This window comes from Paraburkholderia sp. SARCC-3016 (assembly GCF_031119615.1).
Lineage (GTDB): Bacteria > Pseudomonadota > Gammaproteobacteria > Burkholderiales > Burkholderiaceae > Paraburkholderia.
The window spans coordinates 1-113,647 of sequence record NZ_JAVHZD010000022.1; the positions used below are offsets into that span (position 1 = coordinate 1).

At 60.6% G+C, this 113,647-nt stretch carries 111 protein-coding genes and 1 pseudogene (1 of these 112 cut by a window edge); 37 read left to right on the plus strand and 75 right to left on the minus strand.

Annotation, left to right across the window (positions count from 1 at the left end; translation table 11 throughout):
- Window positions 1–61: 61 nt before the first annotated feature.
- From QYH69_RS21575 to QYH69_RS21645, 15 genes are all read right to left on the minus strand, one after another.
- Complete coding sequence (locus tag QYH69_RS21575) at window positions 62–481, minus strand: hypothetical protein (protein ID WP_308833818.1); 420 nt, start codon at window positions 479–481, stop codon at window positions 62–64.
- Window positions 482–494: 13 nt separating this feature from the next.
- The gene (locus tag QYH69_RS21580; RefSeq protein WP_308833819.1) at window positions 495–1,676 is read right to left on the minus strand and encodes a hypothetical protein; all 1,182 of its coding nucleotides are present in this window, start codon (window positions 1,674–1,676) and stop codon (window positions 495–497) included.
- Window positions 1,677–1,688: 12 nt separating this feature from the next.
- A complete protein-coding gene (locus QYH69_RS21585; protein ID WP_308833820.1) occupies window positions 1,689–2,198 on the minus strand; it encodes a type 4 pilus major pilin in 510 nt (169 codons plus the stop codon).
- Window positions 2,199–2,286: 88 nt separating this feature from the next.
- Window positions 2,287–3,426, minus strand: a complete 1,140-nt coding sequence (locus tag QYH69_RS21590; protein ID WP_308833821.1) for a type II secretion system protein — start codon at window positions 3,424–3,426, stop codon at window positions 2,287–2,289.
- Window positions 3,423–5,600, minus strand: coding sequence for an ATPase, T2SS/T4P/T4SS family (locus tag QYH69_RS21595; RefSeq protein ID WP_308833822.1), 2,178 nt, complete (start codon window positions 5,598–5,600; stop codon window positions 3,423–3,425). The genes QYH69_RS21590 and QYH69_RS21595 overlap by 4 nt, the downstream gene beginning before the upstream one ends.
- 2 nt (window positions 5,601–5,602) lie before the next feature.
- A complete protein-coding gene (locus tag QYH69_RS21600; protein WP_308833823.1) occupies window positions 5,603–6,127 on the minus strand; it encodes a hypothetical protein in 525 nt (174 codons plus the stop codon).
- 10 nt (window positions 6,128–6,137) lie between these two features.
- Entirely contained in the window at window positions 6,138–7,436 is a 1,299-nt protein-coding gene (locus tag QYH69_RS21605; RefSeq protein WP_308833824.1) for a type 4b pilus protein PilO2, read from the minus strand.
- 8 nt (window positions 7,437–7,444) lie between these two features.
- Window positions 7,445–9,064: a type II secretory pathway protein gene (locus tag QYH69_RS21610; protein ID WP_308833825.1), complete on the minus strand. Its 1,620-nt coding sequence runs from the start codon at window positions 9,062–9,064 to the stop codon at window positions 7,445–7,447.
- Window positions 9,065–9,066: 2 nt separating this feature from the next.
- Window positions 9,067–9,585, minus strand: a complete 519-nt coding sequence (locus tag QYH69_RS21615; protein ID WP_308833826.1) for a toxin co-regulated pilus biosynthesis Q family protein — start codon at window positions 9,583–9,585, stop codon at window positions 9,067–9,069.
- Window positions 9,586–9,606: 21 nt separating this feature from the next.
- Window positions 9,607–10,029, minus strand: a complete 423-nt coding sequence (locus QYH69_RS21620) for a lytic transglycosylase domain-containing protein (protein WP_308833827.1) — start codon at window positions 10,027–10,029, stop codon at window positions 9,607–9,609.
- Window positions 10,029–11,321, minus strand: a complete 1,293-nt coding sequence (locus QYH69_RS21625; RefSeq protein WP_308833828.1) for a hypothetical protein — start codon at window positions 11,319–11,321, stop codon at window positions 10,029–10,031. The genes QYH69_RS21620 and QYH69_RS21625 overlap by 1 nt, the downstream gene beginning before the upstream one ends.
- A complete protein-coding gene (locus QYH69_RS21630; RefSeq protein ID WP_308833829.1) occupies window positions 11,318–12,145 on the minus strand; it encodes a transglycosylase SLT domain-containing protein in 828 nt (275 codons plus the stop codon). Before QYH69_RS21630 ends, QYH69_RS21625 begins: the two co-directional genes overlap by 4 nt.
- Window positions 12,138–13,442 (minus strand): TrbI/VirB10 family protein, encoded by a 1,305-nt coding sequence (locus QYH69_RS21635; protein WP_308833830.1) that lies wholly within the window; start codon window positions 13,440–13,442, stop codon window positions 12,138–12,140. Before QYH69_RS21635 ends, QYH69_RS21630 begins: the two co-directional genes overlap by 8 nt.
- A gap of 8 nt (window positions 13,443–13,450) precedes the next feature.
- On the minus strand, window positions 13,451–14,341 hold the full coding sequence (locus QYH69_RS21640; RefSeq protein WP_308833831.1) for a TrbG/VirB9 family P-type conjugative transfer protein: 891 nt from the start codon (window positions 14,339–14,341) through the stop codon (window positions 13,451–13,453).
- The gene (locus tag QYH69_RS21645; RefSeq protein ID WP_308833832.1) at window positions 14,338–15,039 is read right to left on the minus strand and encodes a type IV secretion system protein; all 702 of its coding nucleotides are present in this window, start codon (window positions 15,037–15,039) and stop codon (window positions 14,338–14,340) included. Before QYH69_RS21645 ends, QYH69_RS21640 begins: the two co-directional genes overlap by 4 nt.
- A 636-nt stretch (window positions 15,040–15,675) precedes the next feature.
- Here QYH69_RS21645 and QYH69_RS21650 point away from each other — a divergent pair.
- From QYH69_RS21650 to QYH69_RS21670, 5 genes are all read left to right on the plus strand, one after another.
- Window positions 15,676–16,755: a ParA family protein gene (locus QYH69_RS21650; RefSeq protein ID WP_308833833.1), complete on the plus strand. Its 1,080-nt coding sequence runs from the start codon at window positions 15,676–15,678 to the stop codon at window positions 16,753–16,755.
- Complete coding sequence (locus QYH69_RS21655; RefSeq protein ID WP_308833834.1) at window positions 16,748–17,848, plus strand: ParB/RepB/Spo0J family partition protein; 1,101 nt, start codon at window positions 16,748–16,750, stop codon at window positions 17,846–17,848. Before QYH69_RS21650 ends, QYH69_RS21655 begins: the two co-directional genes overlap by 8 nt.
- Window positions 17,849–18,428: 580 nt before the next feature.
- Window positions 18,429–19,661 carry a hypothetical protein gene (locus QYH69_RS21660; RefSeq protein WP_308833835.1) on the plus strand — a complete coding sequence of 411 codons (1,233 nt, stop codon included), beginning with the start codon at window positions 18,429–18,431 and terminating at the stop codon, window positions 19,659–19,661.
- 50 nt (window positions 19,662–19,711) lie between these two features.
- Window positions 19,712–19,996, plus strand: a complete 285-nt coding sequence (locus QYH69_RS21665) for a hypothetical protein (RefSeq protein ID WP_308833836.1) — start codon at window positions 19,712–19,714, stop codon at window positions 19,994–19,996.
- A gap of 307 nt (window positions 19,997–20,303) precedes the next feature.
- Window positions 20,304–20,804, plus strand: a complete 501-nt coding sequence (locus QYH69_RS21670; RefSeq protein ID WP_308833837.1) for a hypothetical protein — start codon at window positions 20,304–20,306, stop codon at window positions 20,802–20,804.
- Between the two features lie 182 nt (window positions 20,805–20,986).
- Here QYH69_RS21670 and QYH69_RS21675 read toward each other — a convergent pair whose 3' ends face one another.
- Complete coding sequence (locus QYH69_RS21675) at window positions 20,987–21,232, minus strand: hypothetical protein (RefSeq protein ID WP_308833838.1); 246 nt, start codon at window positions 21,230–21,232, stop codon at window positions 20,987–20,989.
- Between the two features lie 95 nt (window positions 21,233–21,327).
- Window positions 21,328–23,517, minus strand: a complete 2,190-nt coding sequence (locus QYH69_RS21680) for a phage integrase family protein (protein WP_308833839.1) — start codon at window positions 23,515–23,517, stop codon at window positions 21,328–21,330.
- Window positions 23,518–24,187: 670 nt separating this feature from the next.
- Here QYH69_RS21680 and QYH69_RS21685 point away from each other — a divergent pair.
- On the plus strand, window positions 24,188–25,141 hold the full coding sequence (locus tag QYH69_RS21685) for a hypothetical protein (RefSeq protein WP_308833840.1): 954 nt from the start codon (window positions 24,188–24,190) through the stop codon (window positions 25,139–25,141).
- Entirely contained in the window at window positions 25,138–25,821 is a 684-nt protein-coding gene (locus tag QYH69_RS21690; RefSeq protein WP_308833841.1) for an RES family NAD+ phosphorylase, read from the plus strand. Before QYH69_RS21685 ends, QYH69_RS21690 begins: the two co-directional genes overlap by 4 nt.
- 283 nt (window positions 25,822–26,104) lie before the next feature.
- Here QYH69_RS21690 and QYH69_RS21695 read toward each other — a convergent pair whose 3' ends face one another.
- The 8 genes from QYH69_RS21695 to QYH69_RS21730 form a co-directional block, all read right to left on the minus strand.
- Window positions 26,105–26,437 carry an H-NS histone family protein gene (locus QYH69_RS21695; RefSeq protein WP_308833842.1) on the minus strand — a complete coding sequence of 111 codons (333 nt, stop codon included), beginning with the start codon at window positions 26,435–26,437 and terminating at the stop codon, window positions 26,105–26,107.
- A 108-nt stretch (window positions 26,438–26,545) separates the two neighbouring features.
- On the minus strand, window positions 26,546–27,472 hold the full coding sequence (locus QYH69_RS21700; protein WP_308833843.1) for a DUF6685 family protein: 927 nt from the start codon (window positions 27,470–27,472) through the stop codon (window positions 26,546–26,548).
- Between the two features lie 192 nt (window positions 27,473–27,664).
- Window positions 27,665–27,991 (minus strand): hypothetical protein, encoded by a 327-nt coding sequence (locus tag QYH69_RS21705; RefSeq protein WP_308833844.1) that lies wholly within the window; start codon window positions 27,989–27,991, stop codon window positions 27,665–27,667.
- A gap of 25 nt (window positions 27,992–28,016) precedes the next feature.
- Window positions 28,017–28,586: a hypothetical protein gene (locus QYH69_RS21710; protein WP_308833845.1), complete on the minus strand. Its 570-nt coding sequence runs from the start codon at window positions 28,584–28,586 to the stop codon at window positions 28,017–28,019.
- Window positions 28,587–29,165: 579 nt separating this feature from the next.
- Entirely contained in the window at window positions 29,166–29,504 is a 339-nt protein-coding gene (locus QYH69_RS21715) for a DUF2471 family protein (RefSeq protein WP_308833846.1), read from the minus strand.
- Between the two features lie 235 nt (window positions 29,505–29,739).
- Window positions 29,740–30,687, minus strand: a complete 948-nt coding sequence (locus QYH69_RS21720; RefSeq protein ID WP_308833847.1) for a hypothetical protein — start codon at window positions 30,685–30,687, stop codon at window positions 29,740–29,742.
- Window positions 30,688–31,002: 315 nt separating this feature from the next.
- Window positions 31,003–31,707 (minus strand): hypothetical protein, encoded by a 705-nt coding sequence (locus QYH69_RS21725; RefSeq protein ID WP_308833848.1) that lies wholly within the window; start codon window positions 31,705–31,707, stop codon window positions 31,003–31,005.
- A gap of 337 nt (window positions 31,708–32,044) precedes the next feature.
- Window positions 32,045–32,638: a hypothetical protein gene (locus tag QYH69_RS21730; RefSeq protein ID WP_308833849.1), complete on the minus strand. Its 594-nt coding sequence runs from the start codon at window positions 32,636–32,638 to the stop codon at window positions 32,045–32,047.
- Window positions 32,639–32,914: 276 nt separating this feature from the next.
- On the opposite strand from QYH69_RS21730, the gene imuA reads away from it, so the two are divergent.
- Genes imuA through QYH69_RS21745 form a run of 3 tightly spaced genes read left to right on the plus strand, consistent with a single transcriptional unit; the run spans window position 32,915 to window position 38,183 of the window.
- The gene (gene imuA / locus QYH69_RS21735; protein ID WP_308833850.1) at window positions 32,915–33,622 is read left to right on the plus strand and encodes a translesion DNA synthesis-associated protein ImuA; all 708 of its coding nucleotides are present in this window, start codon (window positions 32,915–32,917) and stop codon (window positions 33,620–33,622) included.
- Entirely contained in the window at window positions 33,552–35,024 is a 1,473-nt protein-coding gene (locus QYH69_RS21740; RefSeq protein ID WP_308833851.1) for a DNA polymerase Y family protein, read from the plus strand. Before imuA ends, QYH69_RS21740 begins: the two co-directional genes overlap by 71 nt.
- 3 nt (window positions 35,025–35,027) lie before the next feature.
- Complete coding sequence (locus QYH69_RS21745) at window positions 35,028–38,183, plus strand: error-prone DNA polymerase (RefSeq protein ID WP_308833852.1); 3,156 nt, start codon at window positions 35,028–35,030, stop codon at window positions 38,181–38,183.
- 280 nt (window positions 38,184–38,463) lie between these two features.
- On the opposite strand, the gene QYH69_RS21750 is transcribed toward QYH69_RS21745, so the two are convergent.
- Both QYH69_RS21750 and QYH69_RS21755 read right to left on the minus strand, forming a co-directional pair.
- A complete protein-coding gene (locus QYH69_RS21750) occupies window positions 38,464–39,489 on the minus strand; it encodes an IS110 family transposase (protein WP_308833853.1) in 1,026 nt (341 codons plus the stop codon).
- Window positions 39,490–39,927: 438 nt separating this feature from the next.
- Entirely contained in the window at window positions 39,928–40,953 is a 1,026-nt protein-coding gene (locus QYH69_RS21755; protein ID WP_308833853.1) for an IS110 family transposase, read from the minus strand.
- Window positions 40,954–41,076: 123 nt separating this feature from the next.
- Here QYH69_RS21755 and QYH69_RS21760 point away from each other — a divergent pair.
- A pseudogene (locus QYH69_RS21760) lies at window positions 41,077–41,754 on the plus strand (hypothetical protein).
- Between the two features lie 128 nt (window positions 41,755–41,882).
- On the opposite strand, the gene QYH69_RS21765 reads toward QYH69_RS21760, so the two are convergent.
- The 4 genes from QYH69_RS21765 to QYH69_RS21780 form a co-directional block, all read right to left on the minus strand.
- The gene (locus QYH69_RS21765) at window positions 41,883–43,367 is read right to left on the minus strand and encodes a flippase (protein WP_308833854.1); all 1,485 of its coding nucleotides are present in this window, start codon (window positions 43,365–43,367) and stop codon (window positions 41,883–41,885) included.
- 191 nt (window positions 43,368–43,558) lie between these two features.
- The gene (locus tag QYH69_RS21770) at window positions 43,559–44,395 is read right to left on the minus strand and encodes a methyltransferase, TIGR04325 family (protein ID WP_308833855.1); all 837 of its coding nucleotides are present in this window, start codon (window positions 44,393–44,395) and stop codon (window positions 43,559–43,561) included.
- Window positions 44,396–44,925: 530 nt separating this feature from the next.
- A complete protein-coding gene (locus QYH69_RS21775) occupies window positions 44,926–46,221 on the minus strand; it encodes a hemolysin family protein (RefSeq protein WP_308833856.1) in 1,296 nt (431 codons plus the stop codon).
- Between the two features lie 428 nt (window positions 46,222–46,649).
- Window positions 46,650–47,705, minus strand: a complete 1,056-nt coding sequence (locus tag QYH69_RS21780; protein WP_308833857.1) for a DMT family transporter — start codon at window positions 47,703–47,705, stop codon at window positions 46,650–46,652.
- A 140-nt stretch (window positions 47,706–47,845) separates the two neighbouring features.
- Between QYH69_RS21780 and QYH69_RS21785 the strand changes: the two genes are divergently transcribed.
- The 10 genes from QYH69_RS21785 to QYH69_RS21830 are packed head-to-tail and all read left to right on the plus strand — an operon-like array spanning window position 47,846 to window position 56,261.
- Window positions 47,846–48,826 (plus strand): chromate resistance protein ChrB domain-containing protein, encoded by a 981-nt coding sequence (locus QYH69_RS21785; RefSeq protein WP_308833858.1) that lies wholly within the window; start codon window positions 47,846–47,848, stop codon window positions 48,824–48,826.
- Window positions 48,823–50,007, plus strand: coding sequence for a chromate transporter (locus tag QYH69_RS21790; protein ID WP_308833859.1), 1,185 nt, complete (start codon window positions 48,823–48,825; stop codon window positions 50,005–50,007). Before QYH69_RS21785 ends, QYH69_RS21790 begins: the two co-directional genes overlap by 4 nt.
- 35 nt (window positions 50,008–50,042) lie before the next feature.
- Entirely contained in the window at window positions 50,043–50,777 is a 735-nt protein-coding gene (locus QYH69_RS21795; RefSeq protein ID WP_308833860.1) for a superoxide dismutase, read from the plus strand.
- A 58-nt stretch (window positions 50,778–50,835) separates the two neighbouring features.
- Window positions 50,836–51,309 (plus strand): hypothetical protein, encoded by a 474-nt coding sequence (locus tag QYH69_RS21800; protein ID WP_308833861.1) that lies wholly within the window; start codon window positions 50,836–50,838, stop codon window positions 51,307–51,309.
- Between the two features lie 37 nt (window positions 51,310–51,346).
- On the plus strand, window positions 51,347–51,994 hold the full coding sequence (locus tag QYH69_RS21805; protein WP_308833862.1) for a Fe-Mn family superoxide dismutase: 648 nt from the start codon (window positions 51,347–51,349) through the stop codon (window positions 51,992–51,994).
- A complete protein-coding gene (locus QYH69_RS21810) occupies window positions 51,991–52,419 on the plus strand; it encodes a chromate resistance protein ChrB domain-containing protein (protein ID WP_308833863.1) in 429 nt (142 codons plus the stop codon). Before QYH69_RS21805 ends, QYH69_RS21810 begins: the two co-directional genes overlap by 4 nt.
- Window positions 52,420–52,428: 9 nt before the next feature.
- Entirely contained in the window at window positions 52,429–53,670 is a 1,242-nt protein-coding gene (locus QYH69_RS21815; protein ID WP_308833864.1) for an MFS transporter, read from the plus strand.
- The gene (locus QYH69_RS21820) at window positions 53,667–54,704 is read left to right on the plus strand and encodes a YncE family protein (RefSeq protein WP_308833865.1); all 1,038 of its coding nucleotides are present in this window, start codon (window positions 53,667–53,669) and stop codon (window positions 54,702–54,704) included. Before QYH69_RS21815 ends, QYH69_RS21820 begins: the two co-directional genes overlap by 4 nt.
- 51 nt (window positions 54,705–54,755) lie before the next feature.
- Window positions 54,756–55,118: a transcriptional regulator gene (locus QYH69_RS21825; RefSeq protein WP_308833866.1), complete on the plus strand. Its 363-nt coding sequence runs from the start codon at window positions 54,756–54,758 to the stop codon at window positions 55,116–55,118.
- A gap of 57 nt (window positions 55,119–55,175) precedes the next feature.
- On the plus strand, window positions 55,176–56,261 hold the full coding sequence (locus QYH69_RS21830; protein WP_308833867.1) for a YncE family protein: 1,086 nt from the start codon (window positions 55,176–55,178) through the stop codon (window positions 56,259–56,261).
- A 1,011-nt stretch (window positions 56,262–57,272) separates the two neighbouring features.
- On the opposite strand, the gene QYH69_RS21835 is transcribed toward QYH69_RS21830, so the two are convergent.
- Entirely contained in the window at window positions 57,273–58,136 is an 864-nt protein-coding gene (locus tag QYH69_RS21835; RefSeq protein ID WP_308833868.1) for an NmrA family NAD(P)-binding protein, read from the minus strand.
- A 219-nt stretch (window positions 58,137–58,355) separates the two neighbouring features.
- On the opposite strand from QYH69_RS21835, the gene QYH69_RS21840 reads away from it, so the two are divergent.
- Window positions 58,356–58,910, plus strand: a complete 555-nt coding sequence (locus QYH69_RS21840; RefSeq protein WP_308833869.1) for a helix-turn-helix domain-containing protein — start codon at window positions 58,356–58,358, stop codon at window positions 58,908–58,910.
- A gap of 376 nt (window positions 58,911–59,286) precedes the next feature.
- Complete coding sequence (locus QYH69_RS21845; RefSeq protein WP_308833870.1) at window positions 59,287–59,730, plus strand: DUF2471 family protein; 444 nt, start codon at window positions 59,287–59,289, stop codon at window positions 59,728–59,730.
- A gap of 111 nt (window positions 59,731–59,841) precedes the next feature.
- Here the strand turns inward: QYH69_RS21845 and QYH69_RS21850 are convergent, their stop codons facing one another.
- From QYH69_RS21850 to QYH69_RS21860, 3 genes are all read right to left on the minus strand, one after another.
- Window positions 59,842–60,708, minus strand: coding sequence for a hypothetical protein (locus QYH69_RS21850; RefSeq protein WP_308833871.1), 867 nt, complete (start codon window positions 60,706–60,708; stop codon window positions 59,842–59,844).
- Window positions 60,705–61,907 carry an O-succinylhomoserine sulfhydrylase gene (locus QYH69_RS21855; RefSeq protein WP_308833872.1) on the minus strand — a complete coding sequence of 401 codons (1,203 nt, stop codon included), beginning with the start codon at window positions 61,905–61,907 and terminating at the stop codon, window positions 60,705–60,707. Before QYH69_RS21855 ends, QYH69_RS21850 begins: the two co-directional genes overlap by 4 nt.
- 86 nt (window positions 61,908–61,993) lie before the next feature.
- Window positions 61,994–62,881 (minus strand): SDR family oxidoreductase, encoded by an 888-nt coding sequence (locus tag QYH69_RS21860; protein WP_308833873.1) that lies wholly within the window; start codon window positions 62,879–62,881, stop codon window positions 61,994–61,996.
- 24 nt (window positions 62,882–62,905) lie between these two features.
- Here QYH69_RS21860 and QYH69_RS21865 point away from each other — a divergent pair, with 24 nt between their 5' ends.
- Window positions 62,906–63,856, plus strand: a complete 951-nt coding sequence (locus QYH69_RS21865; RefSeq protein ID WP_308833874.1) for a LysR substrate-binding domain-containing protein — start codon at window positions 62,906–62,908, stop codon at window positions 63,854–63,856.
- A 356-nt stretch (window positions 63,857–64,212) separates the two neighbouring features.
- The gene (locus tag QYH69_RS21870) at window positions 64,213–64,518 is read left to right on the plus strand and encodes a hypothetical protein (RefSeq protein WP_308833875.1); all 306 of its coding nucleotides are present in this window, start codon (window positions 64,213–64,215) and stop codon (window positions 64,516–64,518) included.
- A gap of 227 nt (window positions 64,519–64,745) precedes the next feature.
- Here QYH69_RS21870 and QYH69_RS21875 read toward each other — a convergent pair whose 3' ends face one another.
- From QYH69_RS21875 to ligD, 4 genes are all read right to left on the minus strand, one after another.
- On the minus strand, window positions 64,746–65,069 hold the full coding sequence (locus tag QYH69_RS21875) for a cyclic-phosphate processing receiver domain-containing protein (RefSeq protein ID WP_308833876.1): 324 nt from the start codon (window positions 65,067–65,069) through the stop codon (window positions 64,746–64,748).
- A complete protein-coding gene (locus QYH69_RS21880; protein WP_308833877.1) occupies window positions 65,038–65,559 on the minus strand; it encodes a phospholipase D-like domain-containing protein in 522 nt (173 codons plus the stop codon). Before QYH69_RS21880 ends, QYH69_RS21875 begins: the two co-directional genes overlap by 32 nt.
- Window positions 65,560–66,323: 764 nt before the next feature.
- The gene (locus QYH69_RS21885; protein ID WP_308833878.1) at window positions 66,324–66,947 is read right to left on the minus strand and encodes a glutathione S-transferase; all 624 of its coding nucleotides are present in this window, start codon (window positions 66,945–66,947) and stop codon (window positions 66,324–66,326) included.
- 380 nt (window positions 66,948–67,327) lie between these two features.
- Window positions 67,328–69,193 carry a DNA ligase D gene (ligD, locus tag QYH69_RS21890; RefSeq protein ID WP_308833879.1) on the minus strand — a complete coding sequence of 622 codons (1,866 nt, stop codon included), beginning with the start codon at window positions 69,191–69,193 and terminating at the stop codon, window positions 67,328–67,330.
- A 149-nt stretch (window positions 69,194–69,342) separates the two neighbouring features.
- Between ligD and QYH69_RS21895 the strand changes: the two genes are divergently transcribed.
- The 3 genes from QYH69_RS21895 to QYH69_RS21905 all read left to right on the plus strand — a co-directional run bounded on the left by QYH69_RS21895 (window position 69,343) and on the right by QYH69_RS21905 (window position 71,381).
- Window positions 69,343–70,269 carry a Ku protein gene (locus tag QYH69_RS21895; protein ID WP_308833880.1) on the plus strand — a complete coding sequence of 309 codons (927 nt, stop codon included), beginning with the start codon at window positions 69,343–69,345 and terminating at the stop codon, window positions 70,267–70,269.
- A gap of 1 nt (window position 70,270) precedes the next feature.
- Window positions 70,271–71,089 (plus strand): tetratricopeptide repeat protein, encoded by an 819-nt coding sequence (locus QYH69_RS21900; protein WP_308833881.1) that lies wholly within the window; start codon window positions 70,271–70,273, stop codon window positions 71,087–71,089.
- 76 nt (window positions 71,090–71,165) lie between these two features.
- The gene (locus QYH69_RS21905; RefSeq protein WP_028370917.1) at window positions 71,166–71,381 is read left to right on the plus strand and encodes a hypothetical protein; all 216 of its coding nucleotides are present in this window, start codon (window positions 71,166–71,168) and stop codon (window positions 71,379–71,381) included.
- Window positions 71,382–72,026: 645 nt separating this feature from the next.
- On the opposite strand, the gene QYH69_RS21910 is transcribed toward QYH69_RS21905, so the two are convergent.
- Window positions 72,027–72,713 carry an SOS response-associated peptidase gene (locus tag QYH69_RS21910; RefSeq protein WP_374992470.1) on the minus strand — a complete coding sequence of 229 codons (687 nt, stop codon included), beginning with the start codon at window positions 72,711–72,713 and terminating at the stop codon, window positions 72,027–72,029.
- 412 nt (window positions 72,714–73,125) lie between these two features.
- On the opposite strand from QYH69_RS21910, the gene QYH69_RS21915 reads away from it, so the two are divergent.
- From QYH69_RS21915 to QYH69_RS21930, 4 genes are all read left to right on the plus strand, one after another.
- Window positions 73,126–73,920: a site-specific integrase gene (locus QYH69_RS21915; protein ID WP_308833883.1), complete on the plus strand. Its 795-nt coding sequence runs from the start codon at window positions 73,126–73,128 to the stop codon at window positions 73,918–73,920.
- A 73-nt stretch (window positions 73,921–73,993) separates the two neighbouring features.
- The gene (locus QYH69_RS21920) at window positions 73,994–74,461 is read left to right on the plus strand and encodes a hypothetical protein (protein ID WP_308833884.1); all 468 of its coding nucleotides are present in this window, start codon (window positions 73,994–73,996) and stop codon (window positions 74,459–74,461) included.
- A 145-nt stretch (window positions 74,462–74,606) separates the two neighbouring features.
- Window positions 74,607–76,079 carry a 3'-5' exonuclease gene (locus tag QYH69_RS21925; protein WP_308833885.1) on the plus strand — a complete coding sequence of 491 codons (1,473 nt, stop codon included), beginning with the start codon at window positions 74,607–74,609 and terminating at the stop codon, window positions 76,077–76,079.
- Window positions 76,080–76,121: 42 nt separating this feature from the next.
- Window positions 76,122–76,604 (plus strand): hypothetical protein, encoded by a 483-nt coding sequence (locus QYH69_RS21930; RefSeq protein WP_308833886.1) that lies wholly within the window; start codon window positions 76,122–76,124, stop codon window positions 76,602–76,604.
- 48 nt (window positions 76,605–76,652) lie between these two features.
- On the opposite strand, the gene QYH69_RS21935 is transcribed toward QYH69_RS21930, so the two are convergent.
- The 14 genes from QYH69_RS21935 to QYH69_RS22000 form a co-directional block, all read right to left on the minus strand.
- Window positions 76,653–76,853 carry a hypothetical protein gene (locus tag QYH69_RS21935; protein ID WP_308833887.1) on the minus strand — a complete coding sequence of 67 codons (201 nt, stop codon included), beginning with the start codon at window positions 76,851–76,853 and terminating at the stop codon, window positions 76,653–76,655.
- Window positions 76,854–76,864: 11 nt separating this feature from the next.
- Entirely contained in the window at window positions 76,865–77,269 is a 405-nt protein-coding gene (locus QYH69_RS21940) for a hypothetical protein (RefSeq protein ID WP_308833888.1), read from the minus strand.
- A 229-nt stretch (window positions 77,270–77,498) separates the two neighbouring features.
- On the minus strand, window positions 77,499–78,476 hold the full coding sequence (locus tag QYH69_RS21945) for a hypothetical protein (protein WP_308833889.1): 978 nt from the start codon (window positions 78,474–78,476) through the stop codon (window positions 77,499–77,501).
- Window positions 78,477–78,545: 69 nt separating this feature from the next.
- Window positions 78,546–80,348, minus strand: coding sequence for a hypothetical protein (locus QYH69_RS21950; RefSeq protein ID WP_308833890.1), 1,803 nt, complete (start codon window positions 80,346–80,348; stop codon window positions 78,546–78,548).
- A 69-nt stretch (window positions 80,349–80,417) separates the two neighbouring features.
- Window positions 80,418–80,909 (minus strand): hypothetical protein, encoded by a 492-nt coding sequence (locus QYH69_RS21955; RefSeq protein WP_308833891.1) that lies wholly within the window; start codon window positions 80,907–80,909, stop codon window positions 80,418–80,420.
- 262 nt (window positions 80,910–81,171) lie between these two features.
- Window positions 81,172–81,555 carry a hypothetical protein gene (locus tag QYH69_RS21960; RefSeq protein ID WP_308833892.1) on the minus strand — a complete coding sequence of 128 codons (384 nt, stop codon included), beginning with the start codon at window positions 81,553–81,555 and terminating at the stop codon, window positions 81,172–81,174.
- 92 nt (window positions 81,556–81,647) lie between these two features.
- Window positions 81,648–81,929 carry a winged helix-turn-helix domain-containing protein gene (locus tag QYH69_RS21965; RefSeq protein WP_308833893.1) on the minus strand — a complete coding sequence of 94 codons (282 nt, stop codon included), beginning with the start codon at window positions 81,927–81,929 and terminating at the stop codon, window positions 81,648–81,650.
- Window positions 81,922–82,092: a hypothetical protein gene (locus tag QYH69_RS21970; RefSeq protein WP_308833894.1), complete on the minus strand. Its 171-nt coding sequence runs from the start codon at window positions 82,090–82,092 to the stop codon at window positions 81,922–81,924. Before QYH69_RS21970 ends, QYH69_RS21965 begins: the two co-directional genes overlap by 8 nt.
- 58 nt (window positions 82,093–82,150) lie before the next feature.
- Window positions 82,151–82,357 (minus strand): hypothetical protein, encoded by a 207-nt coding sequence (locus QYH69_RS21975; RefSeq protein WP_308833895.1) that lies wholly within the window; start codon window positions 82,355–82,357, stop codon window positions 82,151–82,153.
- Between the two features lie 280 nt (window positions 82,358–82,637).
- Window positions 82,638–84,962: an SMC family ATPase gene (locus tag QYH69_RS21980; protein WP_308833896.1), complete on the minus strand. Its 2,325-nt coding sequence runs from the start codon at window positions 84,960–84,962 to the stop codon at window positions 82,638–82,640.
- The gene (locus QYH69_RS21985) at window positions 84,950–85,528 is read right to left on the minus strand and encodes a hypothetical protein (RefSeq protein WP_308833897.1); all 579 of its coding nucleotides are present in this window, start codon (window positions 85,526–85,528) and stop codon (window positions 84,950–84,952) included. Before QYH69_RS21985 ends, QYH69_RS21980 begins: the two co-directional genes overlap by 13 nt.
- Before the next feature lie 209 nt (window positions 85,529–85,737).
- Entirely contained in the window at window positions 85,738–87,120 is a 1,383-nt protein-coding gene (locus tag QYH69_RS21990; RefSeq protein WP_308833957.1) for a metallophosphatase family protein, read from the minus strand.
- A 225-nt stretch (window positions 87,121–87,345) separates the two neighbouring features.
- Window positions 87,346–88,767, minus strand: a complete 1,422-nt coding sequence (locus QYH69_RS21995) for a hypothetical protein (protein ID WP_308833958.1) — start codon at window positions 88,765–88,767, stop codon at window positions 87,346–87,348.
- Window positions 88,764–89,030 carry a hypothetical protein gene (locus QYH69_RS22000; protein ID WP_308833898.1) on the minus strand — a complete coding sequence of 89 codons (267 nt, stop codon included), beginning with the start codon at window positions 89,028–89,030 and terminating at the stop codon, window positions 88,764–88,766. Before QYH69_RS22000 ends, QYH69_RS21995 begins: the two co-directional genes overlap by 4 nt.
- Before the next feature lie 628 nt (window positions 89,031–89,658).
- Between QYH69_RS22000 and QYH69_RS22005 the strand changes: the two genes are divergently transcribed.
- The 3 genes from QYH69_RS22005 to QYH69_RS22015 all read left to right on the plus strand — a co-directional run bounded on the left by QYH69_RS22005 (window position 89,659) and on the right by QYH69_RS22015 (window position 91,656).
- Window positions 89,659–90,285 (plus strand): DUF1845 domain-containing protein, encoded by a 627-nt coding sequence (locus tag QYH69_RS22005; RefSeq protein WP_308833899.1) that lies wholly within the window; start codon window positions 89,659–89,661, stop codon window positions 90,283–90,285.
- A 93-nt stretch (window positions 90,286–90,378) separates the two neighbouring features.
- Window positions 90,379–91,251, plus strand: coding sequence for a hypothetical protein (locus QYH69_RS22010; protein WP_308833900.1), 873 nt, complete (start codon window positions 90,379–90,381; stop codon window positions 91,249–91,251).
- 12 nt (window positions 91,252–91,263) lie between these two features.
- Window positions 91,264–91,656, plus strand: a complete 393-nt coding sequence (locus tag QYH69_RS22015) for a polymer-forming cytoskeletal protein (RefSeq protein WP_308833901.1) — start codon at window positions 91,264–91,266, stop codon at window positions 91,654–91,656.
- Window positions 91,657–91,719: 63 nt separating this feature from the next.
- Here QYH69_RS22015 and QYH69_RS22020 read toward each other — a convergent pair whose 3' ends face one another.
- The 14 genes from QYH69_RS22020 to QYH69_RS22085 all read right to left on the minus strand — a co-directional run bounded on the left by QYH69_RS22020 (window position 91,720) and on the right by QYH69_RS22085 (window position 106,062).
- Window positions 91,720–92,439 carry a hypothetical protein gene (locus QYH69_RS22020; protein ID WP_308833902.1) on the minus strand — a complete coding sequence of 240 codons (720 nt, stop codon included), beginning with the start codon at window positions 92,437–92,439 and terminating at the stop codon, window positions 91,720–91,722.
- Window positions 92,440–92,466: 27 nt separating this feature from the next.
- A complete protein-coding gene (locus QYH69_RS22025) occupies window positions 92,467–94,158 on the minus strand; it encodes an ATP-dependent helicase (RefSeq protein ID WP_308833903.1) in 1,692 nt (563 codons plus the stop codon).
- 12 nt (window positions 94,159–94,170) lie between these two features.
- Window positions 94,171–95,058 (minus strand): ATPase, encoded by an 888-nt coding sequence (locus QYH69_RS22030; protein WP_308833904.1) that lies wholly within the window; start codon window positions 95,056–95,058, stop codon window positions 94,171–94,173.
- A gap of 314 nt (window positions 95,059–95,372) precedes the next feature.
- Window positions 95,373–95,978 (minus strand): DUF4400 domain-containing protein, encoded by a 606-nt coding sequence (locus QYH69_RS22035; RefSeq protein WP_308833905.1) that lies wholly within the window; start codon window positions 95,976–95,978, stop codon window positions 95,373–95,375.
- Window positions 95,968–96,252, minus strand: a complete 285-nt coding sequence (locus QYH69_RS22040) for a hypothetical protein (RefSeq protein ID WP_028369233.1) — start codon at window positions 96,250–96,252, stop codon at window positions 95,968–95,970. Before QYH69_RS22040 ends, QYH69_RS22035 begins: the two co-directional genes overlap by 11 nt.
- Entirely contained in the window at window positions 96,209–96,727 is a 519-nt protein-coding gene (locus QYH69_RS22045; protein ID WP_308833906.1) for a hypothetical protein, read from the minus strand. Before QYH69_RS22045 ends, QYH69_RS22040 begins: the two co-directional genes overlap by 44 nt.
- 10 nt (window positions 96,728–96,737) lie before the next feature.
- A complete protein-coding gene (gene traD, locus QYH69_RS22050) occupies window positions 96,738–98,609 on the minus strand; it encodes a conjugative transfer system coupling protein TraD (RefSeq protein WP_308833959.1) in 1,872 nt (623 codons plus the stop codon).
- Window positions 98,609–99,982, minus strand: coding sequence for a TraI domain-containing protein (locus tag QYH69_RS22055; RefSeq protein ID WP_308833907.1), 1,374 nt, complete (start codon window positions 99,980–99,982; stop codon window positions 98,609–98,611). The genes traD and QYH69_RS22055 overlap by 1 nt, the downstream gene beginning before the upstream one ends.
- On the minus strand, window positions 99,979–100,998 hold the full coding sequence (locus QYH69_RS22060) for a type IV secretion system protein (RefSeq protein WP_308833908.1): 1,020 nt from the start codon (window positions 100,996–100,998) through the stop codon (window positions 99,979–99,981). Before QYH69_RS22060 ends, QYH69_RS22055 begins: the two co-directional genes overlap by 4 nt.
- 17 nt (window positions 100,999–101,015) lie before the next feature.
- Complete coding sequence (locus tag QYH69_RS22065; RefSeq protein ID WP_308833960.1) at window positions 101,016–101,699, minus strand: type VI secretion protein; 684 nt, start codon at window positions 101,697–101,699, stop codon at window positions 101,016–101,018.
- A gap of 158 nt (window positions 101,700–101,857) precedes the next feature.
- Window positions 101,858–104,317, minus strand: coding sequence for a type IV secretion system protein VirB4 (locus QYH69_RS22070; RefSeq protein ID WP_308833961.1), 2,460 nt, complete (start codon window positions 104,315–104,317; stop codon window positions 101,858–101,860).
- On the minus strand, window positions 104,311–104,574 hold the full coding sequence (locus tag QYH69_RS22075) for a VirB3 family type IV secretion system protein (RefSeq protein ID WP_308833962.1): 264 nt from the start codon (window positions 104,572–104,574) through the stop codon (window positions 104,311–104,313). Before QYH69_RS22075 ends, QYH69_RS22070 begins: the two co-directional genes overlap by 7 nt.
- A 40-nt stretch (window positions 104,575–104,614) precedes the next feature.
- Complete coding sequence (locus QYH69_RS22080; RefSeq protein ID WP_308833909.1) at window positions 104,615–104,995, minus strand: TrbC/VirB2 family protein; 381 nt, start codon at window positions 104,993–104,995, stop codon at window positions 104,615–104,617.
- Window positions 104,996–105,012: 17 nt separating this feature from the next.
- Window positions 105,013–106,062 (minus strand): ATPase, T2SS/T4P/T4SS family, encoded by a 1,050-nt coding sequence (locus QYH69_RS22085; protein ID WP_308833910.1) that lies wholly within the window; start codon window positions 106,060–106,062, stop codon window positions 105,013–105,015.
- Between the two features lie 251 nt (window positions 106,063–106,313).
- Here QYH69_RS22085 and QYH69_RS22090 point away from each other — a divergent pair, with 251 nt between their 5' ends.
- Entirely contained in the window at window positions 106,314–106,778 is a 465-nt protein-coding gene (locus QYH69_RS22090; RefSeq protein WP_308833911.1) for a hypothetical protein, read from the plus strand.
- A gap of 69 nt (window positions 106,779–106,847) precedes the next feature.
- Window positions 106,848–107,171, plus strand: coding sequence for an H-NS family nucleoid-associated regulatory protein (locus QYH69_RS22095; protein WP_308833912.1), 324 nt, complete (start codon window positions 106,848–106,850; stop codon window positions 107,169–107,171).
- A 394-nt stretch (window positions 107,172–107,565) separates the two neighbouring features.
- Here the strand turns inward: QYH69_RS22095 and QYH69_RS22100 are convergent, their stop codons facing one another.
- From QYH69_RS22100 to QYH69_RS22130, 7 genes are all read right to left on the minus strand, one after another.
- Entirely contained in the window at window positions 107,566–108,855 is a 1,290-nt protein-coding gene (locus QYH69_RS22100; RefSeq protein ID WP_308833913.1) for a VWA-like domain-containing protein, read from the minus strand.
- Window positions 108,856–108,862: 7 nt separating this feature from the next.
- Window positions 108,863–109,813, minus strand: a complete 951-nt coding sequence (locus QYH69_RS22105; RefSeq protein WP_308833914.1) for a hypothetical protein — start codon at window positions 109,811–109,813, stop codon at window positions 108,863–108,865.
- Between the two features lie 110 nt (window positions 109,814–109,923).
- Complete coding sequence (locus QYH69_RS22110; RefSeq protein ID WP_308833915.1) at window positions 109,924–110,943, minus strand: ATP-binding protein; 1,020 nt, start codon at window positions 110,941–110,943, stop codon at window positions 109,924–109,926.
- 129 nt (window positions 110,944–111,072) lie between these two features.
- Window positions 111,073–111,312, minus strand: a complete 240-nt coding sequence (locus QYH69_RS22115; protein WP_308833916.1) for a DUF3717 domain-containing protein — start codon at window positions 111,310–111,312, stop codon at window positions 111,073–111,075.
- Window positions 111,313–111,556: 244 nt separating this feature from the next.
- Window positions 111,557–111,964, minus strand: a complete 408-nt coding sequence (locus QYH69_RS22120; protein WP_308833917.1) for a hypothetical protein — start codon at window positions 111,962–111,964, stop codon at window positions 111,557–111,559.
- Window positions 111,965–112,025: 61 nt separating this feature from the next.
- Complete coding sequence (locus tag QYH69_RS22125; RefSeq protein ID WP_308833918.1) at window positions 112,026–113,540, minus strand: hypothetical protein; 1,515 nt, start codon at window positions 113,538–113,540, stop codon at window positions 112,026–112,028.
- 93 nt (window positions 113,541–113,633) lie between these two features.
- Window positions 113,634–113,647 carry the 3' portion of a hypothetical protein gene (locus tag QYH69_RS22130; RefSeq protein WP_308833919.1) on the minus strand. 394 nt of this gene lie beyond the right edge of the window, so the window shows 14 of its 408 coding nt (coding positions 395–408); its start codon lies off the right edge, out of view; the stop codon is at window positions 113,634–113,636.

The following is a 113,647-nucleotide window of genomic DNA, read 5'->3' on the forward strand; positions in this document are numbered from 1 at the left end:
GCCAAGCGGTCTTAGGAAGACAAAACATTCTACCAACTCCTTGGCTCACAGAACGACATGGCTACGATCCGACTTGTAAATACATCGTAATCTGCAGCAGCTGCACGAATCCATTATTGATAGGTTGGCGAGGGGTATTCGGCGTCACAAGCTCGGGTGGCGGCTCTGCACAACCAAGTCCGACCCACTGTGCTCCGTTCCAAGTAGGCGCTTGTGTCTGAATCTGGTCAGCGGAACACCCCGGCGGCTGCACGAAATGACACGCCGGCTGCGTCCATTTCGACCCTATCCACTGCGCCGGCGCATCGGTCACGGTTCCGGGCGTCGCTGGGCACAGAGGAGGCTGTATGTACTCATGCACCAGCGGAATCACGCACGTCGAATCCTGATAGTCCTGTATGCAGCCAATCGGTGGTGCCGCGAATGCGGACCGCCCGAAGAACATTGCGGCGACCAGCAGCAAGAGTTTGATGAGCTTCATGATTTAACGTCCTTTAATAAACACAGTACGTCGAGGCCATCACCGTGCCAGCGACGGGCTGTAGCTGACCATTCAGAATGGAAACGGGCCATGGACCAGGTCCTTGTGGCGACACATCGCTTACTGTCGCCGTCGGGTCAACAGAGATGACCTGCGGCGTGAACAGAACTTTTGGCGTGCCACCTGCACTGCAAGTGGGGGGTAACACAACCTGTCCGCTGCTATATGGGTTCTGTGTAATGAGCTGCCATGGACCGCCGACCGGGATCAATTGTCCTCCCTGGCAGGTGAGCACCTGTCCCGATCCATCACTGTTGCCGACGACCATTGGCGGAGTGCAGGCCGCGCGCGGCACCCCGGTATTCGCGAGCTGCAGCGGGCCATGCAACGTGGCTGTACCCATGTCGGCCGGTGCGGGCGCAGTACCCGCCTCGTTCTGGATAAACAGCGTGCCAGGGGAGCGGACAGCGTTACTCACTGCGACATTCGAAGCAGCGACCGTGGGTGCCGCGATGGTCCCCTGCGCGTCGATGTTCCCAACGTTGTGCAGATCGACGCCGTTCACGTTCTGGCTACCCGTCCACGTCAGATGACCATCGCGCGCGATCCATACCGAGTCGCCATCCGAGCCCGGACCGTTCGTTGCGAGAATCACCGCGGGCTGGTTGCCGAGCGGATTGGTCGCTGTCCATGCGCCGTTCAGGCCGCTGATCTCACTGGCATTCTGTGTCTTCGAAAACCCGAACGATGCCCCGCCCGCCAACGCGATCTGTGCAGCACCGGCCACGTCTGCCTTGCCGTTCTTTGTGAGCGGCAACGATGGATAGAACGTGTACGAGACGTGACAATTGCCAGCCTCCTGCGTGCATCCATCCGGCACCATCGTCATGCTGACCGTGTACTGGCCACCCCAGAACGGGCCATTCCTGTGCGGCTGCTTCAGGTTGCCGTTCGTGAACAGCTGGTCGAGCGTCGGCGGCGTCAGGTCAGGCGAACCGCTCTGCGTGAACTCGTCGAGCAGCGCCGCGAAGTTGTCGGTCACCCATTGCGACAGCGCATCGTTGATGACCGCCTCGTTCTGCCCTTCAATCGCGAGCAGCTGTGCGCGCTTGTGCGCAATGTCCTCGCGGATGCCTTGCACAGTGAGCGCCGCAGCGGCCACGAGCACGATCACCATCTCAATGATGCTTACCATGGCGATCGCCGGTCAGCTACGCGTGGTGAACATCTCGATACTGGCGGTACTGCCCGCGGACTGACACGCGGTGGCCGCTGTGTCGCTGTCAAACGTTGTGTTCGGACCCGACACGGTCGTGCCGTTCACGACGAGCTGCGTGTACGCGTTGGCCAGTGCGGCGACGCTCAGTGAGCAGACCGTCGCCGGTACCGGGTAGGTGACCACCAGTGCATCGTTGGTCGTGTCAACTGTGCCCGCAGCGGCGGTTACATCGCCGCCGAATATGCCCTTGACCGCATTGAACCCTGTGGCAACACGTGCTCCTGCTGCATCGAACGCGTGATTCTGCGCGAGCGTCTGCAGCGACTCTCCCGCGAAATCGGTATCGTTTGCAGTCGCGTCAAGAATGCCCGTATGGAACAGTTGCGCCTCGCTCTTGAATTGCGACGCGTGGATGCGGTCCATCACGAACTTTCCGCCAGCGTACGCGCCGAGCGCGAGTAGCGCGGCACCGGCCATCACCGCAGCTGCTTCAATCATGGAAAGCTCGCCGGTCTGGCGCCGACGGCGGCCCATGTCGCGCAACGAGGGAGAGTTGATTGGACGTTTGTATTGCGACATGACGAGCCTAATGTGAAAGGGTTTGAACATCGGGGACTGGCGACGTATCGAGACTGGCCGCACCGGTCATCAGGTAGGAGCCCACACCGAGAACAAGAAACGCCACCGCAGCCAGGCCGAGCAGGACGTAATGCGTGACCTTCGCGCTACGACGCACGGCTTCCACAACGCGGGAGAGCGAATCACGACCCAGATCCTTGATGGCCTGGACGAACTGGTCGCGCCCGGCCGCGTCCGAAATCGTGTCGACCACCATCTCGGAGAAGATGCCCGTGTCGAGCGCGCGCATCGGCTCATGCGGCGTGAGCGTGAGTCGCCGGCTCATGCGCATGAGGTGCCAGCGCAGCCACGGATCGGCCGAGCGCGTGAGGCGATCGAGCGCCGCGCGCAGCGTGAGCCCCGAATCGAACAGGCCCGAGAGCGACACGATCAGCAGCGCCGCGCGCAGATCGCGACGGTTGCGCCACATCAGCGGCGCGCGATCGAGCCGGTTGCGAAACTCGCCTGTCCAGCGGCGCATCGTCCAGAAATAAAACGAGACTGCAGAGACGAGCAGACTGCCGGTCAGCCACCAGTACTCGTAGCAGAAGGTGTCGATCGCGTAGACGAACTGCCCCGCCGTCGGCCATTGCGCCAATGGCTTGACGTCGAGCACCTGCGGGAAGATCGCCCCGCCGAACAGCATGCAGAAGGCGTACAGGTAAACAAGAAGGAACGCTGGATAAGCCATCTCGATCGACGTCGTGCCGGAGAGGACGCGCTTTGCACCCGCCGCCATCTCCGCCAGCTCAAGTCCGCGCACCGCGGCGTCCGCGCGGTTCGACGCGCCGGCGAGTTCGAGCAGTGCGTACTCGTCGTTGGGAATGAAGCGCTTCATCGCGGCCGCGAAGTCGTCGCCTGCCTGCATGCGTCGGGCGATCGCCTGGAATGCAGGCCACACAAAGGCTTTGCGTGAGCGATGCCGGCGCTCCAGTGTCGTCAGGCGTTCAAGCAGCGTTTCGCGATTGCGCAGCCCCTTCGAGACGACGTCAAGGCGTGTTTCCCGATAAAACGATTCACGCATTTTCTGGAAACGCCACGTCGCGATGCGCATGCGCTCGTCGCGCGGTAGCGCCATGAACAGCGTGTACAGAATGCCCCGGGTCATGACGGCATCCTCCCGTCGCGGTCCGCGAACACGTGGTATTCCGCGAACGGCTTCATCGACCCGTCGATGAAGCGCGGATCGATGATGCCGGTCGACGCCTTGTAGAGCGCGTGCTCGTAGATGGTCTTGCCAGTCATGTCAGCGCTGGCGAAACCCGTGGTGCGTGTTGAGCGCCAAACCTTTTCTGCGCCGCGCCAGTCGCGCACGGCGATACGATCGAGAAACTCGGGCGTGGGCCTGAACAGTTCCATCGCGAGGGTCTGCCCTTTCGTGCCTGCGGCGACCTTGCCTGCGCGCGTGAACAGGCCCGGCAACCGGCAATGTTGGCAGCCGTCCTCATCCCTGCACGCCATCTTCGATGTGTCGAGGCCGAACTTCGTGCGCAGCAGTTCCAGCTGCGCTGCGGGCATCACGTCCTCTGCAGGTCGTTTGCAGTGTGGGCACAGCAGCGGAATCAGCTTCTGGTTGCCGACCGCATTGACGAACTTCTCGGACGACACCTCGTCGATCGGCAATTGAAGGCGACCGCCAACGAGCCGCATGAACGCGCCGATCGCGCTGTCTGCGTGAAACGAGGTGCGCACCGGGTGGCCGGTGAGCGCCAGTTCGGCGACAAGCGCCGCCATCACGCGATCACGGACCTCATTGATCGTCAGGTCGTCGGGGTCCATCCGCATGAGCGTACGCACCACTTCAGCTGCCTTGCGATTCGCGTCCTCATCCGTTTCGTCCGGTCGCCGCGGAATCGAAATCTCGGATAACCAGGGCTGCGGATACTCAGCCGGCTCACTGACCGCATACTGCTTGCTCAGATCCCGCGAACTCATCAGATACGACAGGGCACGCAACAGCGTCGTCTTTGCAGAGCCCGTCTCGCCGGTCACGATGACCACACCACCGCTCACGTTGCCCAATGACTCGATGATGCGCAGCTGGCTCGGCTCGAGTCCCATCTCGCCGGGCGAGCGCACCTTGACCTTCCGGAAGTTGCCGTCGAGCAGACGCAATGCCACGTCAAACCCGCCAACGAGCGGCGAGCTCTGCCAGCGCAGGTTAAGCAGATCCATCTGCGCGACGAGCGGGATCATTGCTGACTGCGGCGCGCTCGGCTGGAACGTCTCACCCGAATTGGTATTGCGCTGGACCAGGTCCTGATACGCGGCCGACAGCGCGCGCCGCACGAGCGCCTTGGGCATGTTCCGGTACGAGTACAGATCGCCGTTTACGCGAAAGCGCAACTCGACCTCGTCGTGGAAGTCGCGGTACTCCCAGTGCACGTCGCTAGCGCTATACGCGTGCGCGGCCTCCATCACGTCCCGGAATGTACCGATCGCGCGCGACGACTCGGGCACGATCGCGGCCGAGCGGTTCTTCTCCGTCGCATAGAGTGCGGCGATCACTTCTTCGGTCGCGATCATTTCCTCGCGCACGGCAATATCGGCGCGCGCGAGGTCTTTCAGGTACGTCGAATAGAGCGCCGTCTCGTGAAAGCGCTTCGTCGCGACGACAATCGCCACACCGGCCTGCAAGTCGACCGCAACGAACTCACGGCGTGCTGTATCAGTGATCTTCAGCGCGGCGTCGGCGCTGCGTTCGCAAAGGATGCGCTTGAACGAGATCGCGTCGGCAGAGACGAGTTGCGGCAGACCCGCCGGCGTGATCGTGACGTCCTGCGCGACCAGATCATTTCCAGCGTCGTCGGGCTGAAGTGCGCCTGGTTCGTTCACGGACCTGGGAAGATCCGCCACTACCGTATTGGCGACCAGTCCAGCAGGCGCCGGCGCCGTTGCAGTCCGGTCCATCACTGGCTCGACCGCCGCGCCTGCGTCCACTTGCGGTGCTGTCGCGGGCGCTTCCTCGACAACTCCCCGTGGTGTTGCCGGCGCGTTGCGAAACGGTTCGCTCTCTTCAGGGGCGTCATGCGCATCGACGTCGGTGACATCGGCCATGCGTAACCGCATGCCGAGCGTCATCGGTTGACCCGCGACGGGCTCCGCCGCTGCGCTTGTCGGGTTGGTCGCCGGGTTCGCGCTTTTAAAGCGCGGCTCTGCGCCCGCGATTGGCATCGAAGCAGCCGGCGTCGACTCGGTGAAGCTGGCACGCAGGCCCTTGAGTCGTGAGAGGATGCCGCGCGAGGAAGGCTCATCGTTGTCCACACCTGAGAACATGCTCATGTTTATCTCCCGAATGAAGCCGGCACCGGCGCGGGCATCATGGCCGGCGGCAGCGGTGCACCAAGGTCGGCAAGCGCGCGCAGCGGACCGGCTGCAACGGGGCCCGGGTCGCGTTGCGGCGAGCCTCCGCTGATCGGTTCGGTCCAGCTCCGTTTGCCGTTCGAAACACTCACCAGATAGCCATCCACTTTCCGGACTCTCCAGCCGTTGAGCAGCTTCGCGCCGACGTGCGCGGGATAGACCGCACCACGGTATTCGTAGAGGACATTCGAGCCGGTTGGGTCGCCGAAGGCGCCAACGAAGCGGACCGGCTCGGCCCGCTCTTCAACGTGCGTCTGCACGGGCGGGGGCATTGGCAGTGCGGGCGGCGGTGTGACTGCCGCCTGAGGCTGTGATGCGGGCTGGTCGCCGCCCTTGAGCTGACGTACCACCTTGTCGCGCGCGAGCTGGTCGATATCGTCGATCGACAGATGCGGCGATGCAGGGTCGGCAAAGGCCGCGGTGCTCACCAGCAGCGCGCCAAGCATGAGAAGCCGTTTAATCCGGAACATAGTATTTGCCCTTCGCAGTGAAATGGATGCCAACCTGATCCTTCAGCCACAGCTCGACGCTCAGACTCTCGAGCGTCATGCTTGGCGGAAGCCTCGCGAGTAGCGGCGCCTGCCAGCGAAAGCCCTCGATCTTCCAGTTGCCTTGCCGGATCACCGGGAACGCTTTTCCCTTTGCAGTACGCACAAGCGCTGGCGGCACGGCGAGCAACGGCTTTGCGGGCTCGAGCCTCACGACGTAGCCGTGACTGTCGATCTCATAAGGCTTGACCGAGAGCCGCTGCGGCGGCGTCTGCACCATGTCAATCAGCGCCTGTTCGTCCGGCCAGTCCTTGATGTTTTTTGCCGATACGGTCGCAACGGCGGGCACGCCGGGACCGCGCATCGTCAGGTGCAGGCCGTCCGGATCGAAACGCACCGGACGCATCGCTGCGTCGGCGACCGTGTCGAAGCCGCCGAAGCTGCCACCTTCGCGACGGTAGGTGATCGTGCAGTTACCGGACGAGCCACACTCGGCGCGCTCGAAGAGCCAGCCTGCGAGTACCGTCTCGTTGGTACCCAGCTGCGCGAGCAGCGCTGGAGCGAGCGCCGACGCGCGCGGTTCGGCGTGATCAAACGTCTGATTCACGACTTTCGCGTAACGCTCCTGCAGCGTCGGTTCGCGTTTGGGCGGCGGTGGCGGCGGCGCAAAGGCGTCCATGACCTTGATCACGCCAAAGATGACGGTCGCGACGATCACGATGAGCGGTATCGCGGCCGGCACATGCACGGGCAGCTTCTGGATGCGGCCGCATTTCCGATCCGCGAGCAGCGCGGCCGCGCTGAACTCTTCGTCGACGTCGCCAATCGACTGTCCTGCGCCGAGCGTCGAGAGTGAAAGGTTCAGGCGCAGGCATTCCTGCTCGATATCGAAGCGCCGCACGCGCGCAGCTTCGACGGTCAGCACTTCATCGTTGCGTACCGCGCCCCGCACGACGAAGACGAGGTGGACTTTCTCCGCGTCCTGCAGCAGGACAAGCGCTGCCACCCTTGATTTCACACGCGCATGCAGGGCGATGCGCGCGGCGCCTGAATACAGCCGCGCGCCCCGCACTTCTCCCGTGTCCGGCGCTGCAAAGCCACCGATCAGTTCGTCGCCGACCTTGTACTCGACATAGTTCGTCGCGCCAAAGTCATCGGCGTACCGACGACGCTCGGCCCGCGCACCCTTGACCGGGTACGCGCGCCAGTCAAGGCCGAAAGCGAGCCTCGCGCGCCGGTCGCCCGGCAGTGGTTCCGTGATATGCATGGTTGCGCTCACATCGACGGCACGACACTCGCCGTGAGCATGATCACCTGGAACATCTGCGACTTGTTCCAGGTGCCCGTTATACCGGCGATGCCGCCATTCGTCGTGCTGTCGGCCTGATCGTTGACGGTGCCGTACAGCACGACCGTCTGGCCATCGGATAGCGCGATCGTCTGGTCATTCTTGCTGCCGATCGTGTGCGCGAGCTGGATCTGTTGCAGCGTCTGGCCGTCGCCTACGGTCGCCGAGGTGAACGGCCCGTTCAGCTTGGAACTGTCGGACCAGTAGGCGAGCACGATCTGGTTGTGATCGTTGACCGACGGCAGGATGTTCACGAAGTCGCCCGTCGTCACCGTACCTGGCGTGAGTCCCGGCACGCCACCTGACGTTCCGCTGATGCTGCCCACCGAGGGCGTCGTCGAGCGCAGGTAGTCGTCACTCTGGAACGACGCCACCGACACCGGCAGGCCATTCAGCGTCAGCTTGGTCTGTGTGGAATCCGTGATGGTTTTGCCGTACATGTTGAGGGCATTGATCACGGCATTCGTGCCCGAGAACGGCGTATTGGGCTTGAGCACCGAGAGGCCCACCGTGCCGCCGCCGGAGGACAGCGAGGTTGGCGAAGTGAAGCTCACTGCGTACTTCGCGAGGCCGCCCTGAATGCTGTTGAACACGACATCCGCATTCACCCCGGCCTGACTACCGTTGTTCAGCTGGATCTGCAGCGTGCGTACGCGAATCGACACCTGACGCGTCGAGATCGCGTTCTCGCGCGAGAGCAGCTCGCCCATCCGGTCGGCGGCTTCCTTCGTGTCGTAGACAACGACAAGGCGGCTTTGCGGATTCACGACGACACGACCCATCGGCGAGCGAAGGCGGTTGAGTTCGTCGGTGATCGACTGGATCTGGTCGAACGAGCCATCGCGGCCGGTCGACGTGGTCGCCGAGAAGGACCCGGTATCGCTGCTGGTCGACCCACCGCCATTCGCCTGGTTGCCGGTCGACGTGTTCATGCCTTTGGACATGGTCGACTTGACGGAGACCTTGCCCGGAATCGCGGCGACCTGATACATCCGCGTCACGAAGCGCGAGATGTTGATCGTGGCGCCATCGAATGACCAGTCGAGGCCCAGGCTCTCGGTCATGTCGCGCAGATAGGAACCCACCTTGCCGGTGTATGCCTGCGCAAACACCGGCTCTTCGTAGTTGTTGCGGCCCACTGCGCCCGAAACACCGTTCGTCTTCCCATCGCCCGTCGATTCGCGCGGCACCAGCGATTCACGTGGCACAAAGACATCGGGGCTCAGGTGCACCGAGTACCCGGTCGCGTTTGAGATCAACGTCGCGATCTGTTTGACACCAAGGTTCGCGGGTATGGTCACCTGCCGCTCACGGAAGACCGCGGGCAACGAAGCGTCGTAAGCGACCGGTACCTGACGGTCGCCCAGAAAAGCGGAATACACATCCTCGACGAGCGGCAGCGGTTGCGGTTCTGCGTTCATTGCATCCGTTGCGGTCTGATGGCTCGCGTCGTAGACGGCATTGATGTCGCCTTGCGTCACCGCGCAGCCCGCGATGATCGTGACGGCCGCCGCGGCGACCGCGCTCTTCAGGAAAGGCATGCGCATGATCAGTCCTTGCAGTTGGCCGCGCGGGCGATCACGCGGATGACGTTGTTGGTATGGCGGCAGATACGCGTGGGCGTGCGCATGTGATTGGTCGCGCGCATCACCTGCGTGAGTACCGAAGTGAAATCGCCCGTGAACGAGGCGTTGAATTCGAGCGGCAGATCGTCGTCGATCTTCCATGCGAGCTGCCAGCCCTGCGTCTGCAGCCACCGGTCGAGCGCGTTACGCAGGTTGATGTCCTGCGGCGTGATGGTGAGCGTCAGTGTCTGATCCGCGGATAGTGGGCCGCCCGGCAATACGACCGGTGCGACTGCCAGCGAACTGGCCGCCGTTATGCCTGGAGATGCTGCCTCTGCCTTTATGGGCGGCGCCTGCCCCGACGTGCCTTGCGAGAGTAGTTGCCAGCCATCGCCTGTGGTCGGCTTTGACTCTAGCGTCGCGTGGCTCATCGGGCTGACAAACAGCAGGACGAGCGCAGACAATGCGCTCACGGATGCACGGATACGGCGATGGGATTGCATGATCGTTGTCGTTTGCATGGTTCAGTGCCCCTGCCGCTGCAGGCGTCGATAGATGGCGTTGGCGTAGACGAGCTGCTTTGAACCGGACGCGGCGTTGTATGCCCCAACCGCCTTCCATGTCGGGCCAAAGCGTTTGATGTTCGACGCAAGAATCCACGTGCCGACATATGCGTTCACGCAGGCGTCGAACAGGTGCTCCCGGCGGATGCCATAGCGCGCGAGTGTCGGCAGCCACGAGGTGTTGATCTGCATCAGCCCGATGTCCTCGCTGCCATTGGCATTCACGTTCACCGCGTTCGCACGCATGCTGGACTCGTGCTGTGCAATGGCGTGCACGAGTTGCGTGCTCACGTGCTGGAATGCGGCCGCGTCGTCGAGACAATCTGCGTGGCACGGCACTGCGCCAAACAGGACTGTGCTGGCCAGCACGGAGATCGGGCGCATCACGGCTTCACCATGGCGGTGGCGGTGGCGATTGCCGGTACGGCCTCGGACCCGCCACCTGGCTGCTCCGTGTATCTCACGTCATGCCGGCGCGTCACATTCAGCGTGCTGCCGTCCGCAGTCACGATGAACTGGTCGGCTGTTCCGTTGAACCGGTAGTAGCGTCCCTTCTGCTCGCCCGACCCGAGGTGTCGTGCATCCGACACCGTCGCGTGAATGACCGATACCGCGAACTTGAAATACGTCTGCCCATCGTTGTCGAATACCGCTTCGAGGTGCACCGGGCTCGCATGGTCGAAGTCATAGACCGTGCCTGCCGTGCGGATCATGTTCACGCTGTTGCTGCCATCCGAGACCGTGAACCGGTCCGCCCGATCGATCGTGACAACAGGCGTTGCGTCGTCCCACTCCGGATGTAGCGATTTGCCTTCGGGCGTGCGGAACGTCAGCTTCTTCACGGCCTTCGCGAAGCGGATCTGTGTGTGCGCATCGTCGGCGTCGCGAATCGCCTGTGCCCCGAAGTCTTCGGCCAGCAGCGAAACCTGCGGCGCCGGCGTGTCTGCGTTCGCAGCAACGGCTTCTGGCATCGCATCGGGATGTGATTTTTCACCGGCGGCGTAATTGAGCGCGCCGGACTTCGGCGCATCCCGATGCAGGCGGATATGGCGCGACGTGAAATCGACATCCGCATACAGCCCGTTTTGCGTCATCAGGCGGTCAAGCGCCTGCATCCAGTTCTCGCCCGCGTGCGTCGCAAACGTGCTGGATTCAGTCAGATCAACATCTTTTTGCGCCGAGCCCGTCCAGCCTTGCGGCGCGAGTGCCTTGACGATGTTCGCGACGGGCATCGTCGCCTTCAGCGAACGCACAGGCTCGAGCGAGCCGTGCGAGCCGATCAGCACGAGGCGGTTCGTGAATCCGTCGAATGCGGGCGGCTGATCGTCGCGCAGCGTGGCGAGCGTTCCGCGTGCCCCAGCGCCGATGAAGGCGTTCGCCCTCGTCCACCTAGCCGTGGCAGTCCTGCCAGCGACCGTATACGTGACCGACTCAGGCGTTCCGTCGACGACGACATACGGACCTTCAGCGTGTCCGCCCGTTGCCGTAATGACCTGATCCGCGCGCGGCTGGATATAGGTTTTCGACCCGTCGTTGAAGATCAACGCCGGGCGCTCTGCGATACCGCCCGAAATCTCGTAGTCGAAATCGAACGGATCGGTATTCGCAGCGTGCGCGGCCATCGCGTTGAGCAACGCTAAACAGGCAAGCGCAATACGGGAGACGGTGTGCTTCATAGTCCGGCCTGGATCTGATCAAGGTGTCGCGCGAAACGCGCCAGGTACGCCTGACCGGGGACCGGGTTGGCGCTGTGGTAGTACGCGATAGCCTTCGCGACGGAGTGCGTCTTGCTGTAGTTCTCGTTGAGAATTTCCTCCGCAACGCGAATGCTCGTCGCGGGCGCGAGCGCGTCCCAAGGTGACGCAAAGCGGCGCGCGTGGTAGCCCCAGTTGATCTGCATGAGACCTACGTCGAAGTCGCTGCGGCCGCGCGCGATCAGCGACTGGACAACGCGATAAGCATCCTCGCGGGTCTTGAAGAAAAAGCCCTGCCCCGCGATGTTCAGCGTCCACGGCCAGGCGCGTCCGTTCAGTCCCGACTCGTTGAGCGCGATGCCCGCGAGAACCTTTGGATCGACGCTCGTGTGCATCACCTCGAATGGGACGGTCGCGCTCGCGCAGGCCCAGCCGCCACGGCCTTCCGCAATCGCGGCCTGCGCTTCGTCATCTAGCACGGCGGGCTGCAGCCAGCCCTTCGCGATGAGCAGTTGCTCCAGCGACACCTTCTGCGCATCGATTGAAACCGTGATGCCCGTCTCCGGGGTACTCGCAACCGTCTGCCCCACAAGCGGGGCCGCCCACGATTCGAATGCGTGCAGGCCGCACCAGAACACGGGCTTTCCGCCAAACGAAGCGAGCTTGCGCGCATCGCCCTGGGCGAGCACAACGCTCGTCGGACTGATCACTTCTGCGATTGTCACAGCATGAGCGCAGTGGAAGTGCGCAACGAGCACGGCAGAAAGCACGCCGAAGATCCAGCACTTTTCCGTACGCTTATTCATCGCGGTACGGCTCCAGCACGATGTCGCGATTGACCTTGAGCATGAAACGCCGCTGGCCGGGGTCCGAGGTAATCGTCGGCGGTATGTTCTTGTAGCGCTCAAGGACCGATTGAGATGTCGTCGCCGCGACCTGTCCCGCCGTAGTGCCAACCTGCGTGACCCCGAGCGGGCCAGTGGTAGTCGACGTCGTGCCGTTCTTGTCAAACGCGCCCAGCAGGATCGCCGTCAGGAACGACGTGCCGAAGATTTTCAGGAAATGGTTGTTGACGTCGCCCGAGAAGCCGGCCGAGCCGTCTCCATCGGCGCCCTGCGCGCCGAAGAGCGGGACGTGCTTGCCGTTCGGCAAACGCAGCTCCGTTGCCGCGACCAGAATGCTTTCCTGTCCCGGCTGGATATCAGAGCTATACGGTGCCGTGATAAAGCTGCCCTTCGGGATCATCAGGCAGTCGCCGCGGATACTGTCGTACACGTCCTTTTCCACCATCAACGAGGCAGTGCCGGGACGATCGGAATCCAGTCGCTCTGCCGCGAGCACACCGATGTGATGCGGAGGCGACAATACGCATCCTCGCGCCTGTCCCACGAAACCGGTGCGCGGGAAGTCCTGGTCGCTGCCCGATTGCATCGAGACGTTCTTGATGAACGTCGCGTCGTGCTCCTGGCTCGAATACGGGCGGGCCGACTGTTGCCCCCCCAGTCCCGCTGCCGCAAGTGCCGACGCGACGCGGTCACCCACCGAGCCTGCTGTATCCTGTTGTGCGGCCGCCTGCCTTGCAGCGACCTGCGCGGGCGTGAGAATTCCAGGCATCTGGCTGGGTGGCGTCGGCGCCGTATCCTTGACCTTCAGGCCGGGCTTGAAAATCGGAGACGCGAAAATAGCATCCGTATCGGATTCGGCCTTGAGCTGCTTCGTCCGCTGATCGTTGATAAAGCCATCGGCCGACAGCGCAGGCGCCGCATTCCCTGCATTCGGCGTCGACGACGACGAAGCGCGCGCGGCAGCCGCGGCCCTCGCTTCCGAGGCCGCCATCTTGCGGGCATCACTCATCTGGTCCTCGATCGTTTTATTGAGGTCCTGCGTGTTGTGCGATTTGTCGACGACTTCCGCCGCCTTGGCCTTCTTCTGCAGCGCCGCCTGTTCGTCGACCTTGGCGCTCTCTTTTACCTGGTAGTAAAAGCCGAGCGCGCCGATCACCACTGCTGCCACACCGCCGACCGCATACAGAGCGTTGCGTGGCGACTTGCCCTTTAAGAGGCTCGCGTGCTGGCTGTCGTGTTGCCCGTTCTGTTGGTTCATGGCGTCTCTCAGAAGCCGAACAGGCCAGGGCGGCGGCGTTTGATGGTGACTTCCTCGTTCGGAGCACGCAGCACGATCTCATTGGCGATCTCCTGCACAACGATGTACTGGCCACGTCGGATGAAGTTCGGGCTCACCACGTCTCCGTGGTCCTTGACGATAGGCACGGCAAACGGCGCGTCAGCGGGCAGACGCAACCACACGGACTTGCCGTCGTCGAACACCGTTTCTGGGCGGAACGACGCCGATCCTGAGATCGTGTAGTCGAAATTGAGCTTGTCGGGCGAGACGCCGATCGGGCCAGAGTCGGTTTCCGTGTCAGAGTCGCCGCCTCGTCCGGTGCCGGAAGCGCCGCCGCCCGCCTGTTCCCGGGCACGAACCTTCGCCATGACGGAGCCGGGATAGTTGAAGCGCACGGTCTGATAGAACAGTCCCCCCATCGGCGACGACACAAGTGTCATGTCGTACTCGCGCAGATTGGTAGTCAGGTGAAGCGTGTTGACGAGGCCGGGCTTGACCGGCTTGACGAAGACGTGGTTTTCGCCATCGGTGTCAATGACCCACTGAACCGAATCGCCCATCGCCGGATCGGTCGTCAGGCGCTCGCCCTTCGCCAGCTCGATCGTCGTGTTCTTCAGGGGCGCGGTCATGATCCGGTAGATCTGATCACGGCTGTAGGGGAACACGGCCATGCGCGCATCACCGGGCATGGTGACCGGGTCGGAGCCGGTGTTAAAGGGATTGACGGGGCTCATCGGGTCGCTCATCGCAGTGGCGAGGTCAAGCGATGTGGCCGGCGTTGCCCCGCCCTTTTTTGCAGCATCCGCTGTCGAGCAGAATGCGGCGGCGCAGGCGAATGCGGCGACCCACGAGGCGAGCGTGCGGGAGGCGATCATCATTGGGTCTTCTGGATGGAGAACAACGGATAGAACAGCCCGAACGGGTTCGCACCAAGTGCGTCTTCGGCGGTCGGCGGAACGATCTGATAGCGGACGGTCAGGGCATACTTCTGAACAACAGGCCTGTCCGTTGGGGACTGGGTCGTGGTCGTTGTGAATTCAACAACCGCAGTGGAATCCTCAAGCAGTGCGACGTTTGTCACACGCACCTCGCGCACCAGTTTCGGATTCAGCACAATCGCTTGGAACGGCGCGTCGCCCTTGATCCAGTCGCCAAACTGGTTTCGCGCGTTTCCCACCATCATGGCCTTCACGCCATTGATGTTCCGTGCCATGCGGGAAGTCTGGATGTCGTCCGTCAGAACGGGCTCGATCGTGAACCAGCGCTCGACGGTTTCGCGCAGAGACGTACGGATCGCCTGATCGTCCGGCTTGTAGGCGGCCAGCTGCGTCACGACGGCATGGCCGTTGGCGTCCGATGACACACCATATGCCTTGACGACGGACGGAGGTGGGTTGCGGCTGTAGACCGCCCCCACCGCTACGACCGCGAGAATGAAGCAGAACGTCTTCCAGTGGTTGGCCTCGATGCGAAGCCGCGCGCCCATGTCGAAGATGATCTTCTCGGGGTCGTCGACTGAGTAACCGCCAGGGGCGGTTGAGAGGGCGATCTGTTTTTTGCTACGGAATAAGCGCATGACGGTCGATCCATTCGGGCCGACTCAATTCAATCAGCCGTGAGGGGAAGCCAATCATGCAAAAGAGACGCGATTTACCACCGCTTTTAGGAGATGGTCTATCTTCTGCCGACGACGGAGCCGGCTCAGGGACATAACCCAGAATGACGCGAAAAAACGCGAGCTTTAAGGTCTTATATCGCTCCCCTGCGCGACTAAACTTGCTCCATTCGGCTTGCTCAGCGATTCCACGCGTTCCACGGCACGATTTCGGGGTTTTGTGACGTTTCCGCAACAACATTTCATCGCGTTTTCAATGGCTTATAACCGTCAGAGTGCCTGGACCGAAGCGATTTGCGTGGAAAAGGGACCTTAGCCGGCTCAGGCTCCTCTTGCTCGAATTGCAACATTCGATGTCTCATGCCCTCCATAATCGGCAAATTGTTGTAAAACGCGCATTAATCCGCAAGCCGCCCGTCTCGAATTGCGTAATCTCGCCTTTCAACACAAGCGTTCTATTGAACCCACGGCGAGCTCCCTCACCCGAAGAATTCTGAACGTGCGAGGCTTTTTTCAAAAACCGTGAGAAATGCCTTGCAGAAAGAACGACCAGGCGACACAATCGAGCCCAACACAAACAATGCTTCGAGGTACGCCTTGTCGACAAAGCCTTTTAAGGTACAAGCAGCCGCGCAGTTGCTTGCGACCACAGTTGATACGGTTCGCCGAATGGTGGATGAAGCCGGCATCGAGGTCGCTCGACAGGAGGCAGGTCCAAAGACCAGACTGTTCTCAATCGAGAATATCTTTGAACTTGCGCGCTACCGCGCCAACCGTCGCAGCAAGACAACGAAGAAAAAGCAGGTAGTGGCGACGGTGTATGCGCCCAAAGGCGGAGTCGGCAAGACGACCCTTGCGAGTAACTTCGGGACCATCTTCGCGCTCAAAGGCCTCCGCACGCTGATTATTGACCTGGATTTCCAAGCCAACCTCACACTCAGTTTCGGTTACGACTCGGAACTGACCGTGGAGGAAGCACTTGAGGCCGGTATCAGCCAGTCGCGAATTGTGGAATACCACTTCGGCAACCTGATCCCGAACTACCCGACGGGACGCGTGACCTTGCAAGAAGCAATCAAGAAGCCCTATGGAGAGTACGGTCCCCACATCGTTCCGGCCGACCTGAATCTGGATCGGCTGGACACGATGCTCACCTATGAGACGCTTGAAGGTCGCAACGCCGATCTAATTCTTGCAAAGCTGCTAAAGGAAGGACTCGCCAAGAAGGACCGTCACTTTGACGTCTCGGATTATGACGTCATTCTGTTCGATGCGGCACCTGCAAAGAACCGTATAACTCGCGGCGCCCTGCTTGCATCGGACTATGTGATTTCGCCTGTCTCGATGGAGAAATTTTCGACGAAAGCTTTGTCCTACCTTTCTAGCGTACTGACGGAGATGCATGATCAGTTCGATAGGAGTCCCGAGCTCATCATCGTTGGTAACTTCTTCGATCCAAACCGGGTGCGCGTAGTGGGTCAATTGATGACCATTACCCAAACTTACCGTGATTCTTGGCTGGACCGCTCGATCCGTCGAAGCGAGGACTTTCCAAAGGCTTTGACGGGCGAATCTGATCTCCCGCTCGTTCTTTCCAAGCCCAATAGTCAGGCTGCAGTCGAGCTTCGCGAAAGTGCAGAGGCACTGCTAAACCGAATGGGACTGATCGATGGGTAAAAATACAAGCGACGCCGATTTCGTCGCCCAGCTGCGAAGCCGAAATTCCGCACGCACTGAACAGCCGGGCATGGTGCTCCATACGCCGCCGACGAAGCCGAATCGCTCGTTGGATGACTTGATCGCAGACAGCGAAACAGATCCGCCGTCGCCCGCTCCGCAGGCCCACGCGTATCAGCGCGAAAGTTCGGGTTCGACTGGCGACGATTTGGGTCGAATCGTTCCCATCGATCTGTTGGACACCCATCCTTGGAATGCGCGTGTCCACCGGTCCGCTGAGCGGGTACGCGAAATTGCTAGCCAGATCGCGGCCAGTCGACAATTGCATCCGATCACCGTCACACCGAATCCCGACGTGGCGGGCCGATATTTCGTCGTTGACGGTGAGACACGCTTGCGGGGTCTCAAGCTTCTCAACAAAAAATCTGCTTGGGTTCTCGAGGTTGAGGTAGATCCAAAGAATCCCCTCGACTTTTACGGCGCGTCAGTTAAGCAAACAGACGCGACCGAAGCGATTTCCGCGATCGACAAGGGCATCAAATGGGCGATGCTCATTGAAGAGGGACACGCGACCGCTTCCGCCATTGCGGAAAAGCTCGAACTCGCGCCGTCGACAGTATCACGGATGCTTGCATACAAGAAGTTCTCTCCGACCGTACTGGACTTCATGCATTCGCATGCGGATCGCTTCCCCTACTCGGTCGCGGCAGTTCTAGCACAGCTGGTGGACGAGCAACTGTCGGAGGAGCAGATCCTGGCGAAGTGTCAGGAGGTTGTGGATTCCCAGCAGGGCCGTCGCGCGGTGGAAGCGTTGGTGAAAAGCGTCAAGACTGCGGACGGAGAACGAAAGCCTCGCAAAGCCGCGCTTGTCGCCATTCCGATTAAAGCTGGGACAGCGCAAGTCGGTTCGTTTCGAACGTATGAAAGCGGGGCCCTCGAATTTAAGCTTTCGACGACCGCGAGTCTGTCGCAAGAAAACCAAAAGGCCCTTTCGGATGTCCTTGAGACCGTTTCGGAACTGATCAGTAACGGACACGAGAATCTCCTTAGCGAATTGGAGGCGAGACTCTCCCGCCTTCGAACTGAAGAATGATGCGACCCTATTTAATGGCCTGCCGCAGCCGAGGACGTTGGGCCTCGCGTACGGCTTCGTCACGTGCGCCGGGCCGCTTCCCGCACTACGACCGCTCACCGATGATTGCAGACTTGGCGCTGCGTGACGGTTGGTTTGCACCGGTGGGTGCAAGCGCGGGGGATGCCAGATTTGCACCGGTGCAAGCTCTCGCGGCGGGCTCCGGATTTGCACCGGTGCAAGGTGCCTTGGCGACTGCCGGCCTTGCACCGGTGCAAGGTCTCGCGGGGCCTGCCGGATTTGCACCGGTGCACACACCACCGCCAACCACAACTCCTACGAGGGAGCAAAAGAAAAGGGCCCGAAAAACCGGGCCCTTTTCTTTTGTTACGTCGATCTTCATGGAGCGAAAACCATGACCTGAAATGGTTCTTGAAAAAACAAAAGCCAAGAATTGGCGTTCTTGGCTTTTGCAGAGTTGCGGCACTCGGACTTTCATCCAAGAGGGTTGGCGCCCTCTCTTCACCTCAACCTAAGCAACTGAGAGTGTAGGAAGAGTCCTGGTCGCTGTCAACGCATTCCACAAAAACTTCACGAAAGGATGCGTGAAATGGACTCGCTTTGCCTGTCACCGAATGACAGCTTTGCGGATGGTGACGCACACCCGCACTCGATCGGGTTCGATCGTAACCATACCGCTCTCGACGGGCGCATCGCTAAGGATGCGCGTCCGACCAACACCAACAATGACGGTTCGTCTGGAAGCGAATCGTCTTCTGCAGATCCAAACGCTCTGCCTGGGAAGATCGCGAATGCGCTCGTGCTCGTGTATGAGGGATTAAAAGAGACCAATTTGTCGGAAAGTCACCGTCGCGTATTAGCGTGTCTCATTCGATTCGGTGTGAATTTGAATGATCCGAGCCGAAGCATTTTCATCAAGAAATCTTCGATAGCTTTGAAGATTGGAGTCAACGAGGCAACCGTCTATCGCGGACTGTCTGCGCTCGAAACTGCCGGCATCATCGAGAGAGACGATCAGGGCCGAAAGGGAAGAGCGATCAAAGCGATCGCCACGATCAGGCTAACCGCCAGCGCGCTCGTTCGCTTCGGTTTTTTTGCTGCGCCGCGTCAATCGACCGGCGCTCCGCAGGCCGAGGCGCGACACCACGGCGATCTTGCACCGGTGCAAGACGTAAACAACGCCCCTAAGCAGTCTTCTTCGAAGAAACAGCCCTCGCAGGGACCGTTTTGCAAGATTGACGGGAAAACCGTTCCGAGCGACCTCGTTTGGCTCCATGCCCAGAACGGCCTGAGCTTGAGCGGCATCTTCAAGCTTATGGCCAACGCCAAAAAAGCCGGGACGAAGCTTTCTCACGTCGTGACCCATTGCGCACATAGCCTCAACGCACTCTCAGGCCGGGAACTGTTTGCATACCTTTCGTCGGTTATCGTGCAGCCCATCGATTTCGAGCGAATTGCACATGCAAAGCGTGAACAAGCGCAGGCGCGGGAAGAGGCTCGAGCGGAATCCGAGCGCCTAGAGGCTCAACTCTGTCGACTCTCTGCCGTTAGAGGGCGTAGTTTCGCGGACCCGCACGGCCGGATCTGGACCGTGGAAGACACATCCTTCGTCGTGCGTGCTGACGGGAGAATAGGCAGTGTGCCGTTCAAGCTGGCCCGTGAAGCCGTCGCTGCCATCACTGACGGACAGTGGGCGTTTTGCACCGGTGCAAGCGTTGCCATGCGGATGGACGACGGTCTGACGAAGGCTCGTCCGCCCAACTCGGCGTGGGTAGCTTTGCGGGATCGCCTTAAGCGACAGGTCCGGGCTTGACATTGGCGTGCGTGCGCTACGGTCGTAGCAGGTAAAAAGAGGAGTGAGGAATGGACGACAAGGAGTTTTCACTAGGCGTGATTTCGAACCGCCGCACCGCAATCGCAGTCCACAAGCGGTTGGGAGATGCAAAATCGCCAATGCTAAAGATGGGCCGGTTCTATTGCGCCATGCTGGACCGCGGCATATGGGACAACCAGCGGGCGATGGCCCGAGAGCTCGGCGTATCGACCACACATCTCAACAGAATGATTGCCGCTGCTCGCCTGCCCAACGAGGTTTTGGCGCTCTTCCGAGATCGGGCGTTGGCAGTTCAGGAATGTCGAGTCCCTTAACGTTCTCGTCCAGCAATTTGGCGAGGCGGAGGTTATCAAGCGCGCCAGCGCAGTTCCTGCAGGCGCTCCGCTCGACGACATCTTCGCCATTCTCACAACGGGGAAAAAGGCGCCTCGACAAGGTGTGCGGGTTAGCATCGCAGCCGGCGCAAAATATCTGAGGGTCGACGTGCCTGACATAGCGCTCGTGGCTCCGCGTGTGAAGGAACTCGAGGAAATCCTCAATGCGATGCTCGGTAACGCCGTACGCATGAAACGCTAGCGCGCACCTGCGGGCAACCCGGGCCGGAACGCGTGCGAATGGGAAGTGACAGAAAACTGCTACTTATCTAACACTTTGCACAGGTGCACCGGCGATGGGACGCGTGAACTGAATTCGCGCGTCAAAATCGTTGTCTTCGCTCACAAGCGTCCCGTTGAACGTTTGTGTCTCGACATCGAAGACGTGACGCTTTACGAGATGTCCGATGTGCAGCCGCTTTCACCGCAACTGCGCCTCGTGCAAGCGTCTCCCCCGCTGACACCTGTTTCTGCAGCCGTGGTCTCAACGGTAGTAGCGATATGGGGCCCAGATCTGTTCACGACTGCCGCCGGCCGACGCTTGGTCCACGTCATCGCCGCAGACGGCCCGATTGCCGCTGCGGAGCGGATCGCCATGGGCTTGCTCGATGAAGACAGGCATGACGCCAGATGGCATCGGACCGTCGATGCACTAAAAGCGCTTGTGGCTTTGCATCCGACCGTGTTTCTGCGGTCAGCGAGCATTGCACTTCAGAGATTCACCGGGGGGCCGAATTCGGAACTCTAGGCGTCGCCGCCGCTTTTGCGCGGCTTGTTAGTCTTGACTGTTCAGATGCGCCTTTGCGTTCAGCATACGAAGCACGACTTATGACGCGCGTCGTCTCACGACGGACGACCTTATATACTGAAATTGCACCTAACGACTTGGGAGACGCGCTATCGCGCGTCACTCTGCCACCAGGGGGGCCTTCAGCGCGTAGGAAAATGATCTGCGGCGGCACTTGAAAGGGGCGTTACGCTGACCGCGTTCAAGTCCGAGGCAATCATGACGATATAGAAGCGTTGTATCAGCGAGCCCTGGCCATCCTCGCCGGGAAAAAGCGGCCCGCGCCGATTGAGTACGCTGGGCCGTGCGGCATCCGCCTGCAACAGCCGGCGCGGATTCCCACAGATCTGGAGTATCTGAGGCAGGAACATCCTGTCTTGACGTTCCATCTATATCAAGCGGAGTTGTTCGAGGACGGCGCGCTCATTCGTCGCGACGAAGGCAAGGGAAGGGCGCGCTGATACGCGGAGTCCGTGCATGCCGGCTAGATCGAAGCTTTGCGCAGGAACGTTTCAGCCTCCCGATACTGGCGACCTAGTTCAGCAGTTGCGTAGATGGATGTCGTATCCAGCGAATCGTGCCCGGCAAAATTTCTCGCGCTTTCAAGGCTCATGCCGTTGGCCAGCGCGTGAGACACGAAGGTGTGCCGCAGCCAGTGCGGGCTGGCCTCGGCGAAGGCGCGCGCATGAGGGGAATCCTCGCGCAGGGCCGTAGCATTCGCGGTGGCAAAGAAGCGCTTCACCGCCTTGTAGAGCTGATCGTGATGGATGGGGCCAGCCTGGCGGGCGAGGGTGGCCAGCGCCTGCTGGACGTCGGTGCCGCGCTCGGCCGCTTCCCGCCGCACCCGACCGATGTCCTGATTGTCGGGCAGGGCCGGGATGAGCGGGGTGCCAACCGGACAGGCGAGCGGGTCTCGAGGAAAGTCCCGCGAGGCAAGGTAATCGCCCAGCGCTTCGAGCACCGCAGGCACGAGCGGCACGAAGCGTTCCTTTGCTCCCTTGCCCACCACGCGTAACAGATGGATCGATCCCAGCTCGGCGCCGGCGTAGCGTACGCTGATGTCGTCAGTAAAGGCTCCGCATAGTTCGGCGCGGCGCAGGCCCGTGCTGTAGGTGAAGGCGAGCACGAAGCGCATCCGGGCGGCCGCCGCGGAGTCGGGCAGGGCATCGAGCACACGCATCGCAAACGTCCACGCCTCCCGGCTCAGGCTGCGTTCCACCTGCACACGCGGCTTGGCCGCGACGCGGCGCTCATTGCCGGCCGCATCCATCTCGCTGCCAAGAAACACCTTGATCTTCGCAAATGGGTTGTGATCGAGGTACTGCGCATTGACGAGATCGCCAAAGAACTTTTTGAGGGCAGCCAGCGCGTCCTGTCGGCTCTTCACCGACAGCGGGCCGCGAAAAGGGCGCCATTCCGGTTCATGGCGCGGCACCGCCCGGTCCATCACCCATTGCACGGCTGGTTGCGGATCAACGAGGAACCGGTTGATGTAGTCGCGCGCATCGTTGATGTCAAGACCCGACAGGGGCTTGCCTTTCGCGAAGATCGCCCACAGCAGCAGCCGTTCGGCCTCGGCGCGGTATTTCTCGCGCGTGTGCGGATTCTCGTAGTCGGCCAGCCAGAAGGCGATTGCCTGCAGATCGTTCTGCGCGCCGCTGTTGTTTTTGAGGAGGTTGCGGTTTGCGCCGTTCGATCCATCCAGATCGGCCGGCGCCACAAAATATTCGATCGGCACGATGCCAGTCACCGGTTCGCGCCGCAGCTGATGAGGAACGGGCAGGGTCCGGTCGGACGGATGCGTCAGAGCGCTCGACGTGAGGCTGAGGCCGTCGACGTCGCGGTAGTGCTCGAGCCATGCGGTAATGCGGCGCGCGCCCGTTTCGCCCAGACGCGGCACATCGCGGTACCAGCGGTAGCCGACGGCGTTGATGGTCTCAACTAGCCTGCCGATCGTGGTGATGCCCACGTCGGCCAGGCGTAGCGCCATTGCCGTGTCGAACCAACCCAGCACGTGGTGCTCCGGCTTCGGATCCTCGACCACCAGGCGTGCGAGCGCGTCGAGCGCCGTCATCTGCCGGATGCGCAGCCGTGCATTGCGCTGCTGCCGGCGCAGAGTCGCACCATCGTCCGGACTCTGGCTTGCCTGCCGGGCGGCGAACAGGTCGAGCAGTTCCTTTTCGGTGTAGAAGCCGTCCGGATCGTGCTCCGCGGCGAACTCATCGAGGGAGAGCGCAGGCGTCATGGCTGCGACCGTCGTGTCGACGGTGGCTGGCGTTGCGAGGAGAGCCGGACGAATGGCGAGCAGCCGCGCGGTCGCAAAATCCTGCCGCTTGCGCGCGGCGGCGACGAACGCGGTCAGCAGCCAGTTGCGCGTGGCCGCGGCTTTCCGGGCATCCCGGCCGAATTCGAGATACTGCTCGGCCAGGTCGGCCAGATCCAGGCCCTCCAGATAGCCGCGGAAAAATGCGAGGTGCTGCAGCCCGATCCGGCGGCCTTCTGACTGCTCACGCTGCGCGCGGCGTCGCCGGGCCTTCGACGCCCCCGCCGCCGAGACCGGACGTTGTCGCGTGGCTACCGGCCGGCTGCCCACCATGGCCGGGCCGTCCGGTGCGCCCGGCACGTCACGAAATTCGACGTCCTCGACGTCCACGTTCCCACCCGTCTGTTCCATCCGCGCTTCCATCCCTGATTACGCAAAGCGTGTTGTTCACTACATCGCGTCTGCCCGACCGTCGCGATGGTCTGGCTTCGCCGGGAGCGTCGCCGCCGACCGTCGATCTTGCGGCGCGCCTTCTAGGGCGGGCTTCGGGACAGGGTCGAATGGAAATGTACCCTTTTTGGCGCAAAAAGTGAAGGGTCGGATAGTTGCAGCTATCCGACCCTTCGTTTCTGGACACAGTGAGCAGGGCAGTGAGACTGGCCGTCTCCCCGATAAACCTGCCGCCGTGGCCAGTGGCCTGTCGCCGCCCGCGCTGTGGCAACGCGGAGACTAGCTGGCAAACTTCGCGCGAATGGCGGCCTCGATGGCGGTCCAGCTGACCGGATCGCCGGCGCCGGGTTTGACAGACGGGCGCAGACGCCAGTTTGTCCGCTCGGAGGGCCGAACGCCCGAGTTCAGCAGCGTTTATCGAGAAGTGCTCATGGTGGACAGCCAGCGCGACAGTGCCACCGGCGGGAAGCCATACATCCGGCGACCGCTTGGATGCGCACTGGTTGCCGTCATATAAGGTAGCGTCGTGCCGGCCGTTAGCGGAATCGAGCGCTGTAGTGGACGGATCTTTACACGAGGCTCCGCCTCGAACCGCTTGACGTCATGAAAGTCATGAACTAAGATCGATTTTATGAGAAAAGTCAATCGTCCCTCTAACCAGGTTCGCACTCCGCTTGGCGATGTCATCGTTACGAGCGAGGCAGGCGCGTATTCAAGCATTCCTGATCGCCCGACGTCTTCCTCCAAGGGGCGCAAACCGGGCACCGGCCGCTTTCTTATCATAAAAGGGAATTCGCCCAAGACGCGCAACGGAGTGCAGAATCTAGGCGTCGTTGTGCAGAAGCACGTCAAAACCAAAGGGCTGATAACGCACTCTAAGCGCCGTATTGGGGAAACGATTCAGTCGGGAAAATGGAAAACGACCGACCCTGCGCTCTTCGGGAAAGAGCTCGTCCGGAAAGGCAACCGCATCTACGTTTACGAGTCATCAAAGCGCCCAGATTACCGCAGTCTGGCACAAGAGGCATTAAAAAGGGTCAAAACAGCCGACGATTCAACGGCGTTGGAGTTCCTGACGACAATTATCAAGGGCGTATCGAGTGGTAAGTCCGTGATAATTTCGGAACGTCCTCGATATCGTTCAAACGAGGCCACCGGCACGGTTGCAGGCGATCCACTTGCCTCCGCACGCGCACGCGGGCGCAGGTACGCACTGGATCAGTATGAGAACCCGGACAATCTGGCACTGCTGGAAGCTCGCGACTATGCTGGCCGCAACGAACGCTCGATCAACGAACTACGCCAGAGCGGGGAACTCTATGCCTTGCTCCCTCCAGGAAAGACGCGTGGCTTCCGTTACCCGAAGTGGCAGTTCGACGCAGCGCCGAATCGCATCAAAGCAGCACTGAGGCCGTTCGTCGAAGCAAATGCCAACTGCTGGGTAATACACTCGTTCATGACGCGTACGCGAGACACCCTCAAAGGCAAATCGCCTGCGGAGGTGATCTTGGACGACAGCCAAGACATCAAGTCTGTGATCGACCTCGCCGAAAGTGACCTCTCCGGTGAACAGGGGGCTCAATGACGACAAGTCTAGGCGCACCTGAGGGCCTCGATTGTCCGCTCCCGCCGGATAACTTTATTGACGCAACGATCCCTGTTTACGAACTGAATTTGTCGGTCACGAACCTCTATCGGATCCACCGGCGCACGTTCGATCCGATCTTCTACAATCGCCGCTCGGCATCGTCAACCGTCTATCGGTTCGATGCACCAAACGACGAGTACGGCGTGCTTTATGCCTCGCCGTCCTTCGACGCATGCATGGCGGAGACGATCATGCGCGATCGTTATCAAGGGGTCGGCGTGGGCGTGCAACACGTGATCCATGAAGCAGACATTTTGAGTCGGGCCATCGCAGTCCTGGGGGTCGAGGAAGTGAGGCCATTGCGCCTTGCTGACTTGACCGGTCCGCTCTGGCATTTCGGTTTCGACGCCCGAGTGCTTACAGTGGCTGATTACACCGCGCCGAATCGATGGAGCCGCGCCATTCACGACAACCATCAGCAGCTCGACGGGATCTATTTCAGGTCGCGCTACGCGAATGAGGTCTCGGTCGCAATCTTCAGTGATCGTGCGCAACTGGTACGTCGCGGCGAATCGATACCCCTTCATCTGCATCCTAGCCTTACAGGATTCCTAGATCGATTCGAAATCGGCATCGCGGAACCGGACGGCGCCGACTGGCGATCTCCGGGCAGCTGACGGTCCGCTTGCACGTTCCGTTTACCGCCGGGCGCTCATAGCTAGCTCGCGGTGACGCTTTACTGATTCGTTGTGCTCGGACAGATCGCCCTCTTTGGTTTTTATGCATCCTGTGGCAACCGTCGTTCCCTCTGCGACGTATTTGAAAGTCCGAGGCTGCGTGCCGGCCGCTGCGGGCCCCTCCCACGACGCCGAGATCAACGATGAACAATTCTTAACTTCGTTCATAAGCCTATACCTTTTTTCCACGGCGTTTGCCACTGCCGTTTGATCTATATCTTGCTTAATCTTGAATCAAAAAGCGGTCTCGCGACTGTCCTTTGAGCCAGATAGGCTCTCGCCCCCGCCCGCTCCACGTGGCACCGGACGCCGGATCACGGTACTTCGGTGGACGGGGAACCGGTACGTGCCTTGTCTTGGCGAACACCTGCTCAGGTGTCAGCGAATATTCGCTGACGATGGCACGAACATTCTCGATCGCCATTGCCCGCTCGTGCTCTAGTGCAGCGTCTATCTGCTTCTGCAGTGCTTCACGTTGCCTAAGAAGGTCCCGATAGCTTGTCGGTTCACCTTCCAATTTCTCATTCTCCGTTTTTCTTTCCATCTTCATGTTCATTGGTTGTTTTCCGTTTTCCGTTTATTTGCGTAACCGACATTCCCTACCCTTACCAAGGTCTATCGCTGAATCGGACACTGTTTTCCGTTCTATCCCAACTTCTGCGGGCTACATCCGCAGGCGTGGCCGATCAGCCGATACGTAGTGCTGGCGGTCGAGCGGTTCAGCCTGATTAGTTGCCGCATCGGACAGGACTCGGCCTAGATCCACGACCCCGGCTTTCGCAAGTTCGTCTGCTACCCGCATCGAACGACGTTCACTCCGCGGCAAAAGAATGGCTCGCGTATGATTGAATGTCGAAGGCATCCCGTGCCAATACCATGTCGCGCCGAAGCTGCGCATCGCTCCGAAGAAACCGTTCGAAAATTCGGTGCGGTTGGGCACGACGAACATCTCGAAGTCCCGACGCAGCGAGGAAATTGCCTCTTCATTGAGGGTGTACACGCGAAGGTCCGCCTGAAGAGGAACGCGCTGCGGCAAACGCGCAGCAATGTATTTTGCTGCTGCAAAATGGTGCGACCCGCCAGAATTGATCAGCCAGAGGCGCCCGTCCCACTGATAGCAGGCGAAGTGGTCGGTCGTTTTCGTTCTATGCAGGATACGAATCTCATCGTGAGCAAGATTCTCTGCGAGCTTCTCCGGAGTAATCTCGTCGATCATCGCTCGGCTGTTGCGCTCAACCATCGCGTCCGTGGATGAGAAGTCAGTCAGCTTTGACTTCGAGGCGCCAAAGCCGTGTACGTCGGATATATCGCACTGCCAGCCTTCCACTTTCGTCTCGATACAGATCTGCTCATACTCGGGACGATGAATCTGACATCCGAGATAGTCTGCGCCGATACGCTCCCAACCCATCAGCGTTCCGCGCGGTAACCGATCGTACACGCTGAGCGAAATACCGTCATTGAGGCGGTGCCACGCCGGCACACTCGCCGCGTGAATGCATGCCGCAGGATCACTCAGCGTCGTCGGTAGGTCGGGTGTTGCCGCGAGCAAACGCTGAAGCTTCACCGGCCGTCCGAGGTCTTCCCGCATGCTATCGGCCAGGAATTTTAAGATTGATGTCACGCAGATACCTCTGGGCAAATGGTCAATGCTCGAACTCGATGCGATTTACGCCTTCTTCGATCACGTGTGCTGTGATGTGCGCACAAATGGGAACCGGCTTCACCGGACTGGTCGGGTCGGCCCCTCGCATACGCGACCGATGTCACGTTTGCCATCCTGTTACTGCCCGAGCAACTGCCGCCCAAACGCGGTCAGTTGGATGTTGGACAGTTGCATCGGCTGCTCATCGCTTACGTGCCCGTTCACGCTCCAGATGAAGACGTTACGATTGTTCATCTGATCCACGCGCCAGCAACCCTCGACACGGGAGGCTCCATCACCCATCCAGGCCTTTGCAAAGCCCTTCCGGACGTTGCCATTGTGGTCGACGAGGCATAGTTCGTCCGTGAGTAGCACGACGCTGCCGTCGGGACCAGTTCCGGTGAAAATGTTGTGAGCGGATGCGGTAGCGCTCACGAAGACCAGAAGCAGCGCACTGAGTTTCATATCCTTCCCCGTATTTTCCGTTTTCCTACTTGTTGTCGGACACTATGCCCAACGCACGCAGTGCGTGGGCGAGTGCGGGCAGCATCTTCCATTTCCACTCGGCCGCATCGAAATCGCCGTGTTGCTCGGTTTCGCCTTCATCGGCTAACGCGAACGTATAGATCGGCGTGCCGTCCTGTCGCTTCGGAACGTCCTGTGGATGCTGTTCGAGAATGGCCTTCCCAACGATACCGTACTGCAGGTTTGCGCCGCTGTATGAAGTAAAACCCGCCGCAGCGGCAAGTTCTGCAGCGGTTATCATGCGATCCGGTGCGTGATAATGAGCCTGAAGCATCCGAATTTGTGCTGCCGTTAAGCAGGGCAGCACCGCCACAAGCGCCTCTGTGTATGCTGCATCAGCCTCGGTCCCCTCTCGTTGCGGTGTACCGAGTTCTTCATCGATCGCACGCCGCGCAGCAAGGATCGCTTCGTTTACCGAACCGCCGGCTTTCTTGTGAACCGGTGTCTTATCCTTCCACGCCCAGCATCGCGCGCCGAAGTCGGCGGCCCGCGCGACGAGAACGTATCCCCGGTAGTTCTCTGACTTTTCCATCATCGCTCTCGCTGTAGTTTTTCGCTTCGCTTATTCGTGATTGCCACCTATGCGATATATCGTATTGTCAACGTCTGCTTGCGCTTGCTTCAAGTGCGTACACGGCCTTTGCGGTTCTCCTGCGACGCCACATTAGCTGTCTACGATCGCCATCTGAATCTGTGCGTTCGCGGCAAGAGCGGCCGACAGCTGCGACTCTTTCGCGTCGTCGGACGCTTGACGCTGGCTGCAACCGTATGCGATTGCCACAACGAGCGCAGTGCAGTATGCGGCGGTTCTTATTGTTCCCGTTTTTCCTATCCTTCCGTGCCTTCGAACAAGGCGACCACCTCTTGATGGGGCCACACACTGATAGCGAGCGGAGCCGGCGCACGAGCGGCTTCTTCGGACACGGCGCCCAGATAGCGTTGGTTCCCGCGTGCGCGTACCGTCGAAAGCACTTCGCTAACGATCTTCCGCCCCGCGCGCGCGTGCCCTGTATGATAAAGCCAGCATCCGAGCGCAAACTGATCGCACCAATGCATTGCAAGTTCGCCATGCCGACTCTCGAGCATCGCGCGCAGTTCATGCGCTTCAACCGGCTCAATTGCTGTCTTTCCCAATCTCTTGCTCCTTTTCTTGTTTTACCTTGTCGGTTTGCGCGATCCACTCTGCGTAGATTGCGCCGAACACGGAGGGAATCACGTCGTGGCCTTCGAACGATACCGGTCGATCGTCTTGTGGATAGCCCATCGCGGGAGACGCACGCAACATACGAAGCATTTGAGCGCTATGTTTCCCCGTGGACGAAACTTCAGCAAAGACTTCCGACTCGATTTGATGAATCAGTGCCCAAGTCAGCGTTCCGGCCGCCCGATGGCGTTGCACCGCCGAAGGCACTGCATCTTTCAAAGCCGCATCAGCAGCGTACAGTACGTCCATGCTCTCTCCGTATTCTTGCTATCGTTTTGCCTTTGTTCCTGCCGCAAAGGTGCGAACTAGTGTCTCTCCACCGGGCCGAAGTAGCGCGAACATTGTAATCAAAGGCGTTGCGCACGCGGCCAGCGCCTTTTCGTTCACCGAGCCACCCAGAGCCTGAGCCGAGCCACCGACGATCATGCCAGCGTCAGAACAATCCAATTCTTCCGATTCGCGAGACCCAAAGTAGCACCGGCACCTACCGCCTTCGCTTGCCTAGCGACGGAAGGCCGCCCTGAACAGCTCGACCCTCCAGTGCACCGAAATCCGGCCTCACAAAGTTCTTTCCAACCTTGGCCTCGGCAGCCCTTGCACGGTCGAGCGCGCCAAACAAAGCAACAAAGCGAGCGACCTCTATGCGTTCAGTTTTTGTTTTCAACTGCTCTCTTTTCTTGGCGCTGACTGATGCGCTTCCACCCTCAGGGCGCGAACCCAATCGCTCAGAGACGTAGGGCACGACCTCGCTCGTTTCCTCTCGTCGGAGAAACACGATCTCAATGAGATACCCGAGAGACGAATGGACGAGAGCGAAAGATGGTTTGTAGCGCGATCGGTAGCGCGCCTCGATGAGCCGCGACTCGTTGAAAACGGCCAAGGCGCCGAGTCGGGGAATCGGCACGTAGATCTCGTTGGACCCGGATATCGTGCAATCGTCGGAGAACTGGATTTCGATTACCGTCGGGCTTCGTGAGCCCCATTGGATTACCAGTTGCGTTAAGAGGTCGACTGAATCGCTGCGATCACGCGTGGCCAGGTATGGCTCAAGCTCCCTGCGATGCCGCAGCAGGAACATCGAGGCCTCGTGAGAGCTCTGCGGCTTCGGGTCGACCTGTTTTAGAAGCGCCTTAAGAAGAAGCGGGCCGGAGAATAGCGCGTCCAGCACGGCTTTCTGACTAGCGCTCGGCTTCAGATCACACCGGAATACGGACTCGACTAAGCGGTCTGATGAACCGTGCAGGAGGCAAACCTCTTTCGAGGCGGTCATCGACTGAAGGGCCAACTTCGAAGAGGGCTTGACTGCAAGCACTCTTGTCGCGGGCCGCGCAGGTTCCGACGGCGTCGCAGTCACCTTTTTCTGGTCAGACGCGCGCCAGCTCAGGATTCCTGCGTTCGCTTTTTGCCTCGGTAGTTTTCGTCTCTTTGTCATGTGCCGATCTCGACCGGACCTTCAGATGATTGTCTGTCTCATTTTTTCTAGGCGTTGCACAGCGACCGCAGCTCATCTTTGAATGCCGTGCTCTCTCCGTTTTCCTAGACGCTGATGACGCCGACGTCGGTCCGAAGCGATATAACGGCAATTCGCTGGCCGTCTTAAATCTATGCAGATCAGATAGCCTTTCTCAGATATTTGAAGAAGTTCGCCGAGCAATCAGAAAAAATCGCCGCGCTGACCGAGCAAAGCGTTGCCCCGGGGGAAACCGGCCTACTGCGATGTCATCGACCAGCGCCGGACGATGTCAAGTCAGCATTTCTTCTGCTTTGCTTTCTGTAGAGCGATGGCTATTGCCGTTTCCGTTTGCGGCTTGTGCTTTGCGGTTGGCGTCGTCGGATGCTCGGGTACTGCTGTGCTGAAGCGTCGCTGTCGGCGGCGCTCCTGAATAGTCTGCTTCGGATAGACGGCGGTACGTGTGCCGTCTGCTGCGACGTGGTACGTGGGTTTCAGAACAACGGCTTGCCGAACTACGGTGTCGTTCTTCAGATGGGTCTGCAGCGGGCGCAGTTCGAGCGGCAAACGGGAAGCTTCAATGCGGCAGATGCGCGAGAGCAGGCCACCAAGCTTCGGGGCGACGAGCAGGTAATTCGGTAGCGCGAAAATGAGCCGCTCTGGCACGCCGACGCCGAGCAGCGTCTCCTTGCCGCGCCGGATACGAATGCCGACGACGCGCGTTGCGTTCTCTCGCGCCGCTTCGTGCACGCGGTCGAAGTCGGACGGGTTCAGCAACCCAAGGGCGCTGAATGTCTCGCTCGACTTCGCGACGATGGCGCGGCACTCGTCGTCGCTTGAGAAAGAACTTACCGATGTCCTCTTGTAGCCCCACGTGCGTCTGGTATGCGTGGTGGATTTGTACATAGTCTCTCCCGAGTTCCCCGATGCCAGCGGGTGTCGCAGTGCCGGTGAATGTATCACCTCTTTCCTTTGCCAGCGCCTTGACACTTGGGTCTTCAAGCAGCGCCGCTCACCGCTGCACCCACATGTCGTCCCACATCTTTATGCGCTGCTCCTCGCTGCCCTTCTGCCTGCTGCCAATACGGCCCTGCGCTCTTTCGTCAAAAGGCGCGGATTTACTCCGGTCCGTTCGGCGCTGTCCCCAAGAGCCTTGTGCGACGCGCCTCTCGCGTCAGGGAGAGGCGCGCGATTGTTCCATGCGAGCGGGGCAATGGGGTGCTTGAGCATCTTCGGGCAAATCGTCGATGCAATCAATTTGACAAACTTATATTTAGCGAGCTTTTATTAGGAATGCAAAGCGGGGTGAATCCCGCCGTGGGGGGATTTTGGTGGTCCTTCACGACCTGTTAATCATCGCGGAGCGCCAATGATCGCCATCCAACGTCAGTGGCATCTGCATTTTGTTTTTGTTCTGACCGTCAATCGCCGCACGCATGTTCGGTAGCGCCGCCTGCACGTCTGGGCGCTTTGCCCACTCCGGCAGATCGTCGATCGTATATGTGAAGTACGCCATGGTCTGTGGCACCCCGAGCACCGTTTCAACGGGGTCCCAGTTGAGCAGCTTCTGCAGATGAGGCTTCCCATAGCAGAGTGCTCCGCGACTCGCGTATTTTTTCCCTTCGGCCGTGAGATCGTATTTGTGCCCAGGTACCGGCGCGCCGACGGCGTTGGGGACACTCACCGGTGTGGCGGAAAGAAGTCCTGCATCAACGAGCGGGCGACGCGTTTGTGCTCGATCACTGGAATCAGGTGCTGAGTCCGGCCAATCCAGTGCAACGGACGCGCACAGTCGCGGCCCCGACTTCAGACCGTCCGTCACCGCCGCTTCGAAATTCGTACTGTTCGGCTCTTTGCTGTTTGAACAGGCTGCCAGGATCAAGACGGAGGCTGCGGCGGCAAAGACAGGGAGGGTTGTGCGATTCGCTTTCATTTAATAGACCAGAAATTTCGACGTCCAGCATCTTACGTCAGTTGATTGCTTGGGGATAACAAACGGAGCACCGCCCGGCGGACTTGAGGACTTCCTGCGGTCTTGCGGCTCAATTCGGATTGCTGATTAAATTTGAAGAAGACCACAAACAGCGTTGGCGTTTTCTATCTGATGTTGCACCGGTGCAATAGAACGATCGTTCTATAAAGTGAGCTTGATCTCGGCGCACTGCGCTAGGCTATACTGTGTTTTTATACAGTACTGAGCGGGGGCAATATGTGCGCCGCCTTAATGCCTGAAGCGATCCATCCCGACCTCTGGAAGGGCAACCAGCTTGCACGCGCCGCGTCGCGAGTCGTGCCTTGCGGGGACGAAAGTCTCGCTGCCGAATTGCCCGGCGGCGGGTGGCCGCGCGGCGCGCTGACGGATCTGCTCGTCCAGCAGACGGGTTGCGGCGAACTCCGTCTGCTGCGACCGGCTTTTGAGCGCCTTGGATCGAAACCGATCGTGCTGCTGCAGCCGCCGCATGACGTCCAGCCGACCGCGTTCGCGTGGTGGGGCCTCGATCCGTCGAATTTGCTGACTGTGAAAGCAACAAAGACGGCGGACGCGCTGTGGGCCGCCGAACAGATTCTGCGCGCGGGCACCTGTGGCGCGCTCGTGTTCTGGCAGCAGCATGTGCGGCCCGAGGCGGTGCGGCGACTGCATCTGGCCGCGCAAACGTCTGAGTCGCTCTTTTTGATGGTGCGACCGCTCGCGACGACGCGTGACGCCTCGCCTGCCCCGTTGCGCCTCGCGATTCGCCCCGCCAAAGGCGGCGTCGACGTCCAGTTTCTGAAGCGCCGCGGCCCCGCCCGCGACGAACCGCTGTTCGTCGCCCTGACGCCCTCCCCGATCCTTAACGTAAAACGCAATGCAACTGTGGATAGGCGTCCATCTCCCGTTGTTGTGCCTCGAAGTGTTCCGGCCGAAGTGGTCGCATGAGCCCGATGACGGCGCAGGCCTTGCCGTGCTCGAAAAGGAGCGCGTCATTGCCGCTAACCCCTGCGCGCGCGTAGCCGGGGTCTGCATCGGCATGCGGCGCGGCGGCGTCCTGACGCTTGCTCCGGCGACCGTCACGCAGGAGCGCGACTGTGCGGCCGAAGTCAACGCGGTACGCGAGATCGCGACCGGACTGCTGAACCTGTCACCGCAGGTCGTGATTGCCGAGGAAAGCACGGTGCTCGTCGACGTGTCAGCGAGTCTGCGGCTCTTTGGCGGCATCCGGTCCGTACGTCGCATGGCTCGCCGGGTCGCCGACGCCATGGGAGTAACGGCCACGATCAGCGTCGCACCCACCGGGCAGGCGGCATGGCTGCTCGCGCGGTACCGCGGCGGCGTTGCGCTTTCGCATGCTTCGCTCTCGCGCGCCCTCACCGGACTGCCGGTCAGCCTGCCGACGCCCGCGCGACGTCATCTCGACTGGCTGACGGGCATCGGGTGTGAGACGGTCGGCCAGCTGATGCGCCTGCCCCGCGCAGGACTGAAAAAACGATGCGGGACGGCATTGCTCGATGTGCTTGACCGCGCCAATGGAGTGGCACCCGAAGTGTACGAATGGTATGAAACGCCGCCGACTTTTCAGGCGCGCGTCGAACTGCCCGATCGCATCGAGCACGCAGAAGCGTGTCTCTTTGCGGCCCGGCGGCTCGTTGTCCAGCTAACGGGCTGGCTGTCGCAGAAGCAACTTGCCGTCTCGCGCATCGCGCTGCTGCTCGAACACGAGCGCGGCCGCGATGCGATCGCACCGACAACGATCGAGGTGGCGCTCGCCGAGCCAACGTGGCGCGAGGATCACCTGATGCGCCTGCTGAAAGAACGGCTGAGCCGCGTCGAAATCGCCGCGGCCGTCATTGCATTGCAGCTCGTCGTGCAGGAAGTGAAGGAGGCAGAGCCAGCGTCGGACTCACTGTTTCCGGAGCCGGGCGCCACCGCTGCCGATCACGCGCGACTACTTGAACTGCTGGTCGCCCGCCTGGGCGCAGAGAACGTGCTGAAGCCCGCGCCCGTTGCCGACCACCGCCCGGAAGTCGCCGCGCGCTGGGTGCCCGTTACGGACAAGACACAGTACGTCGCGCCGGCGACGGACACGCCCCGCCCCGCCTGGCTACTGGAGTCGCCGATCAATCTGCTGATGCGCGGCGAGCGACCGTTTTACGGTTCGCCCCTGCGCACGGTGTCGTCTGGCGAGCGTGTCGAGGCGGGCTGGTTCCAAGGCGAGCCGGTGACGCGCGACTACTTCGTTGCCGAGGCAGACGACCACATCTGCTACTGGATCTACCGCGAGCGGATTGGCGCCGTCGACGAAGACGAGCCGCGCTGGTACCTGCATGGTCTGTTCGGATAAGTCATGTTGCCCGCTTCGTTCGGCCTGCCCGGCTATGCCGAGTTGCAGTGCGCATCCAACTTCACATTCCTCCAGGGTGCCTCGCACGCCGAGGAACTGGCGACGCGCGCGGCGCAGCTTGGGTACGAGGCGATTGCAATCACCGACGAATGCTCGCTGGCGGGCATCGTGCGCGCGCACGTCGCGGCGAAGGAGGCGGGCATCAAACTGCTCGTCGGCGCGCATTTTCGCGTCACGAACGCAGACGGCTCACCTGCCCTCGCCATCACCGCGATCGCGCAGAACCGCGATGGCTACGGCAACCTGTCGGAACTGATCACGCTCGCCCGCACCCGCACGGCCAAGGGCACGTATGTGGTGTATCCGCACGATCTCGATCATCCCGATCCGCCGTACACGCATCTGCGCGCGCTGCCCGACTGTCTGGTCATTCTCACGCCCGATTTTCCCGCGAAGGACGCGCGCCTCGACGCACAGGCCCAATGGGCGGCGCAGACGTTCGGCGCCGATCGCTGCTGGATGGGGCTGACCCTGCACGCCCGCGCGCTCGATGACCTGCATCGGAATACCGTCTACGACGTCGCAGAAAGGCACGGGCTGAACGTCGTGGCGACCGGCCAGGTGCTGATGCATGTGCGCTCGCGCAAGCCACTGCAGGACACGCTGACGGCAATCCGCCTTAACCGGCCCGTGACTGAATGCGGATTCGAACTGGCACCGAACGCCGAGCAGCATCTTCGCTCGCGACTGAGGTTGGCCAACGTGTATCCGCCCGACGCGCTCGCGCAGACGCTAAGCATCGTGTCGCGCTGCACGTTCAGGCTCGACGAGCTTCGTTACGAGTATCCCGACGAACTCGTGCCACCCGGAATCACGCCAACAGCGTACCTGCGGCGCGAAACCTATCTTGGGGCACATCGCCGGTACCCGCGCGGAATCCCGCACAACGTGCAGACGCAGATCGAGCACGAACTGTCACTGATCGCGGACCTGAAGTACGAGCCGTATTTCCTGACGGTGTACGACATTGTCCGTTTCGCGCGCAACGAAGGCATCCTCTGTCAGGGGCGCGGCTCGGCTGCGAACTCGGCCATCTGCTACTGCCTCGGGATCACCGAGGTGGACCCCGCCCGCGGCAATCTGTTGTTCGAACGGTTCATCTCGAAAGAGCGAGCCGCAGCCGGGGACGTGCCCGATATCGACACCGACTTCGAGCACCAGCGGCGCGAGGAAGTGATCCAGTACATCTACAGGAAGTACACGCGCACACGCGCGGCGCTCGCGGCTGCCGTTACGACCTACCGCCCACGATCGGCGATTCGCGACTCGGGCAAGGCGCTTGGGATCGATCCTGTGATTGTCGATCGCGTCGCCAAGGAGCATCACTGGTTTGATTCGAGCGCTGATCTCATGCGTCGGTTCGTTGATAGCGGACTGGACCCGCAGACGCTGATCATCCAGCAGTGGGCAACGCTCGCCGCGACGCTGCTGGGCTTCCCGCGTCACCTGTCCCAGCACGTGGGCGGCTTCGTGATCGCACGCGGCAAGCTTTCGAGGCTCGTGCCAGTCGAGAACGCATCGATGCAGGATCGCACGGTGATCCAGTGGGACAAGGACGATCTGGAAGCGCTGGGCCTGCTGAAAATCGACGTGCTCGCGCTCGGCATGCTGTCTGCGATTCGTCGGACGCTCGAGCTGGTCTCGCAGCAGCGCGGCGAACCGTTCGAGATGCAGGACATCCCGGCCGAGGATGAGGCGACCTACGACATGATCTGCGCGGCCGATACCGTTGGCGTGTTCCAGATCGAGTCGCGCGCACAGATGAGCATGCTGCCGCGCCTGAAGCCGCGCGAGTTCTACGATCTCGTGATCGAAGTCGCGATTGTCCGACCCGGACCTGTGCAGGGGGGGATGGTTCATCCGTACCTTCGCCGTCGGCAGGGACTGGAACCCGTCAGTTATCCGAGTCCGGAAGTAGAGCAGGCGCTCAAGCGCACGCTTGGCGTGCCGATCTTTCAGGAGCAGGTGATGCAGGTCGCGATGCTCGCGGCGGGGTTTAGCGCGGGCGAGGCGGACCAGCTGCGTCGAGCGATGGCCGCATGGAAGCGCAAGGGTGGCCTGCAGCACTATCACGACCGCATCGTTGAAGGGATGCTCCAGCGCGGCTACGACCGCGAGTTTGCCGAATCGATCTTTGCGCAGATCCAGGGTTTCGGCGAATACGGCTTTCCAGAGAGCCACGCGGCGAGCTTCGCACTCCTCGTCTACGCTAGCTGCTGGCTCAAGCGTCATGAGCCGGCAGCGTTCCTGTGCGCCATGCTCAATAGCCAGCCAATGGGCTTCTATTCACCGTCGCAGCTGGTTCAGGATGCGAAGCGTCACGGCGTCAACGTGCTGCCCGTCGACGTGACAATCAGCGACTGGGATTCAACGATGGAAGGCGATGGCAGCATGGCGCCTGTGCGGCTGGGCATGTCCATGATCCGTGGCATGCGCGAGGAAACCGCGCGGCGCATCGAAGCGGCGCGGGCTGTGATGCCGTTCCGCGATGTCGCGGATCTCGCGAACCGCGCACAACTGGATCGCCATGACCTGCAGGTACTCGCGGCTGCAAACGCGATGAAGCCAATCGTGGGGGACCGGCGGCAGGCGCTATGGGAAGCCGTCGCAGCCGTTCCGGACAAGGATCTGTTGCGCGCCACGTCGCGCGGTGAGGAAGCGCCGGCGCTGACGGCACCAACCGAAGGCCAGGACCTCATCGCCGACTACCGTTCGACCGGCCTGACGCTAGGCCGGCATCCCCTCGCCCTGCTGCGCAAGAAGCTGCTGTCGATGCGCCTGATGCCCGCCGAAGCGCTCGCGCGCTATCGCGATGGTCAGCTCGCGCGGGCCTGCGGGATCGTCACCGTACGCCAGCGTCCCGGCACGGCGAACGGCGTGATGTTCATGACGCTCGAGGACGAGACAGGGTCCATCAACGTCATCGTCTGGCAGTCGGTACTCGAACGGCAGCGGCGCGAAGCGCTCGGTTCGTCGCTGCTTGCGGTCTACGGCGTGTGGCAGCGTCAAGGCGATGTAAAGCATCTCGTTGCACAACGTCTTGTCGACGTGTCGCACCTGCTCGGCGAACTGCCGACGGCGAGCCGGAATTTTCATTGAACCGACCCGTAGGCCGTATTAATTTCTATGGTCCCTCCCATTTTTGCAACCACGATTTTCGATGTCATTGCAGGCTCGCTTAAATCTATCCGGCGTCGATAGTGGGGATCATGCCCCGCGCCACGATGAGGTTCGCGCCTGAAGGTCCTTAAAACTGTCTCGGCTTTGGGAAGCCTAATTAATACCCAGGTTGTCCTTCAGGCCGATGTGCCGTTCATGTCATCAAATTTCAGTCGTCGCAAAACCAGTTGGGTGATTCGCCAGAAGTTGAGCCGCGCAGTCAGTCCGAAGCGACAGTCAATCCCGCACAGTACGCGGTGCCGTGGGCTGCCATTGACCACGCAGTTCGAGCCAGCTTGTTAGCCAGTGCGCAGGCGACAACGTTTGAATGTCGTCGGGTAAGCATGGCACGAACCCAGTCCGCGAGATGGCCTGTCCGTCCCTCAAGCCGCAGCATGTAGGCTCGAGCGCACGTGACGAGCAGCCGTCGGATATTCTTGTCGCCACGTCGGCTGATACCAAGCAACGTCGCTTTCCCACCGGTACTGTATTGCCTGGGAACGAGACCGACCGACGCTGCAAAATCGCGACCGCACCTGTACTGCTTGCCGTCTCCCATTTCTGCGGCCAGAACACTGGCGGTGACGGGGCCGATGCCCGGAATCGTCAGCAGGCGCTGGCCGAGCTCGTCGTCTGCGAGCTGGGCGTTAATCTCTTTCTCGATATGACCAACTTCGCTGTCGAGGTACTTGTAGTGCTCGTGCAGACGCTGAAGGATCGCGATCAGGCGTGGTGGCAATGAATGCTCAGTGAGGAAGGCTGGAAGACGCGCAACGGAAGCCTTTCCAACTGGCAGACTAACGCCGAATTCCAGCAATAAGCCGTGCATCTGGTTGATGGTTCTGGTGCGATCCCGCACGAATGACTCCCGTAGGCGATGTAGTGCGGAGAGCGTCTGCTGTGATTCGGTTTTCGCGGTGACAAACCGCATGGTGGGCCGGGAGGCAGCTTCGCAGATAGCCTCGGCGTCTACAAAGTCATTCTTGTTGCTCTTTACGAACGGACGCACAAACTGCGGCGAGATCAGTTTGACCTGATGTCCGAACGTCGTCAGCAGGCGAGCCATGTGATGGGCGCCGGCACAAGCCTCCATTACAACTGTGCATGCATGAAACGTCGCGAAGAACTCGACCAGTTGCCTGCGCCCCAGTTTCTTGCGAAACACCGCCTTGCCCCTTCTATCCTGACCGTGAAGGTGAAAGGTGTTCTTTCCCAAATCGATGCCAACCATCGTGACGTCTTGCATGACAGTCTCCAATCCGGAATTGACGCCGCAAGCGTAACGCACTCGGCGAGGGCGGGAGGGACCATCTCATTACTGTCAACACCCTAGCGCAGCAACGGCGCGGCTAAGCGCAAACGCGTTGACACTTTTATATCCCGTTGAATCGTATTAAAAGCGTCAATTCACGTATGTCCGTATTAAATTCTATGGTCCCTCCCATTTTTGCAACCACGATTTTCGATGTCATTGCAGGCTCGCTTAAATCTATCCGGCGTCGATAGTGGGGATCATGCCCCGCGCCACGATGAGGTTCGCGCCTGAAGGTCCTTAAAACTGTCTCGGCTTTGGGAAGCCTAATTAATACCCAGGTTGTCCTTCAGGCCGATGTGCCGTTCATGTCATCAAATTTCAGTCGTCGCAAAACCAGTTGGGTGATTCGCCAGAAGTTGAGCCGCGCAGTCAGTCCGAAGCGACAGTCAATCCCGCACAGTACGCGGTGCCGTGGGCTGCCATTGACCACGCAGTTCGAGCCAGCTTGTTAGCCAGTGCGCAGGCGACAACGTTTGAATGTCGTCGGGTAAGCATGGCACGAACCCAGTCCGCGAGATGGCCTGTCCGTCCCTCAAGCCGCAGCATGTAGGCTCGAGCGCACGTGACGAGCAGCCGTCGGATATTCTTGTCGCCACGTCGGCTGATACCAAGCAACGTCGCTTTCCCACCGGTACTGTATTGCCTGGGAACGAGACCGACCGACGCTGCAAAATCGCGACCGCACCTGTACTGCTTGCCGTCTCCCATTTCTGCGGCCAGAACACTGGCGGTGACGGGGCCGATGCCCGGAATCGTCAGCAGGCGCTGGCCGAGCTCGTCGTCTGCGAGCTGGGCGTTAATCTCTTTCTCGATATGACCAACTTCGCTGTCGAGGTACTTGTAGTGCTCGTGCAGACGCTGAAGGATCGCGATCAGGCGTGGTGGCAATGAATGCTCAGTGAGGAAGGCTGGAAGACGCGCAACGGAAGCCTTTCCAACTGGCAGACTAACGCCGAATTCCAGCAATAAGCCGTGCATCTGGTTGATGGTTCTGGTGCGATCCCGCACGAATGACTCCCGTAGGCGATGTAGTGCGGAGAGCGTCTGCTGTGATTCGGTTTTCGCGGTGACAAACCGCATGGTGGGCCGGGAGGCAGCTTCGCAGATAGCCTCGGCGTCTACAAAGTCATTCTTGTTGCTCTTTACGAACGGACGCACAAACTGCGGCGAGATCAGTTTGACCTGATGTCCGAACGTCGTCAGCAGGCGAGCCATGTGATGGGCGCCGGCACAAGCCTCCATTACAACTGTGCATGCATGAAACGTCGCGAAGAACTCGACCAGTTGCCTGCGCCCCAGTTTCTTGCGAAACACCGCCTTGCCCCTTCTATCCTGACCGTGAAGGTGAAAGGTGTTCTTTCCCAAATCGATGCCAACCATCGTGACGTCTTGCATGACAGTCTCCAATCCGGAATTGACGCCGCAAGCGTAACGCACTCGGCGAGGGCGGGAGGGACCATCTCATTATTGTCAATTCGCCTCCTACACTTCGAATCCAGTCCGTAAGTCGTTGATCTTATGGAAAATCCTCCGCACATAGCAGAGCCGGTCGCGCTCGCCCGTCCACGCGGAGCACATCGGTTCGAAGCGTTCAGTCCCAAGCTCGCACGCCGGGTGACGTTCTATCGCCGCGCCCTGGTTGAGCAGTGGGTATTGCTCGAAGCTGATCCGTTAGTAGTCGCCTTCTGTGAGCGGCCGGGTTACATACAGCTTGACAGGCACAAGTGACTCGCGGACTTCTGGGTTCGTTATGTTGATCGGAATGAATTAGTTATCCTTGATGATAGATCTTGCGAAGTCGATGCAACGAAGCCAAATCGGGTTCTCGACATGGGCGCGTGTAACATCCGGCGGGTTGTGCCGGCCGAGCTGGCTGCTGCCCGCGTCTGGATTGAGAACTGGCAGCGCATGTTGCCGTGCCTGGTTGCCAATCGGGATCTCGTTCCGCCGACGCTAACGCAAGCGATCGCGCGCTTCGTGAAGAAGCCCCGAAGACTGCTCGACATCGAGCGAGAGTTTGCGACCGGTGACCCGGTACTGGTTCGCACGGCCTTGTTCGGCCTGCTGCACAGCGGACGTGTCAGTGCGCCAGAGCTTCGGTATCTGTCGCACAGGTTGCGCTCAGCGATTGAAGCTGCCCTCGATCCTTTGTTCGTAAGCAACTCGCGCATAGTACGTCTCCCGGGCACAGTTTAGGAGAGGTGTCAGAGGGCTCGCCGACTCTTCGCAGTTCCCGATTCGTCTGCGTATCAGCAGAGAGCGATCGTCCACCTTTACATGGATGCGGCGAAAGGTCCTGACGAGGGTCCGGGGACTCATCGACATTATGGAGGGTTTTGTGCCCAACGCCGCGTGTAGTTGCGGATCGATGCGACGAGTTCAACCACGTGCGCCCAGACCCGCGGTTCCATATGCGCGCTCCACGCAAGCGCGACGCCCGTCATGCCGAACCACAGCGCGATGCCCGGCCACGAGAGCGGCGCGCAGACGAGCGTGCCGAGATACGCCCCGACGACGATCAGCGCGGGTGTCGCCAGCATGCGGATGGGCCGCGCATCGAGGCGTGCGGCATAAAACAGCAGCAGGCCGTCGACGAGGCAGCGCGCGCTCCATGCAAGCGCCGCGCCGAGGACGCCGAAGTGCTGCAACATCCAACACAGCAAGGCGAGGAACGGCAGTACTTCGTAAGTCTGAAGACGCGCGACGATGCCTGGCTTCCCCGTTGCCTGCAGGTGGGTGGTGGCGATCATCGTGAGTGAGTTGATCCAGATGCCAACGAGAATCGCTTCTCCAACCGACGTGGCGCGCGACGCGAATTCACGGCCCAGCCACAGCGAGAGAAACGGGTGCATGACGAAGATGCCGAACACGATCATTGGCGTGAGGGCAGCGGCGAGGCCGCGTATCGCGCCGAAGGAGAGCGCCGCTGCGCTGGTCGCGTCGAGCGCCGACAGGCGCGGAAATAGCGTGCGGATAATGACGAACGGAAAGAGCCGCACGCGCTGCGCGAGATTGAACGGCACCTGGTAATAGGTGACCGCCTGCGGCCCGAGCGCGTGGCCGATGAGCAGGCGATCGGCGGTCTCCAGCAGCGGCTGCGCAAGATTCGTCAAGCTGATCCATGCGCCGTACGAGAACAGCGGGCGGACCAGATCGCGGCGCGGGCCGTTGGCAAGCGACAGGGGAAATACGCGCCAGACGACGAGAGCGGTCAGCGCCAGCGCCGCGATGCCGGCGGCGAGCGTACCGAACACCAGATAGCGCAGGTGCGGCCCGAAGGCGAACGCCATGCCAAGAGGCGCGAGCTGATACATGGTCGCGACTGCGAGCTGCACCGCGTTGAGCGCGCCGAAGCGCTCACGCCCGACAAGCGCGCCGTTGAACACGCTGATCAGATTCGAGAGCGGCACGAGGCAGGCGACGTAGGGCAGCGCGGGCAATAACTCGGCGGACAGCGCCTCGCCAATGTCGAAGAACGCAAGCAGCGTGTGCATCAGCGCAAAGAGCACGACGCCGCCCACCGCACCCAGCCCGGCGTTCAGGATCAGCGCGGTCCACACGACGGCCTGGCGCTCGCTGTGCGGCGCATCGTCGAGTTGTGCGATGCGGTTGGACGTCGCTTGTGACAAACCCAGATCGAGAAAGCCGAAATAACCCTGCACCATCCAGACGATCGCAAGCACGCCGTAGCGTGCGGCGCCGATATGGTGGAGATAAATCGGTGTCGTCGCGAGCGTGATCAGGATCGGCAGGATGCTGCCGACGAGGTTGATCGTGGCGCTGCGTTTGAGACTGGGTTTGGTGCTCATGGAATGGTCCGGTATGCCGTCCAGGCATTCTGGCCGAGGCACGCGACAGAGTTTGTTCGTCGGCGCACGTCACAAGTTTTTTGCCGCCCAGAACTGGCTTGATATCGACCCCTACATGCGTACTTGAGCTTCGTGCTGGCGTGGGCATTCGGTCTCGAAAAGCTCCTTAGGCGTTTGTGACGAAACAAAAATCACTGGCGCTCAAGCCAAAGGCCTGTATAGGACCGTATCGTGGAGGAAGGCCGGTCGAGGACGGGAAGGCAGAGTTCAGCCGCCTGCCATTCACCTAGCAGTCCGTAGCCGAGGCGGGCGAAGTCGGCGAGAAGTTTCGAGCGGTTGTACAGCATGCAAGCGACACGAATGTGCCCCGCATCCTGGACTACCGCAAACTCTGGACCTTCTGTTAACGGCGCCCGGTTGATTAGAATGTATTTTGGCCGTGCCCCTACGCCTTCCAATAAATGGGGCAATGACTTGTCGAAATAATGGAGTGAACCGCTGGCGATAAACAGGTCAGCATTGGCGGCCCATCCTAGATCCCCCGTAAATTGAAGGTTTTTCGCGTTCCTGGTGCTGGCAAGAATTCTGCCGCGCGATACCGTTTCCGGCAAATCATAAACAGACCAGATCAGGTCTTCCGGCATCTTTAGATAATCTTTATAGCAATAGTACAGATTCCCAACGTTCCCGCCGAGGTCGAATACTTTCCGAACACCGGCGACCCGATCTCGCAGGTAATAAAAGGCGGCGTAGTCGCTCGGCCTGGCCACGCGATTCAGTTCAAGGTGCAAGGCGAAGTTTGTGGGGTTTTCGTGCCCACCTTTCGCATATGGCTTGACTGCCATCTCGGCCTCGTTGAGTGTCTGGAAGCTGCTTCTGTATCCCAGCATCGATCGAAAGAGCGTGGCTCCCGCATGAGTGCGTCCAACCTTTTCTAATAGTGAGCGACCGTAGCCGATCGCCCCCAAAATCCTGATAAATTTTGCAGTCCATACAATCTGCTTGTCCCGTAGCTGGATCAGTTGCATCAAATGCTCCAGACAATGTTAAAGGTCGCTGATACAAGCCATCAGTGAGCGGACAGGGTGCACAGGCAGCGAGCGTCCCGTGAGAGTGCGAGTACGACGGTCACCAGGCGTGCGGGCTACAGCGGGCCGTGAACCGCACGCCGGCTGCCGCGACGCGCTTACTACTTCCGTGTCGCGACAGTGACAGGTTTTGAATGGCCCGCGTCTGGTGGTAATCTCGCAGAGAGTAACGCGGGTGGACTCTGAGAGACGCCGCCAGCCCTATCCGCGGCCGAATCGCGTCTCGAGTGCCAGCCATATTGCAAGCGAAATGTAACGTTAGGCCTAGGCAACGTGCCAATCCGTGCGCTGGCGCACACATGCAAGAATCCCAAGCTGCCATGACTGAAACGCAGGTATGTTTAGTCAAGCCGCTCGCATGGCGAACCCAGGCACGTCGAACAAACGCAAGGACAGCTGGACAGGGTGTTTCGGCTCGGGCGAGAGAGTTTCCGCAATTCACGCCGTGGTCCTGAACCGTCCGCTCGCCCTTACGTTCTATTGCCGTCCAGCAGCTGTTTGGCCAGGACCTTCTCGATGCGTTTGCGATCCATCGCGACGATTTCGAATCGCCAGCCTTCCCAATCGGTGTAGTCACCTGCTGCGGGCACCCGACCCAGCAGCAGCATTAACATCCCGCTCAACGTGTGGTATCGCGCCTTGTCTTCCTCCGGTACATGCCTGAGTTGAAGCCGATCCATCGTCTCGGGAATCGGGATCGCGCCATCCAGCACCCACGCGCCGTCTTCCCCCGGCACCGCCCAGGCATCACTGGCATTGCGTGGCGTGAATTCACCCGTGAGGGCTTCGAGTACATCGTGCAGCGTGACGATGCCCTGTATTTCACCGTACTCGTCGATCACGAACGCCAGATTCATGTTGTTCATGCGGAACTGCTCCAGCAGTTCCATACCGGTGAGAGTCTCGGGAAGGTAGATGGCCGGCTCCAGACCGGTGGCATAGTCGGGCCGAAGGCCCTTCGCGATTCTCGCGAGAACCTGCTTCGCATGAATGACACCGAGCACCTGGTCCGGGCCACCATCACACACCGGAAAGCGCGAGTACGCCGACTCCATCGCGCGCTGCAGGTTCTGATCGTCTGGCAGCCGGATATCGAGATACACCATATCCGAACGCGGAATCATCAGCGAGCCGAGCCGTCGGTCGTCGAGCCGGAACACGTTGCGCACCATGTCGTGTTCATGCTGCTCGATCACGCCTGCCTCCGATCCCTCCCTGAGCAGCGCGTGGATTTCCTCTTCCGTGACGTCGGTTCGACCGTTCTGCCTGACGCCAAGCATCCTGAGTACCGCGTGCGTAGACCAGGACAGCAGCACGACGAAGGGGCGCGTCAGCACGGCGAGCACCTGCATCGGACGCGCGACCATACGCGCAATCGGTTCGGGATTGATCTGCCCGAGGCGTTTGGGCACCAGTTCACCGATGATGATCGACACGTACGTTATGGCGACAACCACCACAGCCGTCGAGCCAATCTCGGCGGTTTTCTGCGGCACGCCGAGCGACTCCAGCCAACGTTCGAGTGGAATGGCGAGCACTGCTTCGCCCAGGATCCCACTTAACAGGCCAATCGAGGTAATGCCGATTTGGACCGTCGAGAGGAATCGGGTTGGATCCTCGCCCAGCTTCAATGCCACGATCGCCGCACTGTCACCTGCCGCTGCGAGTTTCATGAGACGCGCCTTGCGGGCAGTGACGAGTGCAATCTCTGACATGGCGAACACGCCGTTGAGCATGATAAGACCAAGCAAAATCAGAGCTTCCATCGCCGGGCTCCGGATTCAGGCAGGCACGCGCAATCACGCCTGGCGGGTTTATCAGCAGAAGAAAGCCTGGGGCTCGTGAGCGCGCCAGGCAAATCCCGGCGTGCTGCAGATGGATGCGGTGAAAGCAGAAAACTTCGACAGTGAGGGCTGTCCATATTGACCCCGTAGTCCGGGGTTCCTCGAAGCCAATGGGCCTTAAATCCTACAATCTGCTTTCGATGACGTCAACGAAGGGACTATGTTGCGCAGTTCGTGGGCGCTGGCTGTGACGCGCATCGGCGGGGCCTGCCACAAAGCCCGCGCCACTTTAGTCCGCATTCATGTACACCGTCACATACATCAGGCCCCAGGCGCCTGCCATCAGTGCGAGCAGGGTTGCGGCGACAAGCGCCCACGTGCGTCCCGGTCGTTTCATGGAACATCTCCAGCTAGTGCGTGTGCCGGTGGTGAATGTCCGGGAAATGCGCATGCGAATGGGTGACTGGCCGATGCGTGTGCGCATGCGTATGAGGCTCGACCCCGTCATACGGGAAGTCGTGTTCATGCTGATGATGCTCGTCATGACGGTGACGATGTGTGTGTTCGAGAGGCACGTGCGTGTGCTCGTGCTCGTGTCGTTCACGCACGTGTAGCCAGATGCCGAGCACCATCAGGGCCGCGGCGATCCAGAAGGACACTTGCGGCAGCTCCGGCCATATGAGCAAAGAGAGCGTCACGCCGAATAGCGGCGCTACCGAGAAGTACGCGCCCGTGCGCGCGGTGCCAAGATGCCGAAGCGCGACCACGAACAGGACAAGGCTCACGCCGTAGCCTGCAAGTCCCGTCAGCATGGCGGCGACGAGCGATCCAGGACCCGGCAGCGAGGTCCCGGTCGCGAACGCGATCGCCAGATTCACCGGGCCCGCGATCAACCCCTTCAGACACGCGATCACCATCGCGTCATTGGTCGAGACCTTGCGCGTGAGGTTGTTGTCGATTGCCCAGCACAGACAGGCTCCAGCGATGAGCAGCGCACCAGGCGGCACCGCAGACTGACCTGGCTGCCACGACAGCACAACACCCCCGGCGACGATGGCCACCATGCCGAGAAACACCTGAACGTCCACGTTCTCGCGGAACACGACCCACGCGATGACGGCGGTGAGCACCCCTTCCAGATTCAGCAGTAGCGAAGTGGTCGCAGCCGGTGTGCTTGCAAGGCCCAGCATCAGCAGGGCCGGGCCCGCCACACCACCCGCGGCAATCGCACCCATCAGCCAGGGCAGTTCCCGCTTACGTATGCGCTGGACCCCGTTCGTTTCCGACCTGCCCAGCTGCCGGCCGATGATGCCCATCCCGAGCCCGAGCCCGCTGCCGAGGTAGAGCAGACCCGCCACCATGAACGGCGACATTGCGCCGACTAGCGCCTTCGCGATCGGCGTAGCCGCACCGAACAGGGCCGCGGCGGCCAGGGCGGTGAAGACCGCGCCAAATCTCGGGTTCATGAAGTGTCATCAAGCATCTTGATCAAAATGAAAGTTTACCGGTTCCCCGTTCACCGGTCCGGATAACCACAACCGCCTGAGCCCTGGTGCTCGAAAAAGTTAACTTGTAGATGTTGTTATGCATGTGTAGCATCATCTACATGCAAATACCTTTGACCTGGTCGCTGCTTGTCCTGACGCTTCCGACAGAGAACGCGACGGCGCGCATGCGCTTCTGGCGCGCACTGAAAGCCAGAGGCTGCGCGGTGCTTCGTGACGGCATCTATCTCTTGCCTTACACCGAGGAACGGGAAGCCATGCTGCGCGAGCTGGCTGTGGCCATTGCCGAGAACGGTGGCACGGCCCATCTGCTGCGCGCCCCAAGCCTTGACGCATCGCAGGACGCCGAATTCCGGTCCCTTTTCGACCGTGCCGATGAGTACGCCAGTTTCATCCACGCACTCGCCGACGCCCGAAAGACGGTATCCGGCCAGTCCGCGGCGGAGCTGACGAAACTGCAGCGCCGGCTGCGCAAAGACTACGAGGCAATCGTCGCGATCGACTATTTCCCGGGAGAAGCGGCCACGCGTGCCGAGGTGGCCTGGCAGGATTTCATCGCTCACATCGACACGGTGCTGTCGCCGGGTGAGCCGCACCCAGCTGACCGTGCAATCCGTTCGCTTTCGATAAAGGACTTTCAGGGCCGCATTTGGGCAACACGGCGGCGCATGTGGGTCGACCGCGTCGCAAGCGCCTGGCTCATCCGCCGCTTTATCGACCGCGACGCGCGCTTCATCTGGCTGACTTCACCTGACGCCTGCCCGGCCGACGCACTTGGCTTCGATTTTGATGGCGCGGCCTTCACTCATGTGGGTGAGCGCGTCACGTTTGAAGTGCTGCTTGCGAGCTTCGGCCTCGATAAGGACCCGGCACTGGTTAGGCTCGGCGTGATGGTCCATGCGCTCGATGTGGGCGGTGCGCCTGTGCCGGAGGCGACCGGTTTTGAAGCCATCATGGCCGGCGCCCGCGAGCGCGCGCCTGACGACGACCAGCTGCTCGACGAGATGGGCCGCGTCCTCGATTCGATGTACACGCACTTCATGGCAACTGAAAAGAAAAGTGACAAGGGAGACCGCTCATGAGCACGGCCACCGCAACCTCGCCCGGCTACACGCTCGGCCAGATGGTGCTTTACATGCTCAGGCTCGGCACCTTCGGGTTTGGTGGACCCGTGGCGCTGGTTGGTTACATGCGTCGCGACCTGGTCGAGCAGCGCGGCTGGATCACCGAAGAAGACTATCGCGAAGGGCTGGCGCTCGCGCAGATGATGCCTGGCCCGCTTGCCGCACAGCTCGGCATCTATCTCGGGTATGTGCATTACCGGATCGTCGGCGCAACGATCGCGGGACTTGCGTTTGTGCTGCCGTCGTTTGTGATGGTCGTCGCGCTCGGCTGGGCCTACGCGCACTTTGGCGGGCTCTCCTGGATGCAGGCGGTCTTCTATGGCGTCGGCGCGGCCGTGGTCGGCATCATCGCCATGAGCGCGTACAAGCTGACCACAAAGACGATTGGCTCGGACCAGCTGCTGTGGCTTATCTTCCTCACGCTTGCAGTCGTGACCGTCGTCACCGAATCGGAGATCGCGTGGCTGTTCATTGCGGGCGGTCTGGCGAACTGGTTCCGCAGAGCACCGCCGAAATGGTTGGGCAGAGGCGGAGTCAACGCCGTCGCGATCGCGCAGGCACCTGTTTTGAGCGGCATGCTCAGCGGCCTCGATCTGTCATTACTCAGCCAGCTGGGCGTATTTTTCGCAAAGGCGGGGGCATTCGTGTTCGGCTCGGGCCTCGCGATCGTGCCGTTCCTGTACGGCGGGGTGGTGACCGAGCATCACTGGCTCAACGACAAGCAGTTCGTTGATGCAGTCGCCGTCGCCATGATCACACCCGGGCCGGTTGTCATCACGGTGGGCTTCATCGGTTACCTGGTCGCCGGGTTTGCGGGTGCGTGTGTGGCTGCAGCCGCCACTTTCCTGCCCTGCTATCTGTTCACGGTGCTGCCTGCGCCGTACTTCAAGAAATATGGCCGGCTGCCTGCCGTCAAGGCGTTCGTCGACGGCATTACCGCTGCGGCGGTCGGTGCCATTACGGGTTCGGTGATCGTCATTGCGAGACGTTCGGTTATCGACTGGCCGACGGCGTTGATCGCGCTCGCAACGGTATTGCTGTTATGGCGTTTCAAAAAGCTTCAGGAGCCCGTCATTGTGGTGGCGGCTGCCCTGATTGGTCTTGCTGTCTATCCGCTTGTCCACCTGCACGCCCTGTGACCGGAGGTGTGCGAGAAAACCTTGAGGAATGCAAAATGGCAACACGTCGTACCTTTCTGCAAAACACGGCGGCAGTTGGCGCCGGGGTAATGCTGGCCCAGACAAAGACGGTGCTCGCGGCCGAAGGCCCTGGCCACGTTGATAAGCTCGTCGATGCTGACGGCAAATATGTCGCGGCGCCGCTGCCGTTCGCCTACGACGCACTCGAACCGGTCATCGATGCGCGTACGGTTGAACTGCACTACAACTTTCACCACAAGCCGGCGGTAGCGGCGGCGAACAAGGCTGAAGAAGCACTGGCGAAGGCGCGGGACACCAACGATTTCTCGCTGGTCAAGTTCTACGAGAAGGAACTCGCTTTCCAGCTCTCGAGCCACATCCTGCACACGGTCTACTGGACGAGCATCTCGGGCAAGGGCGGCGAACCGAAGGGCGACCTTGCAAAGGCGATTGACAAGGATTTCGGTTCATACGCGAAATTCAAGGCGCAACTCGTCGCGGCAACGATCGCTACTGAAGCGTCAGGATGGGGCGTCGTCGGCTATCACCCCGCGACGGGCAAGCTGATGATCCTGCAGTGCGAGAACCATCAGAAACTCACGGCATGGGGCATCCAGCCGGTACTGATCCTTGACGTCTTCGAGCACGCCTACTACCTGAAGTACCAGAACCGGCGCAACGAGTACGTCAACCAGCTGTTCAGCATCATCAACTGGGACAACGCGGCGCTCAGGCTGCAGGCGGCGACGCCTTCGCGCAGAACCGCGTGAGACACGCCGAAAAAGGGAAAAGAGGAGTAGCACCGTGAGACAGTCGGCACGATCCAGGTTGCTCGCCATCGTCAACACCACGCGTGCGCAATGGGTTGTGCCGACGCGCCTGACGTTCGGGATGCTGCTCCTCTTTCCGCTGGACGGCGGTATCCAGCATCTGCTCGCGGCAACCCAGCCAGTCGTGCAACCCGTATGGCTGGGCATGATCCTCGGCACACTGCCGCGCCTGATTGAGATCATGGCCGGTATCAGTTTCATCGTCGGGCTGGGCATCAGGGTGACCGCCGCTCCGGCGGTGGTCATCTTCGCCCTGAGAGCGCTTGCGAATGCCGCGGGTTCGTTCCCCTCGCTGCGGGACGTGACGGCTGGCATCGTCGTGCCGCACGGCAACTGGGCATATGGTGCGCTGTATCTCGCCACCGCGCTGCTGCTCAATGATCTGCTGGGAACAGGCAGCGGCCGGTGGTCGGTGGACTACTGGCTGGCCACGAGGCTCAAGGCACTCGCAAGTCCCCACCTCAGGCGTTGAAAAGAGATCCACTTACTGTTTGCAACCGGAGGCAGTCATGAACTGGGAGATGCGGCCCCTGGCCTGCGATCCAGCCGGGCTTACCGGCCTGTCCGAAAAGCTCATCGTCAGTCACTACGAGAACAACTACGGCGGCGCGGTGAAACGGTTGAACGCCATCACAACGCAGCTTGCGGAAATCGACGCGAGCAGCGCGCCTGTCTTCGTGCTTAACGGGCTGAAGCGCGAGGAGCTGATCGCGATGAATTCGATGATCCTGCATGAAATCTACTTTGATTCGCTGGGCGCCAGGGAATCGGCGAGCGGTCCGCTCGAGGCAGCGCTCGTGCGCGACTTTGGCAGCGTTGATCGCTGGCACGCGGAATTTGCTGCGATGGGCAAGGCACTTGGCGGCGGCTCAGGCTGGGTGCTGCTGAGCTGGTCGCCGCGACTCGGCAAGCTTTGCAATCAGTGGGCATCCGATCACGCGCATACGCTGGCTGACGGTGTGCCCATTCTGGCGCTGGACATGTATGAGCATTCATACCACATCGACTTTGGCGCAAAGGCCGGCGCCTATGTTGACGCGTTCATGCAGAACGTGAACTGGCAGAAGGTGAACGCGCGATTCGATGCGCTGTTTGTCCAGGCGGAGAAGGCGACCGATCAATCGATAAATCGTGTCCGTCAAGGGGCAACGTCATGAAATGGATCACGCGTGAGCGTCCAAAGGTCGACCGTATTGCCTGCCCCTGGCTGATTCTTCGCTTCATCGACCGCGACGCGGAGTTCCTGTACGTGCCGCGCGACGACGTCATGCGCGTCGCGGCCGAACGGCAGGCGACACCCTACGACGTGCCCGATGTCGAACTGGGTCATCACGGCGAGCTGTGCAGTTTCGATGCATTCGTGCGGAAGTACCGGCTGGCCGACCGCGCCTTGCACCGTGTTGCGCGGATCGTGCGCGGCGCCGACACAGCGCGGCTGGATCTGGCGCCGGAGTCTGCGGGACTCTACGGAATCTCCATCGGGATGTCGCGCACCTTCGCAGACGACCACGAGCAGCTGCGTTATGGGCTGGTTCTGTATGACGCGCTGTACGCGTGGTGCAAGACCGGGTCCGATCACTGACCACCAGCGATGATGCCTGCTCGAGCGCCACTTTCTACGCCGTTCCTGCCGGCGGGCATTGACCGCAGCGCCTGGCTGCTGCTGGCCGCGCGGAGCCTGCGCGGCGTGTGCGACGGCTTTGTCGCCGTGTTGCTGCCTGCCTATCTGCTGGCGCTCGGTTTCGCGCAACTGACTGTTGGTCTCATCAGTACGGCAACATTAGTAGGATCGGCGATAGCGACGATACTCGTGGGCATGCTGGGTAACCGCTATCCGCTGCGCGCACTGCTCCTCGCTGCGGCGAGCCTGATGACAGCCACCGGCCTTGCGTTCGCCAGCCTGTCGTCGTTGTGGCCGCTGCTAGTAGTTGCCTTCGTCGGCACGCTCAATCCGAGCTCGGGCGACGTGAGCGTGTTCCTGCCGCTTGAGCACGCACGCCTGGCAGAATCGGCTCAATCGGAAGCCCGTACCGCGCTCTTTGCGCGCTACAGTCTCGTCGGCGCATTGTCGGCCGCATTGGGCGCATTGCTGGCCGGCCTGCCGGACTGGGTCGCACTACATTCCAGCGTTTCGCCCCTCTCCACCATGCGCGCGATGTTCGTCTGCTACGCGCTGACGGGTGTCGTTGTCTGCCTGCTATACCTGCGTTTGCCGAAGCGCGAAGCACAGGCCGCGACGGTCCGCGCGCCGCTCGGCCCGTCGCGCGCAATCGTCACCCGCCTCGCGCTGCTTTTCAGTGTGGACGCATTTGCCGGTGGCCTGCTTGTCAACTCGCTGCTGACGCTGTGGCTGATCCAGCGCTTCGGGCTTCCGCTTGCTGCGGCTGGACAGTTCTTCTTCTGGGCGGGACTGCTCAGCGCAGGCTCCCAGCTCGCCGCAGCACCCATTGCACGGCGGATCGGATTGCTCAACACGATGGTATTCACGCACATTCCATCGAGTGTCTGCCTGATCGCGGCGGCATTCACGGCTTCGTTGCCCCTCACGCTGCTGCTGCTGCTGCTGCGTAGTGCGCTGTCACAGCTCGATGTGCCGACCCGAAGCGCTTATGTGATGGCGGTCGTTACGCCATCCGAGCGGCCGGCTGCGGCGAGCTTTACCGCTGTGCCGCGTAGCCTTGCGGCCGCGGTTGCCCCGACGCTTGCGGGCGCACTGCTGGGTATCGGCTGGCTCGGCGCACCGCTGGTCGCATGCGGCGCGCTCAAGATTGCCTACGACCTTGCATTACTTTTCGCATTCCGTCACGTCAAGCCTGACGGAGGTTCATCATGAATCACATAAGACAGACTCTCATTGGACGACTGCTCAACGCTGTGTGCACGGCCGCGATCGCCACTGTGCTCAGTGCCGGTTGCGCTGCGAAAGCCGCGGATCAACCGGAGGTCGGCAATCTGCCACTTAAGCACGTCGCTGACATTCCGTTGCCGGGCCGTACGTCCCGTTTCGACTACGAAAGTTACGACGCTGACCGCCATCTGCTGTTCATCGCGCATCTGGGTGACAGTGAAGTCGTCGTGTTCGACACACTCGCGTCCCGTGTCGTTACCCGGATACCGGGAATCGCCGCGGTGCACGGCGTGCTGGTCGTGCCCGGGTTGTCCCGCGTCTACGCATCGGCCACCGGAACAAACGAGATTGTCGCCATCGACGAACAGAGCCTGAAGGAAGTCGCCCGCATGCCAGCGGGCGACTATCCGGACGGTATGGCGTACGCGCCCGATGCGCACAAGCTCTATGTTTCTGACGAGAGGGGAGCGACCGAAACCGTGATCGATGTATCGACGAACCGCCGTGTTGCAACCATTCCGCTCGGTGGCGAGGTCGGCAACAGCCAGTACGACCCGGTGTCGCGGCACATCTTCGTCAACGTGCAAACGCAAAGCCAACTGGTCGAAATCGATCCGGCTACCGATGCAATCGTTACCCGGATCGACCTGCCGGGCGCGCGAGGCAATCATGGGCTGCTTATCGTGCCGCAGTCACGCCTCGCGTTCGTCGCCTGCGAAGACAACGACCACCTGCTGGTACTCGATATGCGCACGATGAAGGTAGCGGCGTCATTTGACGTAGGCGGCGATCCGGACGTGCTCGCCTTCGATCCCGGGACAAACATGGTGTATGTGGCCGGCGAAAAGGGCGTTGTCTCGATGTTCAGCATTGCCGGGTCCCGGGTATTGAAGCTAGGCGACGGCAAGGTAGGGCCAAACGCGCACGTGGTGAATGTCGATACGACCACGCATCGGGCCTACTTTCCGCTGAAAAGCGTCGACGGGCGTCCGGTGTTGCGGGTCATGGATCCCCGATGAAGCGCCGCCTGTATGCCGGACCCTTGCAGTGACGATGAAAAGGAGGCTTTCATGAAAAGGTTTGCTGGGATCGCAGCATTGCTTGTTGCCACCAGCGCTTCTGCCGCGCAGCCGCACATTGGCGACGAGGGCATGCTGGTCGACGGGCAAGGGATGACCCTGTATGTCTTCAGCGGCGGTGCGCTGCCTGACTCAAAAGCGTGCGAAGGCGACTGCGCAAGAAACTTTCCGCCAGCGCTTGCCGAGCCGGCCGACTCACCTGCCGGACAGTTGGGGCTGGTCACAACCGCGAGCGGAAAACGGCAGTGGACGTTCGATGGCAAGCCATTGTATCGCGGGCTGATGGACAAGCGACCCGGCGATCATGCCGCCGACGGGCTCAACGACGCATGGCATAGTGCCCGGCCGCAATAGCGCCGGGATCAGTGCGTTTATGCGCTACGCGCGGCAGTCGTGTCGCGGGAGGGTTTCATGAAAGTCTTGCAACGTTGGCGCATGCGCCGCCCGGTCTTCTGGTACCTCGTTCTTCTCGTTCTGGCTGCCATTGCAGGTATTCTTGTACATATGGTCCCGCGCGCTTCAGCGAGCGAGGCAACCGGTTACCTGACACCGACACACGTCTCCGATATGCCGTTATCGCTTTCCTTGCAACACATCGCGGATGTGCCGCTCGGCGGAGACACCACACGGTTCGATTACGAAAGCTTCGATCCCACCCGTCACCTGTTATTTGTCGCTCACCTTGGGGATAGCCACGTCATCGCCTTTGACACGCAGACTTCCCGGGTAGTCGGGCGCGTCGGGAATGTAGCGTCGGTGCATGGCGTGCTCGCCATTCCGGAACTGGGCCGGGTCTATGCGACAGCGACGGGAACAAGGGAAGTCGTCGCCATCGATATGGCGACGCTTGCCATAACCGCGCGACTGCCGACAGGCGCATTTCCGAACGGCATGGCATATGCGCCGGAAGCGCACAAGCTCTACGTATCGGATCAAAGTGCAGGCGCATTGATGGTCGTCGACGTACGGTCCAATACACCGGTTGCAACGATCCCGCTCGGCGGAGAAGTGGGCAACACCCAGTATGATCCCGTCTCGAAGCATATTTTTGTGAACGTGCAGACGCGTGGCCTGTTGGCCGAAATCGACCCGGCAACGGACAGGATCGTGGCACTCGTCAATGTGCCGGGCGCCCGGCGCAACCATGGGCTTCTCATCGATCCGGACGACAGACTCGCGTTCCTGGCCTGCCAGGGCAATGACACACTTCTCGCCCTCGACATGCGCACAATGCGTCCCGTCTCGTCGTTTCATCTGGGGGGCGGTCCGGACGTCCTTGCTTATGACCAGGGCCTCCATCTGTTGTATGTCGCCGGCGAAGCGGGGGTACTCTCGCTGTTTCGGGTCAAAGCCGGCGTCGTAGCCAAAGTAGGGGAAGGCGATGCCGGTCCAAACGCACACGTCGTGGCTGTGGATCCCGCGACACACCGCGCGTATCTCCCGCTGATGGACGTGGACGGCCAGACAGAGATGCGCATTTTTGCTGCCAGGCGATAGGAGCGCATGCGGGAATGCTTGTCTGCCTGCCTGGAGTCTGGCGTTTGCGAACGCCTGAAGTCGGGAAAACTGGCGGGGAAAAACGCTAGGAATTGAGCATCAGCTTGCGCTTGTGGATCGCCCCTAGGGGTCGCCTAACCAGCAACGGCCCGGTCGTTGACAGATTTATTTCGCACCCGCGAAACCCACGCCACGCAAGTCCTTATGCCTTGCCGTGGGAGCGAGGACGCGAATTGACACAATTATTGCCGTAACGTTGACAGAATTAAAGCGGTCTACGCGAGCATTTCGGCCTCGTTTAATGGGCGTGGCGACGACTGCGCGGAGTCGCCATGGTCGTGGCAACGGGTTCTTGACTAGCAGATTTTTAGATTGATCGCAGTCCATGCGGTTCGTAGGCCGAATTGATTCTGTCAACACCTTGGCACAGCAGCGGTGCGGCACGCGCGAGCGCATTGACACTTTTATGTTCCCATCGGAACGCAATGAAAGCATCAACTCGCCTATGTCCGCACTAAATCTGTCAATTCGCATCGCGAAGATCACCTCGCGCGCCATACTATTGATGCGGCAGGAAGAAATCGCCCGTTAGCGGACGAGCGGTCAGCGAAGCGGAGGCGCGAATCGCCTGAAGTCGGTTGCGGCTGAAAACGCTACTGTCGCGATAAAACACGGTTATCTTGCCAGCCGTGTTTTCGCGCAATCTCTGCGGCGGCTCGCGACTCTGAATGGCCGGTGTCGAGCGCTTCGAAAGGCCCAGTACGACCCTTTGGCGTCATTCGAGGCAGCAAGCCCGCAACGACCGCTTTCCGGTTTCGAACGGGCATCGACGCGTCAGCCTCTCGTCATGTTTGCGCGACCCGTCCAGTGGTTCGCTCTACACCTTGGAGCCCGGTAGTCCGATCCGGGAAGATGTCCTGCCGAAAATGACGGAATCCTCCTCCCACAGACACGCTTGCTCGTCTCACTACGGTACAGCAGTCACCCGAGTCGTCTGACAGCGGTGAACATTTACGCCAAGAGATAGCGATGCTCTTCGATGAACTGTTCGGGCGTCATCAGAGGCCGACCGACGATCTCCGCCGCGCTTTTGTCGACGCCCGCAAGCAGTTGCTCCTGCTGATCGATCTTGACCGCCTTGAAATGGGCCGCAAATGAAGGATCGCCGTCCATGCCAAGGGTCTTTACAAACTCGTCCGGCGACACCTGCTCGAAGCGAATCTCCTTTCCGAGCGTCTTCGCGAGAATGCCCGTGAGTTCGATGTGGCTGACTTCGACCGAACCTGTGACCGGAATTACTACACTACCGAACGCTTCGGGATTCTCAAGAATCTTTACAACCACTCGCGCGATATCAACTGCGGCAATGGGCACGAAGCGGCTCTCCGGATCGAACGGTGTCAGGTAGCGGCCAGCGCGGATTTCGGCGGCTGCGTATAACATCCATTCGGCAAAGAAGTTGACTCGAAGATGGGCCGCCGGAATGCCCGAGCGGTTGAGGATCTGCTCGGAAAGCCAGTGACTCATCGTTGCCGGGCTGCGTGCGTGAGGGCGCGACTGTCGTTGCGACATGTACACGATCTGCTTCACGCTGTGCTCGCTTGCGGCCTGGGCAAGAATCGCCGTAGCCTCCACCGCACCTTGTGTCAGTGGGTAGCAGAAGTAGACGCCGTCAACACCCTTCATCGCGCGACGGACATCTTCGATCTTCAGCATGTCACCGGTCACGATTTCCGCGCCCAGTTCCTTCAGTACATCGGAACGGCTATCTTCACGGCGAACGAAAGCCGTAACCGTGTGACCGTTTTCCAGCAGGAGGCGTACGGTAGGAACGCCTGTCGAGCCAGTGGAACCTGTGACGAGAAACTTCTTCATATAGACCTCCAGAGACTAAGGAAATGCGGCCAAAACTTGCATGTCGTGCCCGCGCGCCTAAGCAGTACGATCATCATGTTATGGGGCGAATACATGCGCGGAACGCGCGAAGCTTGAAATGCAGCCATCAAACATGATGATCATCATGCTTTCGTTTGCGAAGCATGATGGCTATACTGCTTCCCGTCAACTCATTTTTGTGCAGCTTTCGGAGGACCTATGCGCTACCCACCAGAAGAGACGGCCGAGAAGCATGCCCGCATCCTGGAACAGGCATCTATTATGTTTCGCGAACACGGATTTTCCGGGGTCAGCCTCAGCGAAATCATGAAAGCGACCGGCCTCACACACGGCGCCTTCTACCATCACTTCGAGTCAAAAGAAGATTTGATCGCGAAGAGCATCGAAGACACATCGGCCAAGGCTCTCGAGTCCATGCGGGAAGGCGCGGCTCGCGGTGAGTCGAAGACTAAATACGTCGACGGATATCTCACCGAACAACACCGCGACGACAGGGGCAACGGATGCATGATGGCAGGATTGGCTAGCGAGATTGCGCGTGAACCCGCGGCTCAACCCGCCTTCACACAACATGTCGAAGGCATGCTCAAAGGCTTCACTGAGCCTCGTGCAATGACAAAAAAGAAGAATGCTCGTCGCGATGCGATTCATACGCTTTCAAGCATCGTCGGAGCCCTCATTCTGGCTCGCGCGGTTGATGACCCGGAACTGTCAGAAGAGATTCTTCGTGAAACACGAGCGGCTCTGGATTAACGCGCGTCTATCGGATGACGTCGCTTGACCCGGTGATTGTCGTTCTAGCGCTGTCGTCACAGGAGCGCAACGAGACTTTGAACGCGCTAGATGGGCAATGTCCGCAGTCCGATGCAAAGCCGACGCGCGAATGACGGTTAAAATGCAAGAACCGGTGACCGCAAATGGCCGCACTCTGCCGGTTGCCGGACGATTTGGTGGTGAACCGCCTCGCGGGTGACATTTTTATTTCGCGCAGATCAAGCGCTTGCCCGGCAAGCCGTCGCGGTTCTCGTGGAGTGCTGGCGACGCGTAGTGACACATTTATCGAAGTCGGATCGTAGCCATGTCGTTCCTTAGGAAGGATCGTAGCCATGTCGTTCTGTGAGCCAAGGAGTTGGTAGAATGTTTTGTCTTCCTAAGACCGCTTGGCCTCCGACTTGATGTCGTTGCGCGGCATCGCTCGAAAGGCGTCCTCACGTGGAAGCTGATCCACCAGATTGAAGAAGAGGTGTTGTCCGAGGTCCGCGCGGAGGGACGGTTCAGCAACCACCTGCTGCAGATGATCTGCGCGCCAGCCGCCCTGTCCTACCCCAACGACGACCGGCCTGTATCATTCGAAAGTCATGACTTCGTGCCGATCGTCTTCTCGGCGATCGACCGAGCGTGGCAAACTGGATCAATCGACGGCGGCACTACATACCGATGCGGCAGACACGCTGGAAGCGTCACTTGCCGATCTTCGGGATACACAATAGGAAAAAGGCTTATGAACGAAGTTAAAAGCGGCTCATCGGAACAGCGCGGACCCGGAAAAAATCCAGGACGCGCGCGACGTTGAATTCGATCTTGAGCCGTCCGATGCTAAGTGCGTACGGCGCGCACGCCTACTGGCCGACACCGAAGGCGAGCGGGTTTTTATACAACCGAACGCTCAGGACAGGAATTCGCACTAGCCTTTTTCCGCCCCGTTGGAGGACGGCATCAGGTGGTCAGAGCCCACGAGGTTTAACCGCGAGAGGATCTTCCTGAAGCCGCAGCGCTTCATGTTATTGAGCGAGGGACTCGGCTCGTTGTCGACGGGTTCCCCGGTTTCCGTGAAGATATAACGTGCTGACAGGCCGATCGCGCCTTCGATACGACGCGCTATCAAGACTCCCTGGCCACCGCGGCGACGATGCGATGTCGCGACGCCGCCCATGCCGAGCCACGCCAGTTCTCCGGCTACAAATAGCGACCCACCGCCAACAACTGCATCGCCGTCTTTCACCGAATAAAGCTTCCAGCCAGGACGACCATGCAACTGCAGGAACCAGTCGGCGACATATGGCGGGAGGCCGAACGCTTCGGTGATGACGCTGGCGGCCTTTTCGGCGTCATGGGCTGATGCAGGCGCTGCACTCAATGTACTGGCGATTTCAGGCGGCGCGTCGGCGCCTCGAACCATCTTCGCCCAATTGCTGACCGGGTGAAAATCCAGACCTTGCGCGGAAAGAACCGAAAGCAGATTTTGCGGGCGTGCGAGCGGACTCCACAACAGTTGCCATGCCTGGCAGCCTGCGTCACGAAATCGCGCGGCAATGTTCCGGACGTCTTCGACGCGAGCGTCATGTTGCAGTCCGAGTCCGATCGCGCGGTTCAATATCGTGATCGGCAACCCGGGGGCGAGCAGCAAGGTAGCGTCCGCGATCTGTTCGATACTTAGACGCAGTCGGCGCCGCAACTCCGTTGGTGCAGCCGCGAAAAAATCGGCGTAGGCGAGTGCCTCGGCCTGATCGGCCAGACGAGCCGCTTCGCGCGGAGTAAGCGGAAGCGTCATGTCGGCAGTCCTCGATTCAGGTCCTCACGGATATCGCATGGATCTTCCAAACCAACAGCGATGCGCAACAGCGCTTCTGTTATGCGGGCCTGCGCGCGAGCCTCCGGCGTTATACGACCATGTGTCGTTGTAGCCGGATGCGTGATGGTCGTGCGTGTGTCGCCAACATTGGCCGTAATGGAGCAGAGCCTGGTAGCATCGACGACTCGCCAGGCGTTGTCGCGTTGCTGCTCGGGTGTATCGCCAAAGACCTCGAATGCGAGCACGGAACCGCCAGAATATTGCTGGCGTCGTGCCAGCTCGTATTGCGGATGTGACTCGAGACCGGGATAGTAGACGCGCTTGACCGCCGCGTGACCCTCAAGCCATCGCGCGACCGCCAAAGCGTTCGCCGAATGGCGTTCCGCGCGCAGTGACAGGGTTTCCAGACCCTTTAGAAAGATCCAGGCATTGAATGCAGACAGCGATGGGCCCGCTGTGCGCACGAACGGAAAGACCTTTTCCATGAGGAACTGCCGCGTGCCGATAAGCGCCCCGCCAAGCACGCGCCCCTGCCCGTCTATCAGTTTTGTGGCTGAATGCATCACCACGTCAGCGCCATGTTGCAATGGCCGCTGCACGGCCGGGCTGCAAAATGTGTTGTCCACGACATACAGCGCACCCACGGATCGCGCGATTTCGCCGACGGCTTCGATATCGCAGAGTTCTGTCAGAGGGTTCGACGGCGTTTCAACAAAAAACATCTTCGTTTCCGGACGTACAGCCGTTCTCCATGCGTCGAGGTCAACCGGATCGACATACGTTGTCGTAATGCCGAAGCGGCCTAAGATCTGGGAAAACATGCCAAGCGTCGAGCCAAAGATCGCGCGCGAACTGACAATGTGATCACCGGCTTGCAGGGTGGCCATCACGACGGAGAGGATAGCGCTCATGCCTGACGCGGTCGCGATGCACGCTTCGCCGCCTTCGAGCGCAGCCAGTCGCTCCTGGAACATCGTGACGGTCGGATTTGTGAAACGCGAGTAGGTAAAGTAGTTCTCGGAATGTTTGAAGCGCTCGGCCATCTCTGCGGCGCTTTCGAAGCAGAAGCTCGATGTCAGAAACAGCGCTTCAGAGTGCTCGTTAAATCCAGTGCGTTTCGTGCCCGAACGGACAGCGGCTGTGTCGAAGCCGTACTCGCGGTTCGATAAGTCATTCATTGCAGTAACCCGTTTTAGCGGTTAAGTCTTAACACGGACAGACAGGCCTTTCGGCAGTCGCCCGCGTCCGTCCGGTGCGCGGCTGGTCAGAGGCGATACCCGCCGCTCGCATCGACAACCTGACCGGTGGTCCACTGCGATGCGGGACTGGCAAGAAAGGCGATTACTCCAGCGACGTCTTCAGCGGTGCCGACCCGACCGAGCGGACTGGCTGCGGTCATCATTGCCTGTCCCTCGTCGGTACGCAACCAGGCGGCATTCATGTCAGTGTCAACAGGCCCGGGCGCAACGGCGTTCACGTTGATGCCCCGCGGCCCGAGTTCGGCGGCCCAATGGCGCGTCAGCGCATCGATGGCCGCCTTCGACGCGGCGTAGGCGGAAAGCGCATTTAGCTTGCCATCGAGCTCCAGCACCCGACTGGATACCACGGTCGACAGGTTGATGATGCGGCCACCCGATGTCATGCGTTTGATGGCGTTCTGGGTAGAGAAGAACACCGCTTTTACGTTTATCGCAAACTGACGATCGAACAGGTCAGGCGATGTCGCTTCGAGCGAGCCGCCGTCCGCCACGCCGGCGCTGTTCACGAGCAGATCGAGTCTTGCTGGTTGTCTACGCTGGCTCATGACCCGGTCAAACTCCCCAAAGAGTTTCTCGACTCCGTTCGGCGCGGCGAGATCGGCTTGCAGCGCGAAGCCGTCCGAGCCGCGCTCACGCACGCCCGCGACCGTTTGCTCCGCTGCAGCCGCGTCGGCGCGGTAGTGCACGGCGACGACATAGCCCAGGCGAGCAAGTTCATATGAAGCGGCGCGGCCGATGCCGCGCGAGCCGCCAGTGACAAGTGCTATTTTCGATGGTTGTGCGTTCATGATGTGCCCTTGAGAACGACCGTCGCCTGATAGGTGGTCGCGACGCGTCGGAATGGTTGGAATCGTAAGGGCGGTCGTTCCGTCGATAAACGATAATGCCGACATCGTGGCTGTGCAGATTTGTCATCAATGAAACATGAACATCTTCGCATTCTTCTGGAGGTGGCCCGCCATGGGGCTTTTTCTACAGTGGCGAGGCAACGCAACGTCGACCCGTCATCCATTTCCCGCATCGTGCAGGGTGCAGAGCGCGAACTGGGCGTCCGGCTGTTTCAGCGCTCGACGCGCCGTGTCGTGGTCACGGAGGCAGGCGACGCGTATCTGTCGCACGTATCGCGGCTACTTGAAGAACTTGATTCGGCCAGCGATGCCGTTCGGGAGTTCGGGAAGCAGCCAAAGGGAACGTTACGCCTGACCGCGTCGGTAGCCTTCGGTCAATCGTGCGTGGTACCGCTTCTGCCTGAGTTCCTCGCCCGCTACCCGGATATCCGCCTTGAACTGTTGCTGGCTGATGCGAATGTCGACATGGTGGCCGAGCGCATTGATCTGGCCGTGAGGCTGAGTTCGCGCATGGGCAACGACCTCGTGCGCGTCAAGTGGTTCGATACCCGTTACCGGATATGCGCGACTCCCGATTATCTGAGGCAGAAAGGCGCAATCAATTCGCCCGACGACTTGGACTCACATCCCTGCGTCCTGTTCGGGTTGCCAAACCCCCAGTCCCAATGGCGTGTGACTGATCGTTCTGGCCATGTACACTATGTGGCAGCGACGTCAGCCGCGACGGTTTCGAACGGTCTCGCACAGCGGGAACTGGCGATTGCGGGCGTCGGCCCTGCGTTGATGCCGGCGTGGCTCGTCGCAGATGAGATCGCGGCAGGACGGCTGGTGGAAGTGCTGCCAGGTCATGAGGTCGTGCCGGCCGATTTTGACGGTGCGGCCTGGTTGCTGTATCCGAGTCGCGCATATCTGCCGGCGAAAACGCGAGCGATGGTCGACTTTCTTCTCGAAAACGCCAAAAAAGATTGGGGCACTTCGGACATTGCTAGACGGCGTCGTAAAATGCGTCGAAAGAGTTGAGCTGTACGACGCCGGCGCCGAGTGACCACCTTTCCAGTGCTAAGCGCTGTGCAGCCAGGTGCGAATCAGCACGCAGCCCGACTGAGCGAATTGTTTTGTTCCAGGTGCTCGCAGGGTCGAGTACGACGAGACCTGGTGTTATCCGACGCCGCTCGATGCATACGAGGGCACCGATGGAAACGCTGTCGCTGTCAGGCGAATACAGGTGCACAGGCGAGCTACGAGATGCACGGCGCGGCAGCGTCGCCTCTGCCCGACTGGCAGGCATTGCGCGGTGGAGTGCCGATCAGGTCACCTTCCCAAGTGTACGGGATCGCATGCGTGCATGATCGATCGGAAAATGAAGGGCGACCGACATGCGTAATCGCATTTTTCTAATCCTTTACAGCATCGCGTTTGCCTGGACAGTGTGGCCAATAGCCAGCGTACTGCTCACAAATGTGATTGCCGCTTCTTTGCATTGCAGGCTTAGCGAAGGTGGCCCGTCACCTTGTAGATTATTGGGCGTTGATATCAGCCACCAACTTTATGTCGGCGGCGTTTCGTTTTGGCTCGCGTTGACAACGGTGCCTACCGGCGTGCCTCTTCTGTTGCTTCTGGCCGCATTGCACGTGTTCTTGCGGGTGAAAGAGAAGTTTATCGCACACGAGCGTCGTGAATAGATCAGAAGACATCTGGAAGACCGAAACCGCTGGCGCTGGGTGGCAATAGTGGGTATTGCGACCGCGGCGGCCCTGAGAGTTATCAGGATGCCGGAGGCTGCCTGCACTGTCGCTATGCAACGACACACGCTGCATGCATGCGTGACGGTTCGGCCTAGACGGCATCGTTGCCGGACACGAAGACGAGCTTCTTGGCGCTGGCCCGATCTACGATGAAGGCGGGTCACTCAACCAGGAATGTCACGCTGGTGCAGATATTGCCCCAGCAGACCTTCAACGTTGCGCTTGCCGATGGGATTCGCGCTGTGTACGGAGTAGATGAAGTCGGCGGGGATGAACCGACCATTGGCATCCAGATCCATATCGACGAGCTTCTTGACCACCGCCATTGCGGTGTCTTCGCCACCAAGGTCGTGGTCGAAGGAGATTTCGAACGGGCAGCCACGAGTTTCTAAAATCGTTATGGCTTCGACGGACGTGCGGGCGATTACCCAGTCAGACGCAACGGGGTCGCGGAGGTCATCGATAAACAAGCGGTATCGGGTTTCCATTGTCGTCGATCCTTTTAGCCTCACACCGTCGGCACGTGCTATCCAAATGTTCCAGATACGCAGCAATCTGTTGATGCTGAGGGTCACCTTTGACCCCGGTGGGGGCGTAGGAAAATTCCTCGTTCGACGTGAGCGCGCCTTTGGTGATGTTTGCGGAGCCAACGATAGCAGCGTACCGATCACCGACCTCGAAGTAGTAAAGCTTCGTGTGAAGATACGTTTTTTCATTGTCAACGACGATGTGCTCGGCACCGAGCGCGGCCAGTTCGTCGGCGGCTTCCTGCTGCGTATGCATGTCGTTGGAATAGAAAACCACGCGCGATCCGCGCGCGATGGCCTGTCGCAATTCTTTAGCAATTGCTTTGACGCCGTTGTGTTTCAGATGGCCTGAGCATATCGAGATGAACTGGGCGACAGAGAGATTCTTCTTGATAGCTGCAAGATGCCCATCGTTGCCGCTCTTCGTTCGATTCCAAATGAATGTTGACATGACCGAAATTTGAATACTGTTGCCGGCGAGGAACTACGCAGCACCCCGTCAAAATCAAGAAACACCATCATCGGGGCACTCGCGAGCCTTGCTGTCCTCGCGCTCCCCTTCGGCATCTCGCCACCCATCGCGCCAGTCGGACCATTGGCGTCCTCGGCGTAAAGGGGTTGTCCTGCCATGCCCCGCACTCGCGGTGCTGCTGAATCCCTCCTGATATGCGTCGCTGCGCGTCATGCTGTGTCATCCCCCCAGTGGTAAATGCATGCAGGTACGTATGCGCGAGTGGCTCACAGAGTGAGCTACCGGCCGCCCGACTGCACGCGCGAGCGTGCGAGAACACGCGTCGCGACGTTGACACGCTGCGGTCCGCTGTAAAACAGGGGGTTGTCTCAACCTTCACAGCAGACCTCACTTATGCGTCGACGACAACCGAAAATCTACGCCACTCTCCGCCGCCGCTATTGCACCGAAGCCCTCATCAACATGGGCTTCCAGCGCACCAGCATGAGCGGCTCGACTTTGGTCAAACTCGGAGCGTTTCGCACGCCCTATGCGACCGCATCGCGAGACGGCGAGTTCTGGCGCGTGACGCCACTCGTCGGGCCGCGAATCTGGCGCCCGAGATGACCCTCGCGGCGAAAAGAATCGGAAGGGGCGGTGGTAAGACCGTCACCGTCGAATGCACGTAATCGACCCTAAACGGTCCAAGATCTTTCTCCGAAGCGGACGCTTCGGGCACGTCAACTAAGGGAACCACTCTTTAATCATGGTGTTCCATTTTTGCAGTACGCTGCGAAGCCGGTGCGATTAGCAAGGCGGTCGAAATAGTTTGAAACGGCGGCGAAGCGGGGATGCTCAAAAGGAGTGCTGAACCAGCGATTCACGGACAATCCGATAGGAATGTCGGCGAGGCTGAAGTGCTCGCCGGCGACAAACGCGCCCGTCGCGTTAAGTTGACTTTCCAGGATACTCATGTGCCGAGCCCAGCCGGCGAGCGACGCAGAAATCTCGCCCGGTGCCTGATGCGCGGACGATTTCCTGACGAGGCCGAGGAAAGCATAGCTCCAGGACCGATTCAAATCCGATGCCTGCCAGTCCAACCACTGGTCGATCCTTGCCCGCTTTATAGAATCGGTGGGATAAAGCGCTTCGCCACCATAGCGCGAAGCGAGATAACGAATGATCGAGTTGGATTCCCAAAGCACGAAATCGCCATCCTTGATGACTGGTACAAGACCATTCGGATTCAACGATAAGAATTCGGGAGAATCCGTTTGTCTGAATCCCGTGCCCCAGTCCTCCCGTTCGAAGGGAATGCGCAACTCGGCACATGTCCAGAGGACTTTTCGGACGTTGATCGACGATGCTTTTCCGAAAATATTCAGCATTGCGGACCCTTATGGCTTGCAGTACGCCCGGTGCGGGCGTCGAATTCCTGACACGATATCCGCCGGGCGTAACACGTTTTTTGCTCTCGCAGACTTCAGGATTGTCGCCAATTCACGGCATGCTGTCCAACGTCTCGAAGTGGCCGATCGCCGCCTCATGCAATCCGGCATATTGCACGTGAACGTCGAAACAATTGATCCACAGCGCGCGATCTCTTGCGGCCGGTCGACCCGATGCGACTTACACGGCAACTTTCAAGCACCACGGTCGTTCACCGACGTGCGCATAGAATCGAGGTCGGCTGGAACCGTGGCTCGCCCAGAGCACTATCGAATCAGTAGGACTGTTAAGTTTCGGTAACGGCTACCGGCACCGACGGTCAACCGGCAGCGAGAACAGATCGCCGCATTTTGTCGCTGATCTCCTGCTGAAAGGTGCCGCTAGGCTTATCGCTTGACTTCAACCCGGCTTCTGCGATTCCCGTCACGACGTTCCAGTCGGCGGCACCACTGAGTTCCAGCAACTCGTCCCACCGGACCGGCATCGATACCGGAAGCCCAGGCCTGGCGCGCGGCGACAAGGCGATCGCTGTCGTAGCGCCCTTCCCGTTTCGCAGGTAATCCACGAAGACCTTTCCAATTCGGTTTCGCGCGCCTGACACAGCCGAGAACCGTTGCGGGATGATCTTCGCGAGATGCCGCGCGATCGCGTGACTGAAGCCCTTCACCTCCTGCCACGTATGGATCGGCGCAAGCGGCACGATGATGTGCACGCCCTTCCCTCCGCTGGTCTTGCAGTGCGATTGCAGTCCGAGTTCGTCTAGCACCACCCGCGTAAGCGTTGCGGCCTCGACCATAACGCTCCAGTCGAGTTGCGGATCGGGGTCGAGATCGAGAATGAAGCGGTCGGGATGATCGAGATCGGGGGCGGTCGCATTCCACGCATGAATCTCGATCGTGTTGAGTTGCGCAAGCTCCAGCAGCGCTTCGCGCGTATTTGCCACCAGTAGCGGCGCATGGCCCGGGTGCATCGACTCCGGCAACTGCGTAACGGCTCTCAGGCGCTTCCCTTCTGTGTGCTTCTGATAGAACATCTCGCCATCGATACCATCAGGCGCGCGCACGAGCATGAGGGGCCGGTCCTTGATGTGCGGCAAGAGGTAATCGGCGACAACATCAAAGTACCGGGCGACGTCCGCTTTTGTCAGGCCCGTCGACGGATCAACGATGCGCGAAGCGTTGGTAATGGTTGGTCCGCGAACGCGTGAACTCGGGCCCGTACGCTTACTTGTCGCTCGCGTGGCGACGGGCTTTTCTTCGTGGACATCGCCCGCCTCCTTGTCCTCGCGCAGTGCCTTCAGGACGCCATGCCGGATCTCCCCAGACGATGTCCATTCGAGGAACGATACCTCGACAACTAACTGTGGCCGCATCCAGACGAGGGTGCGGCCGCGCTCAGGCTTTGGAGGGTTAAAGAACGGCGGCTCGTCAACTGACTCCAGACGCGCGTGCAACTCGCGCATTTGCGTGGGCCGCAACGTAGCCTTGACCGAACCGGTGAAGCGGAAACCGCCATCACGCTCGTAGACGCCCAGCAACAACGAGCGAAATCCTGTAGCTGCTCCCGCGCTTCTGCTGATACCGCCGACGACGAACTCCTGGCGTTGGAGGCACTTGACCTTGATCCAGTCGGGCGAACGCCCTTCCGTATAGGAACGGTCGACGCGTTTGCCGATAAGCCCCTCAAGTCCCATCCGGCAGGCGGAATCGAGCAAGGATTCGACGCCCTGTGTGAACGTGTTGCTAAGCCGTAGGTGCGCATCGTCGACGCCGGAGAGCAACTGCCGCAGTGCTGCCTGCCGCTCGTCAAGTCGCACCTGCCGGAGGTCCCGGCCATCCTGGAACATTATGTCGAACGCGAAAAACGTTAACCCAGCCGTGCGGCGCCGGGCGAACGCATTCTGAAGGGCAGAGAAGTCGGGAATGTCCGCCTTATTGAGTGCTACCACCTCGCCATCGATCCATGCTTGGCGGACCGGCAGCGCCGCGAGTGCGCCAGCGAGCGCGGGCATCCGCTCGGTCCAGTCGTGTCCGTTGCGCGTGAACAGCGTCACTGCGCCGTTGTCGATACGGCAGAGCATGCGGTAGCCGTCGAACTTGATTTCGTACGACCAGTTCGGACCGACTGGCGGCCGATCGACCAGCGTAGCGAGTTGCGGCCGGATAATGTCCGGCGGGCTGTCCAACTGGCTCTCGCCCGCCTGTTCGGTTACTCTCGCTCTACGCGCCACCTCGCACACCTCCCGAAAATTAGATGCGTCGCACTGACTGTTCCAGCCAGGCGCGCTGGCCGGGGAATTGCTGCTATCGGTAGCGCCACCAACGGGAGAATTCCATGGCCGCTCCGCGTTCGATTGCTTCGATGACGATCAGCTTCGGACTTGTGTCGATTCCGTGCCGTATGTTCTCGGCGACCGAATCAAAGTCTGCCGTCTCTTTCAACATGCTGCACAAGGATTGCGGCGCCCGGGTGCGTCAGCAGCTCTATTGCCCCGCCCATCAGGCCGTCATCGAGCGCTCGGACACGGTCAAAGGATACGAGTTCGAGAAGGACAAGTACGTCGTTTTCGAGCCGTCCGAGCTCGAGGCATTCGAGGCGACCGCCAGCCACAGCATCGACATTGTCGCCTTCCTTCCGGCCGACGCGATTGATCCGATCTATTTCGACAAGGCTTACTATCTCGGCCCTGACAAGCGCGGCGCGAAGCCCTACCAGCTACTCGCCCAGGCGATGACCGAAACCGGCACCTGCGCGCTCGCCAAGTTCGTCATGAAGGGAAAACAGAACGTCGCGCAGGTGCGTGCCGGACTGGACGGGCTCATCCTCCAGCAGCTTTTATACGCCGACGAGGTACGGGCGCAGTCGGCGATCGGCATTGACAAGCCGGAGGTGCAGCCGGCGGAACTGAAGCTCGCGGAACAGCTCATCGAGCAGTACCGCGTCGATTCGTATGACCCGACGCAGTTTAAGGACGAGGAAAAGGAGCGACTGCTCGCCGCGATCGACCAGAAAATCGCGGGAAAGAAGATCACCCTGCAGCCCGCCGCGCAGCCTGAGGGCGCGGAGATCATCGACCTCGTCGAGGCCCTGCGGGCCAGCCTGAAGGGACAAGGTACGGCAGCCATGAAGCAAAAGCCCGAGGCCGCCGCGCCTGTCGCCGAGCCGGCAGGGCCGAAGCAGCGCAAGCCGGCACGTCGTACTGCAACATCGGAATTGCCCGCTGCGCCAGTACCGGCCAGAAAGACAGGAACCCGCAAATAGCATGACCCGCGAAGAACGTTTTCGCATGCGCGACGTGCAGCGGATGCTGGGCGTCTCGCGAACCGTGATCACACAACTTGTCGCAGGCGGCTTCGTGAAGCCGGCGCGCGGCCACGGCAGGGAGACGCTGTTTTCGTTTCGCGACGTCGTCATGCTGCGCACCGCCCATTCGTTGAGAAAGGCGGGTATCCCGCCGCGCAAGATCGTGCGAGCACTGGAAAACCTGCGCGCGACCTGGGCGCCCGACAAGGACCTCACGGCGATCCGGATCACTGCCGTCGGCGCCGACGTGGCCGTGCAGGACCGCGCCGGGCCGTGGAACGCCCATACTGGCCAGTTGCTGCTCGATTTTGAGCCGACGCCCGCATGCGGCGGTACCGGCAACGTCACGGGGATTCAAAAGCGCCGCGCGCCCGACGAATTCGCGGACGCTGCTGCAAGGGAAGCTGAGGGCGATGTGGACGGTGCCGAAGCCGGCTACCGGCGCGCCATTGAATCGGACCGCACCTATGTCGACGCGTACCTGACCCTTGGATGCCTGCTGTCGGAGTGCGGCCGCTACGACGACGCTATCGAGGTATGGCGTAACGCCCTACTCGAAAAGCCGGACCATCACCTGCTTCACTTCAATCTCGGCGTGGCGCTGGAAGACTCGGGCCGTCTCGAACAGGCCCTCATCGCATACCGGCGCAGTATTGAACTGAAACACGACTTCGCGGACGCGCATTTCAACGCGGCGCGCATCCATGAAGAACTGGGCCAGCAGACACAGGCAATCCGCCACTACAACGCCTACCGGACATTGAACCGCGACGGTTGAGGCGCTTCCCGAGCACGTCGGGCATCTCGCTTGCAATCCCCTTTTTGTTATCGTTCGATTGACAGGGAGACAAGCTATGGCAGAGCAGCACAAGCCCGGCGAGATCGTGAAAACATCCGGGATCTATAAGGTCGTGCACGAAGGCGACAGCAAGGCAGCATTCGAAGTGACATGCGTCGAGGGCGAACATTTCCCGCCTACACGTACCGGCAAGGGCGCGGTCTATGAGCTTGTGCACGGTGCGACGCATTCGCACAAGCACAGCGAACTTGGTAGCGGCGACAAGACGTGAAGCGAGGAAAAAGTGGCCAGCGGCAAGCCGCTGGCCCGAAGGCATTCTGGCTGTCTATAGGCCGCGCCAGAAGCTGAGAGGCATGCAGGGTAACCGGAACGTGGACGTCTAATTCGTGAAGGTGCGATCGCACAAGCCGCGTAATCTGCGGTTCGTGCCCGCGACCCACGTGCTAAGGACGCGTTGGCTGGAATCGTCCCGGGGCTGCGCTTGACTTGCTGAGGGTCCGGCGTAGGCTGAGGTCTTCTTCAAGCACAGTCGCCAGTCGAAATTGGACAAATTCATCGTTGGAAAGTGGCCTTCGCCGCGGGCGTGCGACCCGCACCTTCCCGTCCGCGTGGCAATCAATGCTCACGAGCGCGCGATCGTGATCCTTCACCAACGCGTCGACGAGTCCTGGATTCCATTTGACAACTGTGACGACGGATACGTCAGGGACATGATCATGGACGAAATTGACATGGTCATTGAAGACCCCGAAGCGTACGGCATGTGCAGTCGCTGCGACATTCCTGCTGCCTGGATGTATGACGAGGCACATCCCGGTGAAGTGAATATCGGCTGTCCCGTGCTGATACCAGTTCAGGAACACGTATGCGATTGTGCATCTGGTCACCCAAGGCGGCGCAGGACGGCAGCGCCCAGTCACAACAGCTGCTGCTGATCCTGCTCCGCTGCCACCGTTTTTGGTTTGCGCGGCGGCAGCGGAAACGGCTCGGCGTGCATGGCTTCGACGGGATAGAGTTGAAGAAATGAGTGGGCCTCGTCGATCGATCGGCACGACAGCCAATCGCCGTACTCCGTCGGCGCCACGATCACCACCGAGCGCTTCTCGTCACCGGGCTTGTGAAACCGCTTCATAAGCGGATGCTCGTCCGAATTGACGGTCAGCATCGTGAAGGCGAGCGTCTCTGAGCCGTCGATCTCCTTCCACTGGCGCCAGAGACCCGCGATCGCGAGCGGGGCCCCGTCCGCCATGCCGATCTTCCAGCGCTCCGCTCTTCCCGTCTCGTAGTTCGGCTCGAAGAACGTCTGGCATGGGATCAGGCAAAGCTGCAGGTTCTTCCACGCGCCGCTGAAGCTGCGCTTCTGCCCGACACTTTCGGATCGTGCGTTCATCGTGTCGAACACCTTCACGCCCGGCGGGATGTGCCGACGAGGAACGATGCCGAACGACGCGGGTACGGTCTCGAAACCGTTGAGGCCGCGACGAAAGACGGGCGCGAAATAGTCCTTGTAGATCTCGGGCTTGTAATCGAAGTCCGGCCGAGGGAACAGGCTGAACGTATCCCAACGCGCGTCGTTCGGGTTCGCTTCGTAGCTGGTGCACATGGCGACCCTCCTTGAGCCGCCATGATAGTCCAGCAAGCGGAATCGAGAGTGACGGTTCTTTGATTCAAGGAAGGCGGCGATGCGTCCGCGGCGCTCGGAGCAAATTCGTCTCGGGATCAAAAGCCGTACAAAATCACCTCTCTTTGTGCGGCCAAAAGGTTGAGCGCCCGATATAAAGTTTGGACCATGCCACTCAAGTCACAGATGCCCCATCCCGCTATAGGCGGTTTTGACGAATCGGAGATTCGTCGGGGGTGTGGCCAACGCAAATTCAGTATATAAGGCGCACATGGACATGAATTCTTTGTGGCTATCTGCCCCGTCGGATGCCTATCGAATCTGGCAGGAGACGGAGGCCGTCGGGGCAGACCGACGGCCTTTCTCTGCGCGATCGCGTGTGCAGCACGCTGCAATGTTCGACCGCTTTCTCCGTCATATTCACGAGCGGCACGCGTCGGTGGCCACCTTCGACGCCGCGCAGATCGAATCATTTTTCAACGAGATCGAGAGTCGCACGATGCCCGGGACGTCGACGCGCTTGCGATACGCCAAGATGCTGAACCGGCTATGCCGCCATCTCGTCGACATCGGGCTGCGTGCCAGCAACCCGGCGTCTGACGTAAGCGCGTTTGCTCGTTGGCCCGAAGACGAGCCACTACCTCTTTACCTCGATCAGGCCGCAGACGAACGGCTGCAGGCGTGGACTACCCCGTCAGGGCTGGATAATTCTCGAATACTTCGAAACCGCGCCATCGTAGCGCTGTTTCTGGGTGCCGGCATATCGGCGGCCGAGTTGCGTCAGGCGCTTCCGTGCCATGTTGTCGTCGACGGCGCCAGGCCGAACGTCTATGTTCCCAAGCGCGGTGCCCGCGACCAACGGCGAGTAACGCTACCGCAGTTTGCATTGCCCGCTTTGCGCCGATGGAAGGACGTCCAGCCATCCGCGGATGGTGCTCTTCTCTTTCCGGCACCGGGTCAAGGTGGCGTGATGAACGACGTCCTTCTCGGCACCGTCGTGAAGGACGCGCTCGAGGGCATCGGCTTCGTCGCGCCCGACATGAGTCCGCGCATCCTGCGCAACACCTTTGCTCGCCGACAGCTGTTGAGTGGCCGCAGCAACCAAGATACAAGCGGGATGCTCGGGCTTGTCAGCCAACGAACGGTTACGCGTCTGCGTGACACGATCAGCGAAGCGCGCTCAGCTTGACTTTACGCGCAGCTCCGTAGGGTGGGTTACGCCGGTTAATCGAGATCGGCATAACCCATCGATCGGAGTTCGCATGCCTTATCAAACGGATTTTACCGACATCGCGTATCCGGACGAGTCCGGGCGGCCCTGCGCATTGAGTTTTCGCATCGCCATTACCGCCTCGTCGGAACGGCTCGCAGTCGTTCACTTGCGGCGCGTCAATCCGGCTTATCAAAGCCCGATGAGTTCATACATCGTTCGCGATCGAATCCTCAACCGGATACTGGACAGCCACTTGCGCGGAATGCCGCTCAAGACGGTCAGACTGGTGGTGGAGGATGGCGACAAGACTGCCATGTTTCCCATCGAGGTAGATTTCCAGGACTACATCGAGCGCCGAAACCCACACGAAGCAACGCCCGTCGCGACGGGGCGCGGCCTCTTCACACGGCGCGTGAAGATCCGGTCGGAATTCCTGCTCGCCGGCCTCACACGCGTGCATAGCAGTCATAGCAAACCGGTCGCAGTGCCAAAGGACATCGCGCGCGTTTTACGGTGATCGGATCGATCGGGCCGCGCAAAGGGACACGCATATCATGCTCTTTCCGCGGCCGGCACACCGCTGATGCTGAGACACTACTCGTTGCCACTTGACATTACGAGTCACCAGGTAGGCTGGTTAAACCATCCGCATTCGAAACATCATGAAAGAGATCAAGCCGACCGATGAGCAGCTCTTCACGCTGGATGCAGTTGCGGCCGGCGCAACGGTCAAAGTAAAGGCGTACGCAGGCGCGGGAAAAACGTCACAGCTGCGCATGATCGCCGAGCGCTTCAGTTCAAAGCGAGGGCTCTATCTCTCGTTCAACAAGGACATCGCAACGGATGCGAGAAAAAAATTCCCGCGGAACGTCACTTGTAAAACGGTTCACTCTGCCGCTTACGGAGCAACGGAAAAAGCTTTGACGGCAAGGCTCAACCTACCGAAGGAGCCGCCTCACCATCTTGCGAGCAGGTATGGGCTTGGCCCGGTTCGAGTCCCGACGATCATCGGCAAGAATATCGAACTGTCTGCATTCCAGGTCGGGCGACTGGTGGCGGACGGTGCGGCGCGCTTCTGCCGATCCGCGCAGGACAAACCTGAGCTATGGCATATCCCTGTCGATGAAATGATCACTGAAGCAGCGGCCGAGGAACTACGCTCAACGCTGCTGCCGTTCGTCGTACGCCACTGGAATGAGAGCACGGACCCAAATGGTAAGACTGCGATCACGCCCGACGTCTACCTAAAGACGTGGGAGCGGTCGCGCCCTCAGATCGGTGCGGACTTCATCCTTCTCGACGAAGCGCAGGATAGCGACGGATTGATGCTGTCGGTGTTGCGTCGGCAGGAACACGCACAGATCATCTACGTCGGCGATCCGTACCAGCAAATTTACGAGTGGCGCGGCGCGGTCAATGCAATGGAACACATCAAGGCGCGTGAATGCACCCTGACTGAGTCTTTCCGCTTCGGGCACCACTTCGCCGCGCTCGCTTCGCGTGTGCTGGATCTCCTGGGCGAACGAACCCCGCTCCGCGGCCAGTCGCACATCGAATCCGTCTTCTACGAAGAGTCAGACCCGGCCAGGAAGTTCGATGCCATCCTGTGTCGGAAAAACGTGACCGTGATCGGGAATCTCGCGAATGGGTTGCAGGCCGGGCACAAGGTAGCCGTCAGGGCGAACATCGAAGAGATCCTGGCCTTCGCAGACGGTGCTGACCGCCTGATGCGAGGCGAGCGTACGTTCAGCCCCGCGTCTCTGGCGCTGTTTGAAACGTGGCGTGACGTGCAGGAGTATGCCGCCAGCTACGCAGGCCGAGACCTCCTACCCATCGTTCAGATCATCGACCGGGAGGGGACTGCCTACTTGCGCGACTTGTTGTCACGCGCATCGCCAGAAGCCGAGGCCGACTATGTCGTGTCGACCGTTCATCGCGCAAAAGGACTCGAATGGAACCGTGTAAAGGTCTGCGGTGACTTCCGTTTCAAGACGGACGATGACGGACGCACCACACTTACCGATGAAGAGAAGCGCCTGCTCTACGTTGGTTTGACGCGGGCACGAAACGAGATGGATGTTTCCGAGCTTCGAACCGATTTACTTAAAGTTTTCAAGGACGCTGCCGAAAGGTAGTCGGGCGCCTTCAGCATCGAAAAAATTCAGAGAGAAAAAATCATGTTCGAGGAAACAGGGCAACCAGTCCAAAGCGTCGCCGAACTGGAGGCTTTACTTAGACGCGTCGCCGCAGACATCACGAGTGAGAACGGCGCGCGGCCGAACACGAGCGCGGCGTCGGAAGAATATCTCAAGAAAGGACGATCAATCGTCGAGCTTATTCAAAGACTGGAACGGGAGTATGTAAGGTTGACGGGGGACAGTCCGGCCGTACGCAAACGGGCCAAAAGCCTTGCCTACGAGTTCGCGCAACGTACTACCGGGCTATCTCGTGATTCCGTCAACCTCTATGCACGTTGCTACGAGAAATTTGGTGGAATGCCGGACGCCTGGGAGTACCTTAGAATCTCAGATATGCAGTTGCTGCTGCCGGACGATGCTGACGCCGACCTGATCACGTACATCGCTGAACGTAGGAGATGCACCCCGGATCTGCGTCGCGAAGAAGTCCGCGAACTCATCCGGCAGTACCGGATGGCTTGAGCTTGAATAGGCCGGGTCTAATATCGGCCTCAGCGAGCTCCTCTCTATCTACCCGTTTTCCGTTCTTTCTCTGGCTTCTGTATCGACCATATCAGGATCGGGAACGGAGACATACCGGTGCGGCTCACCGCGAATAGCCGCACCATTGTTACCTTCGCTGACCAGCGCACGGGCCAGGCTGCCCGCTGCAACGTCGTCGCGTATCAGGACGCGCTTGCCGTCCGCCTCGATCGCCCAAATTTCAAACATGTCGTTTTCCGTTACCCCCGCGACGCCTTGCGCACCGCGAGTCGATAGTTGTTGTCGATCCACTGCCTCGCCCATTCGATTCCGCGTTCGTAGGCCTGGGCCCGATAAACGCGGTTTCCAAGATCAGTGAAAATGAACCGCTCGTTATCACGCGAGACGATCACGCCCGAAACGAAAAGCCTCTGATTCGCCAGGATAGTCGGGGATGCCTCGATCTTCCAGCCTTCATACTCCGCGAACCGGTTCACGCGTTTCATGGGCACCTCCGATCGCATCCCGTCGCGTATGAGCGCATGCTGCGTATAGTCTAGATCAAAGTCGAATCCCCGCCACGTCCTGTGTTTCTTTTCTTCCCGCAGCGCCCGGTCGAGTAGCGGCGTGGAGTTAGCCATCTGCGGGCCGTCTGTCGAAGACATTGCCTGGTCGCTTGGTTGCGCTGTAACGTTTGCAAGGAGACGCGCGCCTATACTGCAGCGATCGCTATTTATTTTTCACAGGTGGTATCGGTTTGCATGTGCTGTGTCGGATTAACGGCAAAAGCGCGTGGTCTTTTAACGCCACCGAGGGAATCCCGTCGGAGCCAGAAAAAAGTAAAGCCCGCGGTTCCGAAGAACTCGCGGGCTTTAGGAAAAGGATTTGAGGCTGTCAGGCGGCAAAGGAAAGCCGAAACTGATCGCCGGCGGCAGGCGCGACGCGGCGAGTTGCAGACTCCATCCAACGGTCGACCTCCGCGATGCGGTGAGCGATCGTATTCGATACTCCGGCCTTTCGGGCCTTCACGCGCGCAGCGAAGTCGGCCGCCATTGAGTCTACGCTCGCTACCCAGTCGTACATCTTCACCCGCTCCAGCGCCTGTCCTTTCACCCCGAAGAGATGAAGGCGAGCGCCGGCCGGAAGATGCCCTTCGAGGCCTTCGAGAATCGCGAACAAGCCGTGACGCGGATCCGTAAGATGCCGCCGACATACAGAACCGAGGCCGATCAGCGCCGGCGGCGCAATCCACGGCATCCAGCGCTCCCACACCTGCATCATGAGGTCGATGCTACGGCGGTAATCGTCCACCGACCAGCCCTGCGCCACGGGTACGGGAATGCGAACCATGTTCTGCACCGCGTTCGCACTCAGCGTCTGCGCCAGTTGGTCCTGCCACGCATATACAACCCGGAGCATGCCTTCGAGCAGCGTCGCAGTCGCATTCACGCGATAATCGATCGCCTCTTGATCGACGGCCAATTCCGGCTCGCAGCACAGGTCGGGCTGCGCGACCCATGCCGCTCCGGAAAACGACGCCAGTTCTACGAACTGTCCCATTGTCCACGGATAGACTCCCGCAATCCCCGGCTGCCGACCCTTCGACTGGAACAGTTTCATGGCGGTGAAGCCCGCGCTGTCCAACGCAAAATCGATCTCTGTCAGATCGGTGGCGCCAGGAATGCGGAAACGCCCCATCTTCGGGTTCCAAAAAGCCGATGCGGAAACCATTCCGGCAAAGCCCTCATTGAAGGCGTGAAACGCCAGCTTGCCGCCGCTATGGGGAATCCCCGCGCGGATCAATAGGCCGTCATCGACGTGCGCATTGAGTTGCGACATCGGCACGCGGCCGGGCTCCAATTCAATTTGCATAGCAATGCTCCAAGATAAACGCGGAGCAGCCCATGCGGGCCGCCCCGCATGGGTGAGAAAGACGACCGCTTACGCGGCCAACGGAAAGAGATGCATCTGTTGCCCCTCGATGCCGCGCATCTGCGCGTCGCTGATCGCGTTATCAATGAGGTGCTGGTCCAACTCGGTGGGTGCGAGATTCAGACGTTCGGCGAGGCGGGCGAAATACTGACCGCGCGTCGCCATGTCCTGATAGCGCTGTGACGCACCCGTCGGTAGTGTCAGCATCGTTTCGTTGAGCCAGAAGCGCGCCGATTCGATTGCCGCATGGCTCTGAACGCGTGCGTACCACCCGTGGTCGAAAGTGCATGTCACGAATTCGCACGCCCGCGAAGCGTCTACGTCGAGTTGATCGCTCTCCTCAAAGTAGACGGTGCGCTCTCCGCCAGTGGTCTGCGCATACGCGGATAGCCGGTCCGGATGCCGATACGGATTCCACTGTTCCGCAGCATAGTCGCGCAACCCGTCGGTCGGTGCCTCTGCATCAAAGCCGCCGACCCGATACCAGCCATGCAACGGAATCGGGACTTTGGGGAAAACTTCTACCTGTGGAACGCGATAGCGGCGCCCGAGGCGATGCACTTCAAACCAGATCGATACGGCCGGAAACGCGTGCGGCGCGTAGTGATGCATCGACAGCATGAAATCGATCGCCACCAATTGGGCGGGGGTGATCATTTCAAACTGTATCTCGCACAGCTCGCGATTTTCTGGCGTATCAGGGATACGGCCGCTCGCGAGATCCGCATCGTGCTGCTCGGCGCGCTCCACTTCGAGTGCATCGAGCGTCAGCAGGTAGCGCAACAGATTGATCCGCTCTTTGTACGAGAGCACGTCAGGCTGAACGCGGATATAGCCGTTGTCGCTCAATGAGCGGCCTACCAGCTCACGCCGGTCGAGATCCCATTGCGTCGCGAGGAGATAGTTCCGGAAATCATTCAGGCCGGACATATATGCGTACTCCGGCTCACGGACCATCGATTCGAGCGAGCGATCCCGCTCCCCCGTCACGCAGCAGAAGACACAGCCGAACCGACTCCCGCACGCAGCACGCTGGCCGTTCTCGCCAAGCACAACACCGCACATTCCATCGTTGGCAGCACGGTAAAGATCCGAGAGGCGTTCGATGGTCCGTTGTGAGAACGCGCACGGGAAAGGCCGCTTCGCTTCGTCGGCGAAGAGTGTGAGCATCGTCCAGATGTCGTCGGTGGACCAGTCGCGTAGCGGCGAGACGGCGAGTGCACCGCGGCCGTCACGAACGGCTGCGGTCGCGCTTTCGCCACGTTCACGCATTGCTGTCCCGCGGGATGCGCTTTCGGCGAGCCGCAGGCCCAGTACCGTTACGATTTCGCGATCCCCACGCGTGGCAGCGCCGCGTTCAAGTGCCGCCCGCAATCGCCCCTGTGGGACCAATTTCCAATCCGAGGCACATGCACGTATGCGCTTGCCGTTTCGTACACCATTTTGTGGCGTGCGAATCAGTGTGCCTCGACCAATGGTCGAGACAACGAACTGCGCCGCGAGTGATGGCGTGGCAACATGGGTCGTAACCGACAGCCCCTGCCTGACGGCGAAGTGATCGATCTCTTCGAGCATCGTTTCAATGTGGCGGGCGAGGCTGCTGTTTTCGATGGTCGTGTCCGCAGTCGAGATGAAATGGCTGGGCTGCACTTCGCCCTTCATTGCCATACGGCGCACTGCCTCAAGCATGAGGATGGTGGCGCAGGTCGAGTCCTTGCCGCTCACCGTCCCGCAAAGCGGGTGGCCGACGCGGATGAGACCGATGAGTGCCGCAATCGCGGCTTCCATCTTGAGGATGATTTCGTCAAACATGATTGCTCCAGGGCACGGGAGCACTCCCCTGCGGGAGTGTCTCCCACAGGGATTAATGAATTGATAGGGTCAGTCAGCGAGTGCGTCTATTTCATCCACCATCTGGCGGTAGGTGATGAGACCTTCCTGATGCTTTTGCATGATGGCCGCACGTCGGATACCCTGCGTCCATCCAGCCGTTGAACCGACGCGGTCGAGCGCTCCGGGATCGGTCACGACGTAGCCCATGCGGAGCATGTCTTCGACAGCTTCGGGAAGCGAGTCAAAGCACATGTGGCCGATGAAGCCGTCCTGATCGAACTGCTGCACTCGCCATTCCTTCGCGCCGGAGGCATCCGGGAGTGCAAATGCCCAGGACTCGCGCTCGTTCATGCGGCACTCGATACCGGCCGGGTGGCCGTCAACCGAAGACATGAGACGTTGGTATGCGATCTGCAACGGACGGACTTCGTCGCGCAGGAGACGGGCGAAGTCTGCTGGGATGTCATCCGATGCTGCACAGACATTTTCCCAGGCCGAGGAACGGTAACGTTTGATGGTGCTGCGATGGATGATGTTCATGGAGGCTCCGGTGGATGGGAGCCCTCCCCTGTGGGGAGAAAGCTCCCACAGGGAAAAGAAGAAAGGCCCGCACGGGCGAGCCTGTCGATGCGCCAGTGGCGCGGGTTGTGTACAGAGCGTAACGGCAACAATGGGCCGTGACACCATGGAAAGATGCTGTATTTGCGATCTCTTTCGCCAGAGCGGAGTCTAATAAAAAAAGCCCGTCGAAGCCTCCTGGTTGGAGACTCACGACGGGCGGCTGCAGGTTTTCGAAAGGCGCCTAGGCGGGTTCGGCTACAAGTATGTGTGTCATCCATGCGGACGCCGATGGAAGGCGGCCAACGAGCGCGAGAATCTCCGTGTCTTCGGCACCGCGCGCCTCAACGCTGGAACCGTTCAGAATCGCCGCCTGTAGATAAAACAGGAATGCGAGACCGTCTGGCCCATGCTCTTCGGCGACCGCACCGAGCGATTCGACTTCGTCGAGCAGCTCGCGCACGAACTGCGATGAGAGGCCCGCGCGATGCATGGTCACGATGGCATTTACCGCGATATCGGCGCCGGCGCCAGGATTGTCATCAGGAATGTCCGCGCTGTCGATTGCCCTGGATTCAACCAGGCAACGCATCACGTCGTCGAAAAAATCACTGCAGGAGTACGTCATCGATCTGCTCCAGAGAATAGTGCGAGCAAACCGCGCCAACCGGGCGGTTTGCCCTGTTGGGAACGTGAATAAAGAAGGAAAGTGCTGTGGAGTCAGGCCGACCGAGCAACCTGCTGGCGGAGGACAATCGTCCCGCCGCGACCAACGTTGCTGCGAACCAGACCACGACGTGCCGCCTCGCGAAACGCCGCATTCACCGTGTTGAGGTGGAAGCCAAGGTCGTCGGCAATCGCCCGCTGTGATGGCAGCCGGTCGCCGGGTGCGAAGATGCCGAGGCTAATCGCTTCTTCAATCTGGGCGGCGATTGCCAGGTAGACACGCCCGCGCAGACGCGCAAAATCAGGACGCCAGCCCTGCTTCGGGTCCTTAAACATTGCTGTACCTCAAATGCCGGTCGAACGGCGACGGGTTTGCGCGCAAAGCTCGCGCGCCCGCGCCATGGTTGCCCATTGCTGCAACGGACTGCTGTTCCCAGAGCAAACAGGCAAGCGCCAGTAACGCTCCAATCATAGTCGCAGTCGCAATCTGCTTTTTCATGATCGCCTCTAAGTTTAAGCGAGAAGCCCCAACGCTCTCTCGAGCGTTGAGGTTCGCGTCAGGAGCAGGTTTTCGGATGCGCCGCAGGGAATACCAGCACGCGGCCATCCTTGCAGAGAACGAAGTCGCCCGGCTCGCCTTTCGGCTGCTGAACGACAATAGTGGGGATAGGCTTCGCCGTCTCGACCCTCGCCTGGGGTTGAGACGAGCAGGCGCACAGCGATGAACTGCCTGCTGCAATGAGCAGCATCAAAAGGTTGTTCATGGGAAAGACCTCACAGGGGCCGCCGCTTACGCGGCGCGCGATTCCAAGGGGATGCTGGCGTGAAGCGTCACCCACTTGCCGTCGATGAGAACGTCACGCATGCGTGCCATTCAGGACGTAGGTGTGAGTGGTGCCAACACGCGGGGTTGAGGCACGGACCGACACCGGGGCTTCGGTACGTGCGTACATGTCCTGCTTCTATTTCATTGCGTTCCTCGTTGAAAAAAAGCGAGGGAACGCCCCCGTGGGGAGCGGTCCCCACAGGGTTGAAAAGCGCCGTTCAGGCTGCGGCCAGGGCGGCAACATCAATCACGGCATCGGCTTCTGCGACAAGATCGGGCGTTTGCGAGATGAAGAACTCGCGCTCGTACCCGCCCTGTCGCAACACTTCCCGCTTCATCCGCATGAACTGCAGCTTGCGCTGCGGATCGAGCGGACCATCGGACTCGTCGCTGAACAGGGACCGATACGGCTGACCTGCGTTGCTAGCCAGGTAAAGCGCGATACCTCGCGTCAGGCACTCGTTGATCCAGACCTTCTGGCCACCCGACATCACCGTGACTGCCTTTGTGCTGTCGTGATCGGCGTCGTGTACGAGGATTTCAAAACCCTCGCGCAGTTCGCCGCTGGCCAGTGCGCGCTGAGTCTGGATCTCGACGGTGAAGCGCATGCCGTAGCATGCGAGCAGCAGGTCGTTCACCATCTTCGTTAGCGCAGGTCCAGCATCGTCGATCGTCAGCGCAATTACGCCCTCGTTGCCCAGGCCCTTGGCAAGCAGCTTCCAGCGAGCGATCTCATCCGAAATGCGCTGGGCACGCGATCGCGTTGCGTCGAAGCCCGCAAGGTCGGTTGCGATGGTCTGCCGCTCGACCTCACGTGTAGCCTGGGAACGGATCAGGGATTCGATCCGAGCTTCGGCCGCGGTGATTGCCTCACGGCACTGAACCAGTTGCCGGTCAATATCAGCGATAGCGCCGGTCACATCGTCGACGCCGAGGCGCGCGACTTCCGTGTCCAGCTCCTTCGCCTCTGTCATCAGCTGCAATTGCTGCGCCTCCCGGCGAGCACGCAACGTCGCTTCCTCAGAATCGAGCGCGGCCAATTCTGCTGTGGCCTTGCTCAGTCCCTCGATTGCGGCATCGAGCAGCGGCTTGCGCGCGGCGAGATCCACGGCCTTCTGCAGATCGCGGCGTGCGGTCGCAATCTGGTCGGTGACCGATTTCAGCTCCGCACGTTTTCCCGCAAGTTGCTGGACCTCGGGCGTGAGCTTTTCGACAGACTCGCGTTTCGTGCGGAATTCGGTACGAAGGTTGGTGAGCGAAATGCGTTGCTCATGCACTTTCGTATCGGCCTCGCGCGCCTGCGCAAGCAGCGGGCAGGTGTTGTGCATCTGGTGGCCGGCACACGGCACGGTTCCGATCACACTCGCCTGCTGTTCCAGCGCCTTCAGAAGCGTTGCCCGTGACGACCCTTCCGACTCCAGCCCCTTCAACCGGGACGAAGCCGACGTCAGTTCAAGCTGCTTTGCTTCGAGTACATCGATAGCCGCCTGAATCGGCGCAATACGGGCTTCCTCCGCAGCGATGCGCGCCTGTGCGGCGTCGCGCGCCGCGGCGGCTCCGAGAATCGCCTCTCTCTGCCCAATCACAGCGTTGTGCTCCGTGACCGCAGCGCGCAATGAAGTGCGCCGCTGTGCAAACCGGCGATCGTCGGCGGTCGCGTCGGTTGCGAGCGTTTGCAGCGCCGTGGCGATCTGACTGCGCCGCGTCGCCAATTCGCGTAACCGGGCCTGTGCGCTCGCATTGGCAGTCTGTTTCGCCACAAGCAATGCGCGCTGGTCGGTCAGGGCGACAACCTTGACGCTTAGCGCTTCGCGGCTCTCTCGAGTTGACGCGATTGACTGAACATCGGAAGCGATTGACTGATCGATCTGTGCAAGCCGGTCACGTTTCGCGCCGAGCGCAACAAGTTGCTGTTGCGTGGCGTCCAGCGTGCGGCCAAGCACCTTCGCGACCTCGCTGGCTTGCCCCGACAGCGTACGAAGGTCGTCGATATGCAGGAGTTCGGCCAGCAGCGCCTTGATCTCGCCCGCTCCATAGGAGGAGAGCGGACGTCGGTTCTGCGCCGAAAAAACGCTGGTGAAAAACGATTCCAGCGATCCGCACACCGATTCGACACACAGATCGTAGGTTTCAGCCTTGCCGTCAGAGACAGTGCGGTCGCCCGTCTGCATGGGTTGCCACTTGCCGTCGGAATCGCGCCAGGCCAGGAAATACTCGGCCTTGCCAGTCTTTCCGGGCTTGCGGAAAGCGAACGACGATCGATAACGAACGCCGCCGTGCTCCCATTCGAACTCCTTGAACGCCTGCGCACCGTAGAGGTGATCCCAGTAAGAGAATCCATCGACGGACAGCTTCGTCGCGCGTGAGGGCATGATCCGGTACGGATGGAGGTTGTCCATGATGGTGGACTTCCCCGCCCCATTCGGGCCCGTAAGCGCAATCAGACCGTTCGGCAGCGATTCGAGATCGAGCGTGATGCTGTCGCGCTTCATCCCGTCCCGAACACCAATAAAGCCGGTAAGTGTCAGCGTCAGTGGGCGCATGGCTGCACCTCCGGCGCGTCAAACAGATAATCGGAAGGCAGCCACGGCGCGTCGTCGTCGCTGGAGAACATCCTGCCAACGACGGGGTCGGGCATTGCGGCACGCTTCGCCGCTTCCGCTTTAGCCGCTTCAGCCGCGGCCGCAGCCTCGACAACCCGCTTTTCGAGCGAGCCATCAACGGCATCTTCGACGGTCCTGCAGACGGCAGCGTATTCGGAACTGGTGCGCCGGATCAGGCCGTCCCAGTTGTCCACGCCAGTCAGCGCGAGCAGCTCGCGCGGCCCCCACTGGCTTGCGTATCCCGTCTCGAACGACCAGAGCAGGTTTTGCATCTGGATGTCAGGGACGACCGCCAGATCGGACTGGTCCACGTTGACGGCCGCAGCGAGGATAAGAAATCGCCCGGACTGGGCAATCACCGCCCCGCGATGCTCGCCAAAGGGCGTGTGAAAAATGCCAGCGTTGAATCCGGCGTGGGCCGTGAGGACCTTGCCGATATCGCGTGGCGCGCGCTTTGCGCTGAAATGCCGGACCCATTGGGCGCCAGCAGGATAAAGACCAAACATGATGACACTCCGCAGAAAATGGGCGGAGTGCATCCCGGAAGGGATGAATCCCCGCCAGGGTTAAAGACAAAAGATGGATGCAGCGAACTGCGATCGATGCGTCAAAGACGCAGGTGAACCTTGTTTCGGTAGCGCACGTCGCAGCGCGCTACCGGAACACGGCTTTGTTCCGCGCGAGAGTGCCGTAATGGCCACTCCCGCTATGGCGGCTAAGCCGCAAACAGATCATCGTTGAGCCAGTCGAGCGTCGACGTAGCGGGCGCCGACTTTGCCGGTTGAGGCTCGGCGGCAGGTGCAGCGTCTTCCAGCGCCGGTGTTGATGCCGCCGGATGCGGCAGCACGACGGCGAGAGGCGGCGACTGCGCTAGCGAGTCAATACGTTCAAGCACACCGGCAGCGATCGCTTCCGCGTCGCCCGAAGCGAGCAGCTGCAATCGCTGCTGCAGCGGGTCGGCTTCGACATTGGCCAGATCGCACCAGCGCGCGAGCTTTCCCTCGACAGTCGTTTCCAGGCTGATGCCCTGGGCACGGCTGCGCACAACAGGCAAGATTCGGGCTTCCACCTTGAGATCCGCCGCACCAGAAAACAGCGCCTTGATAGCCTCGCGGTCAACCGCCTGCCGATGCTCCTCGTCGATCTGCCAGCGCACCCGCACGAACTTGTCACCGACGTCCGCCGCGATTTCTTCCAGCCGCGCCATGTCGGGCGGACCGTCGAAATCGATGCAGATCATCTGGCGTGACGGCGTGGGAACGAGCGTTGCCGTCGCGCTGCCCGGCTCAACATTCCAGGCGAGATAACCCTTATCGCCTTCCTCGCCGTAATGGAACCGCCCGATCGATCCAGGGTAAGCGACCAGCCTGCTATCGCGCTCCCACTGCTGCTCCTTGTGGATATGACCCAGCATGAATCCATCGCATTCAGCATCAAACAGCGCCGTCAACGAGAATTCGTGATCGAAGCCAGCCATCACAACGCCGTGCTCAGTCGTGCAGCCGTTGACCGTGCCATGCGACACGCCCACCGTACGTATACCCAAAGCGCGGAACTGTCTGTTCACCCGGCCTGCCGCCGCCAGAAATGCGCCAAGCACATCGCCGAGTCCCGTACCGGCCTCGAGCGCGCCAACGCTCGCGGCAAGCTGGCCCTTGTTGACCGTGGGAAGGCAGGTGAACACGACTTCGGGGTTCAGGTCGATGAACTTGCGTAGCTCGTCATCGGAGAACACGGCCCCTTTCGACGCCCAGAACCGACCATCGATCAGCGCGACCTGAGAAACGCGGTCCGCTACGAAGATCTGATGCGTGCCGCCCATGAGCGCGAAGTTGTCGAGCGTGCCCGGAGGCTCGTGCGAAAACGTGCCTTGAAGCATGAGAACAGGCATCGAATTGGCCAGCCGGTGAACCTGCGTGGCCAGCGCATTCAGCGACGGCGCGTGTGCGTCGAGACGATGGTCAGTCGAGTCGCCCGAGATCACGCCGACCTCGGCGCCACGCTCAATCGCATCGCTGACAGCGAAGCTGAAGCAACGATCCGATTCGACCAGATTGTCCGGCGCGTAATGCAGATCAGAGAAATGTGCGAGTTGCAATTTCGCCTCCAGAAATAAAAATGGCCGCCCGCGGGCAGCCTGGATGGAATTGACGTCCGCAAGGACGTGTGAAAAAGCGATGGCCGTGAACACGGCGCGATTTCGATGCGCGGGATGCGCTGTCGAAACGATTTGAGCAAACGCAGGGTTGCTGAAATGGTCTCGATGATGAGTAGAAGAAAACCAGCCCCGAAGGGCTGGCAATGGATTAGAGGATTACGAAAGTCAGTCGAGAAACGTCGGCTGCTTGGCCGCGTCGATCTCACGATCGAGCTCGGCGGGGTCAGTCAGCGCCTTGACCAGCCTTTCATTCATGCGATCGACGTCGGCCACTCGCTCAGCCCAGCCGCGCCCAAACACCGTGTGCGCGTATATCCGGAAATCCTGCTGCCGGCTATCCGCGCTCAGGCCCAACCGCTGAAGCAGGTCAGACATGCGCTCACGCTTCTCGGACAGCGACTCGGCCGCTTCGCCTTCGCTGCTGCCGTGAACCGATAGAACGTGCTGCAGGAGCGGACCGCTAGCAGGCGCCGTATCCGCCGGATGCCCGGTCGGGTGTTCCGACGGCGACTCTGCCGGTTGCGTCGAGGCAACCGCCGGCGATGCGCCACCAGCTTCGGAGGCCTCGTCGGATTGCTTCACCAGCTCACCCGACTGCTCTACGACGTTGACGATCGGAACCACGTTACCGCTGGCTTCGATCAAGGCAACCGCTTGATTTGCGGCGTCGAGCGCCGGCACCGCGTCCTCGGCTGCGTCGAGCAGCGCACCGATATCGATATCGGCATCGAGCACAGTAAGCATCTGCGGCGTGCGTACTGCCTCGCCGTGCTCGTTGATCCGCGTGATATCGAACTCCCGCTTCGTGATCCAGAATCGCGTACCTGTTAGCTTGCCTCGCGCAAGCTGTACGGTCTGCATCGCCGAGTACGCTTTCTGTAACACATAGATCGAGTTGGTCGGCAGTTCGATGAGCCCAAGACCCTTGATGTCTGGCACGGCGAAGATGAAACTCGCCGACAGGTTGCATTGACGCGCCTGATACTGCGGACACTGTTCAGGGTCGCAGATGCCATCGTGAATCGCGTCATCCTGACGACGGATGACGGTGCGGCCGCCGAAGTGCCGAACAGCACGTTGCGCACGTTGATCGCGGGCGACCTTCGCATACGTCATGCAGTACCGGATGCCGTCACGCTCATACTGTGACCAGAATTTCCGGCCATTCGTACCGTAGACGGTCATCTGATTCGGCAGGTTCTGCATCCAGTCGTTGAACGCAAACAGCACCGGGAAGCGATACAGCTTGAGCCCATCGCCGCGATCTTCGCCGTAGAGTTTCAGGATCTCGTCGGCAACATCGGGATTGGTGAAGTCCGACCGGCGACACGTAAAGTACGGCGTGTTCCTCGGCGCGAGTGCGTTTTTCAGGTTGCATTTCGATTCGAGCGCCATCGCGATCGCGTCGAACGATTCACCTGCTGCGACCATGCTGTCGTAAAGCTCAACCGCGCGAGCATTCGCGCGTGCTCTCGAAGTGAGAACCTTGATACCCGGGCGAATGTGCCCGATCACCGGCGGACGCATGGCCCGCTCTTCAACGACGCTGCGAACAGGGCCGTTGACCAGATTGACTACTGCGTTCATGAGAGTTTCCTCGCGAGAAAGAAAATGGCCGTTGTCCGCAACTCCCCGGCTGACTGCTCCAGTTCGTGTGCTGCCGCCTCTCCGCGGCGTTCGGCTACATGGGAAAGAAAGACGCGGCGTTCCGGATCGCTGTATTTCGCGACTTGGGCAACCTCGCAACGCTGTCGCCATGCTGGCGACGTGGTATCGGCATCTGCGCGCTCTTCGTCGATCGTGCGGCTGATCGCTTCGGCTATGCGCTGGTCAAGACGGTCAGGAAGCAATGAAGACCTCCAACGGGACAGAAACAACGGACGAAAAAAAACGCGTCCCTCGGTGTGAGGAACGCGTTTCGGGATTCGATGGAAATGACCCGAGCGCCACAACCCTTCCGGGGTTGTGGCGCTCAGGGAGCCGCAAGGCTCAAATACGAGGGCGTAAGTCGCCCTCGCGCAGCATGGTCACGCTGCGCTACAGCCCATTTTCGGAAAATTCATTCCGCCGCAGGATCACGGTTCAGTCCACTTCGATCGTTCTACCCAGACGGGCACTGGAGAGAGAACACCCGATGTCCGGGTCCGAACGATGTCACAGCGCAAATGAATGCGGCCGGTGACGAGTTTTATGACTGAATGAATGGGGAGCGCGGGCTGGGCGCTCATCAGAAGAAAATTCCACACCAGTTGCCAGCTGGTCGGAGCATGCACAGAGGCACGGCTTGTACAGAAGATGGACTCCGGGCTAGCCGGGTCAGTGTCGATGCGTCAGTGACGCAGGAAGTAGAGTCAGTATTGCGCGAAATCTGGCCAGCAACGCTCCGAAAGGTCACGAAAACAGTGCAGCTTTTGACCGCATATCGTCTGACGTGGTCGCGCAAAATGGCCGGTGAGAGAGACCACCCGAAGAATTCACATGGCCGAAGTTCTTGAACAGACGTCGGAGCCGGGCCCGCGCCCCGACATTGCACCGGATCATCCAACAGCGGGCACCGTCGCGCAACCTCAGCAGTCTCCTGTCTCGGTGGCGGCGAGTAGTGGCCTGAAACCGATTGAACGTCTCACGAGCGACTCACGGGTTGCGCGTATCAATCCGGAGTCAGATGCCAAGACCGTTCTCCGCTACTCGTCCCTGTTCGCGCGGAACTACATTCGCTCCGACTATAACTTCTGCGCGGCGAAGATTGCGGTTGCACGCGGCGGGAAAGTGCGCGCGCTCGAGGCGGCACTGCGCGAAACCTCCGAGTGGCTGCGCAAGACCGAGCAATGGCTACTGCGCCAAAACGCGCGCCCCATCGAATTGCCGCACGATCTGATCGAATTGACGATCACGCGGCCGCTCGCGGGATTGCTCGTCCGGTGTCTCACGCAATATGACCGTGTGTACGTCCGGTCTACCGAGCGCGTCGTACAGGGCAAGATCACTGGCGACGAGCGCGCGCGCATCCTCAACAACGCTGAGCGCAGGCTCAAACAGATCGTGCAGATCTGCATGCCGGATAACGACCAGTACGACGTCGTCGGCGAGCGACGCGAGCAATAGCGCTCCGCAATTCTTCGCAGACCATGGCAGCGTCCGGCGCGAACTTGACTTCGCGGCGGGGTGGCTACGCTCGAACTCTGTCACAGGAGAGAAATGATGGACCTAAGGGAAATTCAGGCACTGCACGCGCGGTACACCGCCCAGCCGGTGATCATAGACATTGCCAGTCATACGGCGGCGATGCCCGCCCTCCCGGCCCCCGATGCCGGACCTGGAGCGCGCGTTCGCGCCCTGGCCTTCACCGGCGGGCTGCGCAAGGTGGGCAAGCGTGCGATCATCGCGCTTGCCATCGCCGCTGTGGCAGCAGGCGGTGGAATGAGTGTTGCACGTATCTGGCGCGCGATGCATGAGGCAGTGGTTGCTCCAACCGCCGCGGTCGCCAGCGCCGCGAAGCAGGCGCCCGATTCAATCCCGGCAAGCGGACCGCAAGGCGAGATGCCGATCGACGTCAATCCCGCACGACCGCTGACGTCGAGCGATTTCGACACGCACAGGCCCGTCGGTCAAACCGCGCTCGCCAATGTCGACGCGCGTTCGCTCGAGGCAGCCAATTCCAATCCGGCGATCGCACAGCCGGTGCCGACCACTCGCCCCGCCGCCGAGAACGTTGCTGCTGCGGCGTCCCCCATTCGAGCGCCGCGACAGTCCCCGCAAGTTGCACTGGTGAGTGCTGTTGCGACGCCCTCGACGGCTGCCCCGACGAACCCGCCCGCGACAGCAGAATCGCAGACGCGAAACGAACCAGCGCAGCCCTCCGCCGGAGCCTCGTCGACGACACAGGTCAGGTCAGCTGCGACCACGACGCCGGAAGCAGCTAAGCCCGAACAACGCCCGGCATTGCGCCCGCTGCATCGGGTTACTCATCACGCGACCGCCGCAGCAAATAGCGAGACATCGTCTGAATCGGCCGCGCCCGCTCAACCCAAAGCACAGCCCGCCAAGGCTGGCGACGTACAGCTCTTTTAAAGAGGCACTCTGATGAAGCCGCAACCGCTTAATGTCACGCTCCTGTCCGCAGGTCTTTCGATCCACGGCAATCTCTTTCTCGATCACGGGCTCAGCAGCTTTGCCATCGTCGACGGCAACATTGTGTCGAACGCTGGCCTCCTGCATATCGGCCAGGGCGGCGTGGTAAAAGGACAGGTGGAAGGCGAGCACGTCCGCGTGGACGGCACGGTCGAGGGCGATGTGCACGCGCGCGGAGTTTTGGAAATCAATGGCCGGGTCATTGGGAACGTCTACTACTACGGGACGATCCGTCTCGGGCCGCGTGCATCGCTCGAGGGCCAGGTCAAACGGAAAAGCGATCTGACGATCGAGAACGCCACAAGCAACGTGCAGCAGCTGTCGCGCACGGCGGCAAGCGTGTGACGCTTCGGGGGTGACAAATGAGAAGGGGCGCCCGCGGGCGCCCCTTTTGTTGTTGTGACCGCCTTAAGGCCACTGACCGGCATCGGTTCGAAAATAGAGCGCCTGGTAGCCCGGCATATACACAAGTTGCTCTCGCCGGTCGACCGTCAGGCCTCGGGCCTCCAGCCATAACGCCAACCATTCGACCACCCGCTCAAGCGCGTGCTCATTCGTCTGAGCCGCGAGCCGCAGCGTGTGATGTAGGGCGAGCCTGTTGAACGCAGCCGAGTTGCCGAGCCGCTGCAACGGAGAGGACAGATAGTATCGCTTCCACGTGAGCGCGAAGAGTTCCGCCATTTCATTCGCTTTGACCAGCGGCGCGAGCTCGTGCTCCGAGCCCGCGACCGACAGCGCCTGCTGTTGCGCGCTGCGCTCGTCCAGCCCGGTTCCGAAGCCCCGCATCACATCCCGGTTTGCGTCATGCCACGACGCCAGCATGTCGTGTGCGATCCATGCGCGCGTGCGCAACGCCTCGTCCAGCCACGCCCGGCACTCGCCGTTGTCGGTAAGGCAGAAGCCGGCGGCCGCGAGAGGTGCCCAGTCATCCCTTCCGATGGCAAAGTGGGAGCCCTCACCGTCTTCGTGCCACGCGCATAGCGCATCCGTACTCGCACGCGACCTCTCGAAGCCGTCCGCGTGCAGGCGATGCAAGGGTTCGCGCAAAGGGAGCGCCTCGCTGTGCGGCACAACGCTTGACGTCGAGATCGGCACATAGCCGAATCTGCGAAATACGCGATCGAGCATGATCACTCCGAGGAAACGAATCAGCAGTTACTGGATAGACGATTCGATCAGGAACCGGGAGACGGGATTCTTTTTGATGGTCGCGATGGTCAGGCCGTCGCGCGCACGGGTCATCGCGACATAGAAAAGGCGACGCTCTTCAGACTCGGTGCTCTTTTCGTCCGGCACAACGCCCTCTTCCGCTCGCGAGATCCACACGTGGTCCCATTCCAGCCCTTTCGAACTGTGCATCGTTGTCAAGACGAGCGCATCCTTGGCTGGCTTGTTGTTGTCGCGGCGAAGGTATTCGATCCGCTCCGCGAAGGTGCCAGAAAGCCGCGATATCACGTCGTAGGTGCCCTGAATCGCGCGGATTGACTGGTCTTTCTTTGCGTACGTCATCATCAGCTCATGCACGCCGTCGAGCACGAGCGAATAGAAGCTCCGTTCGCACATCGCCTGCCATTCGGAAAGGCGTTTCATGAAGCTGCGATAGACCGTCGCGGTGTCTTCGGGCAGACCAAGCGCGACAAGATCCTTCTTGAGCCGTTGAACGAGCTCTGGACCCATGTCACGGTGCAGCACGGCAAGAAGTGGAGTGCTCACGCCCATGTAGCCGAAAACTGCATCCAGCCCGTTCTGCTTGCGCCCTTCCGCGATGCCGAGCAGGTTGCACATGAGTGCGCCCTCCGGGCGATTGAGCACGGAACTGCCGGACGCACGGAAGTATGGAACGCCGTGCGTGCGGCACACGGCCTCGATCGGGTCCAAAATCCGGTTAGTGCGTGCGAGGATTGCACACGACTTGCCCGCCCTAAGGAGCGGATGCAACGTCTCGACGGCCGCAACGGCGTCCGCATACTCGTCGTCAGACCGCTTTGTTGCAACGGAGCCGCCGGGTCCACGATCTGCATGGAGCAGCTTTGCGATCCGGTCGGTATTGTTGCGGATGACACGGTCCGCCGCAGAGAGAATCTCGACGTGGCAGCGATAGTTCATGCCGAGCACCACCTTCTGGGCGTTGAAGGTGGAGGCGAAATCTTCCATGCCACGGTAACCAAGTGCCGCGCGGAATCCGTAAATGCTCTGGTCGTCATCACCAACCACAGTCACCCTTGCATTGGCCTTTGCGTGCAGCTCAACCCAGCGGTATTGCAGCGGGTCCGTGTCCTGGAATTCGTCAACGAGCAGATCGGTGAAGCGGTACGGCGCGATGTCGCCCGCTTCCATTCCCGCGACGGCCAGGCGCAGCATGTCCTGAAAATCGATCTTGCCATTGCGCTCAAGCGCGGCCTGATAGGCGGTATAGATCTGCGCATCTTCGGTTCCCGCCTGGACACGGCCGAAATTGGTCTTGATCCGCTCGATGGTGGGTACGACCTCTTCGGGCTTCCACGCGAGGCCCAGCTCCGCGATGACCCGCGCGATAAGGCCCATGCGATCGCCGTCCGTTGCGATGTCCCGCTTGCCCAGTTGCTTGAACGCGAGGGAGTGAAACGTGCCCGCGATGAGCCGCTTTCTGGCGCCATCACCAGCAAGCGCCAGGATGCGGTCGCGCAACTCGACCGCTGCGTCCTTACTGAAGGTGACCGCGCCGACGATCGCGGCGGGGTCAGCGAGCAAAAGCGCTGCCTTGGCCGCGATGGTCTTGGTCTTGCCAGCGCCTGGGCACGCGATCGCTACACAGTGCTGGCGCAGTTCCGCTACCTCACGCTGCTGCGGATTGAGGCCGTCGAGCATGGTGGCAGTACGTTAGCGGCCGCGCACCGTGGTCATCAGGCGCAGGTGAGTCATGTAGCCGCGCACGCCGATCGGATGGAACTTCCGCAGGAAGCGCGTCGTTTCCTCGTCGACGTCGGACTGGTCGCGCACGCCGTTCCAGACGAGAAAGTCGAAATGGTCCATCACCTTGTCGAACTTCATCAGCAACGACAGCAGGCGCATCGAGAATCGGGAGTAGGCTTCGACACCGATCTCCAGCGACGGCTTGGTGACGCTCGGCGCAAACACGATATCGCCCTGTTCCTTCAGGCGGGCTTCGGTCTTTTCGCGGAACCCCTGCGCGACACTCAGTTGCTCGTCGACATAGGCTTCCAGGTCCCCGACCTGCTTTTCGAAGAACGCCGTAACCACGCCCTGATCCTCAGCGCCGAAGGTCGACCGGCCGAAGCGCTGCAGGTTGATGCTCATACGGTTTAGATACGGCCACCATTGTTCGAACAGCGGCTTGAGGCGCGTGTGATTCAGGCGAACGGCGGCCTGGACCACGGCGGCGCCCGACAGCTGTCGATCCATCAGTTCGCGGCCGATCTCGCGGCGGCGCTTCACGATAGCCGCGCGTTCCGCCGGCGACAGATCGCGGAACATCTTGCGCGTACGCGCGACTTGCTCGCGCTTTTCCTCAGCTTCGGTCTCGCTGATCATCCCTTCTTTCTGAAGGGTTGTCGCCGCGTCTTCCATCTGCTGCAGTTCGAGTTCGATCTCGCCACCGTCAGCGCCGTCGGTCGTTGCCGGGCCGTCGTTGCCGGTCGCGTGAGCCGTAGCGCCCGGGGCATGCTCCGGCGCGCCCGACGCGGTGGCATGTGCGGCCGCTGGGTTGCTGGCAGCGTCGAGGTTCGTCTCTTCCGTGATGGTGGTCATAGGGGATTCAGTCCTGTGGAAAGTGCGCCCAAACGCGCGTGGTACGACCTTATTGTTACGACGCTACGGACGGGGAGACGTCCAAAACATGGTCGATTTCAGTTCGCTTTTGGGGAGAGGCGGCGAAGACGCAAGCGCTCACGGTTGACGTGCGGAGAGAGGACGCAGATACGGTTCCGGGGAAGGCGCTGCGGTGGGTGGCGCTGGGGGTTGCGCATCGCTACTGCGGTAGCGCGGAGAGGAAGTGAGCCGAGCCGGCTCAGGCGCCTAACCCGGAAAGCTATACGGTATGCAACAGCTTTCCGGGAAAAGTGTTACTGGAACGAGGAGGCAGCCTTCCACAACAGCGCACCGAGCACTGCCGCGACTGCGATCCAGTATTGCGCGAGCACCGGGAACGGCGCTGCGAGAACGGCAAACGTCATCCCGAAAACAAGGAGGATGCCGTGCCCGGCGAGATGAAAGGAAAGCGGACTGGCGAAGCCGGCTGCTGACGCCTTGATCTTGCGGCGCACTGAACCGTCAACGAAGGCCGCTGCACAGAACATAAACGTCCCGTTCACCCACAACTTCATGACGCTCGCACGATAAATCACGCGATACACCTCGAGCCAGAAGTTGTGGACCCATCCATGCGCAAATTCCGACGCGCCTGCCTCGCCGATTTCGCCCGAGCCGGATGCATCGAGAGTCGCGCGGATGATGCCGGAATCAACGAACCAGCGGCGGAACCGATCATTGGTGAGTGCCACGACGTCGTCGGCACGCTCGACGCCGACCACGCTCTGAACCGACTCCGCCTCTTCTGACGGTACAGAGAACAGCGACCGGTCCGGAATCGCGGGCATGACAAAGAGCGCCAGCAACGGCACAAGGAAGAACCACCACTTGACGTGGGAGGCGAAGCGGCTACCGGCCATACGCTTGCATCCCCCACTGGACCAGCTCGGGCACAAACTGCCACAGCATGTACAGCGGAAACAGGATCAGGCCGAACATGCCAGCGTAAAAGTGGACGGGCCGCCGCGAAATGAAAAGGGCCATTCCGTATGCCCGCGCGCCGGCGCCGCGGGAGAACTCGGCGGGGCGCGACTCATCCAGTCTGTCCTGCGAGTTGGCCGTGCCTAGCGCGCGGCGCGCGACGTCCAGATCAACCCTCGACAGCTTCGCAATCAGAATAGGTGTGAGCGACATCGTAGTCCTCGAAGTAAAGCCGGAAGTTCTCGCCCGTCAGCGCGCGTGCTGCCAGCTGGAAAGCCGCTGAACGCTGCGTAATGACTTCCGGGCAACGCTCTTCGACCATCTCTGTCCCTCGCGCTTCGTGCCTCGCCTCGAATTCCGTGACGGGTTCGAGCATCGGCGGCCAGACGTAGTAACGCTCGCCGTCGCGCGCGACGTAGCGCTTCGCGTACAGCAGGTTCGAATGGCAGAAAAGCCCCTGCATGAACGCGATGTGTGGATTGCCCGTCTTGCGGGCGCGCTTGTACGCAGATATCGCGGTATCGAGCATCTCCTTGATGAGAGGCTCCGACTCGCCCATGAACTTCTCCCCGATGAAATCCGCCACGCGTGCGCAGGCGAGTTCCAGTTCCGGCGCCAGCGTGAAGACAGGGCTCAGGCGGGACGACAGTTTGTGTTCGCGAATGATTTTTTTGAATACGACAGACATGCGTAGGTTTTCAGCCTTGAAGGATTGGAATGCGGCCCTGGTACACGGCGGCGCCCGAGATGCGCATGAAATATTGCAGGTTGGGCAGACTGTGGATCAGGCGAGTTGGAATCAGCGGGGCTTTCTCCAGTTGAAGTGAACGCGACACACCACCGGTAAATTCGCCGAGGTGGGCTTCCGTCCCGGTACTGGTACTGCCAGTGATCGTTATGTTGCGAATCGCCGTCTCTCCGACCTTGTCGGAGAACCACTGTGCCGTATCAGTGTCTTCGAGTCTAAGGATGATCTGGTTGTTGAGGTTCCCCAAAACCTGCAGCATTTTTGCGGCGTTTCCGAGTTTCGCTTCGAGGTCGGCACGTGTCTGGAACGCGACAAACGCCTTGAAGCCTGCCCCGCGTCCCTTGTTGAGGATCTGGATCACCTGTTCGTTGATGGCTTCGGCCACCTCGTCAATGATCAGGACCACGTCGGGCGGTGTTTCGTAGAAGTTGTAGATCGAGCCGCAGACGGCAGAGACGTCAGCCAGCAACATCGACGCGATGGCCTTTGCCACGATGCTATTCGAAAGCGAATCCAGACCGATATGCAGGATCGCTTTCTGGCGGATCACCTTCTCGATGGTCCACACCTCGCGCTCGTCCTCGAAGTCGTCGACCTTCGGCGCGAGCATGAGACCGGTTTCACCCGTCGCCAGCATCTGGAGCAACGGCAGCGCCGACGCGATGATGCGCATATAGTGCTCGCGGTCGTGCGTGTGCGTGGCAATCAGGCCGTCGATCGCTTCATGACCCTGCTCCTGGGACGCGAACCGGGCGTTGTACAAACCAATCATCCCGTCGACGAGCGACACGGCGTTGTTGCGTTGGCCCTGCCGAGTCGTTTCAGTGGCGACTTCCGTTTCCCAGTTGATCAGCCCTTTCTCCGCGAAGAAGCGCCGGAGCGCCTTTTCAAGAAGCGGCGCGATACCCCCCTGTGCATACTTCAGGATCGAGCGGAGATTGGGTTTGTCGCCGATGTACAGTTCACCGTTGACGGAGCGGCTGATAAACAGGTAGGCAAAGTCACGGAAGGGACCCTCTTCCATCAACTGCGCGATGCGGCTGGGAATTTCAGACGGCTGCGACCAGCTGTCGAGTGGTTCGAGCCGGACGGACTCGGACGGCTTGGCCTGGTTGAAGTAAAGGAATTTCCGGCCGGTTCTCGCGGCTTCCTTTTCCGCACGCAGCTTCCAGTCCTTGTCATTCTTCGGGTCGACGTTGATTAGCACGTCGCCAAGGTGAATAACCTGGGTCGAGATCACCTCATAGGTGCGGGTCTTGCCCGAGCCCGTCGTGCCACCAACGGCAGTGTGGCCGCCCATCGACTTGTAGTGAAACGGGACCAGCGCCTTTTTGGGCTCTAGCCCGTGTATCCACGACGCACCCTGCGGCATGCGATCGCGGATACTGTCTTTCGGCGCGAACAGACCTTCAATTGCCTCCTCGATCTTGCGGCCGGTCCTCGTCTTGTTCAGCCATTTCGGCAGCCCCGGAATATCGGTGGTCGGCATGCGCAGAATGTCGTGCGCGATCTGGCAGTGCTTCTGCGTCCATTCGAACCCGATGCCGAGATACATCGAGTTCGCCTCCTCCTTCATGCGTTTCTGGATCTGCAGCAGCTTTGGGATCTGGAGTGTGGTCAGCCACTTCGTTGAAATGGCCATGCGAAACTTCAACGCGCGCCAGATCTGCAACGAACGCATCGTGAGAAACGCGAGCGCGACCAGTGCGAATAGCCACGCGAAGGGCATTCCGGAAAGCGGCAGCATGACGAGTGCCGCGAGCCAGAAGACGGCCGCGCGAAACTCGTAGATCGGCCTGAAGTGATTGATGTAAGGGGTGATCATGCGGGTCTGTCGAGAATGAGTTGGCCAGCACGCGGCGTGAGGGTGATCTGGGTCGCTTCGTCGGCGACCATCAGGCTGCGCTTGCGCATATGTTCAACGAGCGTGCTACTGCTGACGCCGTACCCGCCGACAAGGCGCTTCGGGAGCACGAGACCCCTGTCATTCCACTGAACCGCTGCCGCCTTCCCTGCCGCGACATCCTCGCGCAGCGCCTGGAACAACTCGCGCACGAGATTCGGCACGCCCTTGAGCACTTCATCGAAGGCCGCCGGCGGCGCCGAATCGCGACGGGTGCCGGTCGACTGCGCCGGATCCTTCATGGCGCTCGGGTCGACGGCTGCAGGCTGCGGTGTGGCCGCGGGGACCTGCGTCGCGGGCGGGATGCCCAACGCCTCGTGTAGCGTCTGCGGCGACGGGTTCCCTTCTCCCGCTGAGACAGATGTCGCTTGGGACAGCGGTTGCTGCCGCGCCGCGGGCGGCATATAAACGGGATAAGTCGTGGGCTGCGACGCCAACGCGCTCTCTGACGCGGGATCGGGGTCCGTGGACGGCGTAACGGCTGCCGCTGCCGACGGCGCCGAAGGAGCGGCCGCCTGCTGCGGGGCAGGCGCTGGGGCAATCACCGGTTCCAGCTCGGCGGCCACGTGCACAGCTGACGGCACGTCGAACTGCACAGGCGCGAATACGGCGCGTTGCGCCTTGCGGTCGAATTCGTCGGCGGTGCTCACACCCTGGCGCACGACCTTATGAAGTACCGACTCGGCCCCCAGCGGCTGCATGTTCGGATTGATCGCGCCGAAAAGGTCCGACAGCACCTCGCCATCGAGTCCGGACAGCAGATCGGAGCCAACGAGAATCTGCGCCAGCATCCCCGTGCGCATTCGCTCGACAGCCAACGGTTGCTCGCGGCGTAAAACACGATATTCGGAACCTGCCAGCCATGCGCCCGCCGCACCGTGCACCGAAGGATTCCAGACCTGCTGGTCACCGTCACGCTCGATCACGAAATGCCGGTACGGTTCGTCAAGCCGGGAACAGACTGCGGCTAGAAACACCGCGTAGTTATATTGCGGCTCGACGCGGCGGCGCTTCTCCGATGGAAGGTTTGTGCCGAACTTCTGGCCACCCGCCAGCCGCATAGCGTAGAAGGCGGTTTCAACCGTGCACCGGAAGGCTCCACCGGGCTCCCGGTAAAGCTGGGGACTGAGTGGCAGTGACGAAAACCAGGCTGCACATCCGCGCAGCACGGACACCCACTTGCGTTCGAAGTCTGGCCTGCCCGCTTCGTTCGCGCATTGGGAGATCAGGTCGATGCGACGCTCATACCGGGCCAGCAGCGTCTGCGCATCCATTGACGTATGGATAGTCATGGTTTTGGCAGCTTCGTTGCGGCTTGCGCCACCTTGCCTATAATCGCGCCGCTGGCGCCCGCGCCCCCGCCGAACATGCCCGCGATCTTCGGAATCTCGAAGGATACGAGGAACACGAAAAAGGCTAGATCGAATACCTGTGCGGCCGCACCCGACGTCGTCAGACCGAGTTTTGCGGCGTCCTGAACCGCGTTCACCATGTTGTGTGTCACGAGGCGCATCAGGATCGCGGCAACGACGATATACATGCCCGCGCTGACCATGTAGTCGAGCCACGTCTTGAAGTAGCCGCGCGTGAAAGAAGAGAAGCCGAGCGCGAAGGCAATCTGTCCCATCACCACGCCTGCCGCGAACTGTAATTGCCCGATGTTGATGAAGAACACGAAGATGATGGCGGTGATCGAAAGCAGCGCCCAGGCTAAAAACAGCGGGACCGTCGCAATTACCACGTCCGGAATCATTGTCAGGTTGAAGCCGATACCGGACCACGCCTGGACGGCGGAATCGAAGACCTGGCCGGCCGCATTGCCCATGATGCTGAGCGCACTGGTCATATCCGCTCCCCCGATGTCGTTGCCCAGCGAGACGAACCATTTATAGAAGTTCGGCGCCCAGCTTGCGAAACCGACGTAGATCGAGGCGAAGATGCCGAGAATGCCGAGCTCTTCCAGCAGCGCGACCCACGCCATCACCGGGTCTTTTGTCGCCGCAAAGCGCACAGCCGCGAGAACGATCGTAATCACCGCCAGTCCGCTGGCGAACTTGTCCGATTCCTTCTGGATACTCTGCGAGGCCTCGACTGCGGTATTCATGATCGACGAAAACATTGCGGTGATCTTGTCGATCGCACGGGCATTGCCCGCCGCAGTTTCACCAGGGCTCACGTAGGGATTGGCGGCCGTACCACTGGTTGCCGCGGGCGCAGACGCGCCGTCAGCGAACGCCGGCGACGCGCCGATCGCAAACAGCGCCAGCAGACAGGCGACGGCCAGGTGTTTGATGTCACGCAGCAACATGTCGCTTTTGCGCTCCCCTAGTTGCCGTAAGCCGCGCGCTCGGCGGCCTGCTGGTCGAGGAACGCCTTTGCGTTCGCGGCGCGCGTCCTGTCTTCCTCATTCTGTGCTGACTGCTGCTGCGCGTCCTTCTGCTGCCTGCTGGCGGTCATCTGCAGGAGGTCGGTCATCTGGCTCGATACGATGTCCAGATAATGCGTGGTCATTTCCGCCGTAGCCTGCGACGTCGGCGTCAACGACAGTTGCGACTGCAGATCCTGGCGACGCTTCGCGAGCGTCTGTGTGTGCTGCATGACGTTATTGCCCATCTGGAAAAGCTGCGTCGCCTGGTTGTCGCGCTGGTTGTAGAGCGTGGCCATGTCGGAGAACCACTGCTCGTTCGACTTGCCGGAGTGCGCAATCAGGCCCTGGACATGGTTGATCCACTGACTGCCGTTCTGCAGGTCGCCGTACATGTCGGTCATGGTGTCGGAGAGCTGCCTGTACTTATCTATGTCTCCGGTGATCTGGTCGTACTGCGCCTTCATGGCCGAGGGATCGAGATCGGTTGCCTGCTTCAGCTGGTTGGCCACCATCTGGTACTGGTAGGCGATGTTGCTGTCCTGGTAGACCTCGGTCTTGACGGCCTTCATTGCCGTGATGATGTTCTGCGCGAGGTTCGCGACGTCAAGGACCGCCCACTGCGCGTATGCGCCCTGAACCATGCCGAACGTCAGCGCCGCTGCTGCTGCGAGCCGGATGAATGATTTTTTGTTCACTGAATCACCTGTTGGTTTTGACCGCCAGACGCGGATTGTTTGGCTCCGTCGTTGTTTGATGGCGCAGCAGCCGGAGCACGGTTCGGTGCGCCCGTGAAAGGACCTCAATCGACTGTCATCATTTCGGCGAGGTAGGCCTCGCGCCAGTTAGCAGCGCCGGACTGGTAGTGCCTGTCGAGCACAGCCTGGGCGCGGCCATCCGAACGCAATACGGCGAGCGTCTCCTTGGGGAAGCTCGCCTGCAGCATGCGTGTCTGGTCCGGTGTTACCCACAGGTAGTCCCGGTTGGGCGCGGCCTCGACGATCATCTGGATCTGGTCGAGCGTGAGGCCGAACTTGTCGCGATAAAGATGCAGGTTATTCTTCGCATCGGGATTGGGCAGGTAGATGATGTTCGGGATGTTTTCCTTGAGCACCTCGAAGTCCGCGATACGTGCGACCTGAGCGAGCGACTGCGTCGCCATCATCAACGTCGCGTTCAGCTTCCGGATCGTCACGGCCCAGATTTCCAGGCGCTTGTAGAAACGTTCGTTCTGGAAGAAGAAGCCCGCCTCCTCGACCTCGATCACCGTGTAGCGCTTGCCGTCGAGCCACTGTGCGATCCGGTAGAACGCGTAATCCATGAACAGCGCGGCCGCGATCGGGAAGTTGTTAAACAGATCGCCCATTTCGATGGACAGGTCATCGGACAGAGTGAACGCGTCTTCGACGTGATCGAAGAACCGGCCATTTTTTTCGCCCTTCGTCCAGACGGCCAACCGTTCACGCAGCTCGATGGATAGCATCGTGGTCAGATAGGACAACGTCCAGAATTCAGCCCCATAGCCGTCGCCGAGGGTGCTGACTGCCTCGAAAATCTCCCGCTCCTGATTCTTGCTGCAGCGGAAGGAATCGTCTTCAATGGCCATCTGCACCCATTCGGCGACATAGGAATAGTGCTGCTTGTCGCACAGAAGGGATAACGGATTGACCGACGTCGCAGCCTCAAAGCGTCCGGTCGCATCAACAAAACGCCCGCCCGCCAGGACCGTCGGAATCCGCGTCGAGCGGTCCTTGTCAAAGCGCACGCGTCGCGCGCCGTGACGGCCCGTCTGCGACATGAGGAAGTTGAGCATGATCGACTTGCCCATGCCGATCGGACCAAGGACGAGCAGGTGGGAAGCGCCGCCAGGGCGGTGCAGGTTCACACGCTGCAACGTCTTGTGGCGCGTGGGCAGCATGGTGAGCGGCCCGGTCTTCTGACCCGACTGCTGCGTCAGCCATGCATTGACAGCGCTACCTTCCGCCACGCTGCGGACCGGCGCGATATCGGATACCGCGGGCGTCTCAACGAATTGCAGGCGCTTCTGCTTGTCCCAACGGCCCGGCAGCGTCGTATTCCACGCGGCCGCGAGGTTGTCCTTTTCGAGGACCACGCCGAATCCCGCGCTGCCGATCTTGCCGACGACTTCACGCGTCGCATCGTCGCATTCTTTGGCGGTGTCACCGTAGACAATGACCGAGATGTTGGCAAAACCGTACTGCTGCCCTTTCGCTGTGATCTTCGCGAGCGCGTCCTCCGCCTCTTCCGCAAGCATCATCCGGCCTTTATCGTTCTTCTGCTCTTCCTTCGAGAAAAAGGCCTTGATGATCGCCATCGGATTGAACGCGGCGATCTTGTAGAAGCTGCGAATCTTGTCGATGTACTGCTTGGCCTTGGCGGTATCAAGGAAGCGGAACATCACGCAGATGTCGAGTTCTGCATCGACTTCGGACAGCACGTCGAGCGCCGCTTCCTGGAATCCCATCCATTCCTTGACGGCCACGATCTTCGCGAAGCGCGTACCGTGCGCCGATTCGAACATCAGGTGCTCGGCGCCATAGACGACCGTGCTTTCGGTGAGATGCGTGTCCAGCATGGTGACGGGATATCGGACACGGCGCGGCGGCACGGACGGGTTGGCAGTCTGATGCAGGTAGGACAGCGTGTTCTGCAGTTCCAGTCGCTTCACCTTGAGCCGCGTTACACCGCCCTTGAATGCGTCGAGGATCGACTCAAACTGCTTGATGTCCGTCGTCATGCGTTCGAGGTCGAAGACGAAGGCGCTCCGTGCGAAGAACGTGTCTTTCGCTGTCTCAATGAGGGCGGGCAACATCGACTTCCCGCCGATCGTCATGTGATACGCAACCTTGTCGAACACCTTGTTGATCCCGGTTTCGGGCGTGTAGGCGAGCGAGAGCGACTGCGTGTTGCGGAAATACTTCCCGCTACTGACGTGGTTTCGGTTGATCCGGTCCACGTACTCGTCGATGTCCGCCGCGAATGCGCCATCGATGGCCCCCTGCACGCGGCGGTGCGAAAGCCTCCACCACGCGGTAATCCGGTGGTCGAAGTTCTTGCACGCGTTGTCCAGGTTGTTGCGCACCGACGAGATGTCGTCAGCGTTCGGCGAGTCAGCATCCACCCCCTCGAACGTGTAGCAAGTAAGCAGCGACCCGTCCTTGTCCAGAACAAGCTCGGGCGTCACCATCGTCGCCCAGGGCGCAATCTCCTGCACCGGCCGGCGCACAATTCGTTTCAGCATTGCAGATCCTGATCGAAGCCATAGGGCCGCTTGAACCGGGCGGAGAACTTCGCCGACGGCAGCGGCTCGTGCAGGTCGGGGTAGTGGTTGTAGACGAGCATGACGTCCCGCCACCAGGGATCCCGGTTACTCTTCCAACGCAGTACCCAATGGATGACGATGCCCACGGGTAAAAACGCGAAGGTCGTGCTCGAGTAGCAGAGAAGCAGCGTGAGCGTGCCGTTCGCGATTGCGAGACCGCGATCCGCACCGCCCATCTGGCGCGGCAGCGACAGGCCTCGGCTGACTTTCGTTGGCTCACGCACAGGTGTACGTGACGCCGAGGTGGTTTTTGACGATGTTGACCGCGCACGCAGCGAGGCCCAAGCCAACGAACACCGAAGAGATCAGCTTGCCAATCGTGCTTTCTGAACTGGCGATCGCAACCGCGCCAACGATGATCAGCACGACACCAATCCCGTACAGCCACGGACCGCTGATATAGGCCTGGATCAGGCAAATGACGTCGGTCGCGGAACCGAGATCGCTAAGGCTCACGGCCGACGCGAGCGGAGGGAAGAATGCGAGGCCGGCTGCGATGAGCGTCGAGCGTATTTCGCGACGGCTGAAAAAGCGACGGTGGGCAACCGCACCCACGGCACGCAGTCGCGACTGGACAGATTTGAGGCACTTCTTCATGAACAGCTCCTGTTTGCTTAAAAAACGCGGTTGAGGACATAGTCCCCATCCTTGAATCCCTTGATCTCGACGATCTCGGAAACGTGGCGCAACTCGCCGGTACGGCGCATATGGATGACGTAATGAAAGCAGTCGGCGATGGACTTGCGCATGTCGACAAGATCCCACCGGCTGCCGGGCGGAATCCCGAGCATCGCGAGGCTCTCCAGGCGGCTGAGGCCGCCGCGCGCATCGTTTGAGTGAATCGAACCCAGGCCGCCGTCGTGCCCGGTGCTCAGTGCCTGAATGAAGTCGAACGCCTCACCGCCGCGGACCTCGCCAACGACGATGCGGTCAGGACGGAATCGCAGACACAGCGCAACGAGGGCCTGCGTCGTCACACCCTTGTCCGGGTTCGAGAGGAATCGCACAAGATTGGGCACGCGCAGCTTCAGCTCCATCGTGTCTTCGATGGTGATGACACGCTGGTCTTCGGGCACCTGTGCGGCGAGCGCGTTGAGGAAAGTGGTCTTGCCTGTCGAAGTGCCGCCGGCCACCAGTACGTTTTTGCGGCGGACGATCAGCTCGCTGACGGCGGCCATCATCCCTTCGTTTTCGATGCCGGGATAGAACAGCTTCTCGTCGTTGTGCTCATGCCGCGCGTTCACGCGCGAGAACGCGCCCATCGCGACGTAATCGGCAAGACTGAGTTGCCGGTCGCTGTGCTTGCGGATCGACATCGCGTGACCATCGATCGCCGTCGGACGCATGACAGCCGCAATACGCAAACCCTTGTGGCCGGCGTTGATAATGCCCTGTGCCGTGCCGGCCTTCGCCGACTTCTCGACCGATGCTGCAAGCGAAAGAATCGCGCCGTTGAGCGTTGCCTGATTCAGCGTGAGATTGAGGCGGTGCATTTCCCCACGTCGCTCGATCCAGACATTGTCGAAGTTGTTGACCATGATTTCGGCGACGTCGGGCGCTTCGAAGTATTCACGCAGCGGGGCGACTGATGCGAAAAACATCTGCACCGCGCTCTCTTCGAGCGGGCGCACCTTGAGCAGGGGATTTTCGGTAGCTTCGGACATGCGGCTATTTTTCAGGCTGCGGTGACCTGTAGCAGACCGAAAGAACGATCAAATCAATGAGCTTTTGCCGATTCGTTGCGCGTGACACTGCCCGAAGATGTCATGCAGCTTGGCGATGCCGTAATGTGTCGCGGAGCCGGCTCAGGTCACTAACCCGAAATGATGCAGTAAAACGTATAGCTTTCCTGGTAACGCTGCGCTCCGGTGTGTGGTGTAGGATCTGCCCCCGGCGCTTTCTAATTATTGACACGATGGCGAGAACGATTCCGTTTGCACGAACCGCAGCAGCGGCGCGTGCGCGTCGAAACAAGACCCTCCTGCTACCGATGCCGCGCACCGAAGTCGATCGGCTTTGTCTGCAGGTTCACATCGCCCTGGACGCGATGCGGCGGGGAATGGGCAATGCCGGAGCGGCGCAGATCCTTTGCCAGGCAATGATCCTCACCGGGTTACTGGCAGAGGCGGGCTACGGTGAGGCCACCTTCGAACAGATGCGAGACGCCGAGCACGTCATCTCAGCGGCCTTCGATCGCGGCCGGGACTCTGGCGTGTGGTCACTGGACGAGAACGGCTGCCGGCAATTCGCGGTAATTGTCTCGACTTACGACAGGCAGTTGCGTCGTGCACCCCTCGCGGCTGTTGCTGATGCAAGCGACCGGCTTGAGCGCTTTCGCGCTGGTGAGTCACTCGACCAGATGGCGCGCAAACGCGCCTAGAGCGGGGCGCACCGCTGCGGCACGCCGTTATACTCCGCAACACGACAACCAACGCAGCAGCACTCGTTTATGAAGGGAAAAATAGCTGACGGCGAAGCCCGCGACCGGCTGATCATCTGGATACGTCGTCGGATGGAAGAATTCGGCATCACAGTGCAAGCGCTCGCCGACTCAATCCAGCACGACCTCGATCACCCGGCGCTCTACCGGGATGCGCATGGTAACGAATGGAATGGGCTGGGCGATACGCCGCATTGGCTTCGTGCGGCGCATAACGCGGGCGTCGACCCCAGCTTCTTTCGCATCGCGCATGAGGCTGCGCCGACCGAAGCGAGCAGCGAAGGTCGCAAGTCCAGTCGCCGGCAAATGGATCTGTTTGAGCCGCTTCCGTGACCTACTTTTTCGCGCAAAGGGAGATAGAAACCTCGCATCAATGCGCGTCCCTCGGATCGAGGCCTGCCGCCGGATACGAAACAATGCGTCTCGCGCATTGATTCATATTTTGAAAATATGCGTCGACGTCCGGCTCCCTTCTTCGCTTTTGTTTCAAAAGCAGCAAGAGCAACCTGAGCCGGCTCAGGTCCCTTTTGTGACTTACCCCGTTCGCAACCGCCGGGTAGCGTAAGGTTAAATGTTTGAGTTGCTTGATTTTTCTCGTGGGAAAGACACCAAAGTTCGAGAAAATGAGTCTGTGGAATGCGTGGAATCCGCTTTCAGAGCCTAACCGAAATAAAAAAACCCCAGCACTCGGCCGGGGTTGGGTTAAGGGAATGAGCAACATCGTGCGCTAACAGATTACTTCGACCATCTCACCGAACGGCGCCTTCTTCGCCCGCTTGAGAGGCGTCGTCGAAGCCCACAGGACCGGGTAGTCCGGATGATCGTCGGGAAACGGGCCGTCCATGTCGGTGAGATAAACCAGGAACGCGGGGCGGATTCCTTCTTTCGCAAGCCGCTCGAACGGCTCGACGAATGAGGTCCCCCCGCCGCCGCGCACAGGTAGCAGTTCAAGATCAACCGCGTCACCGCGCTCGAATGTCTGGACCTGTGTTACTCGCGTGTTGCAATCCATCACGATCAGCCGGCGCGGCTGCACACCGGCGTTCACTGCGATGATTTCCGCCGCGAACTGCGCCTGCGTTTCATCCCACACCGATCCGCTTGAGTCGCGGACAAAGACGGCATCGCCCACCGCCGGTTCGTTCAGCGACGGCAGATACAGGCCCATGTGCAGATACCGGCGATTTGGCATCGCGAAGGTGTAGTCAGTCGGCGACGATTCCTGCGCAAAACGATGCAGGATCGGACGCCAGTCGACAACGGGTTCAACAGCATCCGTCACCATCGCTTGCAGCGCACCGGGCAGCGAGCCGCGCATCTTTGCCGCTTTCGCAGCCTGCAACACGGCCACCTTCCATTCCGATTCCTTCAGGGCCTTGTCGTCGCCGGTGTACTGGCGAACCTCGCCACAGGAGGGGGCGGCATCGGGAGTCGAGCCGGGGTCGGGATTGGCGGACGGTGTGTTCGCGCCGTTCGCGTTTGAGGACTGCGGCGGGCTGTTACCCCCGCATGCACTGTCAGGCTGCTTCAGCTGTTGAGCCGAATGCTGGCCAGACTGTGCATCCGGTTTGCCACCGTCCTGCTTGCCCTTCCCTTGCTCGTTTTGCTGCTTTTCCCTCTGCCGCTTGTCCTGCGCGAGGATGCCATAGATCTCTTCAGCCGACTTTCCCTTGTAGCGCGCATCGACCAAAACACCCTTTGGTAGCAGCATGCCTGCCTCGAGCACGATCGGATTGATCGCATAGTCACATGCGTCGTTCCAGAGCTTCGGATCGCGATCGCCCTGACGCCAGCAGTGGCCATTGGCCACGTGCAGAACTTCGTGCGCCAAGACACCACGTGTCTCAAGATCGTTCAGGCCGCCTAGATACGCCGGGTTGTAGCCCAGCGACTCCCCGTCAGTCCAGAACGTCTTGCACGACGCGTCTTCGACCACCTTCAGTCGAAGCGCGAGCGCGCCGAAAAACGGCTGATCCAGTACGAGCGCCGTACGCTGTTTCAAGATTCGCGGGTCCATGGCCACCTCATGCAACGAGGCGCAGCAGCGGCGTCTGCTCCGGCTGGGCTGTCATCCCGACCGGCGCGAACGCCGCCTCGCGATCCACCATCGGCTCCGGCGTCGTGCCCATGAATGCGGCCATCAGCCCCTCGATTTCCGACGCCTTGGCCGCGACCTGCGAACGCAGCACGTTCGACTCCTTCAGATCCGCACCCGTATGCACGGCGAGATGACGCTTCGCCTGTTCGAGGATGTGATTAAGCTTCGGATCGTTGGAGAAGTTCAGCTTCGGGAGAAGGTCGCACAGTTCGCGCACGTTGTTCGTGACGTCCAGGCGAACGTTCGTCGCGCCGTAAAGGCGATCGGCAAGCTTCGAGACCGCTTCGAAAAGACGACCAACGAGATCACTGTTTGCCGTCGATATCGAGGCGAGCACGTGCTGATCGATTTCGGTACGAAGGCCGGTCAGCACATCGGGCGGCAGATCAACACCGAACTGGCTGGCGTCCGGGAACGGCAGCACCGAGAGCTTGACGCCAAACTTGCCCGACATCGCGGCAAGCGTCGGATAGTCCGCCTCGTTGTACAGGTCCTTCTGTTCTTCGCGCGCCTTTTCCTTCAGGTCCAGATAGTCCGTCAGGAAGACCGACACGGCCAGCTCGAACTCGTCTTTCATCTTGCGCAGCTGCTCGGCGACGTCCATGTAGATCATCGTCGGCAACAGGCGCACGCCCAGCTGGTCATACTGCAACGTGTGGGCGTAGTAATACGAGCGGATGCGATTGCCGATCGACATGACCTCGTGATAGCTCGGCGCGTGTTCGGGTAACAGACGCTTATTAAAGCGGCCGATGCCCTTGGTCTGATGCTTCGCCTCGACGGCTTCAGTGGCCTTCATGTCGAAGCGGCGACCCTGCCAGGCAGAGACGGTGACCGACGACAGCATGACCTTGGATTTCAGTTCGGTGATGTTCATGGATGACTCCAGAAAAGATAGCGCTTGGATTCAGCAGAAAGAAAAAAAGCCACGGGCCGCATGGCGGGCCGTGGCAACAGGAAAGGCAGGTAAAGCAGGAAGCGCGGTGCTTATTGACCGCGGATGATCTGACCGAGCGGACCACCCTGTGCGCGGATGAACGCGTGGGTGTTCTGCAGTTCAGGCTTGCGCCGCACTGCGTCACGTGCGAGGAGCGCCGCGAATTCGCGGCGGCCAGCATCGATCAGCCGGTCGTTGTAGGTCAGCACCCGGTCGAAGTTACCTTCGGTTGAGTGCGCGGCCAGTGCCGTGCTAACTGCATAGAGCGCGGCGGGCGTTTCAGGAATCGGCGCACTATCCGGCGACAGCAGGATGGCGTCGGGCGATGGCAGCTCGCGGTAGATTGCGAGAAAGCTCATCAGTTCGCCCGCTGCCGCTTCGCCGACCGATCCCGCATACGAGACCAGTTCAAGCTCTTTCGGCACGACGCCCATCGTCTTCGCGACGAATCCCCAGGTGCGGGGACTTGCCGAGTTTTCGATGTCGCGCGACTTCTTCTGCACGTACAGCAGATCCGGCCGGAAGCGCAGGAACGCGATCAGTTCCGCGGGCACGTTGTTGCCCACTGCCCATGCGGTCCAGTCATCGATGGTCGGTTCCAGTTCCACCACCGTTGCAAAACGCGAGATGACGGGATCGAGAATCCCCGTCACGCCTGCGTTGTCACCGCGCCGGTTGGTAGCCGCAACGAACGTGACGCAACCGGGCAACACGTGTTCGCCAATACGACGAGCGAGCAGCAGTTGCATCTTCGCTGCCTGCACCGCTGGCGAGGCCTGCCCGAGATCATCGAGGAACCAGAGCAGTGGCGTGGTTGCGCTCAATGCCCGCTCGAGATCGCCAAACGGGAGGAAGCGCGCAATGTCGCCCTTGGGAAACGGCAGACCTTTGGAGTCTGTCGGATCTTCGACAACGGGGTGGCTGATGAGCAGATCGTGACCGGTTGCCTTGGCAACCTGATCGACGATATCGCTCTTGCCAACACCCGCTGGCCCGGTGATGAGCACCGGGAGACGCTTCGGAATGTAGGCAGAGAGCAGTGCAAAGAGTTGCTGGGGATTGACTTTCATGGGGTACCTGAAAAGGAAAAGCCCCACGAAACGACGCCCCAGGGGACGTGGTCCCGAAGGGGCGAGTTGAGTGTGCCGCTCTCGCGGCCGGTCGAATGCGTCGGTTGACGCTGGAGATTTGGTTGGGTGTTACACGAGCGCGCCGGCTAATGCAGCCACTTGCGCGTGCGTAAGCGATTCGCGCGATACAGAGGTCTCGCGCGTGAAAATCAGCTCTCCGTACAGGTCGGCGAGACAACGTGCTTCGGCACAGAGCACCAGCACATCCGAGTCAAACATCGACGGATTGCGGTTGCGCCATACATTGATAGCGGCTTCGACCTGCGCGATCGAAACGCGATCTCGTTCGGAAGCGTTCTGTTGAGTCATGGGGGCCTCAGAATGTAGTACCCCGGTGTCGCCCGTAAAGGGAGGACGTCCCCCAGGGCAGACTTGTGCCGGAATCCGGCGGCTCGATGCGTCAGTGACGCAGGTGATGATGAAAGTCTATGCCGCGAAAGCGCCGGGAGTTGCCCAAATCATGCGCAAAACAACCCCGCTTTTACCGCGGACCGATACCGACGGCGAAAAAAAAGCCGGCGCTGAGCGCCGGCTGTGTTTCAGGAAAATTGCTTCAGAGCAGCGAGGTCTGCGCGAGGCGTGCACCGTCAATCCGGGCAATCATCGCAGCTTCCCGCTCGCGAAACACGCGTGATTTCTCGGCGCCCACGCCATTGTGCTTTTCCATCACATACGAGAAGCAGACAGGGTTGGCCGGACCGCGCCACGCTTTCCACTCTCCCATGATCAGTTCGCGCACTTCGACGGGACACGCGAAGAACTCGCGACGCGCGTCACGCCACTGGCGGGCAAACAGGTCACGCATGCGTTGCTCGCTGCGGTCGAACATGCGCTCGCGACGCTCCCTTTCTTCGTCGACCGAAAGCGCACGTGGCGCTTCGATCTGGTCGGCAAAGAGCGGATACGCTTGCGCAATCCTGTCGGCGACACGCTCCTGGCGACGCAGGTGCAGCGTCTCCATGCGCGACGTCCAGCGGTAGCCCTCATAACGAGGATATCGATCGAATCGCACGACAGTATCCTCAGGCTGCAAGGCGCTCGAGCATCGCGCGCGCATAATCCAGCGTGCCATCCTTCGCGCGCAGTGTCCTCGCCTCGCCACGCTCGGGATTCACGAGCGCGTACTGCCTGCTCGCCCCCTTGCGCCAATCGCGGATCTCACGGAAGCCCTCCTCGATCGCGGCTTCGACATGCTGTGCGCCGTCGATGATGACGCCGTCGGGACGCTGATACTTCGTGCGTTGCGCCGCTTCCTTCGCTCGTTGCGCATCTTCCGCCTTTCGTTGCGCCGCCTTGCGTTCAGTATCTGCGGATTCCCACGCCGCCTGCGCCGCTTCATCCATCCCGCACAGGCCGAAGATTGCACGACGCCGGGTTTTCGAGTTCCCACCACGCAGTTTCACGCCGTAATACTCTTCGACGGCGCGCTTGCTGCTGCGGTTTCGATCGTCGGGGCTGTCCAGCACCTCCAGCAACAACGGGAGGTGACGCTGTTCGATGGCGACGGCCATGCGATTGGCCCATTCGAAGGTCTCACGACCGTGCGAGAGCAACGCCATCTCACGCTCCAGCTTATGCCGGCGCGCAGTCGTGCGCCCCTGGGTGCGCTCCATATCGGCCCTGCCCAGAGATTTGACCCGCTTCGAGTCAGCCAGAATCTGGCGCAGACGCTCGGCGAAAGCATTCACTGGTGTGCCCAACGTCAGCGGCTCGTTGAACATCGGCGGCAATGATTCGGCGGAGAGGATACCTGCCTCGAAAAGCGCGTCGTCGACCGAGACGAAATCACAGGCAGCCGGCAAGGCGTCGACGGCTGCCACGATCGCATCCACGTTCTGGGCCGTAATCGGCAGCTTCGCGGCACGCATCACCGACGCCACCCACCGATGTTTCTCGGCCGGCATGCGCCCGCGTAGCTCAACCACGTTGAGCAACGGCTCTGCCCACTCCAGGTCGTAGCGAAAGGCGCGCTCCATCTTTCGATAGTCGTCGAGCACCGCATCGGGCACGGGTTCGTTGCGCAACAGTGCGTACGCGACGTGCACCTCATGCCTGGCGTTCACGCCACCACCCGGGGCGGGCGGGCCGCCTGCCCCGAAGCCGAAGCGCTCAATGGCTGCGTGATGGAAAAACGGCGACAGGTCGAAGAACTGGCGGGCGTTGCGCGCTGCTGCACGTTCTACATCGATCTGGCCGCTGGATAGGAAGCGCTCCGGTGCGCGAGGAAGATCGAACAGGGCGAAAAGTTCGTCCCAGTGCGCCGGGCGGATCTGCCACGGCTTCGGCTCCGCGCCATATTGGCCGAGCCAGTGCGAGCGGACCTCGTCAAAGAGGGATGCGATTACTTCGGCCGCCGTGCCAGCGCGGCGGATCGCCAGCTTGCCGTTGTAGCGGGTCACGCTTGCTGCAGCGCTGTCGCACTGCAGCCCGATAAGCGCCGTTTCCGTTGCCTGCACGCGCTCATCACGGAACAGGGACAGCACACCGGCCAGCGTGGCAACAAGGAAGGTTTCACCGGGAATCGTCAGTTTGTACATAGGGAGTTGGCTCCATAAAAAGTGGCGGGGCCAACACCCCATCTGGGGACGTTGGCCCCGAATGGGTTTGAAGTAGATGAAAGGCGGGTGTAATCAGTCGATGTCGA

Excerpts from the sequence above, each read along its gene's own strand:
- QYH69_RS21705 (WP_308833844.1), bottom strand. The coding sequence starts at position 27,991 with ATGAAACTCAGTGCGCTGCTTCTGGTCTTCGTGAGCGCTACCGCATCC.
- QYH69_RS21885 (WP_308833878.1), bottom strand. The coding sequence starts at position 66,947 with ATGCTGAATATTTTCGGAAAAGCATCGTCGATCAACGTCCGAAAAGTC.
- QYH69_RS21920 (WP_308833884.1), top strand. The coding sequence starts at position 73,994 with ATGCCTTATCAAACGGATTTTACCGACATCGCGTATCCGGACGAGTCC.
- QYH69_RS21820 (WP_308833865.1), top strand. The coding sequence starts at position 53,667 with ATGAATCACATAAGACAGACTCTCATTGGACGACTGCTCAACGCTGTG.
- QYH69_RS22010 (WP_308833900.1), top strand. The coding sequence starts at position 90,379 with ATGATGGACCTAAGGGAAATTCAGGCACTGCACGCGCGGTACACCGCC.
- QYH69_RS21855 (WP_308833872.1), bottom strand. The coding sequence starts at position 61,907 with ATGAATGACTTATCGAACCGCGAGTACGGCTTCGACACAGCCGCTGTC.
- QYH69_RS21935 (WP_308833887.1), bottom strand. The coding sequence starts at position 76,853 with ATGTTTGAAATTTGGGCGATCGAGGCGGACGGCAAGCGCGTCCTGATA.
- QYH69_RS22065 (WP_308833960.1), bottom strand. The coding sequence starts at position 101,699 with ATGGTTCAGGGCGCATACGCGCAGTGGGCGGTCCTTGACGTCGCGAAC.
- QYH69_RS21985 (WP_308833897.1), bottom strand. The coding sequence starts at position 85,528 with ATGTTTGGTCTTTATCCTGCTGGCGCCCAATGGGTCCGGCATTTCAGC.
- QYH69_RS21755 (WP_308833853.1), bottom strand. The coding sequence starts at position 40,953 with ATGCAAGACGTCACGATGGTTGGCATCGATTTGGGAAAGAACACCTTT.
- QYH69_RS21690 (WP_308833841.1), top strand. The coding sequence starts at position 25,138 with ATGACGACAAGTCTAGGCGCACCTGAGGGCCTCGATTGTCCGCTCCCG.
- QYH69_RS21880 (WP_308833877.1), bottom strand. The coding sequence starts at position 65,559 with ATGTCAACATTCATTTGGAATCGAACGAAGAGCGGCAACGATGGGCAT.
- QYH69_RS21790 (WP_308833859.1), top strand. The coding sequence starts at position 48,823 with ATGAGCACGGCCACCGCAACCTCGCCCGGCTACACGCTCGGCCAGATG.
- QYH69_RS22005 (WP_308833899.1), top strand. The coding sequence starts at position 89,659 with ATGGCCGAAGTTCTTGAACAGACGTCGGAGCCGGGCCCGCGCCCCGAC.
- QYH69_RS22115 (WP_308833916.1), bottom strand. The coding sequence starts at position 111,312 with ATGACTCAACAGAACGCTTCCGAACGAGATCGCGTTTCGATCGCGCAG.
- QYH69_RS21740 (WP_308833851.1), top strand. The coding sequence starts at position 33,552 with ATGCAACTGTGGATAGGCGTCCATCTCCCGTTGTTGTGCCTCGAAGTG.
- QYH69_RS21630 (WP_308833829.1), bottom strand. The coding sequence starts at position 12,145 with ATGAATAAGCGTACGGAAAAGTGCTGGATCTTCGGCGTGCTTTCTGCC.
- QYH69_RS21750 (WP_308833853.1), bottom strand. The coding sequence starts at position 39,489 with ATGCAAGACGTCACGATGGTTGGCATCGATTTGGGAAAGAACACCTTT.
- QYH69_RS21610 (WP_308833825.1), bottom strand. The coding sequence starts at position 9,064 with ATGCGCATGCCTTTCCTGAAGAGCGCGGTCGCCGCGGCGGCCGTCACG.
- QYH69_RS22095 (WP_308833912.1), top strand. The coding sequence starts at position 106,848 with ATGAAGGGAAAAATAGCTGACGGCGAAGCCCGCGACCGGCTGATCATC.
- QYH69_RS21835 (WP_308833868.1), bottom strand. The coding sequence starts at position 58,136 with ATGAAGAAGTTTCTCGTCACAGGTTCCACTGGCTCGACAGGCGTTCCT.
- QYH69_RS22055 (WP_308833907.1), bottom strand. The coding sequence starts at position 99,982 with ATGACTATCCATACGTCAATGGATGCGCAGACGCTGCTGGCCCGGTAT.
- QYH69_RS22100 (WP_308833913.1), bottom strand. The coding sequence starts at position 108,855 with ATGGACCCGCGAATCTTGAAACAGCGTACGGCGCTCGTACTGGATCAG.
- QYH69_RS21840 (WP_308833869.1), top strand. The coding sequence starts at position 58,356 with ATGCGCTACCCACCAGAAGAGACGGCCGAGAAGCATGCCCGCATCCTG.
- QYH69_RS21620 (WP_308833827.1), bottom strand. The coding sequence starts at position 10,029 with ATGCGCCCGATCTCCGTGCTGGCCAGCACAGTCCTGTTTGGCGCAGTG.
- QYH69_RS21685 (WP_308833840.1), top strand. The coding sequence starts at position 24,188 with ATGAGAAAAGTCAATCGTCCCTCTAACCAGGTTCGCACTCCGCTTGGC.
- QYH69_RS21600 (WP_308833823.1), bottom strand. The coding sequence starts at position 6,127 with ATGCTTGGCGCGCTGCTGGTGAGCACCGCGGCCTTTGCCGACCCTGCA.
- QYH69_RS21770 (WP_308833855.1), bottom strand. The coding sequence starts at position 44,395 with ATGCAACTGATCCAGCTACGGGACAAGCAGATTGTATGGACTGCAAAA.
- QYH69_RS21655 (WP_308833834.1), top strand. The coding sequence starts at position 16,748 with ATGGGTAAAAATACAAGCGACGCCGATTTCGTCGCCCAGCTGCGAAGC.
- imuA (WP_308833850.1), top strand. The coding sequence starts at position 32,915 with ATGTGCGCCGCCTTAATGCCTGAAGCGATCCATCCCGACCTCTGGAAG.
- QYH69_RS21825 (WP_308833866.1), top strand. The coding sequence starts at position 54,756 with ATGAAAAGGTTTGCTGGGATCGCAGCATTGCTTGTTGCCACCAGCGCT.
- QYH69_RS21640 (WP_308833831.1), bottom strand. The coding sequence starts at position 14,341 with ATGATGATCGCCTCCCGCACGCTCGCCTCGTGGGTCGCCGCATTCGCC.
- QYH69_RS22075 (WP_308833962.1), bottom strand. The coding sequence starts at position 104,574 with ATGGGCGGTGCGGATCGCGGTCTCGCAATCGCGAACGGCACGCTCACG.
- QYH69_RS21970 (WP_308833894.1), bottom strand. The coding sequence starts at position 82,092 with ATGAAAAAGCAGATTGCGACTGCGACTATGATTGGAGCGTTACTGGCG.
- QYH69_RS21785 (WP_308833858.1), top strand. The coding sequence starts at position 47,846 with ATGCAAATACCTTTGACCTGGTCGCTGCTTGTCCTGACGCTTCCGACA.
- QYH69_RS21895 (WP_308833880.1), top strand. The coding sequence starts at position 69,343 with ATGGCCGCTCCGCGTTCGATTGCTTCGATGACGATCAGCTTCGGACTT.
- QYH69_RS21700 (WP_308833843.1), bottom strand. The coding sequence starts at position 27,472 with ATGCGGGAAGACCTCGGACGGCCGGTGAAGCTTCAGCGTTTGCTCGCG.
- QYH69_RS22125 (WP_308833918.1), bottom strand. The coding sequence starts at position 113,540 with ATGTACAAACTGACGATTCCCGGTGAAACCTTCCTTGTTGCCACGCTG.
- QYH69_RS21595 (WP_308833822.1), bottom strand. The coding sequence starts at position 5,600 with ATGAGCATGTTCTCAGGTGTGGACAACGATGAGCCTTCCTCGCGCGGC.
- QYH69_RS22085 (WP_308833910.1), bottom strand. The coding sequence starts at position 106,062 with ATGTCCGAAGCTACCGAAAATCCCCTGCTCAAGGTGCGCCCGCTCGAA.
- QYH69_RS21715 (WP_308833846.1), bottom strand. The coding sequence starts at position 29,504 with ATGGACGTACTGTACGCTGCTGATGCGGCTTTGAAAGATGCAGTGCCT.
- QYH69_RS22090 (WP_308833911.1), top strand. The coding sequence starts at position 106,314 with ATGGCGAGAACGATTCCGTTTGCACGAACCGCAGCAGCGGCGCGTGCG.
- QYH69_RS21810 (WP_308833863.1), top strand. The coding sequence starts at position 51,991 with ATGAAATGGATCACGCGTGAGCGTCCAAAGGTCGACCGTATTGCCTGC.
- QYH69_RS21915 (WP_308833883.1), top strand. The coding sequence starts at position 73,126 with ATGTTCGACCGCTTTCTCCGTCATATTCACGAGCGGCACGCGTCGGTG.
- QYH69_RS21710 (WP_308833845.1), bottom strand. The coding sequence starts at position 28,586 with ATGATGGAAAAGTCAGAGAACTACCGGGGATACGTTCTCGTCGCGCGG.
- QYH69_RS21730 (WP_308833849.1), bottom strand. The coding sequence starts at position 32,638 with ATGAAAGCGAATCGCACAACCCTCCCTGTCTTTGCCGCCGCAGCCTCC.
- QYH69_RS22025 (WP_308833903.1), bottom strand. The coding sequence starts at position 94,158 with ATGCTCGACGGCCTCAATCCGCAGCAGCGTGAGGTAGCGGAACTGCGC.
- QYH69_RS21870 (WP_308833875.1), top strand. The coding sequence starts at position 64,213 with ATGCGTAATCGCATTTTTCTAATCCTTTACAGCATCGCGTTTGCCTGG.
- QYH69_RS21585 (WP_308833820.1), bottom strand. The coding sequence starts at position 2,198 with ATGATTGAAGCAGCTGCGGTGATGGCCGGTGCCGCGCTACTCGCGCTC.
- QYH69_RS21910 (WP_374992470.1), bottom strand. The coding sequence starts at position 72,713 with ATGTGCACCAGCTACGAAGCGAACCCGAACGACGCGCGTTGGGATACG.
- QYH69_RS21945 (WP_308833889.1), bottom strand. The coding sequence starts at position 78,476 with ATGCAAATTGAATTGGAGCCCGGCCGCGTGCCGATGTCGCAACTCAAT.
- QYH69_RS22120 (WP_308833917.1), bottom strand. The coding sequence starts at position 111,964 with ATGGAGACGCTGCACCTGCGTCGCCAGGAGCGTGTCGCCGACAGGATT.
- QYH69_RS21980 (WP_308833896.1), bottom strand. The coding sequence starts at position 84,962 with ATGCGCCCACTGACGCTGACACTTACCGGCTTTATTGGTGTTCGGGAC.
- QYH69_RS21950 (WP_308833890.1), bottom strand. The coding sequence starts at position 80,348 with ATGTTTGACGAAATCATCCTCAAGATGGAAGCCGCGATTGCGGCACTC.
- QYH69_RS22110 (WP_308833915.1), bottom strand. The coding sequence starts at position 110,943 with ATGAAAGTCAATCCCCAGCAACTCTTTGCACTGCTCTCTGCCTACATT.
- QYH69_RS21955 (WP_308833891.1), bottom strand. The coding sequence starts at position 80,909 with ATGAACATCATCCATCGCAGCACCATCAAACGTTACCGTTCCTCGGCC.
- QYH69_RS22030 (WP_308833904.1), bottom strand. The coding sequence starts at position 95,058 with ATGACCACCATCACGGAAGAGACGAACCTCGACGCTGCCAGCAACCCA.
- QYH69_RS21775 (WP_308833856.1), bottom strand. The coding sequence starts at position 46,221 with ATGGAAGCTCTGATTTTGCTTGGTCTTATCATGCTCAACGGCGTGTTC.
- QYH69_RS21605 (WP_308833824.1), bottom strand. The coding sequence starts at position 7,436 with ATGCATATCACGGAACCACTGCCGGGCGACCGGCGCGCGAGGCTCGCT.
- QYH69_RS21635 (WP_308833830.1), bottom strand. The coding sequence starts at position 13,442 with ATGAACCAACAGAACGGGCAACACGACAGCCAGCACGCGAGCCTCTTA.
- QYH69_RS21925 (WP_308833885.1), top strand. The coding sequence starts at position 74,607 with ATGAAAGAGATCAAGCCGACCGATGAGCAGCTCTTCACGCTGGATGCA.
- QYH69_RS22080 (WP_308833909.1), bottom strand. The coding sequence starts at position 104,995 with ATGAAGAAGTGCCTCAAATCTGTCCAGTCGCGACTGCGTGCCGTGGGT.
- QYH69_RS21905 (WP_028370917.1), top strand. The coding sequence starts at position 71,166 with ATGGCAGAGCAGCACAAGCCCGGCGAGATCGTGAAAACATCCGGGATC.
- QYH69_RS21575 (WP_308833818.1), bottom strand. The coding sequence starts at position 481 with ATGAAGCTCATCAAACTCTTGCTGCTGGTCGCCGCAATGTTCTTCGGG.
- QYH69_RS21720 (WP_308833847.1), bottom strand. The coding sequence starts at position 30,687 with ATGACAAAGAGACGAAAACTACCGAGGCAAAAAGCGAACGCAGGAATC.
- QYH69_RS21795 (WP_308833860.1), top strand. The coding sequence starts at position 50,043 with ATGGCAACACGTCGTACCTTTCTGCAAAACACGGCGGCAGTTGGCGCC.
- QYH69_RS21815 (WP_308833864.1), top strand. The coding sequence starts at position 52,429 with ATGATGCCTGCTCGAGCGCCACTTTCTACGCCGTTCCTGCCGGCGGGC.
- QYH69_RS22020 (WP_308833902.1), bottom strand. The coding sequence starts at position 92,439 with ATGCTCGATCGCGTATTTCGCAGATTCGGCTATGTGCCGATCTCGACG.
- QYH69_RS21580 (WP_308833819.1), bottom strand. The coding sequence starts at position 1,676 with ATGGTAAGCATCATTGAGATGGTGATCGTGCTCGTGGCCGCTGCGGCG.
- QYH69_RS21960 (WP_308833892.1), bottom strand. The coding sequence starts at position 81,555 with ATGACGTACTCCTGCAGTGATTTTTTCGACGACGTGATGCGTTGCCTG.
- QYH69_RS21645 (WP_308833832.1), bottom strand. The coding sequence starts at position 15,039 with ATGCGCTTATTCCGTAGCAAAAAACAGATCGCCCTCTCAACCGCCCCT.
- QYH69_RS22070 (WP_308833961.1), bottom strand. The coding sequence starts at position 104,317 with ATGCTGAAACGAATTGTGCGCCGGCCGGTGCAGGAGATTGCGCCCTGG.
- QYH69_RS21695 (WP_308833842.1), bottom strand. The coding sequence starts at position 26,437 with ATGAACATGAAGATGGAAAGAAAAACGGAGAATGAGAAATTGGAAGGT.
- QYH69_RS21780 (WP_308833857.1), bottom strand. The coding sequence starts at position 47,705 with ATGAACCCGAGATTTGGCGCGGTCTTCACCGCCCTGGCCGCCGCGGCC.
- QYH69_RS22045 (WP_308833906.1), bottom strand. The coding sequence starts at position 96,727 with ATGTCTGTCGTATTCAAAAAAATCATTCGCGAACACAAACTGTCGTCC.
- QYH69_RS21765 (WP_308833854.1), bottom strand. The coding sequence starts at position 43,367 with ATGAGCACCAAACCCAGTCTCAAACGCAGCGCCACGATCAACCTCGTC.
- QYH69_RS21900 (WP_308833881.1), top strand. The coding sequence starts at position 70,271 with ATGACCCGCGAAGAACGTTTTCGCATGCGCGACGTGCAGCGGATGCTG.
- QYH69_RS22015 (WP_308833901.1), top strand. The coding sequence starts at position 91,264 with ATGAAGCCGCAACCGCTTAATGTCACGCTCCTGTCCGCAGGTCTTTCG.
- QYH69_RS21680 (WP_308833839.1), bottom strand. The coding sequence starts at position 23,517 with ATGGAACAGACGGGTGGGAACGTGGACGTCGAGGACGTCGAATTTCGT.
- QYH69_RS21665 (WP_308833836.1), top strand. The coding sequence starts at position 19,712 with ATGGACGACAAGGAGTTTTCACTAGGCGTGATTTCGAACCGCCGCACC.
- QYH69_RS21875 (WP_308833876.1), bottom strand. The coding sequence starts at position 65,069 with ATGGAAACCCGATACCGCTTGTTTATCGATGACCTCCGCGACCCCGTT.
- QYH69_RS21940 (WP_308833888.1), bottom strand. The coding sequence starts at position 77,269 with ATGTCTTCGACAGACGGCCCGCAGATGGCTAACTCCACGCCGCTACTC.
- QYH69_RS21745 (WP_308833852.1), top strand. The coding sequence starts at position 35,028 with ATGTTGCCCGCTTCGTTCGGCCTGCCCGGCTATGCCGAGTTGCAGTGC.
- QYH69_RS21660 (WP_308833835.1), top strand. The coding sequence starts at position 18,429 with ATGCGTGAAATGGACTCGCTTTGCCTGTCACCGAATGACAGCTTTGCG.
- QYH69_RS22060 (WP_308833908.1), bottom strand. The coding sequence starts at position 100,998 with ATGTTGCTGCGTGACATCAAACACCTGGCCGTCGCCTGTCTGCTGGCG.
- QYH69_RS21975 (WP_308833895.1), bottom strand. The coding sequence starts at position 82,357 with ATGAACAACCTTTTGATGCTGCTCATTGCAGCAGGCAGTTCATCGCTG.
- QYH69_RS22035 (WP_308833905.1), bottom strand. The coding sequence starts at position 95,978 with ATGGCCGGTAGCCGCTTCGCCTCCCACGTCAAGTGGTGGTTCTTCCTT.
- QYH69_RS21860 (WP_308833873.1), bottom strand. The coding sequence starts at position 62,881 with ATGTCGGCATTATCGTTTATCGACGGAACGACCGCCCTTACGATTCCA.
- QYH69_RS21590 (WP_308833821.1), bottom strand. The coding sequence starts at position 3,426 with ATGACCCGGGGCATTCTGTACACGCTGTTCATGGCGCTACCGCGCGAC.
- QYH69_RS22040 (WP_028369233.1), bottom strand. The coding sequence starts at position 96,252 with ATGTCGCTCACACCTATTCTGATTGCGAAGCTGTCGAGGGTTGATCTG.
- QYH69_RS21830 (WP_308833867.1), top strand. The coding sequence starts at position 55,176 with ATGAAAGTCTTGCAACGTTGGCGCATGCGCCGCCCGGTCTTCTGGTAC.
- QYH69_RS21615 (WP_308833826.1), bottom strand. The coding sequence starts at position 9,585 with ATGCAATCCCATCGCCGTATCCGTGCATCCGTGAGCGCATTGTCTGCG.
- QYH69_RS21625 (WP_308833828.1), bottom strand. The coding sequence starts at position 11,321 with ATGAAGCACACCGTCTCCCGTATTGCGCTTGCCTGTTTAGCGTTGCTC.
- QYH69_RS21865 (WP_308833874.1), top strand. The coding sequence starts at position 62,906 with ATGAAACATGAACATCTTCGCATTCTTCTGGAGGTGGCCCGCCATGGG.
- QYH69_RS21805 (WP_308833862.1), top strand. The coding sequence starts at position 51,347 with ATGAACTGGGAGATGCGGCCCCTGGCCTGCGATCCAGCCGGGCTTACC.
- QYH69_RS21850 (WP_308833871.1), bottom strand. The coding sequence starts at position 60,708 with ATGACGCTTCCGCTTACTCCGCGCGAAGCGGCTCGTCTGGCCGATCAG.
- QYH69_RS21965 (WP_308833893.1), bottom strand. The coding sequence starts at position 81,929 with ATGTTTAAGGACCCGAAGCAGGGCTGGCGTCCTGATTTTGCGCGTCTG.
- QYH69_RS21930 (WP_308833886.1), top strand. The coding sequence starts at position 76,122 with ATGTTCGAGGAAACAGGGCAACCAGTCCAAAGCGTCGCCGAACTGGAG.
- QYH69_RS21675 (WP_308833838.1), bottom strand. The coding sequence starts at position 21,232 with ATGGAACGTCAAGACAGGATGTTCCTGCCTCAGATACTCCAGATCTGT.
- QYH69_RS22105 (WP_308833914.1), bottom strand. The coding sequence starts at position 109,813 with ATGAACATCACCGAACTGAAATCCAAGGTCATGCTGTCGTCGGTCACC.
- QYH69_RS21995 (WP_308833958.1), bottom strand. The coding sequence starts at position 88,767 with ATGAACGCAGTAGTCAATCTGGTCAACGGCCCTGTTCGCAGCGTCGTT.